The 114,824-nt window shown below is 64.2% G+C and carries 99 protein-coding genes (1 of these 99 running past the window's edge); 32 read left to right on the top strand and 67 right to left on the bottom strand.

Annotated features, from left to right (window positions below):
- The 3 genes from RBB39_RS05155 to RBB39_RS05145 form a co-directional block, all read right to left on the bottom strand.
- On the bottom strand, positions 1-514 hold the 5' portion of the coding sequence (locus tag RBB39_RS05155; protein WP_045994387.1) for an aminodeoxychorismate/anthranilate synthase component II. Its footprint begins 68 nt before the window's first position; 514 of the gene's 582 nt are visible here — the first part of the coding sequence; the start codon lies at positions 512-514; its stop codon lies beyond the left edge, outside the window.
- A 266-nt stretch (positions 515-780) separates the two neighbouring features.
- A complete protein-coding gene (gene trpE / locus RBB39_RS05150; RefSeq protein WP_045993597.1) occupies positions 781-2,262 on the bottom strand; it encodes an anthranilate synthase component I in 1,482 nt (493 codons plus the stop codon).
- 323 nt (positions 2,263-2,585) lie between these two features.
- The gene (locus RBB39_RS05145; RefSeq protein ID WP_045993566.1) at positions 2,586-3,251 is read right to left on the bottom strand and encodes a phosphoglycolate phosphatase; all 666 of its coding nucleotides are present in this window, start codon (positions 3,249-3,251) and stop codon (positions 2,586-2,588) included.
- A 127-nt stretch (positions 3,252-3,378) separates the two neighbouring features.
- Between RBB39_RS05145 and RBB39_RS05140 the strand changes: the two genes are divergently transcribed.
- Positions 3,379-4,677, top strand: a complete 1,299-nt coding sequence (locus RBB39_RS05140) for an NAD(P)/FAD-dependent oxidoreductase (protein ID WP_045993565.1) — start codon at positions 3,379-3,381, stop codon at positions 4,675-4,677.
- A 157-nt stretch (positions 4,678-4,834) separates the two neighbouring features.
- Here the strand turns inward: RBB39_RS05140 and RBB39_RS05135 are convergent, their stop codons facing one another.
- The 3 genes from RBB39_RS05135 to rpe are packed head-to-tail and all read right to left on the bottom strand — an operon-like array spanning position 4,835 to position 6,834.
- Positions 4,835-5,692 carry a mechanosensitive ion channel family protein gene (locus tag RBB39_RS05135; protein WP_045991780.1) on the bottom strand — a complete coding sequence of 286 codons (858 nt, stop codon included), beginning with the start codon at positions 5,690-5,692 and terminating at the stop codon, positions 4,835-4,837.
- The gene (locus tag RBB39_RS05130) at positions 5,693-6,124 is read right to left on the bottom strand and encodes a GIY-YIG nuclease family protein (protein WP_371931857.1); all 432 of its coding nucleotides are present in this window, start codon (positions 6,122-6,124) and stop codon (positions 5,693-5,695) included.
- Positions 6,121-6,834: a ribulose-phosphate 3-epimerase gene (gene rpe / locus RBB39_RS05125; protein ID WP_045991820.1), complete on the bottom strand. Its 714-nt coding sequence runs from the start codon at positions 6,832-6,834 to the stop codon at positions 6,121-6,123. Before rpe ends, RBB39_RS05130 begins: the two co-directional genes overlap by 4 nt.
- A 313-nt stretch (positions 6,835-7,147) precedes the next feature.
- Here rpe and cysP point away from each other — a divergent pair, with 313 nt between their 5' ends.
- From cysP to RBB39_RS05100, 5 genes are all read left to right on the top strand, one after another.
- Positions 7,148-8,101 carry a thiosulfate ABC transporter substrate-binding protein CysP gene (gene cysP, locus RBB39_RS05120; RefSeq protein ID WP_239452512.1) on the top strand — a complete coding sequence of 318 codons (954 nt, stop codon included), beginning with the start codon at positions 7,148-7,150 and terminating at the stop codon, positions 8,099-8,101.
- Between the two features lie 24 nt (positions 8,102-8,125).
- Complete coding sequence (gene cysT, locus RBB39_RS05115; protein WP_045991782.1) at positions 8,126-8,989, top strand: sulfate ABC transporter permease subunit CysT; 864 nt, start codon at positions 8,126-8,128, stop codon at positions 8,987-8,989.
- On the top strand, positions 8,989-9,816 hold the full coding sequence (gene cysW, locus RBB39_RS05110) for a sulfate ABC transporter permease subunit CysW (RefSeq protein ID WP_045991783.1): 828 nt from the start codon (positions 8,989-8,991) through the stop codon (positions 9,814-9,816). Before cysT ends, cysW begins: the two co-directional genes overlap by 1 nt.
- Positions 9,813-10,955, top strand: a complete 1,143-nt coding sequence (locus tag RBB39_RS05105) for a sulfate/molybdate ABC transporter ATP-binding protein (RefSeq protein WP_083970260.1) — start codon at positions 9,813-9,815, stop codon at positions 10,953-10,955. The genes cysW and RBB39_RS05105 overlap by 4 nt, the downstream gene beginning before the upstream one ends.
- A gap of 266 nt (positions 10,956-11,221) precedes the next feature.
- Positions 11,222-11,809 (top strand): YajG family lipoprotein, encoded by a 588-nt coding sequence (locus tag RBB39_RS05100; RefSeq protein ID WP_045991784.1) that lies wholly within the window; start codon positions 11,222-11,224, stop codon positions 11,807-11,809.
- An 88-nt stretch (positions 11,810-11,897) separates the two neighbouring features.
- Here RBB39_RS05100 and RBB39_RS05095 read toward each other — a convergent pair whose 3' ends face one another.
- Together RBB39_RS05095 and RBB39_RS05090 are read right to left on the bottom strand one after the other, a co-directional pair.
- Positions 11,898-12,533 (bottom strand): thiopurine S-methyltransferase, encoded by a 636-nt coding sequence (locus RBB39_RS05095; protein WP_045991785.1) that lies wholly within the window; start codon positions 12,531-12,533, stop codon positions 11,898-11,900.
- A gap of 20 nt (positions 12,534-12,553) precedes the next feature.
- Complete coding sequence (locus RBB39_RS05090; protein WP_045991786.1) at positions 12,554-13,180, bottom strand: TIGR04211 family SH3 domain-containing protein; 627 nt, start codon at positions 13,178-13,180, stop codon at positions 12,554-12,556.
- Between the two features lie 468 nt (positions 13,181-13,648).
- On the opposite strand from RBB39_RS05090, the gene miaB reads away from it, so the two are divergent.
- From miaB to lnt, 5 genes are all read left to right on the top strand, one after another.
- Entirely contained in the window at positions 13,649-14,992 is a 1,344-nt protein-coding gene (miaB, locus tag RBB39_RS05085; RefSeq protein ID WP_045991787.1) for a tRNA (N6-isopentenyl adenosine(37)-C2)-methylthiotransferase MiaB, read from the top strand.
- A gap of 141 nt (positions 14,993-15,133) precedes the next feature.
- Entirely contained in the window at positions 15,134-16,225 is a 1,092-nt protein-coding gene (locus RBB39_RS05080; RefSeq protein ID WP_045991788.1) for a PhoH family protein, read from the top strand.
- Positions 16,222-16,728 carry an rRNA maturation RNase YbeY gene (ybeY, locus tag RBB39_RS05075; RefSeq protein WP_108449786.1) on the top strand — a complete coding sequence of 169 codons (507 nt, stop codon included), beginning with the start codon at positions 16,222-16,224 and terminating at the stop codon, positions 16,726-16,728. The genes RBB39_RS05080 and ybeY overlap by 4 nt, the downstream gene beginning before the upstream one ends.
- Positions 16,725-17,591: an HlyC/CorC family transporter gene (locus RBB39_RS05070; RefSeq protein ID WP_045991790.1), complete on the top strand. Its 867-nt coding sequence runs from the start codon at positions 16,725-16,727 to the stop codon at positions 17,589-17,591. Before ybeY ends, RBB39_RS05070 begins: the two co-directional genes overlap by 4 nt.
- Before the next feature lie 60 nt (positions 17,592-17,651).
- Positions 17,652-19,142, top strand: coding sequence for an apolipoprotein N-acyltransferase (lnt, locus tag RBB39_RS05065; protein WP_306168865.1), 1,491 nt, complete (start codon positions 17,652-17,654; stop codon positions 19,140-19,142).
- Positions 19,143-19,369: 227 nt separating this feature from the next.
- Here the strand turns inward: lnt and phaC are convergent, their stop codons facing one another.
- From phaC to prmB, 5 genes are all read right to left on the bottom strand, one after another.
- Complete coding sequence (gene phaC / locus RBB39_RS05060) at positions 19,370-21,208, bottom strand: class I poly(R)-hydroxyalkanoic acid synthase (protein ID WP_045991792.1); 1,839 nt, start codon at positions 21,206-21,208, stop codon at positions 19,370-19,372.
- A 236-nt stretch (positions 21,209-21,444) separates the two neighbouring features.
- Positions 21,445-21,987 carry a phasin family protein gene (locus RBB39_RS05055; RefSeq protein WP_045991793.1) on the bottom strand — a complete coding sequence of 181 codons (543 nt, stop codon included), beginning with the start codon at positions 21,985-21,987 and terminating at the stop codon, positions 21,445-21,447.
- A 285-nt stretch (positions 21,988-22,272) separates the two neighbouring features.
- Entirely contained in the window at positions 22,273-22,653 is a 381-nt protein-coding gene (locus RBB39_RS05050; RefSeq protein WP_045991794.1) for a hypothetical protein, read from the bottom strand.
- A 131-nt stretch (positions 22,654-22,784) separates the two neighbouring features.
- Positions 22,785-23,870 (bottom strand): chorismate synthase, encoded by a 1,086-nt coding sequence (aroC, locus tag RBB39_RS05045; protein ID WP_306168864.1) that lies wholly within the window; start codon positions 23,868-23,870, stop codon positions 22,785-22,787.
- Positions 23,871-23,880: 10 nt separating this feature from the next.
- Entirely contained in the window at positions 23,881-24,852 is a 972-nt protein-coding gene (prmB, locus tag RBB39_RS05040) for a 50S ribosomal protein L3 N(5)-glutamine methyltransferase (protein WP_231498478.1), read from the bottom strand.
- A gap of 264 nt (positions 24,853-25,116) precedes the next feature.
- On the opposite strand from prmB, the gene RBB39_RS05035 reads away from it, so the two are divergent.
- Positions 25,117-25,704 carry a Smr/MutS family protein gene (locus tag RBB39_RS05035; RefSeq protein WP_045991797.1) on the top strand — a complete coding sequence of 196 codons (588 nt, stop codon included), beginning with the start codon at positions 25,117-25,119 and terminating at the stop codon, positions 25,702-25,704.
- Between the two features lie 114 nt (positions 25,705-25,818).
- On the opposite strand, the gene RBB39_RS05030 is transcribed toward RBB39_RS05035, so the two are convergent.
- The 3 genes from RBB39_RS05030 to RBB39_RS05020 form a co-directional block, all read right to left on the bottom strand.
- Positions 25,819-26,847 carry a patatin-like phospholipase family protein gene (locus tag RBB39_RS05030; protein ID WP_045991798.1) on the bottom strand — a complete coding sequence of 343 codons (1,029 nt, stop codon included), beginning with the start codon at positions 26,845-26,847 and terminating at the stop codon, positions 25,819-25,821.
- A 177-nt stretch (positions 26,848-27,024) separates the two neighbouring features.
- Positions 27,025-27,897: an alpha/beta fold hydrolase gene (locus RBB39_RS05025; RefSeq protein ID WP_045991799.1), complete on the bottom strand. Its 873-nt coding sequence runs from the start codon at positions 27,895-27,897 to the stop codon at positions 27,025-27,027.
- Positions 27,894-28,700: an alpha/beta fold hydrolase gene (locus RBB39_RS05020; protein ID WP_045991800.1), complete on the bottom strand. Its 807-nt coding sequence runs from the start codon at positions 28,698-28,700 to the stop codon at positions 27,894-27,896. Before RBB39_RS05020 ends, RBB39_RS05025 begins: the two co-directional genes overlap by 4 nt.
- A 476-nt stretch (positions 28,701-29,176) precedes the next feature.
- Here RBB39_RS05020 and RBB39_RS05015 point away from each other — a divergent pair, with 476 nt between their 5' ends.
- Positions 29,177-30,175, top strand: coding sequence for an AEC family transporter (locus RBB39_RS05015; protein WP_371931858.1), 999 nt, complete (start codon positions 29,177-29,179; stop codon positions 30,173-30,175).
- Between the two features lie 66 nt (positions 30,176-30,241).
- Here RBB39_RS05015 and RBB39_RS05010 read toward each other — a convergent pair whose 3' ends face one another.
- The 8 genes from RBB39_RS05010 to kdgD form a co-directional block, all read right to left on the bottom strand.
- Positions 30,242-30,577 (bottom strand): type II toxin-antitoxin system HicB family antitoxin, encoded by a 336-nt coding sequence (locus RBB39_RS05010; RefSeq protein ID WP_045991802.1) that lies wholly within the window; start codon positions 30,575-30,577, stop codon positions 30,242-30,244.
- A 302-nt stretch (positions 30,578-30,879) separates the two neighbouring features.
- Positions 30,880-32,457: an aldehyde dehydrogenase (NADP(+)) gene (locus RBB39_RS05005; RefSeq protein ID WP_124802576.1), complete on the bottom strand. Its 1,578-nt coding sequence runs from the start codon at positions 32,455-32,457 to the stop codon at positions 30,880-30,882.
- Positions 32,458-32,559: 102 nt separating this feature from the next.
- Positions 32,560-33,885, bottom strand: coding sequence for an enolase C-terminal domain-like protein (locus tag RBB39_RS05000; RefSeq protein ID WP_306168863.1), 1,326 nt, complete (start codon positions 33,883-33,885; stop codon positions 32,560-32,562).
- A 43-nt stretch (positions 33,886-33,928) separates the two neighbouring features.
- Positions 33,929-35,518, bottom strand: a complete 1,590-nt coding sequence (garD, locus tag RBB39_RS04995) for a galactarate dehydratase (RefSeq protein WP_045991805.1) — start codon at positions 35,516-35,518, stop codon at positions 33,929-33,931.
- Positions 35,508-37,058, bottom strand: coding sequence for a tripartite tricarboxylate transporter permease (locus RBB39_RS04990; protein ID WP_306168862.1), 1,551 nt, complete (start codon positions 37,056-37,058; stop codon positions 35,508-35,510). The genes garD and RBB39_RS04990 overlap by 11 nt, the downstream gene beginning before the upstream one ends.
- A 14-nt stretch (positions 37,059-37,072) precedes the next feature.
- Positions 37,073-37,507: a tripartite tricarboxylate transporter TctB family protein gene (locus RBB39_RS04985; RefSeq protein WP_045991807.1), complete on the bottom strand. Its 435-nt coding sequence runs from the start codon at positions 37,505-37,507 to the stop codon at positions 37,073-37,075.
- Positions 37,508-37,602: 95 nt separating this feature from the next.
- Positions 37,603-38,661, bottom strand: a complete 1,059-nt coding sequence (locus RBB39_RS04980; protein ID WP_045991808.1) for an ABC transporter substrate-binding protein — start codon at positions 38,659-38,661, stop codon at positions 37,603-37,605.
- Between the two features lie 123 nt (positions 38,662-38,784).
- Entirely contained in the window at positions 38,785-39,702 is a 918-nt protein-coding gene (gene kdgD / locus RBB39_RS04975) for a 5-dehydro-4-deoxyglucarate dehydratase (RefSeq protein ID WP_045991809.1), read from the bottom strand.
- Positions 39,703-39,907: 205 nt separating this feature from the next.
- Between kdgD and RBB39_RS04970 the strand changes: the two genes are divergently transcribed.
- Positions 39,908-40,870, top strand: coding sequence for an AEC family transporter (locus RBB39_RS04970; RefSeq protein ID WP_045991810.1), 963 nt, complete (start codon positions 39,908-39,910; stop codon positions 40,868-40,870).
- Position 40,871: 1 nt separating this feature from the next.
- Here RBB39_RS04970 and RBB39_RS04965 read toward each other — a convergent pair whose 3' ends face one another.
- The 12 genes from RBB39_RS04965 to RBB39_RS04910 all read right to left on the bottom strand — a co-directional run bounded on the left by RBB39_RS04965 (position 40,872) and on the right by RBB39_RS04910 (position 53,374).
- Positions 40,872-41,186: an antibiotic biosynthesis monooxygenase gene (locus RBB39_RS04965; RefSeq protein WP_045991811.1), complete on the bottom strand. Its 315-nt coding sequence runs from the start codon at positions 41,184-41,186 to the stop codon at positions 40,872-40,874.
- A gap of 103 nt (positions 41,187-41,289) precedes the next feature.
- Positions 41,290-41,778 carry a phosphohistidine phosphatase SixA gene (gene sixA / locus RBB39_RS04960; protein WP_045991812.1) on the bottom strand — a complete coding sequence of 163 codons (489 nt, stop codon included), beginning with the start codon at positions 41,776-41,778 and terminating at the stop codon, positions 41,290-41,292.
- Positions 41,768-42,838 (bottom strand): NAD(P)H-dependent glycerol-3-phosphate dehydrogenase, encoded by a 1,071-nt coding sequence (locus RBB39_RS04955; protein ID WP_045991813.1) that lies wholly within the window; start codon positions 42,836-42,838, stop codon positions 41,768-41,770. The genes sixA and RBB39_RS04955 overlap by 11 nt, the downstream gene beginning before the upstream one ends.
- Positions 42,839-43,031: 193 nt before the next feature.
- Positions 43,032-44,474 (bottom strand): NAD(P)(+) transhydrogenase (Re/Si-specific) subunit beta, encoded by a 1,443-nt coding sequence (locus tag RBB39_RS04950; RefSeq protein ID WP_045991814.1) that lies wholly within the window; start codon positions 44,472-44,474, stop codon positions 43,032-43,034.
- A gap of 16 nt (positions 44,475-44,490) precedes the next feature.
- A complete protein-coding gene (locus tag RBB39_RS04945; RefSeq protein WP_108131474.1) occupies positions 44,491-46,062 on the bottom strand; it encodes a Re/Si-specific NAD(P)(+) transhydrogenase subunit alpha in 1,572 nt (523 codons plus the stop codon).
- A gap of 544 nt (positions 46,063-46,606) precedes the next feature.
- The gene (locus RBB39_RS04940; protein WP_045991816.1) at positions 46,607-47,593 is read right to left on the bottom strand and encodes an alcohol dehydrogenase catalytic domain-containing protein; all 987 of its coding nucleotides are present in this window, start codon (positions 47,591-47,593) and stop codon (positions 46,607-46,609) included.
- A gap of 15 nt (positions 47,594-47,608) precedes the next feature.
- Positions 47,609-48,370 (bottom strand): SDR family NAD(P)-dependent oxidoreductase, encoded by a 762-nt coding sequence (locus RBB39_RS04935; RefSeq protein WP_239452511.1) that lies wholly within the window; start codon positions 48,368-48,370, stop codon positions 47,609-47,611.
- A gap of 2 nt (positions 48,371-48,372) precedes the next feature.
- The gene (gene hisD / locus RBB39_RS04930; protein ID WP_045991818.1) at positions 48,373-49,686 is read right to left on the bottom strand and encodes a histidinol dehydrogenase; all 1,314 of its coding nucleotides are present in this window, start codon (positions 49,684-49,686) and stop codon (positions 48,373-48,375) included.
- Positions 49,687-50,102: 416 nt separating this feature from the next.
- On the bottom strand, positions 50,103-51,404 hold the full coding sequence (locus RBB39_RS04925) for a TRAP transporter large permease (RefSeq protein WP_231498473.1): 1,302 nt from the start codon (positions 51,402-51,404) through the stop codon (positions 50,103-50,105).
- 20 nt (positions 51,405-51,424) lie between these two features.
- Positions 51,425-51,988, bottom strand: a complete 564-nt coding sequence (locus RBB39_RS04920; RefSeq protein ID WP_083970439.1) for a TRAP transporter small permease — start codon at positions 51,986-51,988, stop codon at positions 51,425-51,427.
- On the bottom strand, positions 51,960-53,126 hold the full coding sequence (locus tag RBB39_RS04915; protein WP_045993115.1) for a TRAP transporter substrate-binding protein: 1,167 nt from the start codon (positions 53,124-53,126) through the stop codon (positions 51,960-51,962). Before RBB39_RS04915 ends, RBB39_RS04920 begins: the two co-directional genes overlap by 29 nt.
- A gap of 2 nt (positions 53,127-53,128) precedes the next feature.
- The gene (locus tag RBB39_RS04910; RefSeq protein ID WP_045993114.1) at positions 53,129-53,374 is read right to left on the bottom strand and encodes a hypothetical protein; all 246 of its coding nucleotides are present in this window, start codon (positions 53,372-53,374) and stop codon (positions 53,129-53,131) included.
- A gap of 293 nt (positions 53,375-53,667) precedes the next feature.
- Between RBB39_RS04910 and RBB39_RS04905 the strand changes: the two genes are divergently transcribed.
- Positions 53,668-54,696 (top strand): LacI family DNA-binding transcriptional regulator, encoded by a 1,029-nt coding sequence (locus RBB39_RS04905; RefSeq protein WP_045993113.1) that lies wholly within the window; start codon positions 53,668-53,670, stop codon positions 54,694-54,696.
- Positions 54,697-54,803: 107 nt separating this feature from the next.
- On the opposite strand, the gene RBB39_RS04900 is transcribed toward RBB39_RS04905, so the two are convergent.
- The 7 genes from RBB39_RS04900 to RBB39_RS04870 form a co-directional block, all read right to left on the bottom strand.
- Positions 54,804-55,805, bottom strand: a complete 1,002-nt coding sequence (locus RBB39_RS04900) for an Ldh family oxidoreductase (protein WP_052704375.1) — start codon at positions 55,803-55,805, stop codon at positions 54,804-54,806.
- On the bottom strand, positions 55,802-56,737 hold the full coding sequence (locus RBB39_RS04895) for a hydroxyacid dehydrogenase (RefSeq protein ID WP_045993111.1): 936 nt from the start codon (positions 56,735-56,737) through the stop codon (positions 55,802-55,804). Before RBB39_RS04895 ends, RBB39_RS04900 begins: the two co-directional genes overlap by 4 nt.
- A gap of 35 nt (positions 56,738-56,772) precedes the next feature.
- A complete protein-coding gene (locus RBB39_RS04890; RefSeq protein WP_052704374.1) occupies positions 56,773-57,357 on the bottom strand; it encodes a tripartite tricarboxylate transporter TctB family protein in 585 nt (194 codons plus the stop codon).
- Positions 57,354-58,877, bottom strand: a complete 1,524-nt coding sequence (locus RBB39_RS04885) for a tripartite tricarboxylate transporter permease (RefSeq protein ID WP_045993110.1) — start codon at positions 58,875-58,877, stop codon at positions 57,354-57,356. The genes RBB39_RS04890 and RBB39_RS04885 overlap by 4 nt, the downstream gene beginning before the upstream one ends.
- A 10-nt stretch (positions 58,878-58,887) precedes the next feature.
- A complete protein-coding gene (locus RBB39_RS04880) occupies positions 58,888-59,853 on the bottom strand; it encodes a tripartite tricarboxylate transporter substrate binding protein (RefSeq protein WP_045993109.1) in 966 nt (321 codons plus the stop codon).
- A gap of 171 nt (positions 59,854-60,024) precedes the next feature.
- Entirely contained in the window at positions 60,025-61,194 is a 1,170-nt protein-coding gene (locus tag RBB39_RS04875) for a UxaA family hydrolase (protein ID WP_045993108.1), read from the bottom strand.
- A gap of 2 nt (positions 61,195-61,196) precedes the next feature.
- Positions 61,197-61,481 (bottom strand): UxaA family hydrolase, encoded by a 285-nt coding sequence (locus RBB39_RS04870; protein ID WP_045993107.1) that lies wholly within the window; start codon positions 61,479-61,481, stop codon positions 61,197-61,199.
- 192 nt (positions 61,482-61,673) lie between these two features.
- Between RBB39_RS04870 and RBB39_RS04865 the strand changes: the two genes are divergently transcribed.
- From RBB39_RS04865 to RBB39_RS04840, 6 genes are all read left to right on the top strand, one after another.
- Positions 61,674-62,396 carry a GntR family transcriptional regulator gene (locus RBB39_RS04865; RefSeq protein WP_045993106.1) on the top strand — a complete coding sequence of 241 codons (723 nt, stop codon included), beginning with the start codon at positions 61,674-61,676 and terminating at the stop codon, positions 62,394-62,396.
- Between the two features lie 456 nt (positions 62,397-62,852).
- Complete coding sequence (locus RBB39_RS04860) at positions 62,853-65,459, top strand: type VI secretion system Vgr family protein (RefSeq protein WP_306168861.1); 2,607 nt, start codon at positions 62,853-62,855, stop codon at positions 65,457-65,459.
- Entirely contained in the window at positions 65,459-66,388 is a 930-nt protein-coding gene (locus RBB39_RS04855) for a DUF4123 domain-containing protein (protein WP_045993104.1), read from the top strand. Before RBB39_RS04860 ends, RBB39_RS04855 begins: the two co-directional genes overlap by 1 nt.
- Entirely contained in the window at positions 66,357-69,956 is a 3,600-nt protein-coding gene (locus RBB39_RS04850; RefSeq protein WP_045993103.1) for a T6SS effector BTH_I2691 family protein, read from the top strand. The genes RBB39_RS04855 and RBB39_RS04850 overlap by 32 nt, the downstream gene beginning before the upstream one ends.
- 1 nt (position 69,957) lies before the next feature.
- The gene (locus tag RBB39_RS04845; protein ID WP_083970437.1) at positions 69,958-70,905 is read left to right on the top strand and encodes a tetratricopeptide repeat protein; all 948 of its coding nucleotides are present in this window, start codon (positions 69,958-69,960) and stop codon (positions 70,903-70,905) included.
- A 909-nt stretch (positions 70,906-71,814) separates the two neighbouring features.
- Entirely contained in the window at positions 71,815-72,249 is a 435-nt protein-coding gene (locus RBB39_RS04840) for a hypothetical protein (protein ID WP_124802600.1), read from the top strand.
- Positions 72,250-72,357: 108 nt separating this feature from the next.
- Here the strand turns inward: RBB39_RS04840 and RBB39_RS04835 are convergent, their stop codons facing one another.
- From RBB39_RS04835 to RBB39_RS04785, 11 genes are all read right to left on the bottom strand, one after another.
- Positions 72,358-73,653 carry an adenylosuccinate synthase gene (locus tag RBB39_RS04835; RefSeq protein WP_045993100.1) on the bottom strand — a complete coding sequence of 432 codons (1,296 nt, stop codon included), beginning with the start codon at positions 73,651-73,653 and terminating at the stop codon, positions 72,358-72,360.
- A gap of 110 nt (positions 73,654-73,763) precedes the next feature.
- Entirely contained in the window at positions 73,764-74,945 is a 1,182-nt protein-coding gene (locus RBB39_RS04830; RefSeq protein WP_045993099.1) for an ATP phosphoribosyltransferase regulatory subunit, read from the bottom strand.
- Between the two features lie 273 nt (positions 74,946-75,218).
- Positions 75,219-76,121 carry a protease modulator HflC gene (gene hflC / locus RBB39_RS04825; RefSeq protein ID WP_045993098.1) on the bottom strand — a complete coding sequence of 301 codons (903 nt, stop codon included), beginning with the start codon at positions 76,119-76,121 and terminating at the stop codon, positions 75,219-75,221.
- The gene (hflK, locus tag RBB39_RS04820; protein WP_108131457.1) at positions 76,122-77,366 is read right to left on the bottom strand and encodes an FtsH protease activity modulator HflK; all 1,245 of its coding nucleotides are present in this window, start codon (positions 77,364-77,366) and stop codon (positions 76,122-76,124) included.
- 253 nt (positions 77,367-77,619) lie between these two features.
- Positions 77,620-78,936, bottom strand: a complete 1,317-nt coding sequence (gene hflX / locus RBB39_RS04815; RefSeq protein ID WP_045993096.1) for a ribosome rescue GTPase HflX — start codon at positions 78,934-78,936, stop codon at positions 77,620-77,622.
- A gap of 18 nt (positions 78,937-78,954) precedes the next feature.
- Complete coding sequence (gene hfq, locus RBB39_RS04810; RefSeq protein WP_045993095.1) at positions 78,955-79,200, bottom strand: RNA chaperone Hfq; 246 nt, start codon at positions 79,198-79,200, stop codon at positions 78,955-78,957.
- A gap of 132 nt (positions 79,201-79,332) precedes the next feature.
- Positions 79,333-80,310: a tRNA (adenosine(37)-N6)-dimethylallyltransferase MiaA gene (gene miaA, locus RBB39_RS04805; RefSeq protein WP_045993120.1), complete on the bottom strand. Its 978-nt coding sequence runs from the start codon at positions 80,308-80,310 to the stop codon at positions 79,333-79,335.
- On the bottom strand, positions 80,310-82,418 hold the full coding sequence (gene mutL / locus RBB39_RS04800) for a DNA mismatch repair endonuclease MutL (RefSeq protein WP_045993094.1): 2,109 nt from the start codon (positions 82,416-82,418) through the stop codon (positions 80,310-80,312). The genes miaA and mutL overlap by 1 nt, the downstream gene beginning before the upstream one ends.
- A complete protein-coding gene (locus RBB39_RS04795; RefSeq protein ID WP_108131638.1) occupies positions 82,415-83,851 on the bottom strand; it encodes an N-acetylmuramoyl-L-alanine amidase in 1,437 nt (478 codons plus the stop codon). The genes mutL and RBB39_RS04795 overlap by 4 nt, the downstream gene beginning before the upstream one ends.
- Positions 83,852-83,871: 20 nt before the next feature.
- Positions 83,872-84,378, bottom strand: coding sequence for a tRNA (adenosine(37)-N6)-threonylcarbamoyltransferase complex ATPase subunit type 1 TsaE (gene tsaE, locus RBB39_RS04790; RefSeq protein WP_306168860.1), 507 nt, complete (start codon positions 84,376-84,378; stop codon positions 83,872-83,874).
- Positions 84,359-85,909, bottom strand: a complete 1,551-nt coding sequence (locus RBB39_RS04785; RefSeq protein ID WP_306168859.1) for an NAD(P)H-hydrate dehydratase — start codon at positions 85,907-85,909, stop codon at positions 84,359-84,361. The genes tsaE and RBB39_RS04785 overlap by 20 nt, the downstream gene beginning before the upstream one ends.
- Positions 85,910-86,039: 130 nt before the next feature.
- On the opposite strand from RBB39_RS04785, the gene queG reads away from it, so the two are divergent.
- Positions 86,040-87,140, top strand: coding sequence for a tRNA epoxyqueuosine(34) reductase QueG (queG, locus tag RBB39_RS04780; protein ID WP_045993091.1), 1,101 nt, complete (start codon positions 86,040-86,042; stop codon positions 87,138-87,140).
- A gap of 51 nt (positions 87,141-87,191) precedes the next feature.
- Here queG and orn read toward each other — a convergent pair whose 3' ends face one another.
- Positions 87,192-87,803, bottom strand: a complete 612-nt coding sequence (gene orn / locus RBB39_RS04775; RefSeq protein WP_108131452.1) for an oligoribonuclease — start codon at positions 87,801-87,803, stop codon at positions 87,192-87,194.
- 92 nt (positions 87,804-87,895) lie between these two features.
- Between orn and rsgA the strand changes: the two genes are divergently transcribed.
- The 5 genes from rsgA to RBB39_RS04750 all read left to right on the top strand — a co-directional run bounded on the left by rsgA (position 87,896) and on the right by RBB39_RS04750 (position 92,089).
- The gene (gene rsgA / locus RBB39_RS04770; RefSeq protein ID WP_045993090.1) at positions 87,896-88,927 is read left to right on the top strand and encodes a small ribosomal subunit biogenesis GTPase RsgA; all 1,032 of its coding nucleotides are present in this window, start codon (positions 87,896-87,898) and stop codon (positions 88,925-88,927) included.
- A 90-nt stretch (positions 88,928-89,017) separates the two neighbouring features.
- The gene (locus tag RBB39_RS04765) at positions 89,018-89,848 is read left to right on the top strand and encodes a sulfurtransferase (RefSeq protein ID WP_045993089.1); all 831 of its coding nucleotides are present in this window, start codon (positions 89,018-89,020) and stop codon (positions 89,846-89,848) included.
- A 241-nt stretch (positions 89,849-90,089) separates the two neighbouring features.
- Positions 90,090-90,989 carry an archaetidylserine decarboxylase gene (gene asd / locus RBB39_RS04760; protein WP_124802602.1) on the top strand — a complete coding sequence of 300 codons (900 nt, stop codon included), beginning with the start codon at positions 90,090-90,092 and terminating at the stop codon, positions 90,987-90,989.
- 249 nt (positions 90,990-91,238) lie between these two features.
- Positions 91,239-91,550, top strand: a complete 312-nt coding sequence (locus RBB39_RS04755; RefSeq protein ID WP_045994503.1) for a DUF1778 domain-containing protein — start codon at positions 91,239-91,241, stop codon at positions 91,548-91,550.
- Complete coding sequence (locus RBB39_RS04750) at positions 91,550-92,089, top strand: GNAT family N-acetyltransferase (protein ID WP_045994504.1); 540 nt, start codon at positions 91,550-91,552, stop codon at positions 92,087-92,089. The genes RBB39_RS04755 and RBB39_RS04750 overlap by 1 nt, the downstream gene beginning before the upstream one ends.
- 102 nt (positions 92,090-92,191) lie before the next feature.
- Here the strand turns inward: RBB39_RS04750 and epmA are convergent, their stop codons facing one another.
- Positions 92,192-93,163 (bottom strand): EF-P lysine aminoacylase EpmA, encoded by a 972-nt coding sequence (gene epmA, locus RBB39_RS04745; RefSeq protein WP_045994505.1) that lies wholly within the window; start codon positions 93,161-93,163, stop codon positions 92,192-92,194.
- Between the two features lie 98 nt (positions 93,164-93,261).
- A complete protein-coding gene (efp, locus tag RBB39_RS04740) occupies positions 93,262-93,828 on the bottom strand; it encodes an elongation factor P (RefSeq protein ID WP_045994506.1) in 567 nt (188 codons plus the stop codon).
- A gap of 105 nt (positions 93,829-93,933) precedes the next feature.
- Here efp and epmB point away from each other — a divergent pair, with 105 nt between their 5' ends.
- Positions 93,934-94,971: an EF-P beta-lysylation protein EpmB gene (gene epmB, locus RBB39_RS04735; RefSeq protein ID WP_071211150.1), complete on the top strand. Its 1,038-nt coding sequence runs from the start codon at positions 93,934-93,936 to the stop codon at positions 94,969-94,971.
- Between the two features lie 117 nt (positions 94,972-95,088).
- Positions 95,089-95,541: an antitoxin Xre/MbcA/ParS toxin-binding domain-containing protein gene (locus tag RBB39_RS04730; protein WP_045994507.1), complete on the top strand. Its 453-nt coding sequence runs from the start codon at positions 95,089-95,091 to the stop codon at positions 95,539-95,541.
- A 315-nt stretch (positions 95,542-95,856) separates the two neighbouring features.
- On the opposite strand, the gene leuA is transcribed toward RBB39_RS04730, so the two are convergent.
- Positions 95,857-97,563, bottom strand: a complete 1,707-nt coding sequence (gene leuA, locus RBB39_RS04725) for a 2-isopropylmalate synthase (RefSeq protein WP_045994508.1) — start codon at positions 97,561-97,563, stop codon at positions 95,857-95,859.
- A gap of 607 nt (positions 97,564-98,170) precedes the next feature.
- Between leuA and RBB39_RS04720 the strand changes: the two genes are divergently transcribed.
- On the top strand, positions 98,171-99,502 hold the full coding sequence (locus RBB39_RS04720) for a glycerophosphodiester phosphodiesterase family protein (RefSeq protein ID WP_045994509.1): 1,332 nt from the start codon (positions 98,171-98,173) through the stop codon (positions 99,500-99,502).
- A gap of 212 nt (positions 99,503-99,714) precedes the next feature.
- Here RBB39_RS04720 and arcC read toward each other — a convergent pair whose 3' ends face one another.
- The 9 genes from arcC to pgi all read right to left on the bottom strand — a co-directional run bounded on the left by arcC (position 99,715) and on the right by pgi (position 112,950).
- Positions 99,715-100,662: a carbamate kinase gene (gene arcC / locus RBB39_RS04715; RefSeq protein ID WP_045994510.1), complete on the bottom strand. Its 948-nt coding sequence runs from the start codon at positions 100,660-100,662 to the stop codon at positions 99,715-99,717.
- A gap of 77 nt (positions 100,663-100,739) precedes the next feature.
- A complete protein-coding gene (locus RBB39_RS04710) occupies positions 100,740-101,750 on the bottom strand; it encodes an ornithine carbamoyltransferase (protein ID WP_045994511.1) in 1,011 nt (336 codons plus the stop codon).
- Positions 101,751-101,824: 74 nt separating this feature from the next.
- Positions 101,825-103,081, bottom strand: coding sequence for an arginine deiminase (gene arcA / locus RBB39_RS04705; protein WP_045994512.1), 1,257 nt, complete (start codon positions 103,079-103,081; stop codon positions 101,825-101,827).
- An 87-nt stretch (positions 103,082-103,168) separates the two neighbouring features.
- Entirely contained in the window at positions 103,169-104,596 is a 1,428-nt protein-coding gene (arcD, locus tag RBB39_RS04700) for an arginine-ornithine antiporter (RefSeq protein ID WP_306168858.1), read from the bottom strand.
- 402 nt (positions 104,597-104,998) lie between these two features.
- Positions 104,999-106,222, bottom strand: a complete 1,224-nt coding sequence (gene serB, locus RBB39_RS04695; protein ID WP_045994514.1) for a phosphoserine phosphatase SerB — start codon at positions 106,220-106,222, stop codon at positions 104,999-105,001.
- Positions 106,223-106,278: 56 nt separating this feature from the next.
- Positions 106,279-108,534 carry a DNA topoisomerase IV subunit A gene (parC, locus tag RBB39_RS04690; protein WP_045994515.1) on the bottom strand — a complete coding sequence of 752 codons (2,256 nt, stop codon included), beginning with the start codon at positions 108,532-108,534 and terminating at the stop codon, positions 106,279-106,281.
- Between the two features lie 88 nt (positions 108,535-108,622).
- Positions 108,623-110,503, bottom strand: coding sequence for a DNA topoisomerase IV subunit B (parE, locus tag RBB39_RS04685; RefSeq protein WP_045994516.1), 1,881 nt, complete (start codon positions 110,501-110,503; stop codon positions 108,623-108,625).
- A 55-nt stretch (positions 110,504-110,558) separates the two neighbouring features.
- Positions 110,559-111,197 (bottom strand): YqiA/YcfP family alpha/beta fold hydrolase, encoded by a 639-nt coding sequence (locus RBB39_RS04680; RefSeq protein ID WP_108131440.1) that lies wholly within the window; start codon positions 111,195-111,197, stop codon positions 110,559-110,561.
- A gap of 85 nt (positions 111,198-111,282) precedes the next feature.
- Positions 111,283-112,950 (bottom strand): glucose-6-phosphate isomerase, encoded by a 1,668-nt coding sequence (gene pgi / locus RBB39_RS04675; RefSeq protein ID WP_045994518.1) that lies wholly within the window; start codon positions 112,948-112,950, stop codon positions 111,283-111,285.
- Between the two features lie 127 nt (positions 112,951-113,077).
- On the opposite strand from pgi, the gene cmoA reads away from it, so the two are divergent.
- Positions 113,078-113,815 carry a carboxy-S-adenosyl-L-methionine synthase CmoA gene (cmoA, locus tag RBB39_RS04670; RefSeq protein ID WP_306168857.1) on the top strand — a complete coding sequence of 246 codons (738 nt, stop codon included), beginning with the start codon at positions 113,078-113,080 and terminating at the stop codon, positions 113,813-113,815.
- Positions 113,812-114,816: a tRNA 5-methoxyuridine(34)/uridine 5-oxyacetic acid(34) synthase CmoB gene (cmoB, locus tag RBB39_RS04665; RefSeq protein WP_306168856.1), complete on the top strand. Its 1,005-nt coding sequence runs from the start codon at positions 113,812-113,814 to the stop codon at positions 114,814-114,816. Before cmoA ends, cmoB begins: the two co-directional genes overlap by 4 nt.
- Positions 114,817-114,824: the final 8 nt, after the last annotated feature.

The following is a 114,824-nucleotide window of genomic DNA, read 5'->3' as shown; positions in this document are numbered from 1 at the left end:
ACTGCACCCCTTCGATGGGCAGCTCCTTGTGGCGCAGGCCCATGATCAGGCCGGGGGTGACGTCGTCGTCATCGGTCCAGGCGGTGATCTCGAGACACTCCGGCAGACTCTCGCGCTCCACCACCAGCGAATGGTAGCGGGTCACCGAGAGCGGATCATCGAGGCCCTTGAACACGCCCTGTCCGGCATGGCGAATGTCGGAGGTCTTGCCGTGCATGACCTGGGGCGCACGGACCACCTTGCCGCCGAACACCTGGCCGATGGCCTGGTGGCCGAGGCACACACCGAGCAGCGGCAGCTTGCCGGCGAAGTGGCGAATCAGCTCCAGCGAGATGCCGGCCTCGTTGGGCGTACAGGGGCCCGGCGACACCACGATGTGGCTGGGCGCCATGGCCTCGATCTCGTCGAGGCTGATGGTGTCGTTGCGTCGGGTCACCACCTCGGCGCCCAGTTCGCCTAGGTACTGGACGATGTTGTAGGTGAAGCTGTCGTAGTTATCGAGCATCAAGATCATGGTGGCTCCAGGATTCAATATTGGGCTTCACCCAGCGAGACGACCGACACACAAAAATGCCGCCTCGCGGGCGGCACTTTCGCTGTCCTGACCGTCGTTGTCCAGACCGTGGTCCGCGACACCCCGGCGCTCAGGGTTCCTCCGCCCGCTTCAGTCGAAGGGGCGCCACCACTGCTGGCGATCACGGGACGGTGCGGAGGTCATATTCATCATGGGCTTATAGTGTGTGTCGTGGTCATGGCTGTCAAGCGGATGTCAGGCCGAACTCAGCGCAGTCCCTGCTCGGCCATGGCCACGGCACGAAACAGCGCACGCCCCTTGTTCAGGGTCTCGTCCCACTCGGACTGGGGCACCGAGTCCGCCACCACGCCGGCGCCACACTGGACGTGCAGCTGACCGTCCTTGATCACCGCGGTGCGGATGGCGATGGCGGTGTCCATGTTGCCATGCCAGGACAGGTAGCCGACGGCCCCGGAGTAGACGCCGCGCTTGACCGGTTCGACCTCGTCGATGATCTCCATCGCGCGGATCTTGGGCGCTCCGGACAGGGTGCCCGCCGGGAAGGTGGCGCGCAGCACGTCCATGGCGCTGTAGCCCGGCTTCAGCTTGCCGGTGACGTTGGAGACGATGTGCATGACGTGGGAGTAGCGCTCGATGGCCATCTGATCGGTCACCTCGACGCTGCCGGTCTCGGAGATGCGGCCGACGTCGTTGCGGCCCAGGTCGATCAGCATCAGGTGCTCGGCGACCTCCTTGGGGTCGGCCAGCAGGTCCTCCTCCAGCGCCTTGTCCTCGGCCTCGGTCTTGCCGCGCACCCGGGTGCCGGCGATCGGACGCACCGTCACCATGCCATCCTCCAGGCGGGTCAGGATCTCCGGCGAGGCACCCACCACATGGTGGTCGTCAAGGTTGAAGAAGAACATGTAGGGCGACGGATTGAGGCTGCGAAGAGCCCGATACAGGTCCAGCGGCTCGGCCTGGAACTCGATCGACATGCGCTGGGACGGCACGCACTGCATCACGTCGCCCGCCAGCACGTACTCCTTGATCCTTTCCACCGCCGACTTGAAGCCCTCTTCGGTGAAGCCGGAGGTGAAGTGTCCCTCCTCCACCGCCGGGCGCGCGTCACCGGGCACTCGCGAGGCCACCGACAGCGGGCTGCGCAGGGCGTCTTCCAGGGCGCTCAGCCGGGCCTGGGCGGCGCTGAAGGCCGAGGGCGTGGAAGGATCGGCGTGGGTCCACAGGGTCAGACGCCCATAAAGGTTGTCGAACACCACCAGCTCATCGCACACCATCAACAGGATGTCCGGCACCCCGATGGGGTCGTCCTTCTCCACACCGGCCAGGCGCGGCTCGATATAGCGGATGGTGTCGTAGCCGAAGTAGCCCACCAGTCCGCCGTCGAAGATCGGCTGGTTGTCGAGCACCGGCACCTTGAAGCGACGCTGGAACTCCTCGATCCAGGCCAGCGGATCTTCCACTTCGGTGGCGCCGGTCACGTCACCATCGACAATATGCTGAACCTGATAGCCCCGCACCTCGATGCGTTCGCGACAGGGCAGACCGATGATCGAGTAACGCCCCCACTTCTCGCCGCCGGTCACCGACTCGAGCAGAAAGGTCCAGGGTTGATCGGCCAGTTTCAGATAGGTGGACAGCGGCGTGTCCAGGTCGGCCATCATCTCGCGGGTGATGGGAATACGGTTGTAGCCGGCCTGGGCCAGCTCATCGAAACGCTCGGGGGTCATCATGCCCAGATCCTCAATTCAAGAGACGAAAGTGACAACGACAAGAACGGAGAAACGGTCACCATCGCCAACCGCAGGACGTCGTAGGCAGCGACGCAGACAGATGCGGACAGGACATCGAGGAGAAGCAAGGCTGGGCCATGGGCAGTCCACCAGCGAAACGAATGAATGAAGCCAACGAGTGACAGACCGCTACCGCGAGACCCGTGCGCCGCGCTCGCGGATTCCACACGACGGGATTCCCTGTGACGGGCGCCTGGCAAGGCCTGCAATAGCGAGGATTTATCGGCATGACGCTAACGATAGTGTCATGCCAAAAAACCCTAAACGAGTTGTTCCAGCGATTCAACCACCAGATCCGGCTCGCTCAGGCTGATCGGTTCACCGTGATTGTAGCCGTAAGGCACCGCCACGGTACGGAAACCGGCGGCCTTGCCCGCCGCGACATCGTGACGGGAGTCGCCCACCATAAGACAGTACGAGGGACAGACGTCGAACTGCTGGGACAGGTGTCGCAGCGGCATGGGGTCAGGCTTGCGACGAGGCAGGGTGTCGCCACCGAGGCAGGCGGAAAAGAAGCCATCGATACCCAGATGCTCGAGGATCGGGTGGATGAAGGCCTCGGGCTTGTTGGTGACCAGACACAGGATCAGACCCCGCCCGAACAGCCGCTTCAAGGTCTCCGTCACCCCCGGATAGAGCCTCGTCCTGTCGCAGGGACGGCGATGGTAGTGCTCGAGGAAGCGCTCGTGGGCGGTCTTCAACAGCACCTCGCTGGGGGCCTCGCCCAGTGCATCGGTCAGGGCACGTTCCAGCAGCACCCAGGCACCATTGCCGACCCAGTCGCGCACCCTGGCTTCGCCTGCCGGCGCCAGTTCGACGTCGATCAAGGCGGAATCCACCGCCGCTGCCAGGTCCGGGACCGAATCGATCAGGGTGCCATCCAGATCGAAGGCCACCAACAGCACCCCCTCCAGGGCGTCACCCATAGGCCGTCTCCTCGACTATGCCGAAATTGGAATATCTATGCGCGGCGCACATTCTGGCGCAAGCGCCGTGGTCAGCCAAGCACTTATCTGTCTATGATGGCGCTCCACCTTTTTTCTGGAGCTCATCATGAGCAAACCCACCATCGTGGTTGTCGGCGGCGGCGCCGGCGGCCTTGAGCTGGTCACGCGCCTGGGACGACGGCTCGGCAAGAAGGACAAGGCCGACATCGTGCTGGTCGATCGCAATTCGACCCACATCTGGAAACCGCTGTTGCATGAGGTCGCCACCGGCGTCCTCGACTCGGGCCTCGACGAGATTTCCTATCAGGCCCACTCGGCGGCCAATGGCTACCGCTTCCAGCGCGGCACCCTGTGCGATCTGGATCGTGAGTCCCGCCAACTGACCCTGGCCCCCATCGTCGATGACGAGGGCAACGAGATCCTGCCGGCGCGGCGTCTCGACTACGATCACCTGGTACTGGCGGTCGGCAGCGTCAGCAACGACTTCGGCACGAAAGGCGTGGCGGACCACTGCCACTTCCTCGACAGTCCTGCCCAGGCCGAAGGCTTTCGACAGGCACTGCTCAATACCTTCATGCGCTACAGCACCCGGCTCGAGGATCAGGATCCCTGCATTACCGTGGGCATCATCGGGGCCGGGGCCACCGGCGTCGAACTGGCCGCCGAGTTGCACGACGCCTCGCGCATGCTCAAGAGCTACGGCTTTACCGCGCTGGGCCGCGAGCACCTGCGGGTCCACCTGATCGAGGCCGCGCCCAAGGTGCTGCCGGCGCTGCCGGACCGCATCAGCGGCGCGGTGCACAAGGAACTCGAGAACCTGGGGGTCAAGGTCCATGTGGACACCCGGGTGACCATGGTCGACGAGCGCGCCATCCACACCACCGACGATGACGCCATCGAAATCGACCTGGGGGTGTGGGCCGCCGGCATCAAGGCTCCGGCCTTCCTGGCAGAACTGGGGCTGGAGGTGGAGCGCAACAACAGGGTCAAGGTGGCCGCCACCATGCAGAGCATCGATGACCCGCACATCTTCGCCTTCGGCGACTGCGCCAGCTGCCCCCAGGAAGACGGCACGGTGGTGCCGCCCAGGGCCCAGGCCGCCCACCAGCAGGCCGGCGTGCTCTACCGTAACCTGTGTGCCGTGGTCGACGGCAAGCCGCTCAAGGAATTTGTCTTCCGCGACCGAGGCTCGCTGATTTCGCTGGCCCACTTCGACGCCATCGGCAGCCTGATGCGCGCCGCCTCGGCCCGTAGCCTGTTCATCGAGGGTAACCTGGCGCGCTTCTTCTACGCCTCGCTCTACCGCATGCACCAGCGCGCCATCCACGGCACGGTCAAGACCGCGATGATGGTGGTGGTCGATGGGCTTAACCGCTTCCTCAAGCCCAGGCTAAAGCTGCACTAGGGCTCGTCTGAAAAGTGCCTGCACTCGTCGACTTTTCGGACAGAGCCTAGTCCCTGCCCGCACTCCCCTGGCAGACATCGCACGCACGTTCACAGCAAGAGAAGCTGCCCCAGGGCAGCTTCTCTCGTTTGTCGTCATCGACAGCACCACATCCTGCTCAGGCGTTGGCCTGGGGCTCGTCCTTGGCGTGGTGATAGAGATGCACGTCGCGCTGGGGAAAGGGAATGCTGATACCTTCGCGATCGAAGCGACGCTTGATCTCCTCGGTCATCTCCCAGTAGACGTCCCAGTAGTCGGATGCCTGCACCCAGGGCCGCACGATCCATGTGATGGAGGAGTCGCCCATGGCATTCATGCGGATATTCGGCGCCGGTTCGCTGAGCACGCGAGGGTCGTCGGCGACCACGCTCTCCAGCACCCGACGCACGGTATCGATGTCGTCGTCATAGCCGACCCCCACCGTCAGATCGACCCGACGAGTGGCGTGGGCAGAATAGTTGACCACGGCACCGCTCATCATCTGGCCGTTGGGCACGATGATCTTGCGATTGTCCGGCGTGCTCAGCTCGGTGCTGATGATCTGCACATCCTCGACGGTGCCGCTGACCCCACCTGCCTCCACGTAGTCGCCGATCCGGTAGGGGCGGAAGATGATGACCATGACCCCGGCGGCGAAGTTGGCAAGCGACCCCTGCAGGGCCAGACCCACCGCCAGACCGGCGGCACCGATCACCGCGATCAACGAGGCGGTCTGGATACCGATCCGGCTGATGGCGGCCAGGATCACGAAGGTCAGCAGCAAGGCATACAGGATGTTGCCGAGGAACTTGACCAGCAGGGGTTCGACGTCGGCACGCTGCATGCCCTTGACCACCACCCGGTGTACCGCCTTGGCCACCCAGCGACCGATGATGAAGATCGCCGCCGCGGCGACCAGATTGATCAGAAACTGCAGCCCGGTGGTCGAGGCAAACTCGATCAGGGCCTCCACGTCCAGCTTTTGCAGGAACTCCATCTACCTCTCCTTGTATGTCGTTTTCGTTATCGAAGTACGATCCTGCTCGACCACCGCCCTCGCTTCGTCAGTGCTGATGCGCGCTGCCAGCCACTGGCGCTTGCGACGCACCGACATGCGCTTGACGGCGATTTCCAGCCGGCTGGCGTCACCTCGCGTGCCGACCGGCTCCTGATGGCGAAGCGTCAGCGGGCCCTTGCCACGCAGCGCCTTGGCGCCCTTGCCGCTGCGGTGTTGCTCGACACGTCTGGCGACATCGGTGGTAATGCCGGTATAAAGCGCCCCGGCCGCCGTCTCGACGATATACAGGTACCACGTCGTCGTTGCCGCCGCCGGCAGCTCGGGTACTGGCTCGCCTGAGACAGGCTCATCTGAGACAGGCTCGACTAAGCCCGGCTTGCCTGAGCCAGCATAGTCCGAATCGCCAATCACCGCGTAGAGGCCAGGCGCGAGCGAAAGTCGGCGATGATGCTGTCGTAGCCGTGGGGGTCCTCGTCGCGACGCGCGCCGAACACCGCGGAGCCCGCGACGAAGGTGTCCGCCCCGGCGCGCGCGATCTCGGCGATATTGTCTACCTTCACGCCACCATCCACCTGCAGACGAATGTCCCGTCCGCTGGCGTCGATGCGCGCACGCGCCTGGCGCAGCTTGTCGAGCGTCGCCGGGATGAACGACTGACCGCCGAAGCCCGGATTGACGCTCATCAGCAGCACCATGTCGACCTTGTCCATCACGTAGTCCAGGTAGGACAGTGGCGTCGCCGGGTTGAACACCAGCCCGGCCTTGCAGCCGCCGTCACGAATCAGCTGCAGCGAGCGATCGATATGTTCGGAGGCCTCGGGGTGGAAGGTGATGTAGCTGGCACCGGCATCGATGAAGTCACCGATCAGTCGATCCACCGGCTTGACCATCAGGTGGGCGTCGATGGGCGCGGTGACGCCATGCTTGCGCAGCGCCTCACAGACCATCGGCCCGATGGTCAGGTTAGGCACGTAGTGATTGTCCATCACGTCGAAGTGGACGATATCGGCACCCGATGCCAGCACGTTGTCGACCTCTTCTCCCAGGCGGGCGAAGTCAGCGGACAGGATCGAAGGCGCGATCAGGAAGTCGTTCATGGAGTCATCCGAGGAGAGAGTCATGGTGGAGGCCACAAGGGCTCGACGAAAAGCGGCATTCTAGCAGTTGGTCCCGCCCGCATCAGCGATCTTCCTCCACGTCTTCTGCCGATTCGTCCGGTTGCAGTCGTCTATAGTATGCGCGTTGCGACATCTTATATTCCAAACAGTTTTAACAAACAGGATTGTAATTCCTTAAAATTAGCCTTAGCCTTCGTTGCGATCCGCCGATTTCCCCGGCCCACCCCCGACGTCAAGGAACCCCGACATGAAGCTGCCCCCGATCCTTCGCCGTACCGCCCTGTCCCTGTCCCTGGCCGCCGGCCTCGGCGGTGCCATGGCCTCGCCGGTAATGGCCGAGGACAAGGAGCTGCTCAACTCGTCCTATGACATCGCCCGCGAGCTGTTCGCCGCCATCAACCCGGCGTTTCAGCAGCACTGGCAGGCAGAGAATGACGGTGAGCTGACCATCAAGCAGTCCCACGGCGGCTCTTCCGCCCAGGCCCGCGCCATCCTGCAGGGCCTGAAGGCCGACGTGGTGACCTACAACCAGGTCACAGACGTCCAGGTACTGGCCGATGCCGGCCTGGTCGCGGAAGACTGGCAGAGCCAGTTGCCCAACAATGCCTCGCCCTACTACTCCACCACCGCCTTCCTGGTGCGCAAGGGCAACCCCCAGGGCATCGAGAGCTGGGAAGACCTGGCCGCCGAGGGCGTCGAACTGGTGTTCCCCAACCCCAAGACGTCCGGTAACGGCCGCTATACCTACCTGGCCGCCTGGGGTGCCGCCGAGCGCAACTTCGATGGCGACGAGGACCAGGTGCGCGAGTTCATGAGCGACTTCCTCGGCAATGTGAAGGTCTTCGACACCGGCGGTCGCGGCGCCACCACCAGCTTCATCGAACGTGGCATCGGCGACGTGCTGATCAGCTTCGAGTCCGAGGTCAACAATATCCGTGACGAGTACGGCAGCGACGAATACGACGTCATCGTGCCGCCGGTCAGCATCCTCGCCGAGTTCCCGGTGGCGGTGGTCGAGGAGAACGCCGAGCGCAACGGCAACCTCGAGCTCGCCCGTGCCTACCTCGACTACCTCTACACCGAGGAGGCCCAGCGCCAGCTGGCAGGCTTCAACTACCGCGTCCACAACGAAGCGGTGAAGGAAGAGTTCGCCGATAGCTTCCCCGAGACCGAGCTGTTCGAGGTTCAGGACGTGTTCGGTGGCTGGGACAGCGCCATGGACACCCACTTCAAGAGCGGCGGCGAGCTGGACCAGCTGCAGCGTCGCTGATCGTCAAGGCAAGCGACCTATCCCATGCACAAGGCCATCTCCCTGCCCTTTGCCCGATCCGCCCGGCGCCGCGTGCTGCCGGGCTTCGGCCTGTCTCTGGGCATCAGCCTCACCTTCGTCTCGCTGGTACTGCTGCTGCCGCTGACCGGCCTGGTCGGCCAGCTCAAGGGGCTGTCGCTGTCCGAGTACTGGTTCATCATCAGTGAACCCCGCGTGGTGGCAAGCTACGTCACCACCATCGGTGGCGCCATGGTGGCGGCGCTGGTCAACGCCGTGTTCGGGCTGTTGATGGCCTGGGTGCTGGTGCGCTACGACTTCCCTGGCAAGCGCCTGCTCGACGCCCTGATGGACCTGCCCTTCGCGCTGCCCACGGCGGTCGCCGGCATCACCCTGGCAACGCTCTACTCGTCCAAGGGCTGGATGGGACAGCTGCTGGAACCGTTGGGCTGGCAGGTGTCCTACACCTGGGTCGGCATCGCCCTGGCCATGGCCTTCACCAGCATCCCCTTCGTCGTGCGCACGGTGCAGCCGGTGCTCGAGGACCTGCCCGCGGAAATCGACGAAGCCGCCATGAGTCTGGGCGCCCGCGACGGCGTGGCCTTTCGTCGGGTCATCCTGCCCCACCTGTGGCCGGCCCTGGTCACCGGCACCGGGCTCGCCTTCGTGCGCTCCCTGGGCGAATTCGGTGCGGTGATCTTCATCGCCGGCAACATGCCCTACGAGACCGAGATCACCTCGCTGATGATCTTCGTCAAGCTGCAGGAGTACGACTACGTGGGGGCCTCGGCCATCGCGTCGGTGGTGCTGGCGACCTCGCTGGCGCTGCTGCTGGCGATCAACCTGTGGCAGGGACGCTTTATCCGCCGACTGCACGGAGGACGCGGCTGATGCAACGAATCGGTGACGCCCCCTGGCTCAGGCGCAGCCTGATCGCGCTGGCGGTAACGCTCTCGGCACTGTTTCTGCTGCTACCGCTGCTGGCCATCTTCACACAGGCCCTGGCCGAGGGTGTCGGGCCCTTCATCGCCAATGTCACGGATCACTTCACCCTGGCGGCGATCGGCCTGACCCTGTTCATCACCCTGCTGACGATCCCGGTCAACCTGGTCTTCGGAGTCATGCTGGCCTGGCTGGTGACCCGCTTCGCCTTCCCCGGACGGCGCCTTCTGCAGACACTGATCGACATCCCCTTCGCCATCTCGCCGGTGGTGGCGGGCCTGGTCTACCTGCTGCTCTACGGCCGCAACGGCTGGATCGGCGGCTGGCTGGATGCCCACGACATCCAGTTGATGTTCGCCTGGCCCGGCATCCTGATGGTGACCATCTTCGTCACCTGCCCCTTCGTCGCCAGGGAGCTGATCCCGCTGATGCAGGCCCAGGGCTCCCGCGAGGAAGAAGCGGCGGTAACCCTCGGCGCACGCGGCTTTACGCTGTTTCGCCGGGTGACCCTGCCCAATATCCGCTGGGCCCTGCTCTACGGCGTGATCCTGACCAACGCCCGGGCGGTGGGTGAATTCGGCGCGGTCTCGGTGGTCTCCGGGGCCATCCGCGGCGAGACCAACACCCTGCCGCTGCACGTGGAGCTTCTGTATCAGGACTACAACACCGTCGGCGCCTTCGCCAGCGCCGCCCTGCTGGCGCTGATCGCCCTGCTTACCCTGGCCGCCAAGGCCACGCTCGAATGGCGCGCGACGCGCCGGGAGGCCCTGACATGAGCATTCGTCTCGACCATATCCAGAAGCACTTCGGACGCTCCCAGGCGCTGTCTCCCATCGACCTGGACATCAACAGCGGCGAGCTGATCGGCCTGCTGGGCCCGTCCGGTTCCGGCAAGACCACCCTGTTGCGGATCATCGCCGGGCTCGAGACACCGGACGACCACCCCGACTGCCGCATTCTGTTCGGCGAACGCGACGTGACCCATGTCCACGTACGTGACCGGCGTATCGGCTTCGTGTTCCAGCACTACGCGCTGTTCCGCCATATGAGCGTGTTCGACAATGTCGCCTTCGGCCTGACTGTGCTGCCCCGCCGCGAGCGTCCGTCCAGCGGTGAGATCCGCTCCCGGGTCATGCAGCTACTGGAGATGGTGCAGCTGTCTCACCTGGCCGAACGCTTCCCGGCGCAGCTCTCCGGCGGGCAGCAGCAGCGTGTCTCGCTGGCACGCGCCCTGGCCCTCAAGCCAGAGGTGCTGCTGCTCGATGAACCCTTCGGGGCGCTCGATGCCAAGGTCCGCCAGGAGCTGCGTCGCTGGCTCAGGCACCTGCACGACGAGCTGGGCTTCACCAGCGTGTTCGTGACCCACGACCAGGAGGAAGCGCTGGAGCTGTCTGACCGTGTGGTGGTGATGAGCAACGGCCGTATCGAGCAGATCGACACCCCGGAGACGCTGTACCGTCAACCGCGCAATCGCTTCGTGTTCGAATTCCTCGGCGACGTCAATCATCTGGAAGGCGAGGTTCGCGGCGGCGTGCTGACCTGCGGTGAGGCGCGCCTGACACTGGACCTGGACGACGGCCCTCAGGAAATCCTGCTGCGCCCCCACGAGGTACAGGTGGCCGCCGCCCCCAGTGCCGACGCTCACCTGCCCGCGGTGGTCACCGCGGTGGTCCCGGTGGGCGCCGAAGTGCGCATCGAGCTGAACGCCGACTGGATGGACGAGCCCTGGATGGCGACCCTGAGCCATGGCGACGCCGAACGCCTGGCACTTGGCCGTGGCTCCCGGGTCTACGCCCTGCCCCAGCACTGGCACCACTATCCAGACAGTCGGCCCGATAGCCAGCAACCGGACAGGCCTGGTGACCACGCCGCCAAGGATAGCGCCACGCGTCGCGAGTCCGGCGCCACTGTCTGAGCGCCGCCAAGGGTGGCGCCACTGTCCAAGCACCGCCAAGGGTGGCGCCACTGTCCAAGCGCCGCCAAGGGTGGCGCCCTGTCCAAGCACCGCGAGTGCGGCGCAGACGCCCACCTGGCGGGCCTTGTCCGCTTCGATCAGCCCAGGAACTTTTGCTGCACGCCCCCCTCTGATAGACGTACTATCGCCCGTCCAGGCAAAGCCTCGCCCGACGAGTGCGCACTACGGTGCGATTTCTACCGATAATACGACAAGGAGTTCCCCCTATGCTTCGTCGCCTTCTGTTGGGCGCCGCTGGTGTGACCGCGCTGCTCGCGCTCAGCGCCTGCTCGAGCCCCCACCATCTGCAGCCCGACCCCAAGCGCAGCGTGGCCGTGCCGGCCTCCGGCTCTGGCCAGGCGGTCACCGTCATCGCCGCCGATGACCGCCCCTCGGACGTGCTCGGTACCCGCAGCGGCAGCGCAAGCTCCACCGCCACCATCAGCGTCAGCCCCCACGAGATCGTGCCGAGGCTTCAGGCCGAGGTGGAGCGGGCGGTGCGCGAGATGGGCTTCAGCCCCACCGCCGAACCGGCTCCGGGCCGCCCCAGCCTGACGCTGACGCTGAAGAAGCTGAGCTATGAACGCGGCCAGAGTCAGCCGCTGGTGGACGAGGCCAGACTGGAAAGCGTCATCGAGGCCGAAGCCAGCAATGACGGCCAGACCTACACCGGCACCTACACCTCGCGCCGCGTGCAGAGTTATGCGGTGAAGCCGGACAAGGCAACCAATCAGCGCATGGTCACCGACCTGCTCACCGACGGTCTGAACCGGGCCTTCGCCGACCCGGAGCTGGGCCAATTGCTGGCCCGCTGACGCTCGCCCGCCCCGCGGGGCGGGCCAGGCAGGCACACGACAGCGCGCCGCCCCTTGTGGGTGGCGCGCTTTGGTTTGATGCACTCAATCACTCGTCGGTGGTGGGACCACGCCGTACCAGCGCCCAGACCGACTCACGAAAGCCATTGGCTTCGGGCTCGCCGTCTTCCAGGTGGGTGACGATGAAGTTGGGGTCGAACAACCGCCTCACCTCAGCGCCGTCCACATGGAACGGCGGACCGTCGTCGCCGCTCCGACTCAGACTGACCAGCAGCCCCCGCGCGCCAGGCGGTATCAGCTGGGCCAGGTGAAAGGCGTAGCGCTGGCGGGTGGCCTCGGGCAAGGCGATCAGGGCGGCGCGATCATAGAAGGCGCCGATCTCCGAGGCCTGGGCGATATGGAAGTGGAAGAAGTCACCGCACCATAGCTCGATACTGCCCTGACGCAGAATCGCGAAACCGTCCTGCTGGTAGCGCGACACCTCCCCTCGGCCATCTTCCACAAACTGTTCGAGCGCGCGCTCCGACAGCTCGATGCCGAGCACCGGATGTTGATGCTCGGCCAGCCAGCGCATATCCAGGCTCTTGCCGCACAGCGGCACCAGTACCTTGGTCCCGGGAACCGCCCCCAGCATCGGCCAGTGGCGGATCAGTGCAGGATGAACGCTATCGCGATGAAAGCCGATGCGCCCCTCTTCCCAGCGTTTCAACCAGTGTTCGTGCATCGAATTCTCTGTCCCGGGTGCTAGAACCAGCGGTCGCGCTTGCGCCGACGCCGCGGCAGGTGCGGCACGATCAGGCCGACGATCAGGCCCGCCCCGGCGACGCCCCCGCCGTACATGAAGTAGCGCATCAGCAGGTCTTCCTTGCGGGTCTCCAGGCGAGCCTCGAGGTCCTTGTTGGTCTCGCTGATATCGCTGAAGGCGCTCTCCAGCTCATGATTGCGTGCTTCCAGTTCGGCGATGCGGCTCTCGCGCACCTCGAGGGTCTCGGTCATGGTCCGAGTGCGCTCTTCCCAGCTTTCGTTGATGCCGTCGAGCTCCTCGGTGAGTTCTTCCACCCTTGCCTCGAGCTTGGGCAGCTGGTCGCTGGCGCTGGGGGTCTGTTGCAGTTCGCTGCTGGGGACCCAGACCACGTCTCCGCTGTCGCTTCGGACCTGGGAATAGTCGCCGGAGGTGTCCAGCAGGGTCACCGGCTGGCCGGCGGTCAAGGTGCCGACGATGCGGTAGCCGTCGGTGGGGCCACTGCGCACATAGGTGGTGAGTTCGTCCGACACCCACCGTGAGGTGCCCTCGTCCTGAGCCATCGCCGGCAGGGCGGCGCCGGTCAGGGCGAGGCCCAGGGTCACTGTCTTGAGAAATTGCGTTTTCATGCCGTCTTTCCTGGCTAATCTGGGCTCGGTTGCGACTCGAGTGACGCTGCGCCGGCTTCCTGCCAAGCCGCAACGTGCGATGAGACCAAGGAGGGTGACAAACGTTCCACAGCTCCTGTGGACAAGTGTCGGGAAAACCGCTGGACATCGCTGTCCTGCGGGCGAGACACCTGGGGTTGGCACAAAATGGTCATAAAATAGCCAGCCCGCGTTCCCATCCGCCCGCAAGACTATCACATTGGCTCACCGGGATACCCCGGCCGGTGGACCAAGATCCACCGGGATCTCCGCGCGCCCTGCCCTGGTCCCTGGCCGGTACATCGGCAAACTGGCCCCACCCGGGCCGGGTGCGTATAATGCGCCACCATGCGCCACGGTCGTTCGACCGCCAGTCTCGCGCCCATTCACCACCACTCACGTGACCAGGCACCCCTGGTGCCCATCGGGCCGGGAGCCCGACATATTGCTATGACGAAGAAACTCTTCATCAAGACCCACGGCTGCCAGATGAACGAGTACGACTCTGCCCGCATGGCGGATCTGCTCGGCGACTCCCATCAGATGGAACTGACCGACAACGAACAGGACGCGGACGTGATCCTGCTCAACACCTGTTCGATTCGGGAAAAGGCCCAGGAGAAGGTGTTCCACCAGCTCGGTCGCTGGAAGAAGCTCAAGCAGTCCAACCCCGATCTGGTGATCGGCGTCGGCGGCTGCGTGGCCAGTCAGGAAGGCGAGGCCATTCGCAAGCGCGCCCCCCACGTCGACATGGTGTTCGGTCCCCAGACCCTGCACCGGGTGCCGAGCATGCTCGACGCCAGCCGTGACAACCAGATCTCGGTGGTGGACGTCACCTTCCCCGAGATCGAGAAGTTCGATCACCTGCCCAAGCCCAGCTCCGACGGCGCCAGCGCCTTCGTCTCGGTGATGGAAGGCTGCTCCAAGTACTGCACCTTCTGCGTGGTGCCCTACACCCGTGGCGAGGAAGTCTCGCGGCCGTTCGAGGCGGTCATGGACGAGGTCTTCCACCTGGCCGACCAGGGCGTTCGCGAGATCAACCTGCTGGGCCAGAACGTCAACGCCTACCGCGGGCTCAACGACGACGGCGACGAAATCGATCTGGCCGAACTGATCGCCTGCGTGGCGGCGGTGGACGGCATCGACCGTATCCGCTTCACCACCTCGCACCCGGTGGAGTTCAGCGACAGCCTGATCGAGGCCTACGCCGAGATTCCGGAGCTGGTCAGCCACCTTCACCTGCCGGTGCAGGCCGGTTCCGACCGCATCCTGGCGGCGATGAAGCGCGGTCACACGGTCGAAGAGTACGTCGACAAGATGGAGCGCATCCGCGCCCTGCGCCCGGACATCAGCTTCTCCTCGGACTTCATCATCGGCTTCCCGGGCGAGACCGAGGAGGACTTCGAGGCGACCATGGACCTGATCCATCGCATCGGCTTCGACGTGTCCTTCAGTTTCGTCTACTCCGCTCGCCCGGGCACCCCGGCGGCGGCGCTTGACGACGAGACCCCGGAAGAGATCAAGAAGCAGCGTCTGGCGATCCTGCAGGAGCGCATCAACCAGCAGGCGATGCAGATCAGTCGGCGCATGGTGGGCACTACCCAGCGCGTGCTGGTCAGCGGCTTCTCGCCCCGCGACCCGGGCCAGCTGTCCGGACGCACCGAGAACAACCGGGTGGTCAACTTCCGCGCGGCCAATCCCACCGAGCTGATCGGCTACTTCGTCGACGTCGAGATCACCGAGGCCCTGCCCAACTCGCTGCGTGGCGAACTGGCTTCCGGCGAGCGCTACTGAGGCTCGCCCTGCTCCGGGACGGGCGGCTTGGCCGTTTCACCATGACGATCGCCAATGCACAGGACCCGGAGCATTGCCCTGGCCCACGCCGGGGCAGTAAGCTGAACCTTCAAAGCCACCCAAACACGGATTCTTCACGCCTTGAGCCAGCCATCGACCCAGGCCAACCGCATCATCACGCTCAACCTCGAACCCAACGAGCCCCGCCGTCTTGCCAACCTGTGTGGCCAGCGCGACGAGCATCTGAAGCTGATCGAAAGCCGGCTCGGCGTCACCCTGCGCAACCGCGGCAACATGTTCCAGCTGGCCGGCCCCGGCGCTCGCGTCAAGGCGGCCGCGAACCTGGTGGAACACCTCTATCGTGAGGCCGAGGCCACCGAGCTGACCCCGGACACCGTGCACCTGTTCCTGCAGGAAGCCGGCATCGAGGCCCTCGACGAGGACGCCGAAGAAGACGCCGGCGAGGGCGAGGTGCTGATTCGTACCCCGCGCACCCTGATCAAGCCGCGCGGCCTCAATCAGCAGGGCTACGTCACCAGCATCCGCAACCACGACATCAACTTCGGCATCGGCCCCGCCGGCACCGGCAAGACCTACCTGGCGGTGGCGGCTGCGGTGGAAGCGCTCAACCAACAGCAGGTGCGACGCATCCTGCTGGTGCGCCCGGCGGTGGAAGCCGGCGAGAAGCTCGGCTTCCTGCCCGGTGACCTTGCCCAGAAGATCGATCCCTACCTGCGCCCACTGTATGACGCCCTGTACGAGATGATCGGCTTCGAGCAAGTCGCCAAGCTGATCGAGCGCCAGGTGATCGAGATCGCGCCGCTGGCCTACATGCGCGGGCGCACCCTGAACAATGCCTTCATCATTCTCGACGAGAGCCAGAACACCACTCGCGAGCAGATGAAGATGTTCCTGACCCGCATCGGCTTCGGTTCCACCGCGGTGATCACCGGCGACGTGACCCAGGTCGACCTGCCCAAGGGCCAGAGCTCCGGCCTGATCCAGGTGCTCGATGTGCTCAAGGACACCGCCGGTATCGGGGTGACCCACTTCGCCGCCAAGGACGTGGTTCGCCACCCGCTGGTGCAGCGTATCATCGAGGCCTACGACCTGTTCGAGGCCAACCAGGAAGCCGAGGAGCGCGCCCGCCGCGAGGCGCGTGCCGAAGAGCGTCGGCTGGAGCGTGCCGAGCGTCTACAGTCCATGAACGGTGACGGAGACGCCCACCGATGAGCGCCTGCGTGGACCGTCAGGTGGCCAGCGAGGCCAGCGACCTGCCAGAGGCCGATGACCTCGAGCGCTGGGTCGACGCCGTGCTGGCCCACTACCCCGAACGGGCGGAGTCGGAACTCACGATTCGCCTGGTCGACGCCGACGAGAGCCAGACCCTCAACCGTGACTACCGTGGCAAGGATGCCCCGACCAATGTCCTGTCATTCCCCTTCGAGGCCCCGCCAGGCCTCGAGCTTCCGCTGCTTGGCGATCTGGTGATCTGCCATCCGGTGGTCGTGCGCGAAGCACGCGAGCAGGACAAGTCGCTGATCGATCACTACGCTCATATGGTTGTCCACGGCACCTTGCATTTGCTGGGCCATGACCATATCGAGGATGAGGAGGCCGACCTCATGGAAGGCCTCGAGCGCAGTATCCTTGCCGGCCTGGGCATTGACGACCCTTACGCCCCGCCGGCCCCATCTCCGGATCCCGGTAGCGAGGACGAGAGAGCCGACGCATGAGCGAAGACCGATCGAGTAGCCAGGCCCCCAACAAATCCTGGTTCGACAAACTCTTCAGTGCCCTGTCCAGCGACAGTGACGAACCCAGCTCGCGAGAAGAGTTGCGCGAATTCCTGCGCCAGGCGGGCAGCCGCCTGAAGCTTGAGCAGGATGCCATGACCATCATCGAAGGCGCCCTGAACATCAGCGACCAGCAGGTCAGGGAGGTGCTGATCCCGCGCTCCCAGGTCACCGCCCTGGAGCTCGATCAGCCGCTGGAGGACTACCTGCCGATCATTCTCGAGACCGGTCACTCGCGCTACCCGGTGATCGGCGAGAACCTCGACGAGGTCAAGGGCATCCTGCTGGTGAAGGACCTGCTGCCGTTGCTGCAGGGGTCCAGCGACGACCGCCCCTTCCAGCTTGAAGAAGTCCTGCGCCCTGCCATGTTCGTGCCGGAGTCCAAGCGCCTCAACAGCCTGTTGAAGGAGTTCCGTGACACCCACAGCCATATGGCGGTGGTGGTGGACGAGTACGGCGGCACCGCCGGGATCGTCACCATCGAGGACATCCTCGAGGAGATCGTCGGCGACATCGAAGACGAGCACGACACCGACGAGGAAGAGGACATCCGCCAGCTGGGCGATGATCGCTACGCGGTGCGTGCCCTGACCCCCATCGAGGACTTCAACGAGCGCTTCGGCACGCGCTTCTCCGACGACGAGTTCGATACCCTGGGAGGACTGGTGATGCAGCGTTTCGGCCACCTGCCGGCGCGCGGCGAACATACTCTGATCGGGGGCTGGCGCTTCACCGTGCTCAACGCCGACAATCGGCGTATCCGGCTGCTCGAGGTAGAACCCGAAAGCCGTACCGACGACTGAACCCGTGCGTCCCCGTCCGGGGACGCCTTGCCTTTCTCGCCCACACCAAGGATGGACCCCATGCTCGAGCGAGTGCTCGGCGGCAGGGCCGGCTACCTTGCCGCCCTGATTGCCGGAGGGCTGACGACCCTCGCCGCCGCCCCCTTTTCCTGGTGGTGGCTGGCCCCGCTGGCCGCCGCCCTGGTCTATGCCGGCCTTTACCGTCAGAGCGCACGCCAGGCGCTGTCGCGCGGCTGGTGTTACGGCCTTGGACTGTTCGGAAGCGGCGCCTCCTGGGTCTACGTATCGATCCACGACTATGGCTACACCAGCGCACCGCTGGCGTTCTTCCTGACCGCCCTGTTCGTGGCCAGCATGGCGCTGTTCGTCGCCTTGCCGATGGGGCTGTTCCGGCGCCTGATGCCGGCCCGCCCCACCGCGCTGGCGGGCGGGCTCGGCTTCGTCGGCTTCTGGGTACTGATGGAGTGGATCAGGACCTGGCTGTTCACCGGCTTTCCCTGGCTGCTGCTCGGCAGCACCCAGGTCGACTCACCGCTGTCGGCGCTGGCGCCCCTGGGTGGCGTCTACCTGCTGTCGCTGGTGGTGGCGGCCAGCGGCGTGCTGCTGACGGAGCTCGCGCGGCCACGACCGCTGGCCGCCCTGCCGCTGGTGGCCCTGTGGGGTCTGCCCTGGCTGCTGCCGAACCAGTGGACCTCGCCCACCGGTGATCCGCTGAACGTGGCCCTGTTGCAGGGCAACCTGCCCCAGGAGATCAAGTGGCTGCCAGAAGGCCAGCGCCAGGCGGTCAATACCTATCTGGGCATGACCGGTGACCTGGAGGCGACCGTCCCGGTGGAGCCGGACATCGTTATCTGGCCCGAGGCGGCCCTGCCGATGTTCGAGGACCAGGCCGAGCCGATCATGGCCCGCGCCCAGGCGGCGCTGGCCCCCGAGACGGCGCTGCTGACCGGCATCCTTCAGCGCGACGCCGACGGGCGTTTCTTCAACGCCGTGAGCGCCTACGGCAACGCCAGTGGCGCCTATCGCAAGGCCCACCTGGTGCCCTTCGGCGAGTACCTGCCACTGGAAAGCCTGCTCAGGGGCGCCATCGCCTTCTTCGACCTGCCGATGCCTGCCATGACGCCAGGACCGGATACGCAGCCGCCGATGACCGCCGCCGGTCACACCCTCGGCAACGCCATCTGCTACGAGATCATCTACGCCGACCTGGTGGCCGAGCGTGCCCGTGATTCGGAACTGCTGCTCACCGTCTCCAACGACAGCTGGTTTGGCGATTCGATCGGCCCCCACCAGCACCTGGAAATGGCCCGGCTGCGCGCCCTGGAAAACGGCCGCTACGTGATGCGTGCCACCAGCAATGGCATCACCGCCATCATCGACGATCAGGGACGCCTGCTCGACCAGCTGCCCCAGTTCGAGACGGCTCGCCTGGACGGTCAGGTGCAGCCGATGCAGGGGCTGACGCCCTTCACCCGCACCGGTAGCTGGCCCACCTGGCTCGTCGCCGGGCTGATGCTGCTGGCGGGCGCACTGTGGCGCCGGCGGGGCTAAGCCAACGCAAGCCGACGCAAGCCAACGACCGTCGACGCAGCTCTGGCCGCGAACGACATTCACCACAAACGACAACGCCGCGAGGGCTCAGGCCCTCGCGGCGTTGTTGTGTTGCAACCGTGTTGCCACCATGTTGCAACAGTGCGGATCAGTGTACGAGCGTCAGGCGGGTACCAAGGGCCAGATGCGTTCCTCGGATACCCTCCTGCCTGTCACGCTGACGAACGTTACTCGGCGGCCTCGTCGTCCTCCGCCTCGCCCAGCACTTCAGGGATGCTGGTCTTGACGAAACGCCCCGGCGCGGGCTCCAGCAGCGGCAGCTCACCGCCACCAGGCTCGCGGGCATCGACCATCTTGTCGGCGTCCACGTAGCCACCCTTGACCATCCACTCCTGCCAGTGGGGCCACCAGGAGCCTTCATTGGCCTTGGCCCCGGCCAGCCACTCTTCGTGGTTGTCGGGTAGCTCGTCGTTGGTCCAGTAGCCGTACTTGTTCTTGTGCGGCGGATTGACCACACCGGCGATATGGCCGGAGCCCCCCAGCACGAAGGTCACCGGGCCCTTGGGCAACAGCGCGCCGTAGTAGCTGCTGTTCCACTTGGCGATATGGTCTTCCTTGGTGGCGATGAAGTAGCTCGGCGTCGACACCTTGCGCAGGTCGATCTTGACACCGTCGAGCTCGACACCGCCTGGCTCGACCAGCTGGTTCTCCTGATACAGGTGACGCAGGTACCAGCCGTGGGTACCCGCTGGCAGGTTGGTGCCGTCGGTATTCCAGTACAGCAGGTCGAAGGCCGCAGGATCCTCGCCCTTCAGGTAGTTGTTGACGTAGAACGACCAGAACAGGTCGTTCTCCCGCAGCAGGTTGAACGAGTAGGCCATGACGCGGCCATCCAGGTAACCATCCTGCTCGAGCTTGGCTTCGATGCCCTGAAGTACCGGTTCGCTCAGGAAGACGCCGATCTCGCCGGGGTCACGGAAGTCCTGCAGGGTCGCCATGTAGGTCACCGACTTGGCCTTGCGCCCGCGCCGGGTGCTGGTCAGGTAGGCCATGGTCGAGGCCGTCAGGGTGCCGCCGATGCAGTAGGACAGGAAGTTGGCCGACTTCTCGCCGGTGGCCTGCTCGATGCCGTCCAGCGCCGCGATTGGACCAAGCTGCATATAGTCCGCCCAGGTCAGATCGCGCTGCTCCGGGCCGGGGTTGCGCCAGGAGATCAGGAACACGGTGTGGCCCTGGTCCACCAGCCACTTCACCAGCGAGTTTTCCGGGCGCAGGTCGAGCACGTAAAACTTGTTGATCCAGGGTGGCACGATCAACAGCGGCGTCTTGAACACCTTCTCGGTGGTAGGCGCGTACTGGATCAGCTGGATCAGCTCGTTTTCCATCACCACCGCGCCTTGTGACACCGCGATGTTTTCACCGACCTCGAAGGCGCTGCGATCGGTCATGGTGACGTTGAGACCCTCGGCCGAGTTGGCCAGGTCCTCGCGCAGACGCGACAGACCGTCGACCAGGTTCTGGCCCCGGGTCTCGAGGGTCTTGCGCATGACTTCGGGATTGGTGGAGACGAAGTTGGTCGGCGACATGGCGTTGACCATCTGACGCGCGTAGAAGGACAGATTGCGCTTCTCGCCGGGGCTCAGATCGTCGAGCTTGTCCACCAGAGTCTCGACGGTGTTCGAGAACAGCAGATACTGCTGCATGATGGCGTTGTAGCCAGGATCGCTGGTCCAGGCCTCGTCCTTGAAGCGGCGATCGCCGCGGGACGGCGTCACCAAGGGCTCGAAGGCACCGCCGCTGGCCGCCGCCATGGCCTGTTGCCACAGCGCCATCTGATCCTGCATCAGCTTGGCCTGGGTCTCCCATAGCAGAGTGGGATTGCGCATCAGCGATTCGGCACCGGCCTGGAAGCTGTTGCGAATGTCCTCCATCACCGAATCCGCTGCGTCATTGGGCACCATGCGCGAAAGGAAATCTTCCATCAACGCCTGGTACTCGGCACCCAGCACCGATAGCTGGTTGCCCCATTCCTCCGGGTTGTCCGCCGCCTGATCACCTGCCGCCATTGCGTTCTCCTCTGGCCTGCCCTGCAAAAAAGGGTGGACCACCGTCGGCCTCGCGGCGTCGCAGCTATCCACCCTCGTTTCGTCATCGTTGTTGGGGGGCGAGTCGGCCGCCGCTGTCTATACCGTCGTGCGGCAGGCGCTTCACGCCAATGCCTGCACTCGCCTGCGGCCGCTCACTCGTTGGCACGTCCAACAGTACTCTTGTCTCAGGTGCGCCTGCCTCAGACCCGCTTGGCTCAGGTGCGCTTGCGGCTGGAGGTCGCCTTGGCGGTTCCGCCGGTCGACTTGCTGGCGCTGCTGGTCTGAGACGAGGCCTGGGAGGCAGCCTGTGAAGTCGCCTGGCTGGCCTGCTGGGTGGCCTTTTCGGCTGCCTCGGTGACCTGCTGGGTGGCCTTCTCGACCGCCTCGGTCGCCTGGTCGCGGGCCTGGGTCGCCTGATCGGCAAGCTGCTGGCCGGACTCGGCAAACAGCGACTCCAGTTCGCTCTTGAACTCGAGGCTCATTTCGCTCATGGCGCGGGCATCTTCGAGCATCTGCGCCGACAGTTCGTTGAGCATCTCGGCCTGACGGGTAGAGAAGTCGCGCAGCCCCTCGGCGTCGTTGATCGCGGTGGCTTCACGCATGCGCTCGGTACCCATCTGGCTGTAGCGCTTCATCGACTCCATCTGGTACTGGGACATCTTCTGCATGTTGTCCAGCATCAGGGAGTTGAGTTTGCGCATCGGCTCGAAGAACTGACGAGTCTGCTCGTTGAAGTTGTCGAACATCTTGTCTTGCATGACCGAACCTCCTGGAATCGTGTCGATGGTGTCTGTCCACTCGGCAATCCGCTGCCACTGTCCGCCATGGCGCCTCCGTCCAGGAAGCATGCTGAGGACAGCGTTGTTGCAGCGCAACAAACTCAGTCTGGCACACCCTCGGTGACAACGCCATGACAGGCGTCGCCTCCTGCGCGATTGTGCATCAAGACGCCCCGCACCCTCGCCATCGGCGAATCTGCCCTCCCCGTCATACCCGTGGCCGCTTTCCTGCGGGCCCCTGGCGGGCACTTGACGAGCACCTGGCTAGCTCTTGCCGCCCTTGGCGCTGCGCGAGCTGGCCTTGGCCGCCCCACTGGACCGCGGCGCCGTGGAGCTTGACGCCTCCTCGGCCTTGTCATCCTTGGCAGAAGAACCCTTGGCGCTCTGGGCGGCCTGGGTCAGCATATCCATCATCATCTTCTGATAGTTGCCGAAACTGGCAAGCCCCTGGGACAGTCCCTGCTGCAGCGCCGGCTGTTGCAGGAACGGCTGCATCAGGCTCATCGGATCGTAGCCTTCGACACCGGACTCCATCTGCCGATGAATGCGATCGAGCAGGTCCTGCTGGAAGGCCTCGATATTGGGAAGCCCCAATGCCTGGCGTAACTCTTCCGGGGTCAGATCGAATTCGACGTTGATCTTCATGCTGGCCTCGTGATCCTTGTATGGCGGTGTGTGGCGCCGGTAGCCCGCGCTATCGGGCGCAAAGATGCCTGCATCCTGCACCTTCCCTGCCACAGTTACTTGAGTGTAGCAGTCCTGTCATGCTCTGCGATTCAGCGTAGCCGTGGTGTGCTGACTCGCACATCACTGTTCTGTGCGCGATGACGCAGCAGGTGGTCCATCAGGGTCAGCGCCATCATCGCTTCGGCGATGGGCGTGGCACGAATCCCCACGCAGGGATCGTGGCGTCCCTTGGTCACCACCTCCACCGGGTTGCCGTACACGTCGATGGAGCGCCCAGGAATGGTGATGCTGGAGGTCGGCTTGAGCGCCAGGTGAGCGATCAGCGTCTGGCCGCTGGAGATGCCTCCCAGTACGCCACCGGCATGATTCGACAGAAAACCCTCCGGGATCATCTCGTCACGGTGCTGGCTGCCACGCTGGGCCACGCTGGCAAAGCCGTCACCGATCTCGACGCCCTTGACCGCGTTGATGCTCATCAGGCCGTGGGCCAGTTCGGCATCGAGGCGGTCGAACACCGGCTCGCCAAGCCCGGGCGGCAGCCCTTCGGCGGTGACGGTGATCTTCGCCCCCACCGAGTCCTGGTCACGGCGAAGCTGGTCCATGTAGGCCTCGAGTTCCGGCACCCGTTCGGGGTCGGGACAGAAGAAGGGGTTGTCGTTGACCGCTTCCCAGTCACGAAACTCGATGGCCAGCTCGCCCAGCTGACTCATGTAGCCACGCACCACGATGCCCTGGCTCGCCAGGTACTTCTTGGCGATGGCCCCGGCGGCCACCCGCATGGCGGTCTCGCGGGCACTGGAACGTCCGCCACCGCGATAGTCGCGCTCGCCGTACTTGTGGTGATAGGTGTAGTCGGCGTGGGCCGGCCGGAAATGGTCCTTGATCTTCGAATAGTCCTTGGAGCGCTGGTCGGTGTTCTCGATCAACAGGCCAATCGAGGTACCGGTGGTGCGCCCCTCGAACACGCCCGACAGGATCTTCACCTGATCAGGCTCACGACGCTGGGTGGTATGGCGCGACGTGCCTGGACGGCGACGATCCAGGTCGGCCTGCAGATCGGCCTCGCTGAGCTCGATGCCAGGCGGGCAGCCATCGACGATGGCGCCGAGCGCAAGCCCGTGACTCTCGCCAAAGGTGGTGACGGTAAACAGCTTGCCGAAGGTATTGCCGGACATGGGCGCTCCTCTATTGTTGTGCAAAGGACGCCGCATGGGCGTCGAGTTCTTCGGCGGTGAGGGCAAACACGCCCTGACCGCCGCGCTCGAATTCGAGCCACAGGAAGGGAACCTCGGGGAAGGCCGCTTCCAGATGATGATCGGAGTTGCCGACCTCGACGATCAGCACGCCGTGGTCGCTGAGGTGCGCTCTTGCCTCGCGCAGGATACGTCTGACGATATCCAGGCCATCGCTGCCCGCCCCCAGCGCCAGAGCCGGCTCATGACGGAACTCCTCCGGCATGGTGGTCAGGTCGCGGATATCGACGTAGGGCGGGTTGGACACGATCAAGTCGTAGCGCTGACCTTCCAGGCCATCGAAGACGTCGCTGTGCACCGCGCGCACGCGCCGGCCTACGTCGTGGCGATTGATGTTCTCACGGGCCACCGCCAGGGCGTCCTGGCTGATATCGGACAGGTCCACCTCGACGGTAGGCAGATACTCGGCGCAGGCGATGCCGATACAGCCCGAGCCGGTGCACAGGTCGAGGATGCGCCGAGGCGGCTCCTCGGGGAACCAGGCCTGAAAGCCCGACTCGATCAACTCGGCAATCGGCGAGCGCGGAATCAACACCCGCTCGTCCACACTGAACACAAGCCCGGCGAAGAAGGCCTCGCCGAGCAGGTAGGGCAAGGGCCGCCTGTCGCTGATCCTGGCGCGCACCAGACCGACGATGCGCTCGCGTTCCATCGGCAGCAGCCGCGCGTCCAGCACGCCGGGGTCCACGTTCCAGGGCAGATGCAAGGCGCCAAGCACCAGTGCCACCGCCTCGTCCCAGGCGCTGTCTGTGCCGTGGCTGTAGGTCAGCCCCGCCAGGTGAAACTCGCTGGTTGCCCAGCGCAGACAGTCGCGCAGGGTGAACAGGCCGTCGGCCAATTCAGCGTCGGGGAGCGCCAGCGTCGAAGACCTGGAAGTGGACGGAGAGGAGGAAGAGTCGGCCAAGAGGGCATCCTGTCGATCGGGTTCAAGAAGAGGCGTGCGCCAGGATCGCATGGACAATCACCGCCTTCGACGACCTTCACGCGAAGGTCCCTTCCGTTCCAGGGGCGAAGGCAGATGCAAGATCCTGGATAGCGATATAGATAGAGATCGAGATAGCGATATAGATGGCTATCTGACTCGCAAGGCATTGTATCCGTGCCGGCGGTTCACTGCCACGGCCACCACGGTATACTGGGCCTCCCTTTTACCGGACCCGAGGACCCCATGAGCCAGCGCCAGCCACCGCCCGACGACGAGATCAGCGCGTTTCGCCAGGCCCTGGAGCAGGCAGGTGTCCGTCGTATCCGCCACAACCGCGCCGACACCGGCAAGCCGCGCCCGACCACCCGTGCCCAGCGAGATCAGGCCGCCGCCGCGCGCCGCGCTGCCGCCGTCAGCGCGGGTGATGACGTGGCCACCGGGCGCACCTCGGATGGCCGAGTCGAGCCGGTACGCCCATCGGAGTATCTGGACTTTGCCCTTCCCGACCTGCCCTATCGCACCCGTAGCCAGTTGAAGCGCGGGATGATCGGCTGGGAAGGCGGTCTGGACTTGCACGGCTACAGCCTCGAGGAGGCTCGCTCGGAACTCGAGAGCTTTCTGCGTGACTCGGTGGCCAGTGGCCATCGCTGCGTGATCGTGGTCCACGGCAAGGCCTGGGGCGCCACCGCCGACTATCCGGTGATCAAGAGTCACGTCAATGCGTGGTTGAGAGAATGGCCGAGCGTGCTGGCCTTCTGTTCGGCCACCGACGCCGAAGGCGGCACCGGTGCGGTTTACGTGCTGCTGAGACGGCGCGGACAAACGCCCTGAGCCCCGGTCAGACAGACACCCTGCCCCCCTGTCAGAAGGTGCATCGGTGCGACCCAGATGCTGCTGAGGCGGCGCAGTCGATATGGGCCTGGAAGTCGCGGCCGATGCCCTGGGTCAGCCTGCTGGCTTTTCGGTCTGCTCGACGATACCGCAGGTCTCGATGCGATCCAGCGCCTGGCAGGTCAGGTGACGCCCCAGACGGATCAGATCCCTGGCACGGTGGAATTCGAAGGAACCGCAGACGGTCTTGGGTATCTCCACCAGGATGTCCGGCGGATAGCCCGCCTCCTTGTAGCGCGCCAACGCCGCCTGGGTGATGTCGAAGGAGGTCAGGATGGTGGCCAGCCGCCCCCAGTCCTTGCGCCCCAGCGCGGCATTACCGCGCTCGGCACGGTCGGCTTCGGCCTCCGATTCGGCGCTTTCCTGAAAACGCCGCGCCATCAGCGCACCGCGTCGATCGCCCCTGCGGCGCTCTCCGTTGGTACCTTTACCGCCCCGGGCCTCATCGCAGCTCGGGCACTCCACCGGCAGCAACTCCTCGAGAGAGACAAGGTTGGGGCTGTTGGCGGTGACGTTGACCGCCATCACCAGGTCCGCGTGGACCGACACGTTGGAGATGATCGGCAGCGGATTGAGCAGACCGCCATCGACCAGTAGCCGAGGCCCATCCTCGACCGGCGTGAAGACCCCGGGTATGGCGATGGAGGCACGGATAGCCTTGAGCAGGGACCCCCGCTGAAACCACACTTCTCGCTGGCGCATCAGGTCGGTCGCCACCGCGGTGAAGGGAATGGGCAGGTCCTCGATGGCGACGTCACCGATAAACGACTCGATCTTGCTCATCACCTTCCTGCCCTGCATGGCACCCATGGAGGTGAACGACATGTCGAGCAGGCGAAGTACGCCGAAGGAGCCCAGCTCCTCGACCCACTGACGGTAGGGCTCGAGCTTCCCCGCAGCAAAGATGCCCCCGACCAGGGCGCCCATGGAGCACCCCGAGATCGCCACCACTTCATAGTCGCGGGCGACCAGTTCCTGCAGCACACCGATGTGGGCATAGCCTCGGGCACCACCACTACCCAATGTCAGCGCAATGCGCTTGCCGCTCGATCCCGGGGGACAATCGTGGCGATAGACGGTCATGGCAATGCCCTCCTGCTGCGGATTGGCCGCGCGGGCAGCGCTTGAACAGCGCATGCCTCGCACTCGCAGGCCTGTCTATAAGCTTAGACTAACCCACCGTGGAAAAGCTTACGCGGCCTGTCACGGCGCAGCGGCCAAGACTCATCCACCGACTGGCTGCCAAGATCGTCTTGTCGATCAAGGTGTTGCGGACAACGCCTCGACGATGGCGTCGGCCACCGCGGGGGCGTGCTGCGGCGAGGCATGAAGATGGTGTCCGCCCTCCAGCACGCGACGGGTCAGGCGGCGAACGCGTGCTCGCGAAGCCACCCCTCGTGGCCGTTCCCCGAGAATACCGTCACGCCCTTCGACCAGCAGTACCTCGCAGGCAATAGCCTCGAGCAGATTCGCGACCTGGTCATCGGTCAGCCGCACGGGGGAGGGGCGCAGCAGGCGCGGGTCGGTGCGCAGCCGCAGGCCGCCCTCGTCGCAGGGGGTCAGGTTCCTGGCCACGATGTCGCGCACCGTCTCGGCATCCACCGGGGTGGCGCCACCGGCGACCCGCGCCGCCACCGCGGTATCCAGATCGGCATAATGAGGAATCCGCGAGCGACGGCGACGCTGGGCCCGCAACGAACGCCCCAACTGGCCAGCGGTATCTTCAGGTGGGGTGGTCAAGGCCCCCAGACCGTCGATCAGCACCAGGCGCTCGATGCGTTCGGGCCAGGCCGCGGCGACCAGGCAGGCCACCCCGGCGCCGAGGGAGTGAGCCAGCACCGGGGCACTATCCAGTCCGAGATCATCCAGTGCATCGAGCAGGTCGTGGCAGTAGTCCCAGATGGCGTAGTCGTAGTCACCGGGCAGCCGCTCGGAGTGTCCATGGCCGGCCATGTCGATGGCCACCAGGCGTATATCGAGCCGTTCGGCCAGCACCGGCGCTAAACGCGCAAAGCTTGCGGCGTTGTCGAGCCAGCCGTGCAGCGCCAGCCACACCGGCGCCTCCGTGCGTCCCCAGGCCAGTGCGGCCAGGCGCCCCTGTGCCAGGCGAAGCGCTTCTCCCGCTGGCTTCATTGCGTTGCCCCTTCGCCCAGCAGACGGTCGATCATGGCAAGCAAGGCGCGTCGCGTTGCCTCGGGCTGCTCCATCGGAAACATATGACTGCCGGGCACCCTGTCCAGGGCGATACCGCGCCGGCTGAGACGTCGGCAACGTGCCTCGGTCAGCAAGTCAGACGTCTCCCCTGCCAGCACACCCAGAGGTACTCGTACCTCCGTGGGCAGACGATCCAGATGGTGGGGCAGATGACGGAAGATCTCGACCTCGATATCCGGGTCATAGCTCAACACCACCGCGCCGTCCTCCAGGGTCGTGGTGCCGGCATCGATGTAGTCGTCCAGCGCCTCCTCGGTGAAGCTGCGAAACAGACCCTTGCGCCGGAGTTGAGCGCGCATCGCATCACGGCTTTCCCAACGGGTACGGCGCCCCTTGCTCTTGCCTGCCGGCGTCACTCGATCCACCATGCCGAGCCACTTGCTGACGCGCATGGCCAAGGCGTCGATGCCCAGCATCAGCGGCGGGTCGAGCATCACCACGGCCTGGAACCGCTCCGGCTCCTGGCGCGCCGCCATGGCGGTGATCACCCCGCCCATGGAGTGGCCGACACCGATAAAGGGTCCGGCCAGGTGGCGGGTGCTCTCGAGGTATTCATCACGCAATGCCAACCAGTTGTGGCCCACGGGAAAATCGGGATGGTGGCCCAGGCGATCGAGCGGCTGGACGTCGAAGCGCTCTGCGAGTGGTGCCAGCAGGCTTCTGTAACTGCCGCCGGGAAAGCCATTGGCATGGGCGAACAGCAAGGTTGGGGTATCTGGCATGATTCTGTCTCATCCGATGAGAGGCGGCGACCCGCCGCTGTAGCCTTGGCAGGCTAACGGCATTACCCTAGGCCGCCAAGTGAACCAAAGCCTAGATTCCCCGGCATTCCCCCTGACTCCCCGCTACCAAGGAGCAACGCGTGTCCCGTAAACCCGCCCGCGATACCCGCCTGCGCAACCGTCTGTTCTTCACCACCGTGGCCGTGGCGGTGGTCATCGGACTCTGGCTGGCGCGCTGAACTCTCTTGACAAGGGCGCACCAGAAGCCCCGACGTGCGCCCTCTTCAGTCGTTCTCTTCACCTCATCTTCACGTCCTCTTCACCACCTCTTCTTCGACCGGCCCTCTCCCTGGTCGAACCGCACCGTGATTGGCCCTCAGATTCCTGAATCCAGCCACCATCCAAGTCCCGCGCTCCCGGTCATACCAGGAACCTCACCCGACGCCGTCCACCCAAAGGCTTCCCAACTATAAATCATACATAGTATATTAAGTCCTTTAGCGTGCTATCCGAGCAGGAGGGTCTCCCCCATCGATATCAGCATCCTTGCCAGCACCCTCGGCGTCAGCCTGCCCGTTTTCGCCATGGTCTTCATCGGCGCCGTTCTGAAGCGTCTGGGCTGGATCGATCAAGCCTTCGTCGACACCGCCTCGAGCCTGGTGTTTCGCCTGACCATGCCAACGCTGTTGTTCCTGAGCCTGCTGCGCGCCGATCCCGGCCAGGACCTGAAGCTCGGACTGGTCGGTTTCTATCTGGTCGTCTCGGTGGCCATCTTTCTTGTCATCTGGGGCTGGGCCCTGTGGCGCTGCCCGCGAGTGGATCGCGGCGTCTTTGTGCAAGGTGCCTTTCGCGGCAACTGCGGTATCGTCGGACTGGCCCTGTCGGCCAACATGTACTGCGACTTTGGTCTGTCGCTCGGCAGTGTCATGGCCGGCGGCATCATCATCGTCAACCTGGTAATGTCGGCCATTGTACTGTCGGTCTACAGTCCGGTGGTCAGCTCACGTCCCCTGGCGATCCTCAAGGACGTCGCCACCAACCCATTGATCATCGGTATCGTCGCCGCCCTGCCGCTGACCTACCTTCACCTCGACTTGCCGCCCTGGCTGATGACATCCGGCGACTACCTGGCCTCGCTGTCGCTACCGCTGGCGCTGATCTGCATCGGTGGCAGCCTGAGCCTGCAGGCCGCCCGTGAGAGCGGAACCCTGGCGCTGTCGGCCAGCCTGTGGAAGGTTGCCGTCATGCCGGCCATCGGTGTTGCACTGGCACTGGCGGTGGGCTTTCGGGGCGCCGAACTCGGCATGCTGTTCCTGTTTCTCGGTAGCCCCACCGCCGCCGTAGCCTACGTCATGGCCAGGGGGGCCGGCGCCAATCAACGCCTCGCCGCCAGCATCATCATGCTCAGCACCTTGCTTAGCCTGGTCTCCATCAGTGTGGGGATCATGGTGTTGACGGCTGCCGACCTGGTGTAAGAAAAGGGTCCAGCACACCCCATGAGTCCAGCAATCTCGGTACGTTTTGACCTCAATTCATCGACGTCACGTCGATAGCTCGTTCTCTAGCGCAGTCGTCAACAACTGATTCAGGCTGATGCCGCGGGCCTTGGCTGCATCAACCGCCTGCTTGTGCATCGATTCGGGAGCGCGGACCTGGAACTTTCCAGAGTACGCCCTGACAGGATCGATCCCCATCTCGCGGCAAGTATCCAAGAAGACACGCAGCGATATCTCCCCTTCCTTGCGCAAGGCACAGACACTATCGGCATAGAAATCGGCGCCCCCATTGAGTCCCGTGAATTCTCCGCGAAACATCTCGAATTCGGGGTCATACTGAATAATGGCGCGATAACCATTGATCATCATGACATTGTTCATGGCATCAATCCGTTTGCTTCCAGCCATTTACGAAGGCTTGCGACGGCCCCCTTATCCGTATCCGGTGTCGGGTGTGGACGATGAAACACGCGCACTTCTCAAAACTTGCGTGTTTTCGTTTCACGCACCGACAGTACCAAAGCTTAGTACCACCTCGAGTCAAATGAACGCTCCTGCGCAACCTGAAAAGTGCGAGCGTCAATGCAATACCAGCAAGGCCCGGTGATCGACTCACCGGGCCTTGCTGTTTTCACGTCAGCGGTGTCACCACCGAGCGCGTCTGGCGCTGTCCATCAGTCCCTTCACCTGTCCCGTTTGCCGTCCACCAGGCGGCTGACGTTCAGCGGGTTGCCATCCTTGAGCGCCTGCGGCAGCAAGGCGTCCGGCAGGTTCTGATAGCACACCGGGCGCAGGAAGCGGTGGATGGCGGCGCTGCCGACCGAGGTGGTGCGCGAGTCAGAGGTGGCCGGATAGGGGCCACCGTGGACCATGGCGTGGCACACCTCGACCCCGGTGGGCCAGCCGTTGGCCATGACCCGACCGGCACGCCGCTCGAGGATCGGCAGCAGGCCACGGGCCGCGTCGATGTCGCCGTCGTCCATCTGCAGGGTCGCGGTCAGCTGGCCCTCGAGCCCCTCGGCCAGTGCCTTGACCTCGTCCAGGTCGGCACACTCGACCACCAGCGAGGTCGAACCGAATACCTCGGCCTTGAGCGCCTCATCATTGAGGAAGTCGCTGGCCTTGGCCACGAACAGGCCGGCCTGGCACTGGTTGGGTCCGTCGCCCTGTGGGCCACGCGCCACTTCACGGGCCTTGTCGCTGCCGCCAAGGGTGTTGACGCCCTGGGTGTAGGCGTCGTGGATGCCCGGCGTCAGCATGGTCTGGGCGCCTGCGCCCTTGACCGCTTCGGCGGCAGCCTCGACGAAGCCGTCGAGCGCCTCGCCCTTGACCGCGATCACCAGCCCCGGGTTGGTGCAGAACTGGCCGGCCCCCATGGTCAGCGAGCCGACGAAGGCCTCGCCCAGCTCCTTGCCACGGGCCTTGAGCGCCTCGGGCAGCAGGAACACCGGATTGATCGAGCTCATCTCGGCGTACACCGGGATCGGCTCGGGACGCGCCTGGGCGGTCTTCATCAGGGCGGTGCCACCGCTGCGCGAGCCGGTGAAGCCCACCGCCTTGATCCGCGCGTCGCTGACCAGGCCCTGGCCGACCTCGCGACCGGAACCGAACAGCAGCGAGAACACGCCTTCCGGCAGTTCACAGCGGGCCACCGCCTTCTGCAGCGCGCGGCCGACCAGCTCGGAGGTGCCGGGGTGGGCCGAGTGGGCCTTGACCACCACCGGACAGCCGGCGGCCAGGGCGGAGGCGGTGTCGCCACCGGCCACCGAGAACGCCAGCGGGAAGTTGGAGGCGCCGAACACCGCCACCGGACCCAGCGCGATATGGCGCTGGCGCAGGTCGACCCGCGGCATCGGTTCGCGGTCCGGCAGGGCCGGATCGTGCCGCACGTCGAGCCATTCGCCGGCGCGTACCACCGAAGCGAACAGGCGCAGCTGGCCGCAGGTACGGCCACGCTCACCCTCAAGACGTGCCTGGGGCAGGCCGGACTCCTGCATGGCGCGCTCGATCAGGGTGTCACCGAGCGCCTCGATCTCCTCGGCGATGGTCTCGAGAAAGGTCGCGCGGGCCTCGAGGCCGGTCTCGCGGTAGCTATCGAAGGCCGCCCAGGCCAGTTCGCAGGCGCGCTCGACCTCGGCCTTGGAACCTGCCTTGTAGCCAGGCTCGAGGGTCTCCCCGGTGGCCGGATTGACGGCATGGATGGGCTCGCCCTTGGCCTCGACGGCCTGGCTGCCGATCAGCTGCTTTCCTTCCAATTTCATGAATCTTCTCCTGTCGTGTGACGTTCGACGGGGTGAGCGTCGGTAAAGGCCGTCGGCTTTCGTCCTCACCGGGGCTTTCGCACCTGAGCCATCGAGTCGAGGCTAACGCACCAGGGCAGGACGCTTGGGATCGAACTCCCAGCCGTCGATCAGGTACTGCATGGCCATGGCGTCGTTGCGGCTGGTGACATCGAGGCCCTGGTACTTCCGATGGGCCTCCATCAGCTTGTCGTCGTCGAGCTCGACGCCAAGGCCTGGCGTGGTCGGCACCTTCAGCTTGCCACCTTCGATCTTGAACGGTTTCTTGGTGATGCGCTGACCGTCCTGCCAGATCCAGTGGGTATCGATGGCGGTGATTTCGCCAGGGCAGGCAGCGGCGACGTGGGTCATCATCGCCAGAGAGATGTCGAAGTGGTTGTTGCTGTGCGAGCCCCAGGTCATGCCCCATTCGTTGCACAGCTCGCCCACCGCCACGGCCCCCTGCATGGTCCAGAAGTGGCAGTCCGCCAAGGGGATGTCCACGGAGTTAAGCTGGACCGCAAGTTTCAGCTGACGATAGTCGGTGGCGATCATCTTGGTGGCGGTGGCAAGTCCGGTACGACGCTTGAATTCGGCCATGGTCTCGCGACCGGAGTAGCCGCCTTCCTGGCCGCAGGGATCCTCGGCATAGCTCAACAGGTCCTTGATCGGCTCGAGCACTCGCACCGCCTCATCCAGCGACCAGGCGCCGTTGGGATCCAGCGTCAGACGTGCCTCGGGGAAGGCCTCGTGCAGGGCGCGGATGCAGTCGGCCTCCTCTTCGCCGCGGAGCACGCCTCCCTTGAGCTTGAAGTCCTTGAAGCCGTAGCGCGCGTAGGCGGCCTTGGCCAGGTTGGCCACCGCCTCCGGAGTCATCGCTTTCTGATAACGCACCTCGTCCCAGGCGTCTATCGGGTCGCTGACCTTGGGATAGGGAAGGTCGGTCTTGTCCGGATCGCCGAGCAAGAACAGGTAGCCCAGTGCCTCTACCTCGTCACGCTGACGTCCGTACTGGCCGAGCAGGTCGGCCACTGGCATGCCCAGCGCCTGGCCGAACAGGTCATAAAGTGCCGACTCGATGGCGGTGACCACGTGTACCGCCACGCGCAGATCAAAGGTCTGCCGACCGCGCTCCTCCGGGCCGTTTCGCGACAGCGCCTGGCGAGCCTGGCTCAGCACCTGCTTGACCTCGTTGACCCGTGCGCCCTCGACCAGCGAACGACACTGCTCAAGTCCCTTGAGGATGCCGTCACTGGAGGGAATCTCGCCGACGCCGCGATTGCCGGACTCGTCTTCCAGCACCAGCACACAGCGGATGAACCAGGGGGCATGGCCACCGCTCAGGTTGAGCAGAAAACCGTCTTCGCCGGCCACCGGCACGATGTTCATCTTGGTGATCTTGGGGAACATGGAATCTTGCCTCTTGGTAGTTCGGTTAAAGATGATGAAGCGCTCAGGTGACCGGCGCCGGGTTGAACAGCACCAGGTCGTTGTAGAGACCCAGGCGGTCGGCGGCGACCTGGTGACGGCCGCTTGCCACCTCGAGAATCAGCTCGAACAGCTCCCAGCCGATGTCCTCGATGCTGGCCTCGCCGGTGGCGATGCGCCCCGCGTCCAGGTCGATCAGATCGTGCCAGCGACGTCCCAGGGTCGAGTTGGTGGAAACCTTGATCACCGGCGTCATCGCCAGGTTGTAGGGGGTACCGCGCCCGGTGGTGAAGACCTGCAGGTTCATGCCCGCCGCCGCCTGCAGGGTGCCGCAGATAAAGTCGCTGGCCGGGGTGGCGGCAAAGGTCAGCCCGCGCTTGCGCAGGCGCTCGCCGGGTCCTATGACGTCGACGATCGGTGAATTGCCGGACTTGATCACCGAACCGAGCGCCTTCTCGACGATATTGCTGAGCCCGCCCTTCTTGTTGCCCGGCGACGGATTGGCGCTGCGATCGGCCTGGCCCTGGGCCAGATAGTCGTCGTACCAGGCCATCTGCTCGATCAGCGCCCGGGCGACCTCCTCGTCTACCGCTCGAGGCGTCAGCAGATGGATGGCGTCGCGCACCTCGGTGACTTCGGAAAACATCACGCTGCCGCCGGCACGCACGATCAGGTCGGTGGCAAATCCCACCGCCGGATTGGCGGTTACCCCAGAAAAGGCGTCGCTGCCGCCGCACTGCATGCCCACCGTCAGCTCCGACACCGGACAGGTCTCCCGGCGGCGACGATTCAGCCGCTCAAGGTGGCGCTCGGCCATGGCCATGATGCCGTCGACCATCTCGCCGAAACCTTCGAAGGACTCGTGCTGCAGGCTCAATACGTTGGCGTCGTCGTTGGCGGAACCTGTGGCGGCATCCTCGCTGCGCTCAAAAATCTTGACCGGGCGGTCCCCGATAAGAGTCGAGGGCTGCAGTTTCTCGCAGCCAAGGCCGATGACCATGACCTCGCCACCGAAGTTGGGGTTCAGCGCCAGGTTCCTGAGCGTGCGGATGGGCACGATCGCCGCCGGCGCGCCGATCGCCACCCCGCAGCCGTAGCTGTGGTTGAGCCCGACCACGTCATCGACGTTGGGGAAGCGCGGCAATAGCTCTCGCTTGATCTTCGCCACCACGTGATCGACGGTACCGGCCACGCACTGCACGCTGGTGGTGATGCCGAGCACATTCCTGGTGCCGACGCTGCCGTCAGGGTTGCGAAAGCCCTCGAAGGTGTAGCCCTCGAGTGGCTCGACCACCGGCGCCTTGCGGGTCGCCAGAGGCAGCTCGTCGAGCTTCGGTGGTATCGGCAGCCTGACGTTGTTCTCGTTGACGTGGCCACCGCGCGGGATGGCCGACAGCGCCGTGCCGATCACCTCGTTGTAGCGCAGGATGCGCTCACCTTCGGCGATATCCGCCAGGGCCACCTTGTGGCCCTGGGGAATGTCGCTCACCAGCGCCACACCATCTTCCAGGCGCGTGCCTCGTGGCAGTCCACCCTGGCCCACCACGATGGCGACATTGTCGCCGGGATGGACGCGGATCACGCGGCTCTCGTTGGTCCTGGGTTCAGCCGTCATGACGTTCTCCCGATCCAGAAGTGGTGCCAGACACCTGACTCAATTCCATCTTCTGACGCGCACGGGTCTTGATGCCCAGCACGATGGAGAAGGCGATGGACGCGGCGATCAGCCCCCACAGCACAAGCGCGATGGGGCTCTTGGTAAAGAAGATCGAGAAGGTGCCGAAGGATTCCAGGCTCTTGACGAAGTACACCTCGGCGGAACTTCCCAGAATGAAGCCGATGATCAAAGGCGCGACCTCGAGCCCGATCTTCTCGATCAGGTAACCGAAGATGCCGAAAATCAGCAGTGTCCAGACGTCGAACATGATGCCGTAGTTGATGGCATAGGCGCCGACCACGCACATCATCACGATGATCGGATAGAGCACGTACTTGGGCACCAGCACCACCCGGGCGATGTACTTGATGGCGTAGAACATCAGGAAGAACATCACGATGTTGGCGAACACCAGAGCGATCATCATCACCGTCCAGGTGTCCTGGTTTTCCGGGATGAACAACGGCCCCACCTGGATGCCCTGAAGGGTGAAGGCACCGATCAACACCGCCGTGGTGGAGTCCCCGGGGATCCCCAGCGACAACAGCGGGATCAGGGCGCCACCGGTCAAGGCGTTGTTGGCCGACTCGGAAGCAATCAGCCCCTGGGGCGCACCCTTGCCCATCTGGCTGGAATCCCGCGACAGGTTCTTTTCCTGGGTGTAGGCAAGCACCGAGGCGGCGCTGCCGCCGACCCCCGGCAGCATCCCGACGAAGGTGCCGATGAAAGACGAGCGCATCAGGTTGGTCAGGCGGCCCTTGAACAGGCCGAAGGTGAAACCACCGCCCTTGCCCATCTCGATCTTGGCGCCGGACAGGCCGCTCTTCACTCCCTTCTCTGCCTCCAGCAGGATGGTCGAGATGCCGAAGATCCCGATCAATACCGGCAGCAGTGCAAAGCCGTCCACCAGATAGGGCTGCATGAAGTCGAACATCAGGCGCGTCTTGCCGTTACCGCCGTCGGACAGGCTGTAGGTGCCGATCAGACTCAGCCAGATGCCCAGTACACCGCTGAAGATACCGATCAACATGTTGCTGGACATGGAGGCGATGACCGTCAGCGCCAGCAAGATGATCAGAAACTTCTCCACATAGGAGAACTTGATCGAAAACTCAGCCAGCAAGGGAGCGAAGAAGAACAGCACCAGGGCGCTGACAAGTCCACCCACCAGCGACGCCACGACGTATACGCGCAGGGCCTTTTCGCCCTGGCCCTTCTGTGCCATGGGGTAGCCGTCGAAGGTGGTGGTGATCGACGAGGGCGTGCCGGGAATATTGAGCAGCACCGCCGGCACCATACCGCCGGAGATGCCACCGACGTAGAGGCCAAGCAGCAGTGCCAGGCCATGCTCGAGGCCGAGGGCGTAGGTCAGCGGCAGACACACGGCCACCGCCATGGTGGCGGTCATGCCGGGAATAGCGCCGAAGATGATGCCGATCAGGGCACCGATCGCGGCCAGCAGGAAGAAGGTGATATCGAGGTAGGACAGAAGTTCCATGGGTCAACTCTCCCCTACGGCAAGGTGATGTAAAAAAGCTTGGCGAAGATCAGCCAGGCCAGTGAGGGTGCCACCACGGCATTGATCGCGGCGGTGATCACCTTGCGGCGGGTGCGGGTGTGCATGTACATCATCGACATCAAGAACAGAAAGACGATGGACACGAACAGAAAGCCGTAGCCGGTATAGGGGAACAGGTTCCCCACCACCGACATGAGCACGAAATAGGCGGTGATCAGCACCAGGGTGCCGAAGAAACGAAATCCGTCCATGGACTCGCCGATGATCGGCAACGTTCTCTCGCCGCGTTTGACCGCAGCAAAGAAAGGAACAAGGCGAAACACCACGATCAGGGCGAACAGCAACGCCAGTACCCAGTGAATGATCGTGGGGAAGAACAGATGAGAGCTGTCGAAGTCGATCGACACACTCAACGGTGAGGATTCCATAGCGGCTCCGGGGCAGGCCTGACGGGAGAGCCTTGCGAGTTGTGTGGACGGACAAGAACAGGGATGCCGGCGGGCAAGCCGCCGGCAGCGGTCCCTTACTTGATGCTGTCGATGATGTCGGCGTAGCGGTCGGCCTTCTCGCGCAGGTGGGCCTGGGCTTCGTCGGAGGGCATGAAGTCAGGAATAAAGAACGACGTCTTCTGGGTCTTCTGGATCTCGCCTTCGGCGTAGATCTCTTCCAGGGTGGCGTCGATCTGCTCGACGATCTCTGGATTCATGTCCTTGTTGTAGAGGAAAAAGAATTCCTTATCGAAGGCGAAGTTCTCGCCTTCTCCCATGGTCACCTCGACGTTGGGCTCGACGAACTGCAGCAGTGTCTCGCGGTCGGTCTGACCCAGACCTTCCTCGTTGGCCTGCTGCAGGGTGTCATGGCGTGCGGTCAGCCAGACGAAGCGCATGGCCTTCTGGTCATCCTCAGGCAGACGGGTGTACTGCTCGTTGGCCTGCACCGAGCCGTTGATCAAGTCCGCCTGGTCATCGAACAGCAGCTGATTCTTGTCGGCCTGGGAGCCGGTATTGACCGCCACCAGGTTGTCTTCCATTCCGGGGTGCTCGATGCGGATGGCGTTCTTGAGTGCGGTGTAGCCAATCTCGGAGACGCCACCAGGCTGGATCGCCACGCGCACGGTCTCACCACTGCCGACCGCTTCGATGATGTCGTCCAGGGTCTGGTAGGGCGAGTCCTTGGGCACCAGGTAGGCATTGCCCGGATTGATCGCAATGGTCGGACCGATGATGTAATTCTCGAACGGGTCCTTGTAGCCCTCGACCCCGTACTGATTCCCCAGGTAGGCCTGGTCATGGAAGATCATCAGAGTGTTGCCGCGAGGATCACGATCCAGGGCGCGATAGGCAGCGCTGACGCCCACCGCGTCGACCTTCATGTTCAGGTCCAGCGCCTCGGACAGCTGGTCCACCACGATGGCCGAGTTCTGGTAGGTGTCGCCACCGGTGGAACTGGAGCCGATGACCACACGGATGTTACCGCGCAGGGGCCCGTCGGCGGCCAGCGCCGCAGCGCTACCCAGGGCCAGCGAGGTCGCCAGGGCGGTAGCGGTCAGGGTCAGGGGCAGAGAGAGTCTTGGCATGCTCATGAAGTCACCTCATTGAAATGGTTGTTGGTGGCTGGACGAGTGGTGCCCTTCGATACGGGAGGATCGTGACGAAGGGCCAGATCGAGGAGCGGTCTACACCGTAGCGCTAGCGACCGCCCTCGGTCAGAAGGAACGGGCGCGCTCGATCAGCTGCTCGAGCTGCTTGCGCTCATCATCGCTTGGCATTTCCAGCGGGGCACGCACCGCGCCGGACGGACGGCCGATCAGGTCGGTGCCGGCCTTGATCAGGCTGACGGCGTAGCCTGCCTTGTGGTCACGCAGGGCGACGAAGGGCAGGAAGAACTCGCGGGAGATCTTGCGCACGGTATCGCTGTCACCGGCACGCAGGGCCTTGTAGAAGGTCACCGCCATGTCCGGCACGAAGTTGAACACCGCGCTGGAGTAGGTGTTTACGCCCACCGCCAGGTAAGCCTCGGCGATGATCTCGGCGGTGGGCACGCCACCGACGTAAGCCAGTCGATCGCCGACGGTCTTGATCACGCGGTTGAGCGCCTGCATGTCGCCCTTGCCGTCCTTGAGCCCCACCAGGTTGGGGTTGGCGTCGGCCAGCCGCTTGGCGGACTGAGCGTTGAGCACGCCGTTGCCACGGTTGTAGTAGATCACGCTGACGCTGGTGGACTGACAGATCCGGCTGGCGTATTCCACCAGGCCGTCCTGGGGACACTCTGTCAGGTAAGGCGGCATCAGCAAGATACCGTCGGCGCCCTCTTCCTCGGCGATGCGGGCGAACTCGGAACCGGTGGCCACGCTCAGACCGGCGCTGGCGATCACCGGCAGCTTGCCATCGACGACTTCCACGGCCAGACGGACGATCGCACGGAATTCTTCCAGCGACAGGCTGAAGAACTCGCCGGTGCCACCGGCGACGAACACCGCCGAAATCTCGTGACTGATGAACCACTCGAGACGCGCGCGATAACTCTCGGCGTCGAAACGTCCTTCGGCGTCGAAGTCCGTGACCGGAAAGGACAGCAGACCATCGCTGATCGCCTGCTTGACCTGTGCATGGGAAAATTTCACCGAAACGTCCTCCTGTCTTCGTCGTGAACGGACATGAGGGTTTCGATTCCCCGTCATGTCATACATCATACAAAGTACAAGTTAGCGACTTGTTTCAGGACTGACAAGGGACGCTATGGTAAATTGAGACCAAAGTTCAAGGCGCACCTCTCTGATCCCTTGTGGACGACCCGGCGCCACCATCAAGAGGCTTCACAGCGCGCCCATGTCATTGATCGATGTCTTCCTGTCGACGCTCAACATCAGCCTGCCGGTGTTTGCCATGGTGTTTATCGGCATTGCGCTCAAGCGACTCGGCTGGATCGATCAGGCCTTCGTCAATACGGCGTCGCGACTGGTGTTTCGCGCCACCCTGCCGGCCATGCTCTTTCTCAGCCTGATCCGCGCCGATCTGGAACGCACCCTGAACCCCTGGATGCTGGCCTTCTTCGCACTGGCCACCATTGCAAGCTTCGTGCTCGCCTGGGGCTACGCTGCGCTTCGGGTCAAGCGTCACCAGCGCGGGGTCTATGTACAGGGCGCCTTTCGCGGCAACTGCGGAGTGGTCGGCCTGGCACTCGCCCACGGCATGTACGGCGAGGTAGGGCTATCGCTGGGGAGTCTGCTGCTGGGGGTGGTAATCCTCTGCTACAACGTGCTGTCGGTGGTGGTGCTGGCGGCATACCAACTGGACGAGGACGGCCGGCGCAAGGCCATCGACTGGAACAGCATCTTCCGCCATATCCTGACCAATCCGCTGATCCTGGCGGTTGTGGTCGCCACGCCCCTGGCGGCGCTGCAGGTCAGCCTGCCCGAGTGGATCGAGACCACCGGTGACTACTTTGCCTCCTTGACCCTGCCGCTGGCGCTGATCTGCATCGGCGCCACCATCTCCACCCGGGCGCTCAAGACCAGCTATCGCACCGCCGTCAGCGCAAGCTTCGCCAAGATGGTGGTGATCCCGCTGGTGGCCACCCTGGCGGCGCTGGGGCTTGGCTTTCGTGGTGCCGAGCTGGGCGTGCTGTTTCTGTTCTTCGCAAGCCCCACCGCGGCGGCGGCCTTTGTCATGGCCAAGGCCATGGGCGGCGATGAGATCCTGACGGCCAATATCATCGCCCTCACCACTCTGGTGGCCAGTATCAGCGTGACGGTGGGTGTCTTCGCCCTGCGGCTCAACGGGCTGATCTAGTTCAGCCCTTGGCTTCAGTCCCCTCGACCACCTCGAACTGCTCGATACCGCCGCCCTCGCGGGTGGCCTCTGCCGGCAGCGGGTTGGCGTGGGCACGCTTGAAGTCATCGCTGCCGACCCAGGCACGAAACGCCGCCTGGCTCTCCCACTGGGTCTCCACCACGTAGGGCGCCTGGTTGCCCAGCGGCCTCAGCACACGCATGGCGACAAAGCCCGGCTGCTTGTCGATCTCTCCGGCGCGACGGCGAAAGCGCTCTTCGAACTCGTCCTCAAAGCCCGGATTGACGAAGATGCGGTTGTTGACGAAAAAACTCATGGGCGTCCCTTCAGGTGAAAGCCCGCCAGTGACGGGCCCGTTCTATCGAGTGCGAAATATGGCAGACACGTCGCTTGCACCACGCCAACCACTGCGGTCAGGGTCAGCGAAGTGACGATGGCGTGGTCATGCCCACCAGCCGCGCACAACCAGCGGCTCTGACATCGGCCTCCAGTTCGGCGATTGCCGCGGTGACAAAGCCCACCCCGGCCCCTGCCCTGCCCTCCGCCAGCAGCCCGGTCAGGGCCGCGACCAGCGGCATATGACTGACCAGCAGCAGCGGGCCCTCGTCACTTTCCAGCGTCAGCCAGTCCACCACGGCCTCGGGGGAATCGTCGGGGGTGATGATGTCCAGGGTATCGAGACTCACCTCGTCCGGCAGTGCTTCCAGCACCAGGGCGGCGGTCTGCTGGGCACGCACGTAGGGACTGGCCAGCACCTTGAGCCGGCCCCAGTCGATGTCGTCACGACTCGCCAGCCAGCGGCCCATGGCGCGAGCTTCGTCCTCGCCGCGGGTGGTCAGCCTGCGCGCCTCGTCGGGAAAGCCCGGAGTGGCCTCGCCGTGACGCATGATCCAGAGTCTATCCGCCATTCTTGGCCTCCGTCTGTCGCCGGTCCTGCTTGACGTCCTCGCGGGGGAGCACGAACTCGACGTCGCTGCTCTGCTCGCCGCGCATCAGCAGCTTGGCCATGTCACGGGCCGGCACGCCGCGAAACAACACCTGATAGAGCCCTTCCGCCAACGGCATGTAGACGCCTTCGGCATCGGCCTTGTCGCGCACCAGCTTGACGGTATTGACCCCTTCGGCCACCTGGCCGAGAGACGCCACCGCCTCGTCCAGGCTCTGACCCTTGCCCATCGCGAAGCCGACGCGATAGTTGCGCGACAATTCCGACGAGCAGGTCACGATCAGGTCGCCGACACCGGCCAGCCCCAGGAAGGTCATCGGATTGGCGCCCTGGGATACGGCAAAGCGGCTCATCTCGGCCAGCGCACGGGTCATCAGCATGCTGCGGGTATTCTCGCCCATGCCCAGCGCCGCCGCCATGCCGGCGGCGATGGCGTAGATGTTCTTGAGCGCTCCGCCAAGCTCGACCCCGTAGCGGTCATTGCTGGCGTAGACGCGGAAATAGTCACAGCCCAGCGCCGCCTGCACGCGGGATCTCGTCTCGGCGTCGTGGCTGGCGATCACCGTGGCGGTGAGCTGCTTCTGGGCCACCTCGGAGGCCAGGTTGGGCCCGGACAGCACGCCCACGTGGGCAAACCCCGTCTCGTCCTCGAGGATCTGGCTCATCAGCTTGAAGCCATCCTCCTGGATACCCTTGGTGGTGCTGACCAGAATCTGCTCGGGCTTGAGCCAGGGACGTGCCTGACGCACCACCTCGGCGAAGGCCTTGGAGGGAATCGCCACCAGCACCAGGATGGCCTCCTCGAGCACCCACTCAAGTTCGGTGGACGCCTCGACCCTGGGGTTGATGGCGTAGTCGGGCAGATAGCGCGGATTGCGATGATCACGATTGATGCTTTCCACCAGCGCGCCGTCCCTGAGCCATTGGCGCACGTGGAAGCCGTTATCGGCGGCGATGCTGGCCAGCGCGGTGCCGAAGCTCCCGCCCCCCAGCACCGCCACCCTGGTGTCCATGTCGGTCATGCTTGCTCCGCAGTCGATGAGTCTTGGTGGATTGTACCGAATCTGACGTCACGACGAGGGATCTCGTCGCCACTTTGACTGACCTGGTGCCACAACGAGCAACGCCCCTCGAAAGGGGCGTCGTCGGGCCCCTGCGAAGAGGGGCGTCGTCGGGCCCCTCGAAAGAGGAGCCCTGTACTACACGCGGCTCAGATCAGTCGATCAGCGGAATCAGCGAATCGATACTGGCCCGGGCATCGCCGTAGAACATCCGGGTGTTCTCCTTGAAGAACAGCGGGTTCTCGATGCCCGAGTAGCCGGTTCCCTGACCACGCTTGCACACGAACACCTGCTTGGACTCCCACACCTTGAGCACCGGCATGCCGGCGATGGGGCTGTTGGGGTCTTCCTGGGCGGCCGGGTTCACGATGTCGTTGGAGCCGATGATGATGACCACGTCGGTGGAAGCGAAGTCATCATTGATCTCGTCCATCTCCAGCACGATATCGTAGGGTACCTTGGCCTCGGCCAACAGCACGTTCATGTGACCCGGCAGACGACCTGCCACCGGGTGGATGCCGAAGCGCACCTCCTTGCCGGCGGAGCGCAGCTTGCGCACCAGTTCGCTGACCGCGTTCTGGGCCTGGGCCACCGCCATGCCATACCCCGGCACGATAATCACGCTGTCGGCGTCGTTGAGGGCGCTGCTGACGCCACCGGCGTCGATCGACACCTGCTCGCCCTCGATCTCCTGGGCCGGCCCCTGGGTACCGCCGAAGCCACCGAGGATGACGCTGACGAAGTTGCGGTTCATCGCCTTGCACATGATGTACGACAGGATGGCACCGGAGGAGCCCACCAGCGCACCGGTGACGATCAGCAGGTCATTGGACAGGGTGAAGCCGATAGCGGCCGCGGCCCAGCCCGAGTAGCTGTTGAGCATCGACACCACCACCGGCATGTCGGCGCCGCCGATGCCGAGGATCAGGTGCCAGCCGATGAAGAAGGCGAGCAGAGCGATCAGCAACAGTGTCCAGAAGCCGGCACCGTTGAGGTAGGCGATGGCCAGCACCAGCGAGAGAATCGCCGCACCGGCGTTCAGGGCATGACCGCCGGGGTACTTCTTCGGCTTGCCGTCGATCTTGCCGGCCAGCTTGCCGAAGGCGATCACCGAGCCGGTGAAGGTCACCGCACCGATGAACACGCCCAGCACCACCTCGACCTGCAGGAAGGTCAGCTCGGCAGGTGTCTTGTAGGCCAGAGTAGCGGCGAACGCCGACAGGCCGTCGAGGGACTCACCGGCCGCCTTCAGCGCCAGCACCCGGGCACGTTCCATCTCGGCGTTCCAGCCGACGAACACCGCCGCCAGACCGACGAAGGAGTGCAGCGCCGCCACCAGCTGCGGCATCTGGGTCATCTCGACCCGCTTAGCCACCATGGTGCCGACCACGGCACCGACGATCATCAAGGGGATCATCAGCCAGTAGTTGCCGATGTTCGGGCCGAGCATGACGGAGAACACCGCCAGGCCCATACCGACGATGCCGTACCACACCGCGCGCTTGGCCTTTTCCTGATTGCTCAGTCCCCCCAGCGAGAGGATGAACAGCACACTCGCCGCGATCGCCGCGGCGGTTACGAATTGTTGTCCTAGCATTTCGTCTCTCCGCGGTTCAGGACTTCTGGAACATGGCCAGCATCCGGCGTGTCACCAGGAAGCCACCCACGACGTTGATGGAAGCGATCAGCACCGAGATGCCCGCCAGCAAGGCGACCAACCAGCTACCCGAGCCCACCTGGAGCACGGCACCGAGGATGATGATCCCGGAAATCGCATTGGTCACCGCCATCAGCGGCGTGTGCAGAGAGTGACTGACGTTCCAGATGACCTGAAAACCGACGAAGCAGGCCAGCGCGAAGACGATAAGGTGCTGCATGAAGGACGCCGGCGCCACCAGACCGAGCAGCCCCATGACGATGCCGCCGACCGCCAGCATGGTGACCTGGCTCTTGGTCTGCTTCATGAAGGCAGCGTGTTCGGCAGCCTTGCGCTCCTCCGGTGTCGGCTCCTTCTCCTTGGGCTTCGGCTTGGCCGCGGCGATGGCCTTGACCTTGGGCGGAGGCGGCGGAAAGGTGACCTCACCCTGGTGGGTGACGGTCGCGCCACGGATCACGTCGTCTTCCATGTCGTGAACGATCTTGCCGTCCTTCTCCGGCGTCAGATCGGTCAGCATGTGACGGATATTGGTCGAGTACAGCAGCGACGACTGGGTGGCCATGCGCGACGGGAAGTCGGTATAGCCGACCACGATGACGCCGTTGTCGGTAACCACGCGCTCATCAGGCTTGGTCAGGTCGCAGTTGCCGCCCTTCTCGGCGGCCAGGTCGACCACCACAGAGCCCGGCTTCATCGCCTTGACCATGTCCTCGAGCCACAGCTTGGGAGCCGGGCGTCCGGGGATCAGGGCGGTGGTGATGACGATATCCACCTCGGGGGCCTGCTGACGGAACAGCTCGAGCTGCTTTTCGCGGAACTCGGGGCTGGAGGGCGCCGCATAGCCACCGCTTTCGGAGCCGTCCTGGGAGTCCTCGAAATCGAGGAACAGGAATTCGGCGCCCATGGACTCGATCTGCTCGGAAACCTCGGGGCGCACGTCGAAGGCACGCACCACCGCACCAAGGCTGGTGGCGGTGCCGATGGCGGCAAGACCGGCGACGCCGGCACCGATGATCAGCACCTTGGCCGGAGGCACCTTGCCCGCGGCGGTAACCTGACCGGTGAAGAAGCGCCCGAACTGGTTGCCTGCCTCGATCACCGCGCGATAGCCGGCGATGTTGGCGGTGGAGGACAGCGCATCCATCTTCTGGGCGCGGGAAATCCGCGGCACCATGTCCATGGCGACGACGCTGGCACCCTTGTCCTTGCAGGTCTCGAGCATCTCCTCGTTCTGGGCCGGCCAGAAGAAGCTGATCAGGGTCTGGCCCTGGCGCAGCAGGTCGGACTCTTCCTTCTGTGGCTCGCGCACCTTGACGACCACGTCGGCCTGCTCGAACACCGCCTCCATGCTGTCGACGATAGTGACACCGGCCTCTTCATAGGCGGCGTCGGTAAAGCCGGCAAGCTCACCTGCGCCCGTCTCGATCAGGCACTCGTGACCCAGCTTCTGAATGTGTCCGGCGCTCTCGGGCGTCAGCGCGACACGCGCCTCGCCCTTATGCCGTTCCCTTGGTGCTCCTATCTTCACGATGGATCTCCCATGTGGCCAACGTTATTACGATTGCTTGTTATGGTTTCTTGTTGTCATTCCTACCAGTGTTACCTCTTGTGGCTAGTCTGCACAAGAGGGGATCGCCAGTAATTTGTGCACTGCAATGTGAGAGCAACCACCTGAATCCATTAAGAGAACCGGCACGAAGCGGGGTGTAACCTTATGCCCTTCCGAGCCTCCCAGGCCCGGCGTGCCCGGTCTGGCGGCGTGATCACACCCTGAAGGCAACCTCCAGCGAACAACAACGGAAAATGCAGCCTGAGGTCGACCGCCCTTTCACGATTGAACAAGCGCTCACTCAGCTATTTATTCGCTCAGAAAAAACGTCGAACATCTGCGCCACCTTGCCGACCGGATGAACCCAGAAGATAGCCGAAAGGATGACAGATAGCGCTGGCGACAGGACTGGCAAAAGGATGACAGATAGCGCTGGCAAAAGCGCTGGTGAAGCAACAGGCGACGCACAGCGCGTCCACTCGACATCGCCTGTTCAAAGCGCTGCTCGGTGCCAACGCGGCCCTTACGGATACAGAATGACCTTGGCGGCGGCGCTGCGCCCGCTTGCCAGCTCCTCGAAGGCGGCCGGCCCCTCGGCCAGAGGCCGCTTCTCGACCCAGGACAGCTCCCCCAGCGCACCGGCGTCGAGCAGTGCGACGGCAGCGCGAAGATCACCGAAGCTGTAGGTGTAGGCACCAAGAAAACTCAGCTCCTTCAAGGTGATGGCGCGGGTATCCGTGACCCCATCGTTGTCCTGCAGACCAAGGTGCATGATGGCGCCACCAGGACTAGCCGAGGCCACCGCCATCTTGCGCGTGGGGCCAGCTCCCACACAGTCGAACACCGCTTCCACCGAGTCGGCCCGGGGCGGCGCTTCGCGCGGGTCGAAGGCCTCGAGCCCGACCCTTAGCGCCGCCTCCCGGCGCAGCGGGTTGAGATCGGCGATACGCAGCGAGCGCACCCCGCGCTGGCGCAGGATCAAGGCGGTCATCAGGCCAATGGCGCCGGCACCGATCACCAGCACCCGGGACTCCGCCAGCGGGCGATCGAGCACCCGCTCCAGGCGGTGAATACCATGCACTGCGGTCGCCACCGGCTCGGTCATGGCGGCGATCTCGGCGCTGAGCGTCTGTGGCAGCTCGATCAGGCTGTGATCGGCGATGTTGACCGTCTCGGCGAAGCTGCCGGGGCGATTCATGCCGATCATGCTGCGGTTCTCGCATAGATTCTGGCGCCCGGCCTGGCAGTACTCGCAGTGGCCGCAGACAATCAGCGGGTTCATGGTGACCCGCTTGCCCTTCCAGGCACCCTCGACCACCCGTCCCGCGACCTCGTGGCCCAGGATCATCGGCGGCACCCGCCGGGGATCATGGCCATGGTAGGCATGCAGGTCGGAACCGCAGATGCCGGTGGCCTCCACCTGCACCCGCGACTCCCCCGGCTTGAGCGGCTCGGGCTCGGTGCCACGCATCTCCATCTGCTCGCGAGCGACGTAGAACAAGGCTTGCATGGTGAGTCTCCTGAATCACTTGGCGGTAAAGCCGCCATCGACGTGAAGGATCTGGCCGGTGACGTAGGCCGAGGCCGGGGACGCCAGGAATACCGCCGGTCCCGCGATATCCTCAAGCCGCCCGTTACGGCCGATGGCGGTCTGGCGCGCCAGCGCCTCGGACCTGGCCGCATCATCGAACACCGGTGAGGTCAGCTCGGTAGGAAAGAATCCCGGCGCCAGCGCATTGGCGTTGATACCGTGGCGCGACCAGGCCTCGGCCATGGCGCGGGTCAGCTGGGCGATGCCACCCTTGCCGGCCCCGTAGGGGGCGCTGTCGGGAAAGGCACGACTGGACTGCAGCGAGGCCAGGTTGATGATGCGACCGTAGCCCGCCGCGCGCATCCCCGGAACCAGCGCCCGTGACAGAAAGAACGGCGTGCCCAGGTGGAGCTGCAGGGTCAGCTCCCACGAGGCCAGATCGACCTCTTCTGCCGGCTGGCGCAAGTTCACCCCGGCGGCGTTGACCACAATCTGGGGATCGCCAAACGCCTCGGTGGCGCGATGTGCCACCTCTTCGAGGCCCCTGGCGTCGGCCAGGTCGGCGCTGAGGGCGGCCGCCTGGCCGCCCATGCTCCGAATCCGCTCCACTCCCGCATCCAGCGCGTCCTGACGCCTGGCGGCCAGCACCACCCGGGCGCCGCTCGCCGCCAGTGCCTCGCCGATGGCAAGACCCAGCCCGCTGCTGCCCCCGGTGACCAGCGCCACCCGTCCGTCGAGGTCAAAATCGGGGCGCATGGTCATACGTCCTCTTCCACCGCCAGCACAAAGCGCTCATCGGGATAGTACTTGGCCAGACGGATATCGCCGGTTCGGGCATGGCCTTCCATGCCCTCGCAGCGCGACAGCCTGGCGGCGGTGGCGGCTACGGTGCGGGTGGCCTCGCGGCTCTGGCGCTGGTAGGTCACGATCTTGAGGAACTTCTGGGCGCACAGCCCGCCGGTGTAACGCGCCGCCCCCTTGGTCGGGAGGATGTGATTGGTGCCCGAACACTTGTCGCCGAACGCCACCGAGGCTTCCTCGCCGACGAACAGCGAGCCGTAGCTGTTGAGGCGCTCCATCCACCAGTCCAGATCCTCCACCTGCAGTTCCAGATGTTCGGAGGCATAACGATCGCTGACCTCGACGGCTTCCTCCCGGGTATCGCAGACGATGATCTCGCCGTAGTCGCGCCAGGCGGCGTCGGCGGCCTTGCGCTGGGTTTCCGGCAGGTCATCGATACGCGCCTGGATGCGCTGATCCACCGCTTCGGCCAGTTCGCGCGAGGTGGTGAACAGCCAGGCCGGCGAATCCGGGCCGTGCTCGGCCTGGCCAACCAGGTCCTCGACCACGATATCGGGATCGGCCCTGTGATCGGCGATGATGCCGATCTCGGTGGGCCCGGCGAACATGTCGATGCCGCAGCGTCCGAACAACTGACGCTTGGACTCGGCGACGAAGCGGTTGCCCGGGCCGACCAGAATGTCGGCGGGCTTGCCGGTGAACAGTCCAAAGGCCATGGAGGCGATGCCCTGAACCCCGCCCATCTGCAGGATGACGTCGGCACCGGCGAGATCCATCGCATAGAGGATGGCCGGGTGGATGCCGTTCTTGTCCCGCGGCACCGAACAGGCCACCACGTTCTTGACCCCGGCCACCTTGGCGGTGGCCACACTCATGATCGCCGAGGCAATATGCGCGTAGCGGCCACCGGGCACGTAGCAACCGGCGGTCTCCATCGGGATCAGCTTCTGCCCGGCGAACAGGCCCGGAGACAGCTCGGTCTCGAAGCCCTGGATGCTGTCGCGCTGGGCAGCGGCAAACCGGCTGACGCGCTCATAGGCGAAGTGGATATCCTGCTTGAGCTGCTCGGGGACCTTCTCCCTGGCCGCCTCGATCTGGTCACGGCTGACGATGACGTCGCCTTCCCAGCCGTCGAGTTCACGACAGTATTCCCGCGCCTTGGCCTCTCCCCCGGCCTCGATCTCGGCGAGCATGCGCGAGACGACTTCATGGGTCTGGGTGTCGTTGCTGGAGGCATTCTTGTCGGCTTGCTTGTAGTAGTGAATCGCCATGTTGAGTCTCCTTGAGGTCATCGGCCGGTATCGGTCGCCACACATGCTTGAGTCTTGAGCATGCGCAGTGCCTAGGGTGTGCCGTCGACTCGGCCGTGATGCGCCGACGGCGTCGTTGTTCTGGTGAGCGTTGCTCTAGCGAGGCGTGGACCGGCCAGTCGCCTAGCGTCGCCCTCGCCCTCGCCCTCGCTTCGTATCTTTACGTCTACACTTTTGTAAGCGCTTACAAATCCGTTGAAAAAAGGGGGAAGACAGCTCTCCCCCAACCTCTCCCTGGGCTCAGTCCGAAAAGTCGACGAGCGAAGGTTAGACAAGGCAAAAATCGGTGAGAAAGCGCAGTTTACGGGGTGTAAATGAGCATTTTGATCCGATTTTTAACGCCGTATTACCGAGCGCAGGCACTTTTCAGACGAGCCCTACCCTATCGCCCAGGTCGACAACCAAGGCAAATAAGCGATCATCAACACCACGATCAGCATCCCCAGCACGAACGGCAGCGCGTAGCGAGCGATCGACAGGACCGAACAGCGGGTCAAGCCGGACACCACGAACAGGTTGAGTCCCAGCGGTGGCGTGATGAAGCCCAGGCCCAGGGTGGTGACCATCAGGATCGCGAAGTGGAACTCGTTCATCCCCGCCTCCAGCGCCAGTGGCAGCAGCAGCGGCGCCAGGATGACGATGTTGGGGGTGGTTTCCATCACGCAGCCAGCCAGCACCAGAATGCCGATCATCATCAGGATCATCAGCCAGGGGGCGTCGGTGACACCGCTGATTCCGCTGACCAGGGTCTGGGGGATATCGAGGCTGGCCAGGCTCTGCGCCAGCGGCAGGGACACCGCGATGATCGGCACGATGACGCCGCACACCCGCGCCGAGCTCTCCAGCATGCGCGGAATGTCACCCAGCGTCAGGCGACCCTGGCGCAGGCCGATGATGACCACCACCACCACGGCCACCGATGCCGCCTCGGTAGGAGTGAAGATGCCGGTGTAGATGCCGCCCAGGATCACCACCGGTACGAACAGCGCCCAGCGGGCGTCCCATACGGTGTCGATCCAGCGTCGCCAGGAGAAACGCTCGCGATCGCCTTCGAAGCCGTAGATGCGATTGAGCACCATATTGGTGGCCATGACCGAGATCATCACCATCACCCCGGGGATCGCCGCCGCCAGAAACAGCGTCGAGGCGGACATGCCCAGCACCAGGCCCATCACGATATAGGCGATCGATGGCGGGATCAGGATGCCGGTGCAGGCGCCGGAGGCCACCAGCGCGCAGGCCGCCGGCAACGGATAGCCGCGCTCCACCAGCCGGGGAATGGTCATGCGCCCCACCGCCGCGGCACCCGCTGCGTCCGAGCCGGAGATGCAGGCAAAGAAGCCGCAGCCCAGCGTCGTAGAGCTGCCAAGGCCGGTCTTGAGCCCGCCGACGCTGGCCTCGGCCACATCCAGCAACTTGCCGGAAAGCCCCGAGCGCACCAGGGCATCGCCGGTCAGGATAAACAGCGGCACCGCGATCAGCGCAAAGGCGTTGATGCCCTCGAACAGCGACTCGCCGAACACCGACAGCGGCAAGGTCTCGGTAAAGGTCAGCATGCCCAGGGTGCCGAGACCGATGGCGACCCACACCGGCACCCCGACCAGGATCATCACGATCAGCGCCGCCAGCGGCGCATAGAAGGTCCAGTCCAGGGAGGCCGCGGCCTGTTGAAGTTCCATGAATTCCATGACGGTCCCCCTCAGTCGAAGAGCTTCTGGCCATCGAAGACCGGATCACCACGCTGCATGCGCCGGATATCCGCCAGCATGCTCTGCACCACTCGCCAGGCGATCAGCAGAAAGCCCACCGGGATGGCGGCCAGAAAGAACGCCTGGGAAACCCGCAGTCCCGCGGTGACCGAACCGAAGTTGATCGATGTCAGCACCGGTGCGATTGACAGGTACAGTGCCCACACCGCCAGCACCAGGGTGGCGATATCCGAGATCCACCAGCCCAGGCGCTTCATGCGAGGCCCGCCCAGGTTGATCAGCACATCGATGCGGATATGGGCGCGGTCCCTGACCGCCGCGGCAGCGGCGAGCCAGGCCAGGTAGATAAAGGCATAGCGCGCCAGCTCCTCGCCCCAGACAGAGGAGTAGTTGAGGGCAAAGCGGCGGATGACTTCCACCGCCACCGTCAGGATGATCAGCGCGTAGAAGGTCAGCAGCAGCCAGCGCTCGGTGCGGCGATCGACGTCGTCACAGCGCAGGCGCAGGGCGCGCCAGCGCGTGTCCTTAGGCGTTGCTGTCGACGAAATAGCCATTTTGCACCTCCGTGGCGGCCAGCAGTTTGTCGAATGCCTCCAGCGACCCCGCCAGTTCACGCTTGGTCTCGTCCCAGGCGGGCAGCTGATGGCCGCAACGCTCGACCCACTGGGCCTTTTCCTCGTCGCTCAGGGAGTAGACCTCGACGCCGGCCAGGCGCATCTGGTCATGGGCGTAGGCTCGCGCCGCCGGGACCTTGGCGAGGTTTTCGCGGAAGGTGACATCAGACGCCTGCATGACAGCGTCCTGAAGCGCGCCATCCAGGCTGTCGAACCAGGCCTTGTTGCAGGTGTAGACTTGGGCATCCGGCACCGACTGGATGGTGGAGATGCTCGACAGCACGTCGGTGAAGCCGAACACCAGCAGGGCCTGGACACTGGGGTCGAGGGCATCGGCCACGCCCTGCTTGATCGCCGACGAGGTCTCGCCCCAGGCCACCGGCGTCGGGTTGGCACCGGCCAGTCGATAGACCTGCTGCAGGATCTGCGAGGACGGCACCCGGAACTTGATGCCGGAGATGTCATCGGGGACCCGCACCGGGCCATCGAGCAGCCCCTCGCGCACGGCGACGGTCCTCGGGTCGATGCAGATATAGGACAGCACCTTGAAGCCGCGCTCCTCGACCTTGTGGTGAACGGTGTCGCGCCAGGCGTCCGAGGTCACCAGATTGATCAGACGCTGGTTCTCGCCACACCAGTAGGGAATGTTCACCAGGTCGGCTTCCGGGGCGAAGGACGACAGGTTGGACAGCGAATGCTGGGCGATGGCGATGGAACCGTTCTGGACCATCGAGATCAGCGCCCCGCCGGTGGCGAGCTGACCACCGGGCGCCAGCTTCACGTAGAGCCGACCGCCGGAGAAGTTCTGCAGGTTCTCCTTGAAGTTGAGCTGCATGATCGGATAGGCCCGCGAGGCGCCCAGGGTATAGCCGGTGGCGAGCACGATGGTGCTCTCGGCCGCGTTCTCTCGCTCGGACTCTTCCTTGGCGGTGGCCGCCATGGCGCTTTCCGAGAACAACGCACCGCCGACCGCACCGACCACCGCGGCGGTAAAACCGAACTTCGCCACGGTGCCCATGAACAGCCGTCTTTCCGGCTGGCTGGGAGCACCGCTGTCATTGGTGATGAAATCTCGCATGGTCATTGTCCTTGTTGTGTGGTTGGCGTGCCCGGCTCGGCGCCAGACGGCGCCTTGCCCTCGAACTTGAGGCAGGCAGAGACGAAGAAGGCGGTAGCGAGCGTCAACAGCACCGCCTCGTAGGCGGCTTCCAGCGCCCACATTCCCGGTACATAGCGCTGGATGGCGACGTTGACGAAAAAGGCGGCGAACAGACATATCGACAGCCATAACATCAACTTGGCTGAGGACGAAGACGACCTGGACATGGGTGGCGACTCCCGACTCTCGTTGTATTTGGTGGTACGCGTCGTTGTCGATCTTGCTGAGCCTGGACCGGCTCCGCTCGAAGCCGTGGTCAGGCTAACGAGGCAAAAATGCAGCAGTGAACTACGATCAACGCTGTCTGCTGCTATAATTGTAAGCGCTTACATGGCGCACCATTCAAGGTAGATTCCTCTATAGGACTTGTCCAGCCAGAATCCTGTAAAGGACCTTCGACTTTAGCCGCAACCGTGGCGCCGATCGGATCACACCGGTGGCGCCACCCAGGAGAGGCCAGATGAACGATCGTCCCACCAGAGCGTTGCTGGAAGATGTGGCCCGGGAGGCCGGGGTCTCGACGGCGTCTGTCTCGCGGGTGCTCAACGGCGCACCCCACGTCAGCGACCGCCTGCGAAAGAAAGTGGAGGCTGCCGTCGGCCGCCTCGGCTACGTGCCGGATGGTTCGGCCCGTGCACTGGCCTCGCGCCGCATCGGCGCCATCGGTCTGCTGGTACCGACCCTCGACAACCCGATCTTCGGCACCATGGCCAACAGCCTGGAGCGGCGCCTCAAGGAGCATGACTGTCGTCTGCTGCTGGCCACCTACCGCTACGACCTCGAGGACGAACTGCAGGCGTTGCGGACGCTGGTCCAGCATGGCGTGGACGGCGTCGTGTTGATCGGCCATGAACACCTTGCCGACGCCTACCGTCTGCTTCACCAGCGTCAACTGCCCTTCCTCACCAGCTGGCAGACCCATGACAAGGCCGAAGCCCCCTGTATCGGCTTCGACAATCGCGGCGCCGCCAGACAGCTGGCGAGCCACCTGATCGACCTGGGCCACCGCCGCCTCGCCATCGTCACCGCACCCTATGAACACAATGACCGTGCCCGGGCCCGCTTCGAGGGGTTCAGCGATGCGATTACCGCTGCCGGTTGCCCGGCGCCGGACGTCGAGGTGGTGGAGTACGGTGTCGCCGAGGGCGCCGACGCCTGCGCCAGACTGCTGGAGATGTCCTCCCCGCCCACGGCGCTGCTTTGCGGCAATGACACCCTGGCCTTCGGCGCCCTGCTCGAGGCCCAGCGACGCGGGCTCGACCTGCCTAGGGAACTGTCGATCACCGGCTTCGACGATCTGCCCCAGGCGGCCTACATGTCGCCATCGCTGACCACCGTCTCGGTGCCCGCCAGTGACATCGGAGTGCATGCCGCCGACGCCCTGATGACGTGGATTCGCCATCGCGAACGGCCCAGCGACCTGCACCTGGATGCCAGCGTCCAGCTACGGGGATCGACGGCGCCGCCACTTGCCGGAATCGGCCAGTAGGCCGGCTGAGCTGGCTGATAAAGCCATTCAGCAAAGCTATTCGGGAAAGTCGTTCTAGGCGCTATCCGCGAACTGTATCCGCGAACGCTATCCAGGAAGCCGCACTGCTAGGAAGTCGCAATGGCCGTCAGGTCATCCACCACCGCCGTCGGCAGCGCCAACCGATCATGGCTCTGGCGTCGCAGCTGGTGGCGCCGGTCGCCGGGCAGGCGCACGCCCGGCTGCTCGAGCATCGCGGCGAACAGCACTTCACAGCGCGCGAGCACATCGGGCGCGAAGCGATCGACGTCGAACAGCAGCATCAAATGACCGACCCCGGGTGGCTCTCCCTGCGCCTCGAAGAAAGACCCCGCCTCGAAACCGAAGCGACTACCGGAAAGCCCCGCGCACAACAGCTCCACCATCATCGCCAGCGCCGCCCCCTTGGCGTCTCCTGCCGGCACCATGCTGCCCTGGATGGCGGTCTCTGGATCGGTGGTAGGCGCCCCATCCGGCCCCACCGCCCAGCCCTCGGGGATCGGCTTGCCGGCCTTGCGCGCCAGCATCACCTTGCCCCTGGCCACCTTGGACAATGACAGGTCCAGCAGCATGGGTTCGCCCTCGGGTCGCGGACAGGCGAAGGCGATGGGGTTGGTGCCGTAGAGCGGCTTGTGACCACCCCAGGGCGCCATGGCCGACGGCGCATTGCTGAATGCCAGCGCCATAAAGCCCTCCCGAGCCGCTCGCTCCACCGGTGCACCGGCCACCCCAAAGTGGTGAGAGCGTCCGATGGAAATCGCGCATAGCCCCTGCTGCCGCGCCACCTCGAAGCCGGCGTCCAGCCCGCTGGCGATGGCCGGAAAGGCCAATCCATGGTCGGCGTCGACCCGCACCACCGCGCCATCGGCTTCGGCCCTGGGTATGGCGCCGGCGTTGACCTTGCCGCTGGCGGCCTGGTCCAGATAGAACGGTAGGCGCGAGAGCCCATGGGACGGCAGACCGTCACGCTCGGCGTCGAGCAGCGCCTCCACCGTGATGGCGGCCTCGCGCTCGGGGAAGCCTCTGGCACGCATCGCCTCCATGGCGAGTTCCCGCGCCTGTTCGCGGGCAAGTGTTGTCGTCTGGCTCATGCCACCCCCTCCGGCGTCAGTACCGCAACCACGTTCTCGGCGGTCATCTGGCTGATACGCGCGTTGGACTCCTCGGTCACCCCGGCGATATGCGGGGTCAGTACCAGATGGGGCACCCCTTCGAGCACCGAGCCTGCGCCAAGTGGCTCCTGTTCGAACACATCGAGCATGGCCCCCGCCAGGCGTCCACTGGTGAGCGCCTCGGCCAGTGCCGGCTCGTCCACCACCCCACCGCGGGCGGCGTTGATGACCACTGCGCCGGGCTTCATGACGGCCAGGCGATCGGCGTCCAACAGGTGTCGGGTCTGGTCATTGAGCGGCACGTGGAGACTGACCACGTCGGCCTCGGACAGCAGCACTTCCAGCTTCTCGCAGCGCTGGGTCTGGCCCCAGGCCGCAGACTCGGCCGGCAGGTGGGGATCGAACGCCAGCACCTCCATACCGAGGGCCCGGGCGAGCCCGGCGGTGACCTGGGCGATGGCACCAAAGCCCACCAGACCCAACCTCGCGCCGCTGACCTCACGCCCCATCAGCGCCTGGCGGGGCCACTCCCCTGCCAGCATGGCCGGGGTCGAGGCGTAGGAACCTCGGCGCAGCATCAGCGCCCCGGCGATCACGTACTCGGCCACCGAGCCGGCGTTGCCACCCTGGGCCGGCTTGACCTCGACGTCGCGCTCGGCGCAGGCTCCGAGGTCGATATTGTCGAGTCCGACACCAAGACGCCCCACCACCTTGAGGCGCGGCGCCCTTGTCAGCAGTTCGCTATCGACCTGGGTCCGATTGCGCACGATCAGCGCATCGGCGTCGGCCACCGCGTCCAGAAGGCGTCCTCGATCCTCGACCAGACGGGTGTCACACAGCACTTCGTGGTGCTCACCGAGCCAGGCCACCGCCTGCTCGTCCATGAATTCCGAGATAACTATCCTGGCCATCGTTTTACTCCCTCGATAATGGCGTCGAATCGACCTCACAGCGTGAACCAGCGACCCGCGGGCAGCGGAACATTGAGTACCAGCGCAAACAGGGCATAGAAGAAGGCCACCAGCACGGCGCCGGTTGCCAGGTGTCCGGCCAGGCGACGTGGATGCCAGCGCCGGTACTGCGCCACCACCATCAGCCCGACGAAGCTTGCAAGGCCGGTCAACAGGAAGCCGAGCCAGGGCAGCGCCAGGGCCCAGGCCAGCATGATTCCGACCAGCGCCAGGCGACGAGGGGTCGAGCCCGCACTCGGATCAGAACTTGGATCAGAACTCGAATCAGAGCCCCGCTCATGGTTGGCCACCACCCCGCGCAGCCCAAGCTGCCCCAGGCGCAGCAGCCCCGCGGCGATCACCACCAGCGAGATCACCGCAGGAAATACCGCCCCGAGCTGACTCATCTCACGGGTCTCCCACAGGCATAGAGCGGCGCCGGCGACGAATAGCGTCGGCAGCAGATACTCGCTTGCTCGGGAGCAGGAGGCCTGGATGGCGTGCTTCTTCTTGCTGGCAGCGCTGGCGTTGTGGCCAGTGCTCGTGTCGTGACCAGTGCTTCTGTTGTGAACAGCGCTCATGGCGACGCCTCCCCATTGATCGTCTTGTCCTGACGTCTTGCCTCACGCCGTGCCTTGACCATCGGGTAGAAGACGCTCAGCAACGACAACGCAATGATCGTCAGGCTGATCGGACCACCGAAGAAGGTAGCGAACAGCGATCCGCTGGCCCGCCCCATCAGGAAGCCCTGGACGAAGCCCTGCTCGGCGATGGGTCCGAGGATCAGCCCCAGCACGATGGGCGAGGGCCGAAAGCCGTAGCGATTGAGCACCCAGCCCAGCACCCCCAGGCACAGCATGATCACCACGTCGCTGGCGCTGTTGCGGATGGCGTAGGTGCCGATCACCGTCATGAAGGCGATGGTCGGTACCAGCAGCGCCTTGGGAATGGAGATGATCGACTTGAAGGCGTAGCGCCCGATCAACAGACCCAGCGGCAGCAGCAGGCAGGTGGCCAGAAACAGCCCGGCGACGAAGGTGTAGGTGATACCGGCGTTGGTGGTGAAGAGCTCCGGTCCGGTACGAAAGCCCTGCACCAGCAAGGCCCCGAGGATCACTGCATCCGGCGGCGTGCCCGGGATGCCCAGCACCAGGGTCGGAATGAAGCCGCCGCCCACGGTGGCATTGTTGGCGGCCTCGGTCGCCAGCACCCCCTGAGGATTGCCCTTGCCGAAGCTCGCCGGTTCGTCGGCCACCCGGCGTGCCTCCGAATAGGACACCAGGCTTGCAATCGAGCCGCCCGCCCCGGGCAGGATGGCGACACCGGTGCCGATGGTCGCCGAGCGCAGCAGGTTCAGCTTGCCCTTGATGGCGATCGCCATGCCCTCGCGAAAGCGCACCCCGCGCGACACGCCATCCACCTTGAGGTGAGCGGCGGGTGTTGCCACCAGATCGATCAGCACCGGAATGCAGTACAGGCCGATCAGTGCCGAGACCGTCTCGATGCCACCAAGCAGCACCGGCGAGCCGTAGGTGTAGCGGATATCGCCGCCGATCACCGCGACGCCCACGGTGGACAGCAACAGGCCGAAGCCCGCCCCCATGAACCCCTTGAGGGTCGAGTCCTCGGACAGCGCCGAGATCAGCGTCAGCCCGAAGATCGCCAGCCAGAAGTACTCCACCGGCCCGAAGCTGAGCGCGACCTGGGCCAGCAGCGGCGCCAGCAGCAGCAGCGCCAGCACCCCGACCAGCCCACCGACCACCGAGGCGATGGTCGACAGGGTGACGGCCAGATCACCGTCACCGCGGCGGGCCATGGGATAGCCGTCGAAGGTGGTGGCGATGGCCGAGGGCGTCCCCGGCGTATTGACCAGTATCGCCGAGTAGGAGCCGCCGTAGATGGCCCCGGTATAGATGGCGCCGAGCATGATCAGGGCCGACTCCGGCGCCATGCCGAAGGTCACCGGGACCAGCACCGCCACCGCCATGGTGGCGGAAAGCCCCGGCAGGGCACCGATGACGATGCCCGCCGTTACCCCGAGCAGGGCCAGCGCAAGATTGAGCGGCGACAGAGCGCCGAGCGCGTGAACGATAAGATCCATGGCGTTGACCTCAGTCGATCAGGCCGAGTTCTCGCGCGCTGGTCTCATACTGCTGGCTCTGTTCGGCCAGAAAGTCGGCAACGTCATCATTGCCGACGTCCATCAACACGAAGCCCAGATCCTCCATCTCCTGGCGGAACTGGGGATTCTGGTTGATCTGATCGAAGATCTCGGACAACCGCGCCTGAACGTCTGCCGGCGTCTCGCTGGGCACCGCCATGCCACGATAGGCGCCGCCCACCATGTCATAGCCGAGTTCCTGGAAGGTCGGCACGTCGGGGAACAGCGGATGGCGCTCCTCGGCGGCCACCGCCAGCATGCGCACCTTGTCCTGATGGTTGGCGGCCACGGTGGTATAGCCCCACTCGGCCTGGACCTGGCCACCCAGCAGAGCGGTGACCGCCGCGCCGGTGCCCTTGAAAGGGATGTAGGTAGTGGTGACGTCGGCCAACTGCTGGAAGCGCGTATTGGCCACGTCATTGGCACTGTAGGTGCCGCTACCGGAGAAGGTCACCACACCGGGCGCCTGGCGCGCCGCCTCGACCAGATCTTCCAGGGTCTGGTAGGGGCTGTCCTCGCGGACCAGGATGGCGTCCGGCGAGTAGTGGAAGAAGTAGAAGTTGTTGACGTCCTCGGTGGCAAAACCGGCATCCTTGCCCATCGGCTTGAGCACGATATGGGGCAGATTGGAGCCCATGATGGTATGGCCATCGGCGGTCATGTCGTTGAGCTGGGACCAGCCCACCGCGCCGCCGCCACCGGGCATGTACTGGATGATCAGCTGCTGGCCGGTGATCTCCTCGAAGTACTTCTGCTGCAGTCGGGCACTGATATCGGACTCGCCGCCCGGACCGAAGGGGATCACGTACTGCACGTCCTTGGCGGGAAAGTCCTCGGCGTCGGCGAGGGCCAGCGGGGCCACAAGGGTTGACGCCGCCAGCATCGCGGTCAGGGTCAGGGTGTGGGAAAGGCGCATGACGTTACTCCTGATGTTGTCGTTATGGGGTGGTCAGGATCTTCGCTACGAGCAACTCGCTTTCATTGCTCGCCGTTCTTGCACAACCTTCTTTACTACAACGGCCTGCCCCTCCCGACGAACGGCGGGAGGAGCCGGTTTTTTTGCCAGATCGCCGCCTCGGGCGTTGGCTTAGGCGCTTTCGTACAGACGGGTCAGCACAAACTCCCGATGCCCCAGCGCCTCGGCGGCGGTATTGCGGCCATTGGCGGTGCGCAGCATCATTTCAAGCAGCTGATCACCGGCCTCTTCCATGTTGATCTCGCGCTTGAGGATCGAGGACACATCGACGTCGATGTGCTCGCTCATGGTGCGCACGGTGCGCGGGTTGGCGCAGATCTTCACCACCGGCAGGATCGGGTTGCCGATGACGTTGCCCTGCCCCGTCGGGAAGAAGTGCACCACGTAGCCGGCGGCGGCGCACAGGGTCACCATCTCGGCGGCGGCGGAAGACGAGTCCATGAACCACAGGCCCGGCTTGTCCGGCGTTTCGGCCTTGTCCAGTACGCCATCCACCTTGCAGCGACGGCCGATCTTCTGGATGTTGCCCAGCGCCTTCTCCTCGATGGTGGTCAGGCCACCTTCGATGTTGCCCTTGGTCGGCTGGGACTCGGACAGGTCGCTGGTCTTGTGGCGGTCGATCATGTCGCTGTAGCGATCGAACATCGCCTGGAACTGTTCGCGCACCTCGGGGGTGGCGCAGCGCTCGGCCACCAGGTGTTCCCCGCCGGTCAGCTCTGAGGTCTCGCCGAATACCAGGGTGCAGCCGGCGTCGTACAGCTTGTCGAAGGCGTCGCCCACGGTGGGGTTGGCGCCGCAGCCGGAGGTGGTGTCCGACTCGCCGCACTTGGTGGACACCCACAGTTCGCTGACGTCGCACTCCTCGCGCTGGATCTCGCTGGCGTACTGGACGAATTCCTTGGCCTTCTTGGAGGCGGCACAGATGGTGTTGTGATCACCATTCTGCTCGATCCAGAAGCCTTCGACCGGCTTGCCGGTGGCCTTGATGCCGTCCACCACCTTGTTGGTCCAGCCTGGCTCGATACCGATCACCACCACCGCCGCCACGTTGGGATTGCAGCCGGTGCCGATCAGCGTGCGGAAGTGCAGGTCAAGATCGGCGCCGAACTGCAGGCGGCCGTAGGGATGCGGCAGCGCCAGTGCGCCCTTGATGTTGTTGGCAACCGCTTCGGCGGCAGCATTGGAAATGTCGTCCACCGGCAGCACGATCACGTGATTACGGACCCCTACACGGCCGTTTTCACGCCGATACCCCTGGAACTTGCGACCCTTGATTTCCATGCTTACCACCTCTTTGTCTTGACGTTGTGTACGTGCAGGTGCTCGCCCTGCTTGATCGGCTGGACGACGCGACCGATATCGACGCCGTACTTCATCACGGTGTCGCCCTCATCGAGGTCACGAATGGCCAGCTTGTGACCGATGGGAATGGCGTCGCTCACCTCGAAGGTGACCGTCTGGTCCTGATGCATGACCCAGCCTGTCAGGGTCTGCCCCGCCTCGACGCCTTCGACCACCACGACCCCGACACTGTCGTCGGCATCGTGCACTACGAAATCGATGCTCATGCTGCCCCTCTCCTGAACGAATGTTGTTGACGTTGTGATATCGCCGGTTGGCCCTGGGCAGGTGTCGCTTGCTGCCCTCACAACTCATGTATAGGACATAGGATATAGGTTAGTCAAGTATCAACTAGATTTCCCTCGAGCTATACTGGCGGCGAAGAAACGGGCCTCGCCCAACGCAAAGAAGGAACCCGCATGGATCAGCCAAGCCTCAGCTACCGACCGCTCTACCAGCAGATCAAGGAGGTGCTGCTTCAGCGCATCGTCTCGGGAGAGTGGGCACCCGGCACCTTTATCCCCAGCGAGTCGGCGTTAGCCAAGGAGTATCAGGTCAGTGTCGGCACCCTGAGAAAGGCGCTGGACTCCCTGGCTAGCGACAACGTGGTGATCCGCTACCAGGGAAAGGGCACCGTGGTCGCCACCCACGATCAGGACAGCTCGCTGTTTCGCTTCTTCCACCTGACCCGACTCGATGGCACCCGCTCGCTACCGACGTCGCGCATCCTGGTGCGCGAAAGGCGTCCGGCCAACGAAGAGGAAATGGAGGTGCTGGGATTGGAGGACGCAGACGACGTCATCCATATTCGCCGCGTCAGGGAGCTCGACGAACGCCCCGCCCTGCTCGAGGACGTGGTGGTCGCGGCGACACGCTTTCCGACGCTGGAAAGCCTGCCGGAGACCCTGCCAAACACCCTTTATCAGCTGTATCAGCAGCGTTTCGGCTGCAACGTCAGCCACGCCGAGGAACGCCTGTTCGCAGTGGCGGCGGGCAAGGACGAAGCCCACCACCTGGAAATCGCCGAAGGCAGTCCGATCCTCGAGATACAGCGGGTGGCAAGAGATATTCAGGAGCAGGCGCTGGAGTACCGAGTGTCCCGTTGCGAGACCCGGCATCACTGTTACTTCAACGAGTTGTAGCGCCCCGACCCAGCCAGGCTTGCTCGATTGATGGCCAGGCAGCGTGCCCGATGTGGGCAGCCACTACTGGCCTTGAAGGGTCGATCATTCTCTCCCCCGTGGACGATATCCTGGCCACGGGGGAGCCTCTCTCGTCAGCGGCTCTCCTCATCTGCGCCAACGCAGCGCCCCGCCTTGAGCCGCCACGTCCCCGCCAGACATACCGAGCGAGCCCCTTCGTCACTCCCGGTTAGTTTGTACTGATCTTCTTACAAATCCACCGCTTCCATTCATCCATCCATATCACCGATTCCCCCAGACAACCGATGATGCCTAATGTAGCCGTAACAAATAGATAACGGTTCGCCGTCGCTCGCCCCGTACAAGTCCGACCCGAAGTTCGACACACCTGAAGAGCGTTCCCGGACACGTTCTGGCGGAAGCGTGGGCATGGACACGCACAGGGAGCGCAAAGCAATGGAGAATGGCTCGGGCCGCTGGCTGGGATCACTGTTCGATACGGAACTCACGCAGGACGAACGACTGCTGAAACTCAGCGTCGGCAAGCATCCGCTGATTCCCCATCGACTGGTGGGCAATGAGCGAATGTCCCACCCCTTCCGCTACACCCTCGACTGCATTTGCCAACACGGAGATATCGAGCTCAGGCACCTGCTGGCAATGCCGGCCGAGCTCGACATTCGCCAGGCAGACGGCAGCTATCAACGACGATCAGGCTTCGTCGATACGGCAGCACTACTGGGAGAGGATGGTGGAGTCTTCTATTACCAGCTCGGGATAGTGCCCTGGCTGTCGCTCCTGCAACTCGGTCAGGACAGCCGCATTTTCCAGGACATGAACGTGCTGGATATTCTGGAAACGGTATTCTCGGCTTACGACGTGGCCAACGGACGCTGGCTCATCCGCAGCCAACGCCCGTATGCGGCCCGCAGCTATTGTGTTCAGTACCGCGAAAGTGACTTCCACTTCATCAGCCGGCTGATGCAGCAGGAAGGCCTCTACTACTTCTTCGAACACAGCGCCGATCAGGGCCGCTATCCAGGGCATCGCATGGTGATCACCGACGACCTCACCGTCTGTCCGGCGGTCTCCCCCAGGGCGATTCGCTATCACCGTCAAGCCGCCACGGAGCACCAGGACAGCATCACTCAGTGGGGAGGTATCCGTCACCAGCAACCGACCCGCATGACCATCGGCACCTGCGACTACCGGCAACCATCACGGCCCCGCCAATACGCACTGGATACCCTGCCCGACCAGGGAAATCTCAGTCCCCAGGAGTTCTACGACTATCCCGGGGCCTACTACTACGATACCTTCGATCGCGGCCGTACCCTGGTGGACAACCGCCTGCAGGCAGTGGAATCCCTGGCCAAGCGTTTTCGAGGCGCCGGCGGCACCCGACAGTTGCAGGCTGGCCATATCTTCTCGCTGGAACAACACGAACGTCACCTGCACGGCGATGCCAGCGAGCGTGAATTCGTCGTGCTCGACCTCAATATCCAGGCCGAGAACGCCCTGCCGGTATCCGCCCACCTCAGCACCCTGCCGGGCAGCCTGCAGCAAGCCCTGGATCAGGCAAGAAGCGCCCACGGTCTGCAGGACGAGAGCCCTCACCAAGACGACTACCAACGTGCCGGCACCGGCCACTACCTGGTTGACTTCGAGTCGCAGCGCACCGTCGTGCCCTTTCGATCCACACTGGATCATCCACGCCCTGTTGTCGGCGGCCCCCACACTGCCATCGTCGTCGGCCCCGAAGGCGAAGAGATCCATACCGACCGCCTCAACCGCGTCAAGGTGCAGTTCCATTGGGATCGCAACGGACAGCACGACGATCGCTCGAGTTGCTGGTTACGGGTGTCCGAAGCCAATGCCTGCGCCGGCTGGGGGTCCGTGTTCGTGCCACGCATCGGCCAGGAGGTCATCGTCGACTTCCTCGAGGGCGATCCGGATCGTCCCCTCATTACCGGCCGAGTCTACAACGGTGATGCACAACCCGAGTGGCATTCCAACGGCCTGCTTTCGGGCATCAAGTCAAAGACCTACCGAGGCAGCAACTACAACGAACTGGTGTTTGACGACGCCACCGACCAGGAGCGTATCCGCCTCAACTCGGAACACGCCAAGAGCCAGCTCAATCTGGGCTACCTGATACATCAGCACGGCAACACCCGCGGGGACTTTCGTGGCACCGGCTTCGAACTGCGTAGCGATGCCTATGGCGCAATCCGCTCGAATCAGGGGCTGTTGCTGACCAGTTGGGGGCAGCTGGGGGCTGCAGGCGACCAGCTTGCGACAGGGCCCATCCATCAGGAACTGTCCAGCGCCTGGCACCTGTCCGATCGCCTGAGCAAGAGCGCCATGGAACACGGCGCCGATGTGCTGGAGACTCGCCTCGACCTCAAGCAGGCCGCCGAGGACACCCGGCAGATCTACGGCGAGCCAAACAGTAGTGCCGCCGACAGCGACGAGCAGTCCACCGCCGAGGCCGGCAGCCAGGCAGGCACCGGACAGGCATCCTGTCTCAAGCAACCCTGGCTGCATCTTGCCTCACCGGCCGGCATCGTCTTGAGTACGCCCGCATCGACACACCTCGCCCAGCACGAATCGTTCAGCGCCAGTTGTGGCGAAGACATCAACCTGGCCAGCGGACGCAGCCTGGTGGCCACTATCCGCGAGCGCCTGTCGCTGTTCGTGCAACGAGCCGGCATCAAGCTGTTCGCCGCCCGAGGCAAGGTAGAGGTGCAGGCCCAGAGCGACCAGATGGCGCTGAGCGCGGAAAAGACCCTCTCCATCACCTCCACCGAGGGCAAGGTGCGTATCGAGGCTGCCCAGGGCATTGAGTTCATCAGCGGCGGAGGCGTCCTGCGCATCAAGGACGGCGATATCCAGATCCACGGCCCGGGTCTTGTCAGCCTCAAGGCCACCACGCACAGCTTGGCCGGGCCTTCATCGCTGGATCCCGCGCTTCCCTACCTGCCGGACTTCGCGCCGAAAATCTGCCCACGCAGCAACGGCCAGGCCAGCAAGGACGGCGGCGGCATCGTGGAGGGCAACTGATGTCGAGCGAACCGGCAAGCTCAACTGACAACACACTCCAGCGCCTTCGTCTGCAGGCCAGCACCTCCAGGCTCTACGCACTGATCGATCCTTCCCAGGACGAGCGCTGGCAACTTTCCTGCGACGAACTGGAACTGGCGACCAGGCAGTTTCGCATCATCGCCAACCCCTTTATCGACCTGCCTCCATGGCGGCGGCTCTACCTCAAACCGCTGGAGGTGCGGGACGTCGACATCCCCGAGCTGGTAGCGCAGCAACGTAGCAGCCTGCCAAGCAAGCGCACGGAGCCAAGCGGGTTTTGCGCCTTGGTCACCTCGTCGGTCCTGTCGATCTCCCTGAGTCGGTGGATCGAACGCCAACTGACGGCGACCAGTCCCGAAGGCAAGACATGCCTTCTGCGTTTTTTCGATCCAAGGGTGATGGAGCTGCTCGCCTTTCTGCTGGAACCCGGTCAGAAAACCCTGCTATTGCACCCCTTCACCGGCTGGTTCTATTTCGACCACCAGCAGGTCCTGCGTGAAATGGAGATTCCCCGGGAGCCGCCTCCAGCGCCCTTCACCTTGTCACCGGAACAATGGGCCTCGCTCAAACGCAGCGGCACCATCAACCACCTGATCGACAAGTGGCGCTCGCTTGAGCCTGACAGTGCAGCGGAGGCATCACCAGAGCGTATCAACGCGCTGATGCGTACGGCTGAACGGCATGGACTCCACACGCCTGCCGACCAGCAAAGGTTTGTCCTGCATGGTCTCCACGTGGGGGATGACTTTCACCGACACCCCTTCATGCAGCGCCTGTTGGAAAGCATCGGTCCGAGCCAGCGCTACGGCGATCTGACCGCCGCCCTGCCGGTTGCCGAGTGGAACGAGATCTCAACCTGGACGAGGAATACGGCTCATGGTCAATCCAGACCTGCTCAAGCGGATTGATGACGCCTGCATCGATCTACCCGGCGTGCAATCAGGACAGTGCCCTCTGTGCGAGAGAGTGGGTCTCCCCATCCTGCCGGTGCGCTTGACTGTGTGTGAGCGCACCTCGTTGACCTCCGGCTTCACCGAGTTACCGACGGACAGGGTAACGGAGTTCACCGATATCCGGCTCAACCAGGCCGTGACCGACCAGGGGACGTCACCACGCACGCTGGGAGAACCCGTACGCAGCTATCTGGGCGACACCACCGGTAGCCAGGTCAGCAAATATATCCTGCGCCAGCTCAGACCCGGCTACTTCTATCTGCTCGACGACGAGAACACTCGCAATACCAGCGACGCCGGCACCACCGGGGATCGCGTCAACCACAACTGGTATGCCTATGTGGTCACGACTGATGGCATGTTCTACCAGTATTCCGTCGGCGAGGCGCCCCCCTCCCCGGAACAACCCGAATTCGCCTGCGGGCTGAACGACGAGGAACGGCGCTTCAAGACGGTCAGCGCTTCGACCATCGCCCTGGACAGCGTCGACACCGCCACCAACATCTACTACCTGTACAGCGAGCACGCGCTTCCCATCACCTTTCTCAACCACCTGCGCACCGCCTCCCACAGTGACGGTCGGCGCCTGCGCGACGTGGCCATGCAGCGCTTCGACGTCGCCGCCTGGCGCGACAACAAGACCCAGCAGCCCTTCGCTTTCAGCGCCGAGGAGCTCTCGCTGGTCGCCGAGTACAGCGACAATGCCGCCGGCATGGAGGCCTTCTTCTGGCCCGATCAGAACAATCGCCAACTATTCACCCGCGAGGAACTGCGCCAAGCCATGGGACAGCGTCTTCGCGCCGCCTCGCAGCAATTAAAGGACAAGAGTCTGGTACTGGCGGTGCATGATGAAGTCGGCCTGATCAACGAACTCAACGCCTACCGCCAACGACCATTGGAGCTGCTCGAGGAGTTTCTTCAGCAGCATGACCCCCAGGGTTACCTGAATCGGCGCAACCTGCTGTGCTACAAGGCCATCGAGATCTTCGAGGAAAATTACCGAATACAGCGGCAGATTGCCCAGGCCCCCATGAACCAGCGGATTGAAGAGGCCAGCCAACCGACCATCGACTCCAAGCAGCAACGGATAAATCAGATAGATCGGCAGATCGAAGCGATACGCTCCGACGGCGATCCCAACTGGCTAGATAGACAGCGGATCGAAACACTACGTATTGAAAGGCGCGACCTGCAGCGTCAGATCGATGCAGAAAGGAGGAGCATCGAACTGCTGACCCAGGAACCCGAGCAACTTATCTCCGCCTACAACAAGGAGCTAGCGGACTACTATACCTTGCCGGACGCTCCCGTAGATCCCGAGACAGGGAAACGCATTAACCCCGAGCTTGAAGACTTCAAGGCGAAGTACAAAGCGCTGGTGGAGCGGATCAATCAGCTGGTACGGGCCTTTGATGAGGACTACTCCCTGTGGGTCGAGGCACACCTTGATCGCGTCACAGTACGCTACTCCGACGATGTCTATGCACCCGGGCTGGGACTGAGCGGAGTACTCTCCAACGCACTGCTGGGCGGCATTCTGAGTGATGCCAGCAAATGGTTGTGGGACAGGCTAGCCAGCGCCATCGACTCAACTGATTCATTGCTGATGAAGGCCATGTTCTCCAACCAGCGTCGCTTGATCGACGACGCCATTACCGTTCGCCAGGCGCTACCGGCCAAAGCCTACGTACCGCCCAGGGTCTTGCTCACATGGCGGGAGCAGTATCGTGAGCTGCTGCATGGCGAGCGTGAGTTTCGCTACGACACCACCATGGCCGGACTCATCGCCACCATGGGCAACAGTCTCTACGCCCAGGCGCTACAGGACGCCTCCAAGGTCATTCCCGACACGCCACCGGACCCAAATTCTACCGCTGACGCGGACGCCGGCAACGATGGTGGTACAACAAATATCAACAGCAACAACAACGCGATCGACGCGGCAGACCTCCCATCCGTCAAGGCGCTGGAAAGTTTCAACCGCTATCAGCAGTTGATCATTACCGGCAGCTACGACGTGCAGCAGATCCAGGCGTCACAGGACGCCAATGACCCTGCCCAGTACCTCCACCTGCCAGTGCTGGCGAGCGTTTCCGTCGGCCGCAAGGACTTCCACGACTGGCTGGACACGCTGACGCGCCAACTCTATCCCAAAGGCAAGGCCAACCCCGACGCCTCCGGTGCTCTGCAGTTCCACGAGGACGACGGCGTGGGAGGCAACTTCTCCGTCACCCATATCGAGAATGACCATCAAATCACCGTGGTCATCCCCATCGATACGACCGCCCCGGACTTCCTGGAGCGCTTCAACACCACTACCGATGACTTCGACGAAGACGATATTGCCAAAAGCAACTGGAACGATCGGCAAAATGCGCGCGATCTAGGCAGCTACATTGCACAGGGCATCGGCGGCACCAATCACCCCGCCGTTGCAGGCCTCAGGAATACGTCCACGAGGGTTCAACTGCTACTGATCTACTACAACAACTTCAGCATCCTCAACAGCGAATTTTCCTCTGGCGACGCAGACGGCATCCAGGTAACGCTTGCATTGACAAAACTCATCATTGCCTCGGTCGACACCTTGCAATTCGCTGCCACTCTTTTGGCCAGTACCGACGGCGCCCTGGCATCGCTCGTCCGGCGCCTGCAGATCCTCAGGCTGCCAGGCGACGCCATCATAGGGGTACTCAGTATCGCGGATGGTCTTGACAAACGTGCCAACGCCCATCGGGCGGCCTTGTTGGGCCTGCCGGAGAGTATTCAGAATAAACACAGGACCGCCGGCAATATCGATGTTGCCAACGGTGTCGTCGCCTTGGTCATTGTCGTAGCTGTCGCTGTTGGGCCCATTAGCGCACCTGTCGCTCTTTTCGCGGGTGTTGCCAACGGGGTGGTTACCTCCGTTTTGAAACTCATCCTTGGGCCTGGACTCAACATCCTGGTCGCCTTCGCCGTCTCCTGCTGGGTGACCCGCTGCCGATATGGCGTTCGCGATGAGCTAGGCCAGGTACTGCCCTACGACTCCATGGAAGAGGAACAGAATGGCTTGGAACTGGTGTTCAAGGGCGTGACGGTGGAGATGTTGCTGCAAGAGCCAGATGACTACGAAAGCTATGGGGTGGTACCGACTCAAGGGCAATGGGATATCGTCAGGGAGCGCTCCCGTCAGCTACCACGCACGCTTAGCATTCTGGTCACCGTACCGGATTTGGATAGCATGGAGATTAAATTAAAACTAAAGCTAGGGGAGGGATTAGAAAAAGAGGACATACTATTTCAGGAAAACTATATAAAAACCAAAGGTAGCGACACACTGACAACTAGACAAGAAAACAACCCAAACATAGAGAAAGATGATCGAGCAACAACATCAAAGCACAACGGAATTCACACCATATCCATTAAAGATCACCTTCATAGCAACCATCCACCAAAGTTGCTTTCGCTATACGTTAGCTTCCTAGACTCAGATAATGCGGACACTGCTAATTTCGGAACATTCACGATGAGAATTTAATGTGCCAAACATTCATCAACGCCTAGCAATATTAATTTTATCTCTTCTGACAATAGCCAGCATTTCGGGCTGTGATAACGCCTCCACTTTCAGCCTTATAAAATCTCAGCCCATAACTATTGTCGAAATGGAAGGAACACCTTATCTTATCTCAAACACACCCCAAAATAAACCCTACTGGGACTACTTAAAAAACACAACAGAAGATCAAATTAAAGAAAGAAGTCGAAACGGAGATGGAGAGGCCACCTTTTTATTGGGCCTTATTCACTTTGGTCAGATCACAGGATTCGAGCGGCAGCCTGACACAAGCGAAGGCTCGAAATTACTTCAAGAGGCATGGAGACTTGGCGTTATAGATGCCGGTTACTCTCTCTTCACCGTCTACTACAAGGGAATTGGCACACAAGTCAACAAACCACTTGCCCTGGCCTATCTCCAGGCATCGGCGGAAAAAGGCTATATTCTTTCCCAGAAAGATCTTGGCCATGCCTACCGTGGCGCCGATCCTCAGGACCTAGTGGATGAAGATATCCAGCAGGCGAAAATCTGGTTTACCGAAGCCGCCGAACAGGGTGATGCCGAGTCCGCCACCCAGCTTGCCGGCATCTACCGAGAAGGGACTGGTGTCCCTAAAGATGAACAAACAGCATTTGAGTGGCTAAAACGCGCAGAAGATATGCCTTTTAATGGATTTCTGAGCCACCGAGGCCTTGCCAACTACTACGAACATGGCATCGGCACCGAGGTAGATCTGGTTCAAGCATATAAGTACTACGACCTCCAGGATCCTGCTGGAGCGCCAGACAAACGTCGCCTTGAGGCAATAATGACTCCTGAGCAGGTTCAGGAAGCCATTCGCCTTTCACGCGAGTGGCAAGAGGAACACGGTGTTTTCGTACCAAGTTACTATGGACTTGAGTATCAACCCGACGGCAGTTTTAAGTAACACTGACGACACTACAGAGATATTCCACCGGTACCGCCAACCGGCGGTTCTTCGGTGGGCAGCTCTCTATGTCACCCTAAGAACCACTACCGTCTTCGTTGGCGCGGAGATCATCGAACCCGGTGCTTTGTTCACCGTTCCAAAAAATGCGGCTTGCCCTCAACCCTCACCGTATACGCTGCGCGAACCGTCTCCTGCTGGGTGACCCGCTGCCGATGTGGCGTTCGCGATGAGCAAGGCCAGGTACTGCCCTACGAGTCCATGGAAGAGGAACAGAATGGCCTGGAGCACCAGCCGGATGGTAGCTACAAGTAGCAAGAATGCTATGTCTTCGTTTTATATGTTCGTTTCCCTTCCCCAGTACTACCACACATCCAGTTTTTGGGGACGCTTCGACACTTGGTGTAGACGTATGCTGCCTACCTTACATATGTGAAATTCACTCAGGAAAAAAGGAGCCTTGATAAACCAGTCGTAACTTATTACAGGAAGTAAACTACACAAAGGAGTGTGTAATGCCTAAACGTCCTATTTCCATATCAATCATCTGCTGCGCCCTGATGATATTTTCCACAGTACAATTTGGGTTAATGATGAGAGGCTATGAAAGCATCGACTTTACCATAAAAATGCATATGATTGGGCTGCCTAGGGGAATGCAGTCATTATTACTAACCGTTAATGCTACTATGCTACTATATACAGCAACGATGATATTCGCTCGTCTAAAAAGAGGGAGAAATATCTTTGTATTCTGGCACGGCTTAACTCTTCTGTTTTTGTTTTTCATTAACTTCGACAAATCAATAACAAATTTATTATTGTTGTTTTTTATAATATCTACCTTTTTCCTATATCGTCAAAAAGCCAATATCTATTTTAATTCTCTCGTCTCATGACGGTATCATCATGAGAAAATTATTTGGTATTCTCTTTCTAACGATCTGCGCCTTTTTCGTATATACAGTGGGCCTGCTGGCCTTCTTCGATGTCCCAGAAACCGGGAATGTAAAGTTTGAAGTAATGGGGGAATATTGCATACCTCTGGCAGGATTCCTGTTACTTGGCCTGGTGGTATACCCTGGATCAAACTGGATGACATTGTCAGGCATCACGCTACTATCAGGGCAAGCAGTCAATGTCTTTATTACTTTTCTATTGATATCGTTCAAGCGATCGGAAGAGCTTTCTAACGTTATGGACACAAGCGCTTTCGATTATTTCAGCGACTATCTCTCCGGCTTCTCGATCATGATCGGCGTCGCTTTGCTTGGCGTCATTCTGCTTGCTTTGGGGCGCGTATACAGAAAATCACACGAGGCTCTCGATGGAGTGTCACCATGAATTCAACAGCAGAAGGAATCGGTGAGGGTTATCGATAGAGCGCAAAAGGCCGGCATCACTGCCGGCCTTTTCTGTTGTGCCCGTCGCTTGGGTCAGACGACCTGACGATCAGTCACCGAAGGGGTTGCGCAGGACGATGGTCTCGTTGCGGTCCGGGCCGGTGGAGATGATGTCGATGGAGGTGCCGACCTGCTCCTCGAGGAAGCTGATGTAGGCGCGGGCGGCGTTGGGCAGGTCTTCGACGCGCTTGACGCCCAGAGTCGACTCGCTCCAGCCCGGCAGGTCCTGGTAGACCGGCTCGATGGCCTCGTAGCCTTCGGAGTCCACCGGGTTATCGAGCACTTCGCCGTCCTTGCTGCGATAGCCCACGCAGACACGGATGTTCTCGAGCCCGTCCAGTACGTCGAGCTTGGTCAGGCAGATGCCGGATACCGAGTTGATCTGCACCGCGTGACGCAGCGCCACGGCATCGAACCAGCCGCAACGACGGGCGCGACCGGTGGTGGCACCGAACTCGTGGCCCTTCTCTGCCAGGTGACGGCCGTGCTCGTCGAACAGCTCGGTGGGGAACGGACCAGAGCCGACACGGGTGGTGTAGGCCTTGGTGATACCCAGCACGTAGTCCAGATACAGCGGGCCGACGCCTGAACCGGTAGCGGTGCCGCCGGCGGTGGTGTTGGAGCTGGTGACGTAGGGGTAGGTGCCGTGGTCGATGTCCAGCAGCGAGCCCTGGGCGCCTTCGAACAGGATGTTCTCGCCACCCTTGCGCAGGTCGTGGACCAGGCTCACGGTGTCGGTGACCATCGGACGCAGCTCTTCGGCCATCTCCATGGCGCTTTCCAGGGTCGCCTGGAAGTCCACCGGCTCTTCGCCGTGGTACTTGGTCAGCACGAAGTTGTGGTAGTCCAGCACCTCGCCCAGCTTGGAGGCGAAGCGCTCACGATGGAGCATGTCGCCCAGACGCAGGCCACGGCGGGCGACCTTGTCTTCGTAGGCCGGACCGATGCCGCGACCGGTGGTGCCGATCTTGGCGATGCCACGAGCCTTCTCGCGAGCCTGATCCAGGCGCACGTGGTAGTCGAGGATCAGCGGACAGGCCGGCGACAGGCGCAGGCGCTGGCGCACCGGCACACCCTTGCTCTCGAGCTCGCGGATTTCCTTGATCAGCGCCTCCGGCGACAGCACCACGCCGTTGCCGATGACGCAGGTCTTGTCCTCGCGCAGCACGCCGGACGGAATCAGGTGCAGGACGGTCTTTTCACCGTCGATGACCAGGGTGTGGCCGGCATTGTGACCGCCCTGAAAACGCACCACGGCGGAGGCGGACTCGGTCAGCAGGTCGACGACCTTGCCCTTGCCTTCATCGCCCCATTGGGTACCCAGTACGACTACGTTCTTGCCCATTGCAGTTCTCGTCTCTTCTTGGTTGCGCCTTGGCGCCACAGTCGATTAAAGCGCCACGCCCCGGCGCCCCGGTATTGCTTGCCAGACAGTGCCAGGCACTGCCGGCAGGATCATGTCGCCAGCGGTTCGAGCACCCAGCGCTGGTCTCGGGCCACCAGCTGCTCGCTGCAGCCGTGTCCTGCCGCGCGCTGTCCGGGCAGCCCCTGGATCACCCGGCGCCCCTGACGCCTCAAGGCCTGAACCGCCTCGTCGAGGCCCTCGGCGTCACCTTCCGCCGGCGCCCAGACGCTGTCGCTGGCGGCCTCGCTGGAGGCCAGCGTCGCCAACAGCTTCAGATCCATCGAGAAGCCGGTAGCAGGCCTGGCGCGACCGAAGGCACGGCCGGTGTCGTCGTAGCGCCCGCCCTTGGCCAGGGCTTGACCGTACCCCGGCACGTAGGCGGCGAACATCATGCCGGTGTGGTACTGATAGCCGCGCAGCTCGGCCAGGTCAAAGTAGCAGGCCACTTCGGGGTGTTCGCGATGCACGCCCTGATACAGCTCGCACAGCTTGTCGAGGGCGTCGTTGACCGCCTGGGGCGCCTCGGCAAAGGCTTCGCGGGCCTGGTCGAGCACCTCGGGGCCGCCGTGCAGCTCGCCCAGGGTGCGGAACATGGCCGCCAGAGCGGGATCGCTTACCGCCCTGGACACCTCTGCCTCTAGCTGCCCCGGCGACTTCAGTGCCAGCGCCGCGGAGATGGCGTATTCGGCCTCGGCGTCGAGCTCGGCGACCTCGACCAGGTTGCGGTAGATGCCGACGTGGCCAAGCGCCAGGTGCACCTCGCCGGCGCCGGAGGCCGAGAGGCTCTCCAGCGCCAGGCGCAGGATCTCGAGATCCGCCGCCAGGCTGGCGCTGCCGAACAGCTCGACACCGACCTGGACCGGGCTGCGCCCGCCCTGATGCTTGTCGGCCTTGGCTCGCAGCACATTGGTGCAGTAGCACAGACGCACCGGCCCTTCGCGCTTGAGCGAGTGGGCATCGATGCGCGCCACCTGCGGCGTGACGTCGGCGGTCACCCCCATCATGCGCCCGGTGAGCTGGTCGGTGAGCTTGAAGGTCTGAAGGTCGAGATCGGTGCCGGTGCCGGTCAGCAGGGAGTCGAGAAACTCCACCGGGGGCGGCATCACCTGGTCGTAACCCCAGAGATGGAAGAGGTCGAGCAGCGCCCGGCGCAGCTCCTCCATACGACTGGCCTGAGGCGGCAGCACCTCGTCCATGCCGTCGGGCAGGAGCCAGCGGTCAGCGATGGTCATGTCGATATCCTGCTTGGTCGATATCTTGCTTAGACGGTGGGCCTGGTCCGCGCGCACGCAAAACCTCGCGCACTGGTGAAATCCGGGAACTCATCTCGGAGCGGTCTCGGAACTTCTGGCGTGCTGGCGAATGCGTCGGACGGAACGATGTCGGGAATGACGGCCACAAAAAAACCGGGCCACGCCCGGTTTACCGATTCTATCACGTTTGGCCGCCAGTTGAACCCCGCAAGGGCGGCATTCGCCCTTGCGGTCGGCGGCCAGGGGCCACCGCTAGCCCTGGGGCTGGCTGCCAGCTCCCTGGGGATCGGCGCTCTTGAGGTAACGGAAGAAGTCGCTGGAGGGATCCAGCACCATCATGTTGCCCTCGCCGGCACCGAAGGAGTCGCGATAGGCGTTGAGGCTACGCCAGAAGCGATAGAACTCGGTATCGCCCTCGTAGGCGTCGGAGTAGATACCGGCGGCCTCGGCGTCACCCTCACCACGCAGGGTCTCGGCACGCTCGTTGGCCTGGGCCAGCAGTACCTGACGGCGGCGATCGGCGTTAGCGCGAATCCGCTCGGACTCCTCCTGGCCCTGGGCACGCCACTCGCGGGCCTCACGCTCACGCTCGGAGCGCATGCGATCGTACACCGCCGAGGACACGTCCTCGGGCAGGTCGATACGCTTGACCCGCACGTCGAGGATGGCCACCCCGATCTCTTCGCGCATCAGCTTGTCGAGCTCCTCGGTGGGGCCGGACATCAGCTCGTCACGCTTCTCGGAGATGATCTGCTGCAGGTTCAACTGGCCGAACTCGTTACGCAGGCTCTCGTCGACCCGCGGCTGGATCAGGCGCACCGCCATCAGTTCGTCACCGGCCGTGGCCTCGTAGTAGCGAGTGGGGTTGACCACCTGCCACTTGACGTAGGAGTCCACGATCACCGCCTTCTGCTCCTGGGTCAGGTAGCGGCTGGCGTCGGTATCCAGTGTCAGCACCCGGGTGTCGAACTTGCGAATGGTCTGGGTGATCGGCACCTTGACGTGCAGGCCCGGCTGGATATTTTCCTCGATGATCTCACCGAAGCGCAGCTTGACCGCACGCTCGGTCTCGTCGACCACGTAGAGGCTGTTGCTGGCCAGCCAGGCGGCGGCGGCCAGGCCGCCGACGATGAGCAGGGATCGATTATTGATCATTTAGCGACCCTCCCGCTGAATACCGGTGTCACGACCGTTGCGGTTCGAGCTTGAATTGGAGGCCGCGTTGGCGGACTCGGCACGGATGCGCTCCAGCACCTGCGGATCGAGCTGATTCTCGGCGTCGGCAGCGGTGGACGTGCCCAGACCACGGCCGATACGGTCCATCGGCAGCACCATCAAGGGGCCATCCTGATCGACGTCCACCAGTACCTTGTTGGTCTGGCCGAGCACCTCGGAGATGGCGTCGAGGTAGAGACGCTCGCGCATCACCTCGGGGGCATTGCGATACTGGGTCAGCAGTGCGGTGAAGCGGTTGGCCTGACCACGCGCCTCGGCGACCACTGATTCGCGGTAACCCTGGCCCTGCTCGACGATACGCTGCGCCTGACCCTGAGCCGCCGGGATGATGGCGTTGGCATAGGCCATGGCCTGGTTGATCGTGCGCTGACGATCCTCGCGGGCACGGATGACGTCATCGAAGGCGTCCTGCACCGCATCGGGCGGCGAGGTGGACTCGACGTTCAGGGTCACCAGGCGGATACCGGTACCGTAGTTGTCCAGGTAAGTCTGCAGACGGCTGGTCACGGCACTGCCGAGAATCTCACGACCCGAGGTCAGGATGTCGATCATGTCGGTGCCACCGACCACGTGACGCAGCGCCGAGTCGAGGGCGTTTTCCAGCGACAGCTCGGGATCACGCACGTTGAGCACGTAGTCACGCGGCGCTGCCACCTGGTACTGGGCCGAGATCTCGACCGAGACGATGTTCTCGTCCTGGGTCAGCATCGACTGGGTCTGGCTGACCGAACGCACGCGGGTAACGTTGACCATGCGCACGTCGTCGATCAGCGGCGGATTCCACTGCAGGCCCGGGGTGACGACTTCCTGGAACTTGCCGAAGCGCAGCACGACGCCACGCTCCGACTGGTCGACCAGATAGAAGCCGCTGGCCGCCCATACGGCGAGACCGATGATGATCAACAGGCCCGGCAAGGCGAAGGTATTGCGCGGGCGATTGCCGCCGCCCTTGCCGCCACCCTTGCCACCGCCGCGCTTGCCGCCGCGGCCGCCGAGCATGCCGTTGAGCTTGTCCTGAAACTTCTTCAGGGCCTCATCGAGGTCGGGGGGACCCTGATTGTCGCCACCGCGGTTGCCACCGCCCCCATTACCGCCACGGCGCCCCCCGCCACTCCAGGGGTCGTGCTGGTTGCCGTTGCCGCCACCAGGCTCATTCCAGGCCATACGTCGTCTCCACTCTGTGCCCCCGCCTAGACGAGGCGCATCGATTGCGATCCTTGGAAAACACTGCATACATTGTTGCGCTCGGCATCTCGGCCGCCGGCGGTGCTCAAGGTTCTCATTTAACCCTGTGTCAACTCCGACCTTTCCGCTCCGGCGGAGACCGAACTGTCGTCGCTCGCGACATTTCTTCAGTGCTTTCCTTGTGGCGTCGCCATCCGGGCGACGCTCTTGCCGACCCGTCAGGCGGGTCGGTTCAGGCTTCCCATACGTCGCGTTCCTGCAGCGCGACGGGAAGGTAATCGGCGGCACGCTCGCCAAGGCGTGCCATCAACTGATTGAAGTCACGACGCGGCAGACGCACATCCAGCTGCGTCTGGCCGTCCTCGTCGAAGGACTCGTCGCGCACGGCATTCAGCTCATGCAGCGCCGCGCGCAGCTTGCCCTGCTCCGGCGTCAGGGTCAGCGAGAAGTCGATGATGTCTTCCGCCAGCCGCTCGGTCAGGGCCTGGGTCAGCAGGTCCAATCCCAGCCCCTTCTGCGCCGACAGCCACACCGTCTGCGGTACCCCGTGCTCGTCGCGCTCGATGCGTGGCGAACTGTCGAACAGGTCGATCTTGTTCATCACCTTGAGCGTCGGCACGTCCAGCGCGCCGATCTCGTCGAGCACCGCCTCCACCTGGGTGACGTTGAGCTCACGATCAGGATCCGCTGAGTCGATCACATGCACCAGCAGGCTGGCCTCGGCGGCCTCCTGCAGGGTGGCACGGAACGCCTCCACCAGCTTGTGCGGCAGGTGGCGGATAAAGCCCACCGTGTCCGCCAGCACCACCGGCCCCACGTCCTCGACCTCAAGACGCCGCAGCGTAGGGTCGAGAGTAGCGAAGAGCTGGTCCGCCGCATAGACCTCAGACGCCGTCAAGCTGTTGAAAAGCGTTGACTTGCCGGCGTTGGTGTAGCCCACCAGCGAGACGCTGGGGATCTCGGCACGCGAGCGGGCGCGGCGATTCTGACTGCGCTGGCTACGCACCTTGTCCAGGCGCTTGTGGATCGACTTGATGCGCGCACGCAGCAGGCGGCGGTCGGTCTCGAGCTGGGTTTCACCCGGACCGCGCAGGCCGATACCGCCCTTCTGGCGTTCCAGGTGGGTCCAGCCTCGCACCAGCCGCGTGGACATGTACTCGAGCTGGGCCAGCTCCACCTGCAGCTTGCCCTCGTGAGTCCGCGCCCGCTGGGCGAAGATATCCAGAATCAGGCCCGTACGATCGAGCACACGACACTTCAGCGTCTGCTCGACGTTGCGTTCCTGGGAAGGACTGAGCGCGTGGTTGAAGATCACCAGCTCGGCCTTGTGTACCGCCAGGGCCTCGCCGATTTCCTCGAGCTTGCCCGACCCCACGAAACTCCTGGGGTCGGGTCGTTGCCGCGAGCCGGTCACGAGGGTTGCGGGTTCGGCACCCGCCGACCTCACCAGCTCGTGGAACTCACCGGGATCTTCGCGCTCCTTCTCGTCCTGAAAGTCGATATGGACGAGTACCGCCGTTTCACCGGCGTCGGGACGTTCAAAAAACAATCAATACCTCACGAAATATCAGCTCTCCGGCTGCGCAGCTGGATCCTGGGCCGGCAGACGCACATTGCGTGACGGCACCACCGTGGAGATGGCGTGCTTGTAGACCATCTGGCTGACGGTGTTGCGCAGCAGGATGACAAATTGGTCAAAGGATTCGATCTGGCCCTGCAGCTTGATGCCGTTGACCAGGAAAATCGATACCGGAATGCGCTCCTTGCGCAGAATGTTCAGGTACGGGTCTTGAAGGGACTGCCCTTTGGACATGTTGCTCTCCCTGAAGTGTCTTAGGGTTTTAGGTTATGGTGCCGCCCGCCGAGGTCTTCAAGACGGCGGGCGACAGGTATTCGGTTGTTCGGCGGGACCCTGCAAGTGGTCGCACGAACTCGTTATCTTACGCTAAGTCCCCGCTTCGCGCACGAGTTTCACGAGGCGCTCGGCGGGGTCGGCCGCCAACGGGTCCACCCAGGTCAGCGCAGGCCAGCTACGCATCCAGGTCAGCTGCCGCTTGGCCAACTGACGCGTCGCCACCACGCCACGATGAATGAACGTCTCACGATCAAACTCGCCATCCAGGTACTGCCATGCCTGACGATAGCCCACGCTCTTCATCGATGGCAGCGACAGCGTCAAATCGCCACGCGCCTTGAGCGCCGCCACTTCATCGAGAAATCCGCCGTCCAGCATGGCGGTGAAGCGCCTGGCGATTCTCTCGTGCAGCACGGAGCGCTCGGCGGGAGCGAGCCCTATGGACAGCAGACGAAAGGGAAAGGTTTCACGACGCTGCTCATTCCACAGCTCGCTCATCGGCCGCCCGGACAGCTCGAACACTTCCAGCGCCCGCATCAGGCGCTGAGGATCATTGGGGTGAATGCGCGCGGCCGACTCGGGATCGACCTCGCCCAGGCGCCGATGCAACGCCTCGAGGCCGTCCTGCTCGGCCTGGCGGGACAGGCGTTCACGCACGGCGCTGTCCGCCGAGGGCAGGTTGGCGACCCCCTCGACCAGGCGCTTGTAGTACATCATGGTGCCACCGACCAGCAGCGGCAGCCGACCACTGGCGGCGATATCGTGCATCTCGGCCAGGGCATCGTCGCGAAACTCTGCCGCCGAGTAGGCCTGGGCCGGATCACGGATATCGATCAGTCGATGGGGCGCCCGGGCGAGTTCCTCGGCCGAGGGCTTGGCCGAGCCGATGTCCATGCCGCGATAGATCATCGCCGAATCGACGCTGATGATCTCGCCACCCAGGCGCTCGCGGATCTCGATGGCAAGATCGGTCTTGCCCGCCGCCGTGGGGCCCATCAGCAGCAGCGCCAGCGGTCGGTCGTCCTGCGCAGGCGGCGTGGCCGCGGCCGGAGCGTCTGTCGGCGCCATCATTGCCCTCGCAGAAACAGCCGGTCCAGATCCTTGAGGCTCATCTGGGTCCAGGTGGGGCGGCCATGGTTGCACTGGCCGCTGCGCTCGGTGCGCTCCATGTCGCGCAGCAACGCGTTCATCTCGGCAATGGTCAACTGGCGATTGGCGCGTACGCTGCCGTGGCAGGCCATGGTCGACAGCAACTCGTTGATGTGGGCCTCGATGCGATCGGAGCGGCCGTAGCGCTCCAGGTCCGAGAGCATCTCGCGCACCAGCGGTTCCACGTCGGCATCGGCCAGCAGCGCCGGCACCTGGCGCACCAGCAGGGTCTCTGGACCGGCGGCATCGAGTTCGACACCAAGCCGGGTGAAGGCTTCGCGCTCGCGCTCGGCGGTCTCGACCTCGGCGGCGCTGACCGCCAGCGACACCGGTACCAGCAGCGGCTGGGCGTCCAGCGCGCCACCGTGGACCTGGGTCTTCATGCGCTCGTAGACGATGCGCTCGTGGGCCGCGTGCATGTCCACCAGCACCAGCCCCTGGGCGCTCTGGGCCAGAATGTAGATGCCGTGCAACTGGGCGATGGCGTAGCCCAGTGGCGGCGCCTGGGTGGCGTCGTCTTCCGGCATCACCTCAGGCGTCGACGAGGTGAGCGATGCGCCGCCGACCCCGGCAGGGGACTCACTAGCCGCGCCAGCGGCGCCGGGCCAGGTTCTCGGCGTGGGGCTATGGCGCTCGGCCTGGGCCGTGCCGGCGGCCAGACCGCCGGCGCCAGGGCCTCCTGGCTGCGGCGTCAGCAGGCTGTCTTCGTGGTCCGGGTGCAGCTTGCGGTAGCCGTCCATGAAGGCGCGCACCCGGTCCGGGGTGACACCGCCCTCGCCCTCGCCCTCGTCGCGGCGCGGGTGCAGCGCCATGGGCTGCTGCTGCCAGGAGGGCTGTTGCTGAGACGGGTGTTGCCCAAGGTTCCCGCCCTGGGGAGCCGGTTCGCGGATCTCGCCGGTCTCGGGGTCGACATCGAGACCATCGGTATCGGTGCTCGCTTGCTGACCCGGATGCTGGCCGTCCTGGTGCCCGGCGCGGGCCTCGCCCAGCGCCCGGTGCAGGCTCGAGAACAGAAAGTCGTGGACCATGCGCCCGTCGCGAAAGCGCACCTCGTGCTTGGTCGGGTGGACATTGACGTCCACCACCGTGGGGTCCACGTCCAGATAGAGCACGAATACCGGGTGGCGACCATTGAACAGCACATCGCGGTAGGCCTGGCGGATGGCGTGGGCCACCAGCCGGTCGCGCACCACCCTGCCATTGACGAAAAAGTACTGCTGGTCGGCCTGGGCGCGGGAGTGGGTCGGTAGTCCCACCCAGCCCCACAGGCGCAGGCTGCCGGTGGCGATGTCCAGGGTCAGGGCATTGTCCAGGAAGTTCTTGCCCAACAGCGAAGCGAGACGTCGCTCCACCGCGTGGTCATCCCGTGCCACCGGCAACTGGTGGATGGTCTTCTGGTTGTGGCGAAGGGTCCAGCCGATGTCGAAGCGCGACAACGCCTGGCGCCGAAAGGCCTCCTCGACATGGTTGAACTCGGTCTTTTCGGTACGCAGGAACTTGCGCCGGGCCGGAGTGTTGAAAAACAGATCACGCACCGCCACCGAGGTACCACGAGGATGGGGTGCCGGCGTGACGCGGGGCTCCATGCGCCGCCCTTCGGCCACCACCCGCCAGCCGCCCTGAGGGTCCTGCTCGACGTTGGAGGTCAACTCGAGTCGCGACACCGAGCTGATCGAGGCCAGCGCCTCGCCACGAAAGCCGAGGCTGGCGACGCCCTCGAGCTCCTCCAGCGACAGGATCTTGCTGGTGGCGTGTCGTGACAGCGCCAGCGGCAGGTCCTCCTCTCCGATGCCGGAGCCATCGTCACGGATCCGGATCAGCCGGGCACCGCCGGACTCGATGTCCACCTCGATGCGGGTGCTGCCGGCGTCGATGGCGTTCTCGATCAGTTCCTTGACCACCGAGGCCGGGCGTTCCACCACCTCACCGGCGGCGATCTGGTTGGCCAGCCGGGGGTCGAGAATCTTGATCGAGCGGCGCTGTGACACCTGGACGCCAGGCTCGCTCTCACACGGGATATCACTCATGAACTGGGAATCCTCAACACCTGGCCGACGCGAATGACGTCCCCGGACAGCTCGTTGACCTGCTTGAGCGCGCTGAGCGCCACGCCGTGACGCGAGGCGATGGCGGACAGGGTGTCGCCTGGCTGGATGCGATACTCGTTGGTAGCGGTGGACCGCCCCTGATCGCGCTGCCAGGCCAGCAGGCTTGCCGGTGGCGGGTTGCGCTCGAAGTGCGAGCGGATGCCGCCGAACACGGCGCTCATCATCCGCTGCTGGTAGCCGCCGTCCTTGAGTCGTCGCTCTTCCTCGGGGTTGGAGATAAAGCCCGTCTCCACCAGCAGGGAAGGAATGTCCGGGGACTTCAACACCACGAAGCCGGCCTGCTCGACCCTGGGTTTATGCAGATCATTGATGCGCCCGATGCGACTAAGCACCTCATCGCCGATGGTCAGGGAGTCATTGAGGGTCGCGGTCATGGTCAGGTCCAGCAGCACACCTCTGAGCACCTGATCCTTGTCATCCAGCGACAGGTTGCCGTCGACCCCGCCGATCAGATCCGAGCGGTTCTCGCTGGCCGCCAGCCACTTGGCGGTCTCCGAGGTGGCTCCGCTCTGGGACAGCGCGAACACCGAGCTGCCGTGGGGACGCGGACTGTTGAAGGCGTCGGCGTGAATGGAGACGAAGAAATCGGCCTTCTGCTCGCGGGCGATCAGGGTGCGCTGACGCAGCCCGACGTAGTAGTCGCCGTCGCGGATCAGCACCGCCTTGAAGCCGGGGGAGTCGTTGATCATGCGCGCCAGGCGATCGGCCATCTGCAGCACCACGTCCTTCTCGCGGGTACCGCTCGGGCCCAGCGCGCCGGGGTCCTCGCCACCGTGCCCGGCGTCCACGGCGATGATGATGTCGCGCTTGGGATGGGGCTGAGCGGTGTCGATCACCGGTGCTGCCTCCACCGGGTCACGGCCCTCTGCCACCGCCACGGTCTTGGCCCGCTCGGCGGCGATCTCCTGCTCACGGATCATCGACTCGATCGGATCGATGGGGTCTTCCACCGCGCTCTCGCCGGGGTACTCCAGATCCACCACCAGACGATCGCCGTACTGGTTGTTGGGCGCCAACGAGAAGTGACGCGGCTCGATGGCACGGCTGAGCTCGAGCACCACGCGCAGATCGCCGCCATCGCGCACGCCTGTGCGCACCGAGCTGATGGCGCTGTTGGACAGGTCCATGCTGGCAGGATCGGCGGCCAGGCTGGTGCCACTGAGATCGATGACCAGCCGGCGCGGGTTGTCGAGCTCGAACACGTTGGCAGTGGCCGGCGCCGACAGGTCGAACACCAGCCGCGAGTGATCCGGCGCGGCCCACAGGCGCATGTTGTCCACGCTGGCGGCCTGGGCAAGGCTCGAAAGCGTAAGGCCCAGTGTGGCCACCAACGTCAATAGACCAGCACCCATACGGGCCGGAAGGCGACGCCTCATGCCTTGCCTCCCGCCAGTCGTTGATCGCGGGAGACTTCGTCTTCCAGGCGCGTCAGCAGTGCTTCACCCAGGGTCGTGGCGGCGCTGATACGCGCCTCGCGCCCTTCTGTCTCGGCGTGGCTTAGCGCCACCTCGAGATCCGGCGGCGTCAGCCAGCCCTCGCCGCGCTCGGCCCACTCCACCAGGCACAGATGCCCCTCGGCGAGCAGATCGCGCCCACCGATGAACTCAAGCTCCTCGGGATCGCCCAGGCGGTAGAGGTCAAAGTGGTGCAGCGTGACCAGCGCCCCGTCCAGCGAAAGCTCGTAGGGCTCCACCAGGGTATAGGTAGGACTCTTCACCGCACCTTGATGGCCGTAGGCGCGCAACACACCGCGAGCCAGGGTGGTCTTGCCGGCCCCAAGCTCTCCCGACAGGTGGACGCGTCCTCGTCCTTGCAAGGCCCGTCCCAGGCACTCCCCCAGTGCGACCTGGCGGTCTTCATCATCGAGTCGCAGCTGCATCTTCCTCGCCCATCGTCGGATTGACTAATTTTCGTGCACAGGATGCCAGATCGCTGGCCAACAGACCACGCTCACCGCCCTCTCTCGCCGCCATGTCACCGGCCAGGGCGTGTACCAGCACGCCCAGCCGCGCGGTGCGTTCCAGTGACCAGCCCGGGGCCTGGCCCTGGGCCATCAGGCCCGCCAGCACACCGGTCAGGGTATCGCCCATGCCGCCGCTGGCCATGCCCGGGTTGCCGAAAGGACACAGCGCCAGGCCCTCGGGACCGGCGATCAGGGTACCGGCCCCCTTGAGCACGATCACCCCGCCCCAGCGTTGCTGCAGGGCGCGCGCGGCACCGGGGCGGTCCGCCTCGACCTCGGCCACGCTGGTCTCGAGCAGGCGTGCCGCTTCTCCCGGATGGGGGGTCAGGATCCAGTCGTCACGCCGCTGATCGGCAAAGCGGCTGACCAGCAGATTGAGGGCATCGGCGTCCAGCACCAGCGGAATCGAGCGCTTCAGCGCGGTCTGCAATACCGACTGGCCCCAGCTCCCCTGGCCAAGCCCTGGCCCCACGGCGAGCACACTCAGGCGATCGAGCAGCTCATCGAGTTCGCTGGCATGGGTCACCCCACGCGCCATGACCTCGGGGCAGCGCACCAGACTGGCGCCGACGTGTTCCGGCGCGGTGGCCAGCAGCACTCGGCCAGCGCCCACCCTGGCGCAGGCCTCTGCCGCCAGCAGCGCCGCCCCGCCGAACCCGGGTGCGCCACCGAAGATGCCGGCGAATCCGGCGGCGCCCTTGTGCATGTCGCGCTCACGCGGAGGCAACGCCAGGTTCACCAGGCTCGACTGCAGGCGCCAGGCGGTGGGCGTGATATCGTCATGGGCCAGGGCGTCCACCCCCAGTGATTCCACCACCACCTCGCCGGCCAGGGCGGCGCCACGCCCGGTGTGCAGTCCCAGCTTGTCGGCGATGAAGGTCACCGTCATCACCGCCCTGACCGCCATGCTGGGCTCGGCGCCGCCGTCGGCGGTGATGCCCGAGGGAATATCCACCGCCAGCACCGGACACCGGCTTTCATTGATGGCGGCGATGGCCGCGGCGTAGGTCGGACGCAGGTCGCCGGCAAAGCCGGTGCCGAGCATGGCATCGACCACCACGTCTCCCTCCACGCGCAATCCTTCTCGCCATTCGATAAAGCCGACCCCGGCGTCATCGGCCATCTCGGCCGCGCGCAAGGCGTCACCCTTCAAGCGTTCACGCGGGGTCAGGGAAATGCGCTGTACCTGGCGCCCTTCGGTCGCGGCCAGCGCTGCCAGCACATGGCCGTCGCCGCCGTTGTTGCCGCCACCGCAGAACACCGTCAGCGACTTGGTCGCCGGCCAGCGCGCCTTCAGCCAGCGCCAGGCGACGCCGGAGGCCCGGTGCATCAGGGCGAAGCCGTCGCTCTCGCCGGCGATCGCCCGTCGGTCCAGCTCGCGTACCTGCTCGGCGGTGTACAACGGAGTCTGTCCTGGCTCAATCACGCCGCCGTCCAAGATGTCCATGCGGTTCTCCCTTCGATCGTGATGGTCTACCATGGCGGTCACTTCCTTCCCTATGAAGTCTAAGCCCTTCTCCTCTCGCGCCAAGCGCAGAGCCGGGCTGTCTTGCCATTTGCCGGGTATGTCCTCATTTATGTCTGCATCGTCCCCGTCCACCGACGTCGACTTCAACGACCTGGCGGCGCGCATCCGCACCTGGGGGCGGGAGCTCGGCTTCCAGCAGGTCGGCATCACCGACGTCGACTTGAGCGACGATGAGGCCCATCTCGAGCGCTGGCTGGAGGCAGGTTTCCACGGCGAGATGGGCTTCATGGCCAAGCACGGCACCAAACGCACCCGTCCGGCCGAGCTCGAACCCGGCACCATCAGGGTCATCAGTGTGCGCCTGGATTATCTGCCGCCGGAGGTGGAGACCACCAAGGTGCTGGGACAGCCCAGCCGCGCCTATGTGTCACGCTATGCCACCGGGCGTGACTACCACAAGCTGATGCGCAAGCGGCTACAGCGCCTGGCAAAGACCATCGAGGCGGAAGTCGGGGACTTCGGCTACCGCGCCTTCGTCGACTCGGCCCCGGTGATGGAGCGCGGCCTGGCGCGCAAGGCCGGTATCGGCTGGTTCGGCAAGAACGCCATGCTGCTCAATCCCAGAGCCGGCTCGATGTTCTTTCTCGGTGAGCTTTACACCGACCTGCCGCTGCCGGTGGACGAGCCATTCGAGCAGGAACACTGTGGCAGCTGCAGCGCCTGCCGCACCGCCTGCCCTACCGGCGCCATCGTCGAGGACAAGGTGGTCGACGCCCGCGCCTGCATTTCCTACCTGACCATCGAGCTGTTCGGCGCCATTCCCGAGCGCTATCGCGAGGCCATGGGCAATCGGGTGTTCGGCTGTGACGATTGCCAGTTGGTGTGCCCCTTCACCCGCTTCACACGGGCAAGCAGCGAACCTGACTTCGCGCCGCGCCACGATCTCGACCGGGTGGAGCTGCTGACCCTGTTCGGCTGGAGCGAGGAGGAGTTTCTCGAGCGCACCGCCGGCAGCCCGATTCGTCGTATCGGCTACGAACGCTGGCTGCGCAACCTGGCGGTGGGGCTCGGTAACGCCCCCTGGAGCGCCGCCATCGAACGCGCCCTGCTCACCCGCCTGGCCTATCCCTCCGAGCTGGTGCGTGAGCACGTACGCTGGGCGCTCGCCCGCCAGCGCCAGCGGCGCGCCGAGCTGATCACCTCTGCTTGAGCGTGTCGAGCCGAACGCGCCCCTCGCCTCGAACCCGGCGTCAACTGCTGACTATTCCCCAGCCTTGAGGAACGTCTTGCGATAGTGCGCGAGTTCAGCGATGGATTCCTTGATGTCGTCCATGGCCAGGTGCACGTTGCGCTTGGAAAAGCCCTCCAGCGCCTGGGGGTTCCAGCGCTTGGCCAGCTCCTTCAAGGTCGAGACGTCGAGATTGCGGTAGTGGAAAAATGCCCACAGCTCGGGCATCTCGCGCTCCAGAAAGCGCCGGTCCTGGTGGATCGAGTTGCCGCACATCGGCGAGGTTCCCGGGGCCACGTGGGCTGAGAGAAACTCGAGCGTCCTGCGCTCGGCCTCGCGGGTGTCGATCTGGCTCTTGCGCACCCGCTCGACCAGCCCGGAATTGCCGTGGGTACGGGTATTCCACTCATCCATGCCGGACAACAATGCGTCGCTCTGGTGAACCGCGATCACCGGCCCCTCGGCGATGACATTGAGCTCGCCGTCGGTGACCAGGGTGGCCACCTCGATGATGCGTTCACGCTCCGGGTCGAGCCCGGTCATCTCCAGGTCGATCCAGATCAAGGCGTCGTTTCGCGGGCCGGTCTTGGCATCGTCAGGACGCGGGTTGAGGGTATCGTCGGGGCTGGCGCTGGCATCGGACATCGTCGCTTCCTTGATCAGGCGGTGGCCCTTGTCGGGACAGGGGCCGTGCGTGTAGGTACAATGCCGACCATTGTACCGACCATCGGGTGCTCATGAGCAAACGCAAGTTGAGCCGCCAGCAGCGCTGGCGCATCGAGAAGATCCAGGCCGAACGCGCCGAGCGCGCCGCCAGAAAGGCCGGCCAGGACGACGAAAAGCTTGCCGCCGGCGAATACGGCGCCGAGCGCGACGGCCGAGTGATCGCTCACTTCGGACGGACCCTGGACGTCGCCAGCCGTGCCGGCGAGACGCCCACCCGCTGCCATCTGCGCGCCAACCTCGAGGGCCTGGTCACCGGAGACCGCGTCATCTGGCGGGCCGGCGAGGACGGCAGCGGCGTGGTGGTGGCCCGAGGCGAGCGCGACAATGTGCTCGAACGCCCGGATATGCGTGGGCTACTCAAGCCCGTGGCGGCCAACATCGACCAGATCCTGATTGTCTTCGCGGTGGAACCCGAGCCCCACGCCGGCCTGATCGATCGCTACCTGGTGGCAGCCGAGGCCACCGGCATCACCCCGGTGCTGGTGCTCAACAAGACCGACCTGCTGCCCGACGAGGGCGGCGAACTGCGCGGGCTGCTCGATCGCTACCGCGGCATCGGCTACCAGGTGGTGGCCACCTCCACCGAGGTCGACGGCGGACTCGACGCCCTCTACGCCCAGCTCGCCGACCGCACCTCGGTATTCGTCGGCCAGTCCGGGGTCGGCAAGTCCTCACTGATCGACCGCCTGCTGCCGGACGAACAGTTGCGCATCGGCGCGCTGTCGGAGGACTCGCGCAAGGGTCGCCACACCACCACCACCGCCCAGCTCTACCACCTGCCCGCACCGGACGAGAGCCTGGCCTCGGGCGAGCTGATCGACTCCCCCGGCATCCGCGAGTTTGGCCTCACTCACCTGACAGAGCGCGAGGTCACCGAGGGCTTTATCGAATTCGCCCCTTACCTCGGCCTGTGTCGCTTCCGCGACTGCCGCCACCGGCAGGAGCCGGGCTGCGCCATTCGCGACGCCATCGACGAGGGGGCGATTCACCCCGAACGCTTTGCCAGTTATCGTCGTATCGTCGATAGTCTGGATAGCCAATAGGGAAACGCCAGTAGCGTCCCCTCGCGAAGTGCCAGGCGCCAGACACAGCGCCCGCCCCTTTCATCCGTGTGGATCCGCCAGGAGAGAACCATGAGCTCAGAAGACAATCTGTTGCCCTTGATCGCCGAGCCCGAGGAACTCGCCGGCGTGCTGGATCACGAGGACATCCTAGTGATCGACGTGCCGCTGAAGGCGGAAAGCTACGCCGAGGGCCATGTGCCCGGCGCGATCTTTCTCGACCATCGTCGTCTGCTGAAAGGTTCCGGCGACGTCCCCAACGACGTCCCCGATGAAGAGGCCCTGTCACAACTGTTCTCGTCGCTGGGTCTGACCCGGGACACCCACGTGGTCGCCTACGATGATGAGGGCGGCGGCTGGGCCGGGCGCCTGCTGTGGACCCTGGAGCTGATTGGCCACAAGCGCTATTCCTACCTGAATGGCGGCATTCACGCCTGGCGTGACGAGGGTCTGCCCCAGTCCACCGAAGACCATGCGCCGAAGCCCTCGGACTACCAGGCCGAGGTCCTCAATCCCGAGGTCGCGATCGACCGACTCGAGCTTGAAGAGCGCCTGGGCAGCGACAACTTCGCCATCTGGGATGCCCGCTCCGTCGACGAGTTCGATGGCAACAAGGGCCAGAACCGGCACCTCGGCCACCTGCCCGGAGCGGTCAACATGGAGTGGACCGACGCCATGGACCGTGAACGCTCACTTCGCCTGCGCGACTACGCCGAGCTGATCACCGAACTGGGCGCCATGGGTATCACCCCGGATATGGAAGTGGTCACTCACTGCCAGACCCATCATCGCAGCGGCTTCACCTGGCTGGTAGGCAAGGCACTGGGGTTCGAACGCATGCGTGCCTACCCGGGCTCGTGGAAGGAGTGGGGCAATCGCGACGATACCCCCATCGAACACTGACGCCCTTGTTCCTCTGCCCATCTAGGGCTTATCTGAAAAGTGTCTGCGCTCGGTAATGCGGCGTTAAAAATCGGATCAAAATGCTCATTTACACCACGTAAACTGCGCTTTCTCACCGATTTTTGCCTTGTCTAACCTTCGCTCGTCGACTTTTCGGACTGAGCCTAGGGCACTTGATTGCACCAGCGGCGCGGCCGTGAGGCCGCGTGCGCGTCATTGACCATCCGGAGATCGTCCCTTCGTGACCCTCGCCAAGCTGTTTTCCCTGATCCAGTACCCCATCCCCCACCACCTGCTGTCGCGCCTGGTCGGCCTGCTTGCCGACTGCCGTATCGGCTGGCTCAAGAACCTGTTGATCCGCGCCTTCATCAAGCGCTTCAAGGTCGACATGAGCCAGGCGGTGGAACCGGACCCCAGGGTCTACCCGAGTTTCAACGCCTTCTTCACCCGGGCGCTGGCGGCCGGCGCCCGCCCGCTGGAAGACGGCCTGTTGTGTCCCGCCGACGGCACCCTGTCCCAATGGGGCGCCATCGACCATGGCCGGCTGGTCCAGGCCAAGGGCCATCGCTTCAGCATGACCGAACTGCTCGGCGGCGACCCCAGGGCGGCCACCCGCTACCAGAGCGGCAGCTTTGCCACCGTCTACCTGTCGCCCAAGGACTACCACCGGGTGCATATGCCGCTTGCCGGCACCTTGACCGAGATGGTCTACGTGCCCGGGCGCCTGTTCTCGGTCAACGACGCCACCACCCGCCACGTCCCGGGCCTGTTCGCCCGCAACGAGCGGCTGGTGTGTCACTTCGAGACCGAACACGGCCCCATGGTGCTGGTGCTGGTGGGCGCGATGATCGTCGCCGCCATTGAAACGGTGTGGGCCGGCCAGGTGACACCGCAGTCCGGTCGGGTCGAGCGTGTCCGCTTCGATCGCCCGATTCACCTCGCCAAGGGCGCAGAGATGGGCCGCTTCAAGCTCGGCTCCACCGTGGTCATGGCCTTCGCCGAAAAGGTCGACTTCGATGCCTTGAGCGGCAAGGCCGGCAGCCCCGTCGCGGTGAGCATGGGCCAACGCCTGGGCGGCGAGCCGGGAACCAGCGCAACAGCGGCGACGGCAGACGGCGAAGAGGCCGCCAGCGCGGACTGAAGCGCCAAGGCGTGTCGGCAACGCCGGTGGCAAGACAACGCCTTAGGCATGACAACACTATTCAAAAGGGGCGGCGGTGGCCGCCCCTTTCGCGTCTGTCCCAAGCCCCCACAGAGCCTTCCGCTTCATCGACGGAACGACTGAACGAACACAGCAAGACACCGAGGGGAAAGAAAGCAAATTCTGGAGATGTACGCCGGCAGGGCGTACAGTGTGATTTGAAGATCACATGCACTGGAGGTCAACACCTTGGCCAGCCAATCTTCCGACGCCAGTACAGAAGCACGTCAGCGCAACACTGAACGTTTTGGCTTCCGTACAACACCGCGTATCAAGCAAGCCATCGAGCAGGCGGCCGCGCTGAGTGGCCAGGACATGTCCACGTTCGCGTTGTCCGCAGCGTATGAGCGGGCAATGGAGACCATCCGGGCGCATGAAGTGACACGGCTCATGCCTGAAGATCATGAGGTCTTCCTTGAGGCCATCGAGAACCCTCCGGCTCCGACCGAGAAGCTACGTGACGCCTTCACCCACCATCGGCAGACGGTGGCGAAGCGCTGATGTCGGCCACCGTCGTCATCGAAGCGCTCGACAAGTCTCGACACCATCGAGCGGCTTTTTCGTCTGGGGTGGATCAAGTCGACAACTTTCTGCAGCGCACCGCCAGCAGGCTGATGGATGGTGGCACGATTCGCGTCTTCGTGATGACAGACCCTGCTCGGGATCCCTCGAAGATCCTGGGTTTCTATTCGCTCAACGCCCATAGCGTGGACTGTAGCGACCTGCCCAACCGCTACAAGCGCATGGCGAATGCGGATGGCAGTATCTCTGCCGCTTTCATCGGCATGATCGGCGTCGATCAACAGTTCCAGGGGCAGGGAATCGGTAGACGCCTGCTGGTCGATGCATTGAATCGAGCCTTTGCAGCATCACTGAGAATAGGCACGGCCGTTGTGCTGCTCGATATTCTGGACTGCGGAGACTCGCAGGCGGTGGAAAGAAGGCTGCGTCTATACACAGGCTTTGGTTTTCAGTCTCTGCCATCGAATCCGTTACGCATGTTCATGCCGATGGCCACCGTCGCGAAGCTCCAGGGCTGAACCGCCACAGACCTTCTACTTCCCTGTCCCGCGACCCCTTCTAGCTGACGATCAAAAGATCTGGGCACTTGGAATGACTACCCCACGAGGTGCCCAGCCCCCTCAACAGCGCGGTGTGGGAAAGGCGATCACCTCTTCAAGACGCGACTTGCCCAGCGCCAGCTGGATCAGCCGGTCGAGTCCCAGGGCGACCCCGCTGCCCTCGGGCATACCGGCGTCCAGAGCCGCCAGCAGGCGCTCGTCGACGTCGACCTCGGCAAGGCCTGCCTCACGCCTGGCGCGATTGTCGTCGGCGAAGCGTGCGCGCTGCTCGCCCACATCGGTCAGCTCGTCGTAGCCGTTGGCAAGCTCGAGCCCGCTTAGATAGACCTCGAAGCGCGAGGCCACCCAGGCGCCGTCGCGGGGGTCCTGGTGACGCCTGGCCAGCGCCGCCTGGCTGGCCGGGTAGTCCAGCACCACGTCGATGCCGTCGCGGCCTAGCTCGGGCTCGATGACGAGGCTCATCAGCAGGTCGAGACACTCATCGCGCGGCGCCTCGGCCATGTCGAGGCCGCCGCGTTCACCGGCAAGACGTCGAAGTGATGCGATTTCCACCTCAAAAGGATCGATACCCAGCACCTCGCCAAACAGCTCGCGATAGCGACGCTTTCGCGTCGGGCCGGGATTAAACGGCAGCACCTCGCGGATCAGCGCCTGGGTTTCCTCGATCAGCGCGTCGAGACTCCACCCCGGGCGATACCACTCCAGCATGCTGAACTCGATATTGTGGCGGCGTCCCACCTCGCCGTCGCGAAAGCTGCGGGCGATCTGGAAGATCGGCCCACTGCCGGCCGCCAGCAGGCGCTTCATGTGAAATTCCGGCGACGTCTGCAACCACAGGGTCTCGCTGCCCGCCGGAGTGACGGCTTGGCAAGACAGCGACGCCAGGTGCACGTCGGTGCTGCCACCGTGACCGAGACAGGGGGTCTCCACCTCGAGCACGCCGCGCTCGACAAAGAAACCGCGCACCCGCTGCATCAGCACGGCGCGGTGGCGCAGGGTGTCCAGCGAGGCCGTGGGTTGCCAGTCTGTCATCGTTCGTTCCTTACCACTTGCCCAAACGACAAAGGCCACGCGATCGCGTGGCCTTTGTCTGTATCTCGATCTGCCGATCCGGGGATATCGCCCTCGCCTCAGGCGCGGGAGACGTAATCACCGCTACGGGTGTCGATCTTGAGCACTTCGCCCTGGTTGATGAACAGGGGAACGCGCACCACCGCACCGGAAGACAGGGTCGCCGGCTTGGAGCCGCCCTGGGCGGTGTCGCCCTTGAGGCCCGGATCGGTCTCGACCACTTCCAGCTCGATGAAGTTGGGCGGGGAGACCGAGATGGCGTTGTCGTTCCACAGGGTCACGGTGTACACCACCTGCTCCTTGAGCCACTTGTCGCTGTCGCCCAGGGCCTTCTTCTCGACGGCGTACTGCTCGAAGGAACCGTCGGTCTTCATGAAGTACCACATGTCACCGTCGGTGTAGAGGTACTCCATGTCCAGATCCATGACGTCGGCGCCTTCCAGCGACTCGCCGGACTTGAAGGTACGCTCCCACACGCGGCCGGTCATCAGGTTGCGCAGCTTCACGCGGTTGAAGGCCTGGCCCTTGCCGGGCTTGACGAATTCGTTCTCGACGATGGCACAGGGGTCACCGTCGAGCATCACCTTCAGACCGCCCTTGAATTCGTTGGTAGAATAGTTCGCCATGAGATCTCGTTCCTTTCGGTGCCCGGCCCGGCCATCGGCTCAGAGCGGCACTCAACTGACATTTTGCGAGGACAAGCCCCTCGCACGCATCGATGGATGGCCCGCATGATAACCCGAAGCTCGACGCTTTTGCATTGCTCTGCCCCGGATGAGCCGGGACTTCCCGCCCCCGGTGGCTGGCAGCGACAGCTGGCCGGCGCCATTCGTGACCCGCGCGAGCTGTGCCGCCGCCTGGGGCTCGACGCCTCCCTGATCCCCGGCGCCGAGGCCGGCCACTCCCTGTTCGAGGTGCGTGTGCCCGAGGCCTTTGCCGCGCGCATGCGCCACGCAGACCCGGACGACCCCTTGCTGCGCCAGGTGCTGCCCCTGGATGCCGAGCAGACAAGCCCTGAGGGCTACGTCACCGATCCGCTCCAGGAGGCCCAGCACACCGCCCGTCGCGGCCTGATCCACAAGTACGCCGGACGGGTACTGCTGATCACCAGCCCCGCCTGCGCGATCAATTGCCGCTACTGCTTCCGTCGCCACTTCCCCTACCAGGAAAACGCGCCCTCACGCAGCCAGTGGGACGACACCCTGGACTACCTGCGCGAGGACGACACCCTGCGCGAGGCGATCCTGTCCGGTGGCGATCCGCTGGCCGCCAGCGATCGCCAGCTGGCCTGGCTGGTCGAGCGGCTCGACGCCATCCCCCATCTCAAGCGACTACGCCTGCATACCCGGCTGCCGGTGGTGATCCCCGATCGCGTCGACGGCCCCCTGCTCGAGTGGCTCACCGGCACCCGCCTGCAGAAGGTCATGGTGCTGCATATCAACCACGCCAACGAGATCGACGAGGCCGTCGCCGGCGCCTGCGCGCGGCTCAAGCAGGCCGGCGTGACCCTGCTCAACCAGAGCGTGATCCTCAAGGGAGTAAACGACTCGGTAGATGCACTGGAAGCGCTCTCGGAGCGGCTGTTCGAGGCCGGCGTACTGCCCTACTACCTGCACGCCTTCGACCCGGTGTCCGGGGCAGCCCACTTCGACGTGGCCGACGCCCGCGCCAACGCCCTGGTCGACGAGTTGCGCACCCGCCTGCCCGGCTTCCTGATGCCGACCCTGGTCCGCGAGGTCCCCGGCGAAGCCAGCAAGACGCCGTTGTAGCTGTGACGCAATCGTCAAAGTACGCTGGTTATCAGGCCCGTCGTGGGGCGAGGGAAGCTGCAACAGCCTCTCGTCCTCTTTTGTGATATCGACCGATGCCACAAGGAAAGGTGAAGCATGAAGTCTGCCATCAAGGTTTTCCGACCGAAGCAGGCCGACCACAAAAGTGACCTCTGGCACGTCATTGGGCTTCCCCGGCGAGGCCCGCAACTGCACGAAGCGTTGAGAAATGGTGTCGCCTACGAGGTGTACTCCATGCTCGCCTCCTTCACGGGGTTAGGAAAGCAGGACCTGGCACGCTTTGTCGCCATCTCCCCCACCACACTGAGGCGTCGAGCGACGACTGGCCGCTTCACCGTGGACGAGGGCGACCGGCTTTATCGTGTTGCCGACGTCTACCACAGCGCCATTGATCTGTTCGAGGGTGACACGCAGCAGACTAACCAGTGGCTGCTTACCCCTGCCCCTGGTCTTGGAAACACGCCGCCGGTGGATATGGTGGTGACATCGGCTGGTACAGCTGCCGTGCTAAACCTGATTGGACGGCTCGAGCACGGCGTCTGCGTGTGAGTATCGCTCATGACAGACACTCGCCTTGCGAAAGTAGTTAATCCACAACGTCGGTGACGAATCTCGCGGTGCCAAGCGTCGTCGTGCCGAGGGAAACCAACTACCTGATCAACCCGGCGCATGTCAGCTTCAAGGCGATGGTCGATAAAGCCCGAGAGATGCCCTTCGCTCCCGATAAACGTCTTTAGTAACGACTGCTGGTGACCCACTCCGCAGAACGCCCCTCCCTGGACCACACCAAGCATGCTGCAAAAAAACCGCCCCCGGGGTTTCCCCCGGGGGCGGTGCGTTTACGCCATTTGCCGGCGGCGCGAATCAGGCCACGCTGTCGGCGGTGACGTTGGGCGCCACCTCTTCGGTGGACAGGCAGCGGTTGATCGCGCTCATCACACCCTTGATCGAGGCGCTGGTGATGCTCTCGTCGGTACCGACGCCGAACACCGCCTCGCCCTTGACCCGGACCTCGACGTAGGCGATCGCCTCGGCGTCGGCGCCCTGACCGCGGGAGTGCTCGTGGTAGTCGATGATCTCGATGTCGTGGCCTTCGCTGCGCAGCGCCTTGACGAAGGCCGCCAGCGGGCCGTTGCCTTCGCCGCTGATGGTGTGGCGCTCACCGTCCTTGGCGATGCAGGCTTCCAGCGTCACCGTCGGGCTGTCCGGCTCGGACGACAGACGGTGGCTGACCAGGCTGTAGGGCTCGGTCTTGGCCAGGTACTCGTCGACGAAGGTCTGGTAGATCATCGCCGAGGTGATCTCCTTGCCGACCCGATCGGCCACCTCCTGCACCACCAGGCTGAACTCCATGGACAGCCGGCGCGGCAGTTCGATGCCGTGCTCCTGCTCCAGCAGGTAGCTGACGCCGCCCTTGCCGGACTGGCTGTTGACGCGGATCACCGCCTCGTAGCTGCGGCCCACGTCGAGCGGGTCGATGGGCAGGTAAGGCACCGCCCAGACGCTGTCCGGGTCTTCCTTGCGCAGCGCCATGCCCTTCTTGATGGCGTCCTGGTGAGAGCCGGAAAAGGCGGTGAACACCAGATCGCCCACGTAGGGATGACGCGGGTGGACCGGCAGCTGGTTGCAGTGCTCGACCTCACGCATGATCGGGGTGATGTTGGAAAAGTCGAGGCCCGGATGGACGCCCTGGGTGTAGAGGTTCATCGCCAGGGTGACGATGTCGACGTTGCCGGTGCGCTCGCCGTTGCCGAACAGGGTGCCCTCGACCCGGTCGGCGCCGGCCATCACCGTCAGTTCGGCGGCGGCCACACCGGTACCACGGTCATTGTGGGGGTGAACGCTGACGATCAGGTGATCGCGGTGCTCGACGTTGCGGCAGAACCACTCGATCTGGTCGGCGTAGTTGTTGGGGGTGGCGCACTCCACCGTGGCCGGCAGGTTGACGATCATCTTGTTGTCGGCGCTGGCACCGAAGGTCTCGCGCACGGCATTGACGATCTCCACCGCAAAGTCCATCTCGGTGGTGGTGAACAGCTCCGGAGAATACTGGAAGGTCCAGTTGGTCTCGGGGGCCGCCTTCATCAGGTCACGGATCTGGGTGGTGGCATCGACCGCGATCTGGATGCACTGGGACTTGTCGACATTGAATACCACGCGACGGAACACCGGATCGGTGGCGTTGTAGACGTGAACGATGGCGTTCTTGGCACCCTTCAGCGATTCAAAGGTGCGCTCGATCAGGTGCGGACGGGCCTGGGTCAGTACCTGGATGGTGACGTCGTCCGGGACCTTGTCTTCCTCGATCAGGCTGCGCACGAAGTCGAAGTCGGTCTGGGAGGCGGAGGGGAAGCCCACCTCGATCTGCTTGAAGCCAATCTTGACCAGCAGATCGAAGAAGCGCTGCTTGCGCTCCTGGTCCATCGGATCGATCAGCGCCTGGTTACCGTCGCGCAGATCGACGCTGCACCACTGGGGCGGGGTCTCGATGCGCTGGCTGGGCCACTGCCGATCAGGCAGGTCCACGGCCACGAAGGGGCGGTACTTGGTCGAAGGGTCCTTGAGCATCATGGCGTTTTCTCCGGAATAGGGTGTGTCGAGCGAAGAGTTATTGGAAGGCCTGTTGGGCGACCCGGCCAGCGCCTTGTGAGCAAAGGCCAGGTGAAAACGGCGACGCCCCGCTCGCCAGAGGCGAGCGGGGCGTCATAAGTCGTTCCAGGACCGAGACGATAGCGACCACGACAATTCGCGCACCAGCCATCCGTACATCGTCGCAACGACGAGAGCGGACACCACAGGTGGCGTGACGGGACGGGTTCATGGTGGGGCACTGGGTACTGACGGACATCTTGCAACCTCGACTCAACCTGACTGGTGGCGATCCTGCCGGCGACGCAAGCACAAAGGGCGTCGCCACGCGCATTCAAACGCGTAGTAGTAGTCGTAGGTCGAGGTGGCGAGATGTCATGTTCATGCGCTCTAGAAAATCAGTCTTCAGCGACGTTGTCAACTGCGGCGCGCCAGCGCGGGCGCCACGAGCGCTCGCTGTCATGTGAATGTCCTCGAGCCGGACTAGGGTAATAGAGCGATTCCGGCGCCCCGGAACCACCGTAATCTCTGACAACACCACCAGACTCGTGCTGATGGTTCAGCATGGCTGACACAAAGGAGACGCTCCATGGATGCCCATCACCACCGCCGCCCCGCTCCCCTCGCCGCGTTACTGTCATGCGCGATCACTGCCATCGCGCTCTGCGGTGCCAGTGTCGCGCCCGCCATGGCCGAGGACAACGCCTCCAACGCCAGCGCTTCTTCCTCCCTGCCGGTCAGTCTGGGCCCCCGCCCCTACTTCCTGATCGACGACATGGACGAGGACAATGCCCAGTCCGCGGAGCTCAAGGCGACCCTTGAGCAGTGCGCGGCCAACCTTGAGCAGCCCACCCGGAGCGACTTTTCCATCGGCCACCGCGGCGCCCCCCTGATGTTCCCCGAGCACACCCGGGAATCCTACCTGGCCGCCGCGCGCATGGGCGCTGGCGTGCTCGAGTGCGACGTGGCCTTTACCGAAGACAAGGAACTGGTCTGCCGCCACTCCCAGTGCGACCTGCACGGCACCACCAATATCCTCGAGACCGAGCTTGCCGAGCAGTGCAGCGTGCCACCGACCTTCGATGCCGATGGCAAGTTGACCAACGCCGCCGACGTCCAGTGCTGCACCAGCGACATCACCCTGGCCGAGTTCAAGACCCTGGAAGGCCGCATGGACGGCGTCGACACCAGCGCCGACACCCTGGAGGCCTACCTGGCCGGCAACCCGCGCTGGCGCACCGAGCTCTATGCCGATCGCGGTACCCTGATGAGTCACGCCGAAAGCATCGCGCTGTTTCAGGACCTGGGCGTCAAGATGACCCCGGAGCTGAAGACACCGAGCGTCGAGATGCCCTTCGACGGCATGAGCCAGCAGGACTATGCCCAGAAGCTGATCGACGAGTACGTCGAGGCCGGCGTGCCCCCGGAAGACGTCTTTCCCCAGTCGTTTCTGCTCGATGACGTGCGCTACTGGGTCGACAACACCGAGTTCGCCGACCAGGCGGTGTACCTGGACGATCGCTATGACGTGGAAGGCTTCGACGTGACCGACCCCGCAAGCTGGGAGCCGTCGATGCAGGAGCTGGCCGATATGGGGGTGAAGATTCTGGCCCCGCCGATGTGGATGCTGCTGGCCGAGGGGGACAGCGAAGACCGGCCCATCGTGCCATCGGTCTACGCCGAGAAGGCCATGGAGGCAGGACTAGAGCTGATCGCCTGGTCCTTCGAGCGCTCGGCGCCGCTGACCCGTGACGGTGCCTGGTACCACCAGACCATCGACAATGTCGTCGACAACGATGGCGACAAGATGGTGGCACTTGACGTGATGGCCCGCGATATCGGGGTCAAGGCGGTGTTCTCTGACTGGCCGGCGGCGGTCACCTTCTACGCCAACTGCATGGCCGACGAGCTGGCAAAATAAGCGGCAATGACCACCAGCGAACCTAGTCGGAACGCATAAAAACGGCCGGGTGGATAACCACCCGGCCAGAACGCCTTCCGTGGCGTTGGCGCCCCTAACGCCATTCCGAGGGCTCCATCCTAACGATCGTCAACCTGGAGAGCGCTCCCCCATCGGCGGTAGCCAGCCACCTCCAGACGAGGGCAGGCAACCAGGCATGTCCCGCTCCTCCTTCAAGGAGTCGTCGTCTCCTGGGCGAAGCTTATGCCGGTGGCCCTGATACTCACCCGAGTGCCGGCGTGGCCTGCGACGATAGCCTCGATATCGGCCAGCGCCCCGATAACTGCAGTCTTGCCGCTTGAACGAGCAAACTCACAGGCCGCCTGCACCTTGGGCCCCATGGATCCTGCGGCAAAACCCTGGGCTTCCAGGCTATCGGGATCGGCCATCGCCACCCGACGGCTATGCGGGGTCCCCCAGTCCAGATAGACCCCGTCCACATCGGTGGCGATGATCAGAAGATCGCTGGCGAGTTGCTGTGACAACAGCGATGAGCACAGGTCCTTGTCGATGACCGCCTCGATGCCCTCGAGCTTGCCATCCTCCCCGTAGACCGTGGGGATGCCGCCACCGCCGGCACAGATCACCACGGTGCCCTTCTCCAGAAGCCAGCGCAGCGGGCGAATCTCGAAGATCCGTTTGGGTCTAGGGCTCGGCACAACGCGGCGGTAGTGATCGCCGTCTCGCGCCATGGTCCAGCCCTTGAGCTCCGCCAGCCGGCAAGCCTCGTCGCGCGGGTAGATGGGACCGATGGGCTTGCTCGGCTGCTGGAAGGCCGGGTCATCGGCGTCCACCTCGACCTGGGTCAACAGCGACGCAAAGGGCACCTCCGGCGGCAACAGGTTGCCGAGTTCCTGCTCGATCATGTAACCGATCATGCCTTCGGTCTCGGCACCCAACACATCCAGAGGAAAGGCGTTGTCCTCGTCGTAGGCTGCTCCTTGCAGGGCAAGCAGGCCGACCTGGGGCCCGTTGCCATGGGCAATCACCAGCTCGTTGCCTGATGCGATGCGCGCGATCTGCTCGCAGGCGATGCGAATGTTGGCGCGCTGGGCCTCGCCGTTCATGACCTCGCCACGCCGCAACAGGGCGTTGCCACCAAGGGCAATCGTGATACGCATAACAGTGTCCTTCCCGTTCGGGGTTGCTGGCGGCCCAGGGGCCGCCAGGCTATCTTGCCGATCCGTTGGTGCGTGGCTTACACATCGCCAAGGGTCGAGACCATCACCGCCTTGATCGTATGCATGCGGTTCTCTGCCTGTTCGAAGGCGATGCAGGCCGGCGACTCGAACACCTCCTCGGTGACCTCGATGCCGTCCTTCAGCATCGGGTACTGCTCGGCGACCTGGCGCCCCACCTTGGTGTCACAGTTGTGGAAGGCCGGCAGGCAGTGCATGAACTTGACCCTGGGGTTGCCGGCGGCCTCCATCAGCGCCTTGTTGACCTGGTAGGGCAGCAACTGGTCGATGCGCTCGGCCCAGGCCTCCACCGGCTCGCCCATGGACACCCAGACGTCGGTGTGGATGAAGTCGACGCCCCTGACCGCCTCGCGGGGGTCCTCGGTCAGGCAGATGCGCGCGCCGCTGTCCTCGGCGAAGCGCCGGCAGTTGGCCAGATGCTCCTCGTCCGGCCACAGCGAACGTGGCGCGGCGATCCGCACGTCCATGCCCAGCTTGGCGCCGATCAGCAGAAGCGAGTTGCCCATATTGTTGCGGGCATCGCCCAGGTAGGCGAAGGAGATCTGGTGCAACGGCTTCTCGGCGTGCTCGCGCATGGTCAGGACGTCGGCGATCATCTGGGTCGGGTGGTACTCGTCGGTCAGGCCGTTGTAGACCGGCACCCCGGAGAACGCCGCCAGCTCCTCGACCACCTCCTGGCTGAAGCCGCGGTACTCGATGGCGTCGTACATGCGCCCCAGTACCCGGGCGGTATCGCGCATGGACTCCTTGTGCCCGATCTGGGACGAGGTGGGATCGATGTAGGTGACGTTGGCGCCCTGGTCATAGGCGGCCACCTCGAAGGCGCAGCGGGTCCGGGTGGAGGTCTTCTCGAAGATCAGGGCGATGTTCTTGCCCTTGAGTCGCTGGGCCTCGCAGCCGCTGTACTTGGCCCGCTTGAGGTCCCGCGACAGGTCCAGCAGGTAGCGCAGCTCGCGCTCGGAGTGATGCATCAACGACAGCAGGTGACGGTTGTGGATATTGAAGGACATGAGGGTCTCCTTGACGGCCACCTGGGCAGCCGCCTTCACAGTAAGAAAAAGCGAAGTAACGCGTAACGACGTCGTCAGAAGTCGACGGGATCTCGCTGAATCGGACAGGTCATGCAGTGACCGCCGCCCCGTCCACGGCCCAGTTCACTGGCGCTGATGGTGATCACCTCGACCCCGGCCTTGCGCAGCAGGGTGTTGGTGTAGGTGTTGCGGTCATAGCCAACCACCACGCCTGGCTCCAGGGCTACCACATTGTTGCCGTCGTCCCACTGTTCGCGCTCGGCCTCGAAGCTGTCTCCACCGGTCTCCACCACTCGCAGTTTCGGAAGTCCCAGCGCCTCGGCCACCACCTCGATGAAGCTCCCCTTCTCGCGGCGCACGTCGATGCCACTGGGCTTGCTCTCGTCGGGGCGCAGACTGAAGGGAACGATGTCCTTGACCACGTCAGGGAAGACCGTCACCAGGTCGCGATCGCAGAAGCTGAAGACGGTGTCCAGGTGCATGGCGGCACGCGACCGGGGCAGTCCCGCCACGATCACCCGTTCGGCCTCGCCGGCCCGGAACAGGGCGCTCGCTACCTGACCGATGGCCTGGTGCGAGGTGCGCTCGCCCATGCCGATCAATACCACGCCGTTGCCCACCGGCATCACGTCGCCGCCCTCCAGGGTGGCCGAACCGTGGTCCTGGTCGGGATTGCCGTACCACACCTTGAAGTCGGCGCCGGCGAAGCGCGGGTTGAAGCGATAGATCGCCGAGGTCAGCAGCGTTTCCTGGCGGCGGGCCGGCCAGAACATCGGATTGAGCGTCACCCCGCCGTAGATCCAGCAGGTGGTATCCCGGGTGAACAGGGTGTTGGGAAGCGGCGGCAGCACGAAACTGGACTGTCCCAGATAGTCACGGAAGGTCTTGAGGGTCTCGCCTCCGTGGCTCTCGGTAATGTCGGCCCAGGACACCCCGCCGATCAGGAACTCGGCCAGACGCCGTGGCTCCAGTTCACTGAGCCAGGCGCGGACCTCATCGGCAAGGCCAAAGCCGACCAGGTTGGAGGTCACCTTGCGCTCGAGAATCCAGCGCATGGCGTCGCGATTTTCGAGGGTTTCGGTGAGCAGGTTGTGCATCTCGAGCACTTCGATGTCACGCTCGCGCATCTTGGTCACGAAGTCGAAGTGGTCACGCTTGGCCTGGTTGGTCCACAGCACATCATCGAACAGAAGGTCATCACAGTTACTGGGGGTCAGTCGCTGATGAGCAAGCCCTGGCGAGCACACCATGACCTTGCGAAGCTTGCCTACCTCGGAATAGACACCCAATCGTGAAGATCCACTTTTCATTCTGTTTCTCCTTCCCTTTTGCGGGACTGTCACTACCGCATCATCAATGAACCTGACCGCTGTAACATGTTGAACATCGAGGTCTAGCTACAGACTCAACCACCCCTGATAGAGCCCCAGCGTGGCCACCAGCGCCGAGGCGATAGTGACCGCGAAGATAATCTTCTCGATGGGGGTAAAGACCTTTTCATCACGCTCGCTCTTGGCCTTGTAGAAGAACACGGCACTGGGGGCGTAAAGCAGCGCCGACAGCAACAGATAGTCGATACCGCCGGCAAACAGCAGCCAGATCGCGTAGAGGGTAGCCAGGCCGCCGACAAACAGATCCTTGCGGCGTACCTCAGGCTCCTTCTCGTAGGTTTCTCCCTTTACCGCGAGCAACAGGGCGTAGGCCGCCGACCACAGGTAAGGCACCAGGATCATCGAGCTTGCGAGGTAAAGAAGGCTCAGGTAGGTGGACTCGTTGACCAGCGTCAGCAGCAGAAAGAGCTGGATCAGGCCGTTGGAAAGCCACAGGGCGTTGACCGGCACCTTGTTGGCGTTTTCCTTGCTCAACAGTTCAGGCATGGTGCCGTCGCTGGAGGCCGCGTGAAGAATCTCGGCGCACAGAAGTGTCCAGGACAGCAAGGCGCCGAGCAGCGAGATCACCAGGCCCAGGCTGATCAGATGACCGCCCCAGGGGCCGACCACCTGGCTCAGCACCAGCGCCATGGACGGGTTCTTGAGCTCGGCGAGTTCCGGCTGGCTCATGATGCCCATGGACAGCACATTGACCATCACCAACAGCAGAAGCACACCGACAAAGCCGATCACGGTGGCGCGCCCGACATCGCGACGATCGCGAGCCTTGGCGGAATAGATGCTGGCACCCTCGATACCGATAAATACCCAGACGGTGACCAGCATCATGTTGCGAACCTGGTCCATCACGCTGCCAAGATCGGCGTTGCCGGTGCCCCAGAAGTCCATGGTGAAGACGTCCAGATGAAAGCCGATGGCGGCCAGCACGATGAACATGATCAGCGGGACGATCTTGGCGATGGTGGTCACCAAATTGATGAACGCCGCCTGCTGGATGCCCCTGGCCACCAGGAAGTGAACCGCCCACAACAGGATCGATGCACAGCCAATGGCCGCCGGCGTATTACCCTCGCCGAAGATGGGGAAGAAGAAGCCCAGGGTGCTGAACAACAGAACGAAGTAGCTGACATTGCCGAGCCAGGCACTGATCCAGTAGCCCCAGGCGGAAGAGAAGCCAAGATAGTCGCCGAAACCGGCCTTGGCGTAGGCATAGATGCCGGCGTCGAGTTCCGGCTTGCGATTGGCCAACGCCTGGAAGACGAACACCAGTGCCAGCATGCCGACCGCGGTAATTCCCCAGCCGATCAGCACCGCCCCTGGTGCGGCGCTCGCCGCCATATTCTGCGGAAGCGAAAAGATACCGCCCCCGATCATCGAGCCGACGACCAGCGCAAGCAAGGCGCCGAGTCTCAGCTTTCCTGTGTCATTTTCCATGGGAAGGGTTTCCTCGTGGGGACCAAAAGTTTGCCAATTCAGGCTACTCTCTTTTTGGCCCCTTGAGGCTACCGAAACCGCCGTACACACCTCTCTGCTGACTCGTGTCAACTACGCCTTTCGACGTACATAATAACGACCCCGATCAGGTTATATCGCTCCACCACCACTGTTTGATCTCGGCCGCTTGCAACGACCTTTCCCTCGGATTTGCGGTCAGTGGCTCGTCCCGAACGAGGGAACTTTGCTTCGCGGGTGCCTGCAGCGCCATGTCGCTACCAGGTTCGCGACAGCGTCCAGGCTAGCTGGACCGAGTGGGAATGGGAGGCACAAAAAAAGGGAGCCCTGGGCTCCCTTGCAGCATGCGGTGAACATCGCGTCCGAGCGACGATGTCGTCCGGACTAGTCGTGGCCCGGCGTCTGGCAGGACAGATCCGCCTGGCGATAGCCGATCAGATAGAGCACGGCGTCAAGCCCCAGGGTCGAGATGCTCTGACGGGCCTGGGCACGCACCAGCGGCTTGGCCCGAAAGGCGATACCGAGCCCGGCGGCGGCCAGCATCTTGAGATCGTTGGCGCCATCGCCCACGGCGATGGTCTGTTCCATGGCGATCCCCTCGCGCTGGGCGATCTGGTGCAACAACGCGGCCTTGCGATCGGCATCGACGATCGGCTCGCGCACCTCGCCGGTGACCTTGCCGTTCTCGATCACCAGCTCATTGGCATGGATCTCGTCGAAGCCCAGCCGCTGTTGCAGATGGCGGGCGAAGTAGGTGAAGCCGCCGGACAGGATGGCGGTGCGGTAGCCCAGCCGCTTGAGCTGGGCCATCAACTGCTCCACCCCGTCCATCAGCGGCAGCTCTTCGGCGATCTCGGCCAGCACCGACTCGTCCAGGCCCTTCAGCTTGGCCATGCGCTCACGGAAGCTCTGCTGGAAGTCGAGCTCACCGCGCATGGCCCGCTCGGTCACCTCGGCGACCTCGTCGTAGACCCCGTGGCGGCGCGCCAGCTCGTCGATGACCTCGGCCTTGATCAAGGTCGAGTCCATGTCGAAGCACACCAGGCGACGGTGGGTGCGCCAGATGGAGTCTTCCTGCAGGGCGATATCGACCCCGTGGGTCGCACCCAGCGCCAGCGCCTTCTCGCGCAGCGACTCGAGGTCCACGTCCTCGCCGCGCAGCCAGCACTCGACGCAGCTACCCTGGGCCGGTGCCTCGCCGTCCAGCGGCTCGCGCCCGGACAGGCGATGGATCAACTCCACCGTCAACCCGTGCTCGGCGGTCAGCGCCCCCACCTCGGCCAGGATGCCGGCGGGCAGTCGCGGCGCCAGCAGGGTCATGATCAGGCGCGGCTGACTCGCGGTCTCGCTCCAGCGGTGGTACTCCTCGGCGCTGATCTGGATCGCCTGGACGTCCAGGCCCAGCTCATCGCCGGCGCCCGACAGGGCGCCTTCCAGGTCGGCCTCGTGGTCAAGCGCTACCAGCGCCTCCAGCGAGACGATACCGAAGGTCACGCTCTGGTTGATGTCCAGAAGGCGCGCGCCGCTGCGGGCCAGGATCCGCCCCAGGCCGGCCAGCTGGCCAGGGCGGGCCCGGCCGGTGGCGCGCATCAGGATTCGTCGTGTCATGGTGTGTCTTCCTTGGGCACCCGCAGCAACCGGCGGGCGCCGTACCGTCGTAAGGGTTACGCCTCGAGGCGCTCGAGCCGGTCGACCTTCTGCAGCCCGCGTGGCAGCTTGCTGCCTCGCCGTCCGCGATCTCCCCGATAGTAGTCGAGCTCACCGTTCTTGAGCGACAGCTTGCGCTTGCCGGCGTGCACCACCAGGGTATCCCCAGGCGCCAGCACCACCAGGCCGCGCACAAACTCTTCGCGCCGGGCCGCCCGGGCGCCGGGAATATCCAGCATCTTGTTGCCCTTGCCCTTGGACATCTCCGGCAACTGGTCCAGCGGGAACAGCAGCAGTCGGCCTTCGTTGGAGACCGTGGCCACGGTCAATTCCTCGGCCGCCGGCAGCTCCACCGGGGGCAGCACATTGCAGCCCTTGGGCAGGCTCAGCACCGCCTTGCCGGAACGGTTCTTGCCGGTCAGGTCCTCGAGCCGGGCGACGAAGCCGTAGCCGCCGTCGGAGGCCAGCAGGAAGCGGGCGTCCCCCGGTGCCAGCATGACGCCGGCCATGTGCGCGCCGGCCACCACGTTGACCTTGCCGGTGACCGGCTCGCCCTGGCCACGGGCACTTGGCAGCTGGTGGGCCGGCAGGGTATAGGCCCGGCCGGTGTCATCGAGCAGCACCAGCGGCTGGTTGGTCTTGCCTCGCGCGGCCAGATGGAAGGCGTCACCGGCCTTGTAGGACAACCCGGAGGGGTCGATGTCGTGGCCCTTGGCGGCACGAATCCAGCCTTTTTCGGACAGCACCACCGTCACCGGATCGGCACCCACCAGTTCGACCTCGGACAGCGCCCTGGCTTCCTCGCGCTCGACGATCGGCGAGCGGCGCTCGTCGCCGTGCTCCTCGGCGGCCTTGCGCAGCTCCTGCTCGATCAGGTCGGTCATCGCTGCCTCGTTGCCGAGCAGCTCTTCAAGACGCTTGCGCTCCGCCTCGAGCTCGTCCTGCTCGGTGCGGATCTTCATCTCCTCGAGCTTGGCCAGGTGGCGCAGGCGCAGCTCCAGGATCGCCTCGGCCTGACGGTCGGTCAGACCGAAGGCTGCCATCAGCGCGCTCTTGGGCTCATCCTCCTCGCGGATGATGCGGATCACCTCATCGATATTGAGGTAGGCGATCAACAGGCCTTCGAGCAGGTGCAGGCGGTCGTTGACCTTGCCCAGCCGGTGCTCGAGGCGACGGCGCACCGTGGTGCGGCGGAAGTCGAGCCATTCGCCGAGCAGCTCCGGCAGCGGCATCACCCGCGGGCGGCCGTCGAGGCCGATCACGTTGAGATTGACCCGCACGTTCTTCTCGAGGTCGGTGGTGGCGAACAGGTGCGCCATCAGCGACTCGATATCGACCCGATTGGAGCGCGGCTCGATCACCAGACGGGTCGGCTCCTCGTGGGTCGACTCGTCGCGCAGGTCGGCCACCATGGGCAGCTTCTTGGCCTGCATCTGCGCCGCGATCTGCTCCAGCACCTTGGCCCCGCTGACCTGGTAGGGCAGCGCGGTGATCACCACCTGGCCCTCTTCCTGCTCGTAGCGGGCGCGCATCTTGACGCTGCCGCGACCGCTCTCGTAGAGCTTTCGAAGATCCGCGCGCGGGGTGATGATCTCCGCCCGGGTGGGAAAGTCCGGACCAGGCAGGTGCGCCATCAGGTCGGCGGTGGTGACGCCGGGATTGCGCAGCACCTCGCAGGTGGCCTCGACCACCTCGCGCACGTTGTGCGGCGGGATGTCGGTGGCCATGCCCACGGCGATGCCGGTGCCGCCATTGAGCAGCACGTGGGGCAGACGTGCCGGCAGCACCACCGGCTCGTTCATGGTGCCATCGAAGTTGGGCGCCCAGTCCACGGTGCCCTGGCCGAGTTCGCTGAGCAGTACCTCGGCGAACTTTGACAGCCGCGCTTCGGTGTAGCGCATGGCGGCAAAGGACTTGGGATCGTCCGGGCTACCCCAGTTGCCCTGGCCGTCCACCAGCGGATAGCGATAGCTGAACGACTGGGCCATCAGCACCATGGCCTCGTAGCAGGCGCTGTCACCGTGGGGGTGGAACTTGCCGAGCACGTCGCCGACGGTACGCGCCGACTTCTTGTACTTGGCGTTGGCGTTCAACGCCAACTCGCGCATGGCGTAGATGATGCGCCGCTGCACCGGCTTCATGCCGTCGCCGATATGGGGCAGGGCCCGGTCGAGAATGACGTACATCGAATAGTCGAGGTAGGCCTTCTCGGTGTATTCGCGCAGGGACAGTCGCTCGACGTCGCCCTCCGCCACCTCAATGTCCAGAGTCATGATCCCTCGTTCTCAATCCTGGTCGCCTGAACCGACGACGTGAAATCCGGGAGCGTCACTGCGTGCAAGTCACCGCGATGGCGGCCCGTCACACTTCGATATCCGCCAGGTTGCCGTAGTCCTCGAGCCAGCTCTTGCGGTCCGAGGCGCGCTTCTTGGCCAGCAGCATGTCCATCATCTCCATGGTGCCGTCGCCCTCCTCCCGGGTCAGCTGTACCAGCCGCCGGGTCTCTACCGCCATGGTGGTCTCGCGCAGCTGCAGCGGGCTCATCTCGCCAAGGCCCTTGAAGCGCTGCACGTTGGGGGTGCCGCGCTTGCCTTCCAGCTTGCGCAGGATGGCCGCCTTCTCGCTCTCGTCCAAGGCGTAGTAGACCTCCTTGCCAAGGTCGATGCGGTAAAGCGGCGGCATGGCGACGAAGACGTGGCCGGCGTCGACCAGCGACGGAAAGTGGCGCACGAACAGCGCGCACAGAAGGGTGGCGATGTGCAGCCCGTCGGAGTCGGCATCGGCGAGGATGCAGATCTTGTGATAGCGCAGCTTGGACAGGTCGGCACTGGCCGGATCGGCGCCGATGGCCACGGCGATGTCGTGGACCTCCTGGGAGCCGTAGATATCGTGGGAATCGACCTCCCAGGTGTTGAGGATCTTGCCGCGCAGCGGCAGGATCGCCTGGGTCTCGCGGTTGCGCGCCTGCTTGGCGCTGCCCCCGGCGCTGTCACCCTCGACCAGAAACAGCTCGCTCAAGGCAGGGTCCTGGCCACTGCAGTCGGCCAGCTTGCCGGGCAGCGCCGGGCCGGAGGTGACCTTCTTGCGCGCCACCTTCTTCGAGCTCTTCTGGCGCCGCTGGGCGGCGCTGATCACCAGCTCGGCCAGCGCCTCGGCCTGGTCGACGTGGTGGTTGAGCCACAGCGAGAAGGCGTCCTTGACGACGCCGGAGACGAAGCCCGCCACGGTGCGTGACGACAGCCGCTCCTTGGTCTGGCCGGCGAACTGCGGATCGAGCATCTTTACCGACAGCACGTAGGCGACCCGCTCCCACAGGTCCTCGGCGGTCAGCTTGACCCCGCGCGGCAGCAGGCTGCGGTACTCGCAGAATTCCTTGAGTGCCTCGAGCAGCCCCGAGCGCAGGCCGTTGACGTGGGTGCCGCCCTGGGCGGTGGGGATCAGGTTGACGTAGCTTTCCATCAGCGAGTCGCCGCCTTCGGGCAACCACTGAATCGCCCAGTCCACCCCCTGCTCATCGTCGGCGAAGTGACCGACGAAGGGCGAGCTCGGCAGCACCTCGTAGCCGTCGGTGGTCTGGGCCAGATAGTCGCGCAGACCGTCCGCGAACTGCCAGGTGGTGGCGGTGCCGTCGGCTTCCACCAGTTCCACCTTGAGCCCGGGGCAGAGTACCGCCTTGGCCCGCAGCAGGTGCTTGAGCCGCCCTACCGCCAGGTTGGGGCTATCGAAGTAGCTGGTATCCGGCCAGAAGCGCACCAGGGTGCCCTTGGCACGCTTGGCCGCGGTGCCGATGACGTGCAGGTCCTCGACCTTGTCGCCGTGCTCGAAGGCCATGGCGTGGCGCTCGCCGTCGCGCAGGACCTCGACCTCGAGGCGTCGCGACAGGGCGTTGACCACCGACACCCCGACCCCGTGCAGGCCGCCAGAGAAGCGGTAGCTCGACGAGGAGAACTTACCGCCGGCGTGCAGCCGAGTCATGATCAGCTCGATCCCCGACACCCCGTGCTCCGGGTGAACGTCGATGGGCATGCCGCGACCGTTGTCCGTCACCTCGATGCCGCCGTCGTCCCGCAGTACCACGCGGATCTCGTTGGCGTGTTCGGCGAGCGCCTCGTCGACGCTGTTGTCGATGACCTCCTGGACCAGGTGATTCGGGCGGGAGGTGTCGGTGTACATGCCGGGGCGCTTGCGAACGGGCTCCAGCCCGGAAAGCACCTCGATCGAACTGGCACTGTATTGGGTCATGCGTGGTCCATCATCAGGATGACTGGGATCGTCTTTGCGCCGTCGACTGAACGGCTCACTCGGCCGGTACCGGCGCCACTCGCCCGGGCGCCAGGGCGTGACCACCGTGGGCGAACACCGCCGGCAGGTAGTCGGCCAGGGCATTGAAGCCGTGCTCGCCGCCGGGATGCAGGATCGCCTTGGCCCCACGGTAGGCGGCGAAGGCGTCGGCGCTGTCCAGCGTCTCGTCCTCGGTCACCAGCAGCAGCAGATAGCGCCCGGGTGTCACCACCTCCGGCGTCATCTCGGCGATCTGGTCGCGGTGGCCCTGCTCGACCACGAAGCGCTCACCGGTGTAGGCGTTGACGAAGCTCTCGCCGAGCATGGTGTCGACCAGCCTGGCCGGTCGCACCGCCGGATTGACCAGTACCGCCGGCAGCTCATGGCGCTCTGCCAGCACCGTGGCCAGAAAGCCGCCCATGGAGCTGCCCATCAGCATCGGGCTGGGCCCCAGCCGGGGTAACAGCGATTCGGCGAGCCGCAGGGCGTCGGCCGCCTGCGAGGACAGGTCCGGGGTCTCGCAGGGAAGCCCCAGCTCCGCACAGGCGGCCTTGATCAGCCGCGCCTTGGGCGAGGCGCCGGCACTATTGAATCCATGCAGGTAGAGCACGCCGCTCGCTGCGGCAGCACTCGACGCTGTTGATGGGCTCAGCATAACGGAAAACCTGTATAAATGGCCAGTTTTCGACCCTCCCCTGCGCCTGCAGGGGCGCTGTCGCCATCACGCATGCCAACGGCCATCAGTCCCGCGCGGCTTGCCAGGTGGCCTCGATCAGCCCACGGGTGGAGTCATCCATCGCCTCCAGGCCCTGGCGCCCCTCGATGATGTCACGGGTCTCGTTGGCGATCTTCTTGCCCAGTTCAACGCCCCACTGGTCGAAGGGATTGATGCCCCAGATGGTGGCCTGGACGAACACCTTGTGCTCGTAGAGGGCGATCAACGCGCCCAGGGTCTGCGGGGTCAACCGCTCCAGCAGCAGGGTGGTCGAGGGCTGGTTGCCACGATAGCGCTTGTGCTCGGGCCTGGGACCGTCATCGGCGATGGCGTCGTCTCCGAGCATCAATACACGGGACTGGGCGAAGCAGTTGGCCAGCGTCAGCCGGTGCTGGCCCATCAGGTGCTCGCGGGTGGCCGGATCCTCGACGTCATCGTAGCGGGCCAGCGGCGCGATAAAGTCGCACTCCACCGCCTGGGTGCCCTGGTGCAGCAACTGGTAGAAGGCGTGCTGGGCGTTGGGCCCGAGCTGGCCCCACAGCACCGGACAGGTGGAGTAGTCGACGATATCGCCGTCGTTGGTCACCGACTTGCCGTTGGACTCCATCTCGAGCTGTTCGAGGTAGGCAGCGAAGTATTCCAGGCGTCCGTCGTAGGGCAGAATCGAGTGGGCACGGATATCCAGGAAGTTGTTGTTCCAGATACCGGCCAGCGCCAGCAGCACCGGCAGATTGTCCTCGAGCGGCGCCTTCTGGAAGTGCACGTCCATGGCGTGGGCGCCGGCCAGGAAGTCGCGGAAGCCGTCCATGCCGATGACCAGGGCGATGGGCAGGCCGATGCCACCCCACAGCGAGTAGCGCCCGCCGACCCACTCCCAGAACTCGAGCTGGTGGTCGCAGGCGATGCCCCACTCGGCCATCTTGTCCGGGCTTGCCGAGACACCGATAAAGTGCTGGCGCAGCACCAGTTCGCGATCCACGCCCTCCTGGCGCGCCTCGACCAGCCGGGACAGCAGCCAGTCCCGCGCGGTGTTGGCGTTTGACAGGGTATCGATGGTGGTGAAGGACTTCGACGACAGCACGAACAACGTGGTCTCGGGGTCGAAGCGCATCAGGTAGTCGACCAACTGGGAGCCGTCCATGGTCGAGGCGAAGTGGACCTCGACCGGATGGGTATCCGCCGGGCGATAGTCGGCCAGGGCGTGGGTCACCATCAGCGGCCCCAGGTCGGAGCCCCCGACCCCCAGGTTGACCACGTCACGGATCGGCTTGCCGGTGGCGCCGCGCCACTGGCCGGAATGGAAGCGCTCGACCATGGTCGCCATCTTGTCCAGGGTGGCGTGCACCGCCGGCACCAGATCCTCGCCTTCGACCACCAGAGACGCATCCTGCGGCAGACGCAGCGCGGTATGCAGCGCAGGACGGTCCTCACTGACGTTGACCCGCTCACCGGCCAGCAGCCGACGGATGGCGTCGGGCACGCCGGCCTCGTCGGCCAGCGCCAGCAGATCCTCGAGGGTCTGCTGGTCCCAGCGCTGCTTGGACAGGTCGAGTTTCAGCCCCGCAGCCTCGTGGCTGAAGGTGGCAAATCGCCCGGCATCCTCGCGAAACATGTCGCACAGGTGCCGCTTGCCGACTTCCTGTGCCTTCTGCTTCAACGCCTGCCAGGCCGGCGTTTGATCGATCGATGGCATGATTCCTCTCCTTGGGCCCTGTCTGGTGGGCAAAGCTGGGCCGAACGGCGACGGCAAGCCTCATCGTGCAGCCTGACCGCGGGGCGCGTACAATCACTCCCCCCGAGCCCGACAACACTGGCAATCCATGAGTGACGCATCTTACCGTGACGCCATCTTTTCCACACCCCTGGACAAGGTGGCGCGCTTTTCGTTCGACGAGCGGGTCGTCGCCTGCTTCCCCGACATGATTCGCCGATCGGTCCCCGGCTACGGCCAGATCCTCGGCATGCTGGGGGTGATCGCCGAGCGCCACCTGCGCCACGGCGCCCACGTCTATGACCTTGGCTGCTCGCTTGGCGCCGTGGGCCTGGCGCTGGCCGGCCAGCTACCCAAGGACGCCTTCAGCCTGACCGGGGTCGACCTGTCCCCGGCGATGGTCGAGCGCGCCCGCCAGACCTTCGAGCACGAGTGCCCCGACCACGCCATCGAGGTGATCGAAGGCGACATCCGCCAGCTTGACTACCGTCCCAGCGGCATGATCGTGTTGAATTTCACGCTGCAGTTTCTGGCCCCGGAAGACCGCGACTGCGTACTCGAGAAGCTCTACCAGGCGCTGGAGCCCGGCGGTGTACTGATCCTGTCGGAGAAGATCAAGGCCGGTGACGAACAGGACAATGCCTGGCTGGTGGAGCGCTATCACGACTTCAAGCGCGCCAATGGCTACAGCGACCTGGAGATCAGCCAGAAGCGCAACGCGCTGGAGAACGTGCTGGTGCCCGACACCCTGGAGCAGCACCACCAGCGCCTGGCGCGGGTAGGCTTTGCGCGCTCGCTGACCTGGTTTCAGTATCTGAACTTCGCCTCCATGGTGGCCTTCAAATGATTCCCGAGCATCAGCGCGATGTGTACCGCGCCTTTCTCGAGCAATCCTTCCGCCACGCCGGCATGGGCGACTGGCTTGCCCGCCTGCCCGAGCAGTTCGCCCGTGGCCTCGACCGCCAGCGTCACGGCGACCTGCCGGCCTGGGAGAAGGCGGTGGCCAAGCTGCCGGCGCTGCCCGACAAGCGCCAGGTCCAGCTCGATCGCGACGAGGTCACGGTCGAGCTGGAGCTTGATGACAGCCGTCGTCGCCAGAGCGAGAACCTGCTGCGCGCGCTGATGCCATGGCGCAAGGGCCCGTACCGACTGGCAGGCATCGCGATCGATACCGAGTGGCGTTCGGACTGGAAGTGGCAACGGCTGGCGCCGCACCTGTCGCCGCTGCGCGGTCGAAGGGTGCTCGACGTGGGTGGCGGCAACGGCTATCACGCCTGGCGCATGGCCGGCGCCGGTGCCGACCTCGTGCTGGTGATCGATCCCTCACCGCGCTTCTACTGGCAGTTCCAGGCGGTCAAGCACTTCGTCGGCGATGCCGACGGCGGGCGTACCCACTTCCTGCCGGTGGGCATCGACGATGTGCCCCAGGGCCTGGGCTTCTTCGACAGCGTGTTCTCCATGGGCGTGCTCTACCACCGCCCTTCCCCCCTCGACCACCTGATGCAGCTACGCGACGCCCTGCGTCGGGGCGGCGAACTGGTACTCGAGACGCTGGTGGTGGAAGGCGACGAGACCCGGGTGCTGGTGCCGGGCGATCGCTACGCGGCGATGCCCAATGTCTACTTCCTGCCGTCGTCGCGCGCCCTGGTGGGCTGGCTCGAGAAGGTCGGCTTTTGCGACGTTCGGGTGGTGGATGAAGCCCCCACCAGCCTGGAGGAGCAGCGCTCCACCGACTGGATGACCTTTCAGTCGCTGGGTGACTTCCTGGACCCTGAGCGCCCCCACCTGACCCGCGAGGGACACCCGGCACCGCGTCGGGCCGTAGTGATCGCGACGCGCCCAGCCTGATCCCGCGC

The sequence above is a fragment of the Halomonas sp. MMSF_3323 genome, from assembly GCF_030733595.1.
GTDB classification, from domain to species: domain Bacteria; phylum Pseudomonadota; class Gammaproteobacteria; order Pseudomonadales; family Halomonadaceae; genus Halomonas; species Halomonas litopenaei.
Note: the sequence above shows the minus strand (reverse complement) of the source record. Positions and strands in the feature narration are given on the sequence as shown.

Excerpts from the sequence above, each read along its gene's own strand:
- RBB39_RS04730 (WP_045994507.1), top strand. The coding sequence starts at position 95,089 with ATGAAGTCTGCCATCAAGGTTTTCCGACCGAAGCAGGCCGACCACAAA.
- RBB39_RS04900 (WP_052704375.1), bottom strand. The coding sequence starts at position 55,805 with ATGAGCCAGACGACAACACTTGCCCGCGAACAGGCGCGGGAACTCGCC.
- orn (WP_108131452.1), bottom strand. The coding sequence starts at position 87,803 with ATGTCCGATGCCAGCGCCAGCCCCGACGATACCCTCAACCCGCGTCCT.
- cmoA (WP_306168857.1), top strand. The coding sequence starts at position 113,078 with ATGAGTGACGCATCTTACCGTGACGCCATCTTTTCCACACCCCTGGAC.
- cmoB (WP_306168856.1), top strand. The coding sequence starts at position 113,812 with ATGATTCCCGAGCATCAGCGCGATGTGTACCGCGCCTTTCTCGAGCAA.
- RBB39_RS04885 (WP_045993110.1), bottom strand. The coding sequence starts at position 58,877 with ATGGATCTTATCGTTCACGCGCTCGGCGCTCTGTCGCCGCTCAATCTT.
- queG (WP_045993091.1), top strand. The coding sequence starts at position 86,040 with ATGTCTGCATCGTCCCCGTCCACCGACGTCGACTTCAACGACCTGGCG.
- RBB39_RS04840 (WP_124802600.1), top strand. The coding sequence starts at position 71,815 with ATGAGAAAATTATTTGGTATTCTCTTTCTAACGATCTGCGCCTTTTTC.
- mutL (WP_045993094.1), bottom strand. The coding sequence starts at position 82,418 with ATGAGTGATATCCCGTGTGAGAGCGAGCCTGGCGTCCAGGTGTCACAG.
- lnt (WP_306168865.1), top strand. The coding sequence starts at position 17,652 with ATGCTCGAGCGAGTGCTCGGCGGCAGGGCCGGCTACCTTGCCGCCCTG.
- RBB39_RS04785 (WP_306168859.1), bottom strand. The coding sequence starts at position 85,909 with ATGGACATCTTGGACGGCGGCGTGATTGAGCCAGGACAGACTCCGTTG.
- RBB39_RS05055 (WP_045991793.1), bottom strand. The coding sequence starts at position 21,987 with ATGCAAGACAAGATGTTCGACAACTTCAACGAGCAGACTCGTCAGTTC.
- RBB39_RS04935 (WP_239452511.1), bottom strand. The coding sequence starts at position 48,370 with ATGCGCCCCGATTTTGACCTCGACGGACGGGTGGCGCTGGTCACCGGG.
- parE (WP_045994516.1), bottom strand. The coding sequence starts at position 110,503 with ATGACCCAATACAGTGCCAGTTCGATCGAGGTGCTTTCCGGGCTGGAG.
- RBB39_RS05145 (WP_045993566.1), bottom strand. The coding sequence starts at position 3,251 with ATGGGTGACGCCCTGGAGGGGGTGCTGTTGGTGGCCTTCGATCTGGAT.
- miaA (WP_045993120.1), bottom strand. The coding sequence starts at position 80,310 with ATGGCGCCGACAGACGCTCCGGCCGCGGCCACGCCGCCTGCGCAGGAC.
- RBB39_RS04985 (WP_045991807.1), bottom strand. The coding sequence starts at position 37,507 with ATGGAATCCTCACCGTTGAGTGTGTCGATCGACTTCGACAGCTCTCAT.
- miaB (WP_045991787.1), top strand. The coding sequence starts at position 13,649 with ATGACGAAGAAACTCTTCATCAAGACCCACGGCTGCCAGATGAACGAG.
- RBB39_RS04990 (WP_306168862.1), bottom strand. The coding sequence starts at position 37,058 with ATGGAACTTCTGTCCTACCTCGATATCACCTTCTTCCTGCTGGCCGCG.
- epmA (WP_045994505.1), bottom strand. The coding sequence starts at position 93,163 with ATGACAGACTGGCAACCCACGGCCTCGCTGGACACCCTGCGCCACCGC.
- cysW (WP_045991783.1), top strand. The coding sequence starts at position 8,989 with ATGCAACGAATCGGTGACGCCCCCTGGCTCAGGCGCAGCCTGATCGCG.
- arcA (WP_045994512.1), bottom strand. The coding sequence starts at position 103,081 with ATGAAAAGTGGATCTTCACGATTGGGTGTCTATTCCGAGGTAGGCAAG.
- RBB39_RS04850 (WP_045993103.1), top strand. The coding sequence starts at position 66,357 with ATGGTCAATCCAGACCTGCTCAAGCGGATTGATGACGCCTGCATCGAT.
- RBB39_RS05070 (WP_045991790.1), top strand. The coding sequence starts at position 16,725 with ATGAGCGAAGACCGATCGAGTAGCCAGGCCCCCAACAAATCCTGGTTC.
- arcD (WP_306168858.1), bottom strand. The coding sequence starts at position 104,596 with ATGGAAAATGACACAGGAAAGCTGAGACTCGGCGCCTTGCTTGCGCTG.
- hisD (WP_045991818.1), bottom strand. The coding sequence starts at position 49,686 with ATGGCGATTCACTACTACAAGCAAGCCGACAAGAATGCCTCCAGCAAC.
- arcC (WP_045994510.1), bottom strand. The coding sequence starts at position 100,662 with ATGCGTATCACGATTGCCCTTGGTGGCAACGCCCTGTTGCGGCGTGGC.
- garD (WP_045991805.1), bottom strand. The coding sequence starts at position 35,518 with ATGACGGCTGAACCCAGGACCAACGAGAGCCGCGTGATCCGCGTCCAT.
- RBB39_RS05020 (WP_045991800.1), bottom strand. The coding sequence starts at position 28,700 with ATGCCAGATACCCCAACCTTGCTGTTCGCCCATGCCAATGGCTTTCCC.
- RBB39_RS04965 (WP_045991811.1), bottom strand. The coding sequence starts at position 41,186 with ATGAGTTTTTTCGTCAACAACCGCATCTTCGTCAATCCGGGCTTTGAG.
- epmB (WP_071211150.1), top strand. The coding sequence starts at position 93,934 with ATGATAACCCGAAGCTCGACGCTTTTGCATTGCTCTGCCCCGGATGAG.
- RBB39_RS04980 (WP_045991808.1), bottom strand. The coding sequence starts at position 38,661 with ATGAGCATGCCAAGACTCTCTCTGCCCCTGACCCTGACCGCTACCGCC.
- phaC (WP_045991792.1), bottom strand. The coding sequence starts at position 21,208 with ATGGCGGCAGGTGATCAGGCGGCGGACAACCCGGAGGAATGGGGCAAC.
- parC (WP_045994515.1), bottom strand. The coding sequence starts at position 108,534 with ATGACTCTGGACATTGAGGTGGCGGAGGGCGACGTCGAGCGACTGTCC.
- RBB39_RS04880 (WP_045993109.1), bottom strand. The coding sequence starts at position 59,853 with ATGCGCCTTTCCCACACCCTGACCCTGACCGCGATGCTGGCGGCGTCA.
- RBB39_RS04680 (WP_108131440.1), bottom strand. The coding sequence starts at position 111,197 with ATGCTGAGCCCATCAACAGCGTCGAGTGCTGCCGCAGCGAGCGGCGTG.
- RBB39_RS04870 (WP_045993107.1), bottom strand. The coding sequence starts at position 61,481 with ATGAGCATCGATTTCGTAGTGCACGATGCCGACGACAGTGTCGGGGTC.
- RBB39_RS04895 (WP_045993111.1), bottom strand. The coding sequence starts at position 56,737 with ATGGCCAGGATAGTTATCTCGGAATTCATGGACGAGCAGGCGGTGGCC.
- RBB39_RS04795 (WP_108131638.1), bottom strand. The coding sequence starts at position 83,851 with ATGGGTGCTGGTCTATTGACGTTGGTGGCCACACTGGGCCTTACGCTT.
- RBB39_RS05090 (WP_045991786.1), bottom strand. The coding sequence starts at position 13,180 with ATGAAAACGCAATTTCTCAAGACAGTGACCCTGGGCCTCGCCCTGACC.
- RBB39_RS04835 (WP_045993100.1), bottom strand. The coding sequence starts at position 73,653 with ATGGGCAAGAACGTAGTCGTACTGGGTACCCAATGGGGCGATGAAGGC.
- hflK (WP_108131457.1), bottom strand. The coding sequence starts at position 77,366 with ATGGCCTGGAATGAGCCTGGTGGCGGCAACGGCAACCAGCACGACCCC.
- RBB39_RS05010 (WP_045991802.1), bottom strand. The coding sequence starts at position 30,577 with ATGAACAATGTCATGATGATCAATGGTTATCGCGCCATTATTCAGTAT.
- RBB39_RS04910 (WP_045993114.1), bottom strand. The coding sequence starts at position 53,374 with ATGTCCAGGTCGTCTTCGTCCTCAGCCAAGTTGATGTTATGGCTGTCG.
- RBB39_RS05100 (WP_045991784.1), top strand. The coding sequence starts at position 11,222 with ATGCTTCGTCGCCTTCTGTTGGGCGCCGCTGGTGTGACCGCGCTGCTC.
- RBB39_RS05030 (WP_045991798.1), bottom strand. The coding sequence starts at position 26,847 with ATGACCGTCTATCGCCACGATTGTCCCCCGGGATCGAGCGGCAAGCGC.
- RBB39_RS04955 (WP_045991813.1), bottom strand. The coding sequence starts at position 42,838 with ATGACCGACATGGACACCAGGGTGGCGGTGCTGGGGGGCGGGAGCTTC.
- tsaE (WP_306168860.1), bottom strand. The coding sequence starts at position 84,378 with ATGCAGCTGCGACTCGATGATGAAGACCGCCAGGTCGCACTGGGGGAG.
- RBB39_RS04830 (WP_045993099.1), bottom strand. The coding sequence starts at position 74,945 with ATGACCATCGCTGACCGCTGGCTCCTGCCCGACGGCATGGACGAGGTG.
- trpE (WP_045993597.1), bottom strand. The coding sequence starts at position 2,262 with ATGACCCCCGAGCGTTTCGATGAGCTGGCCCAGGCCGGCTACAACCGT.
- pgi (WP_045994518.1), bottom strand. The coding sequence starts at position 112,950 with ATGCCATCGATCGATCAAACGCCGGCCTGGCAGGCGTTGAAGCAGAAG.
- RBB39_RS04940 (WP_045991816.1), bottom strand. The coding sequence starts at position 47,593 with ATGCAAGCCTTGTTCTACGTCGCTCGCGAGCAGATGGAGATGCGTGGC.
- cysT (WP_045991782.1), top strand. The coding sequence starts at position 8,126 with ATGCACAAGGCCATCTCCCTGCCCTTTGCCCGATCCGCCCGGCGCCGC.
- RBB39_RS05135 (WP_045991780.1), bottom strand. The coding sequence starts at position 5,692 with ATGGAGTTCCTGCAAAAGCTGGACGTGGAGGCCCTGATCGAGTTTGCC.
- RBB39_RS04905 (WP_045993113.1), top strand. The coding sequence starts at position 53,668 with ATGAACGATCGTCCCACCAGAGCGTTGCTGGAAGATGTGGCCCGGGAG.
- RBB39_RS04860 (WP_306168861.1), top strand. The coding sequence starts at position 62,853 with ATGGAGAATGGCTCGGGCCGCTGGCTGGGATCACTGTTCGATACGGAA.
- RBB39_RS04875 (WP_045993108.1), bottom strand. The coding sequence starts at position 61,194 with ATGGAAATCAAGGGTCGCAAGTTCCAGGGGTATCGGCGTGAAAACGGC.
- efp (WP_045994506.1), bottom strand. The coding sequence starts at position 93,828 with ATGGCGAACTATTCTACCAACGAATTCAAGGGCGGTCTGAAGGTGATG.
- RBB39_RS04750 (WP_045994504.1), top strand. The coding sequence starts at position 91,550 with ATGTCGGCCACCGTCGTCATCGAAGCGCTCGACAAGTCTCGACACCAT.
- leuA (WP_045994508.1), bottom strand. The coding sequence starts at position 97,563 with ATGATGCTCAAGGACCCTTCGACCAAGTACCGCCCCTTCGTGGCCGTG.
- serB (WP_045994514.1), bottom strand. The coding sequence starts at position 106,222 with ATGACACGACGAATCCTGATGCGCGCCACCGGCCGGGCCCGCCCTGGC.
- hflC (WP_045993098.1), bottom strand. The coding sequence starts at position 76,121 with ATGATCAATAATCGATCCCTGCTCATCGTCGGCGGCCTGGCCGCCGCC.
- rsgA (WP_045993090.1), top strand. The coding sequence starts at position 87,896 with ATGAGCAAACGCAAGTTGAGCCGCCAGCAGCGCTGGCGCATCGAGAAG.
- RBB39_RS05000 (WP_306168863.1), bottom strand. The coding sequence starts at position 33,885 with ATGTTCCCCAAGATCACCAAGATGAACATCGTGCCGGTGGCCGGCGAA.
- cysP (WP_239452512.1), top strand. The coding sequence starts at position 7,148 with ATGGCCTCGCCGGTAATGGCCGAGGACAAGGAGCTGCTCAACTCGTCC.
- RBB39_RS04855 (WP_045993104.1), top strand. The coding sequence starts at position 65,459 with ATGTCGAGCGAACCGGCAAGCTCAACTGACAACACACTCCAGCGCCTT.
- RBB39_RS04765 (WP_045993089.1), top strand. The coding sequence starts at position 89,018 with ATGAGCTCAGAAGACAATCTGTTGCCCTTGATCGCCGAGCCCGAGGAA.
- RBB39_RS04865 (WP_045993106.1), top strand. The coding sequence starts at position 61,674 with ATGGATCAGCCAAGCCTCAGCTACCGACCGCTCTACCAGCAGATCAAG.
- RBB39_RS04925 (WP_231498473.1), bottom strand. The coding sequence starts at position 51,404 with ATGGAACTTCAACAGGCCGCGGCCTCCCTGGACTGGACCTTCTATGCG.
- RBB39_RS04920 (WP_083970439.1), bottom strand. The coding sequence starts at position 51,988 with ATGGCTATTTCGTCGACAGCAACGCCTAAGGACACGCGCTGGCGCGCC.
- RBB39_RS05005 (WP_124802576.1), bottom strand. The coding sequence starts at position 32,457 with ATGAAATTGGAAGGAAAGCAGCTGATCGGCAGCCAGGCCGTCGAGGCC.
- RBB39_RS04970 (WP_045991810.1), top strand. The coding sequence starts at position 39,908 with ATGTCATTGATCGATGTCTTCCTGTCGACGCTCAACATCAGCCTGCCG.
- rpe (WP_045991820.1), bottom strand. The coding sequence starts at position 6,834 with ATGACTCTCTCCTCGGATGACTCCATGAACGACTTCCTGATCGCGCCT.
- aroC (WP_306168864.1), bottom strand. The coding sequence starts at position 23,870 with ATGTCCGGCAATACCTTCGGCAAGCTGTTTACCGTCACCACCTTTGGC.
- hfq (WP_045993095.1), bottom strand. The coding sequence starts at position 79,200 with ATGTCCAAAGGGCAGTCCCTTCAAGACCCGTACCTGAACATTCTGCGC.
- sixA (WP_045991812.1), bottom strand. The coding sequence starts at position 41,778 with ATGGCGGATAGACTCTGGATCATGCGTCACGGCGAGGCCACTCCGGGC.
- RBB39_RS05095 (WP_045991785.1), bottom strand. The coding sequence starts at position 12,533 with ATGCACGAACACTGGTTGAAACGCTGGGAAGAGGGGCGCATCGGCTTT.
- ybeY (WP_108449786.1), top strand. The coding sequence starts at position 16,222 with ATGAGCGCCTGCGTGGACCGTCAGGTGGCCAGCGAGGCCAGCGACCTG.
- RBB39_RS05105 (WP_083970260.1), top strand. The coding sequence starts at position 9,813 with ATGAGCATTCGTCTCGACCATATCCAGAAGCACTTCGGACGCTCCCAG.
- RBB39_RS04915 (WP_045993115.1), bottom strand. The coding sequence starts at position 53,126 with ATGCGAGATTTCATCACCAATGACAGCGGTGCTCCCAGCCAGCCGGAA.
- RBB39_RS05035 (WP_045991797.1), top strand. The coding sequence starts at position 25,117 with ATGAGCCAGCGCCAGCCACCGCCCGACGACGAGATCAGCGCGTTTCGC.
- RBB39_RS04720 (WP_045994509.1), top strand. The coding sequence starts at position 98,171 with ATGGATGCCCATCACCACCGCCGCCCCGCTCCCCTCGCCGCGTTACTG.
- RBB39_RS05140 (WP_045993565.1), top strand. The coding sequence starts at position 3,379 with ATGAGCAAACCCACCATCGTGGTTGTCGGCGGCGGCGCCGGCGGCCTT.
- RBB39_RS05050 (WP_045991794.1), bottom strand. The coding sequence starts at position 22,653 with ATGAAGATCAACGTCGAATTCGATCTGACCCCGGAAGAGTTACGCCAG.
- RBB39_RS05025 (WP_045991799.1), bottom strand. The coding sequence starts at position 27,897 with ATGAAGCCAGCGGGAGAAGCGCTTCGCCTGGCACAGGGGCGCCTGGCC.
- RBB39_RS04950 (WP_045991814.1), bottom strand. The coding sequence starts at position 44,474 with ATGCTAGGACAACAATTCGTAACCGCCGCGGCGATCGCGGCGAGTGTG.
- RBB39_RS04710 (WP_045994511.1), bottom strand. The coding sequence starts at position 101,750 with ATGTCCTTCAATATCCACAACCGTCACCTGCTGTCGTTGATGCATCAC.
- RBB39_RS04890 (WP_052704374.1), bottom strand. The coding sequence starts at position 57,357 with ATGAGCGCTGTTCACAACAGAAGCACTGGTCACGACACGAGCACTGGC.